This window comes from Dermatophilaceae bacterium Soc4.6, assembly GCA_039889245.1.
In the GTDB taxonomy this organism is placed as follows: domain Bacteria; phylum Actinomycetota; class Actinomycetes; order Actinomycetales; family Dermatophilaceae; genus Lapillicoccus.
Genome location: JAZGVH010000002.1, coordinates 739,399 through 854,741, shown reverse-complemented (window position 1 = coordinate 854,741; position 115,343 = coordinate 739,399). Strand labels below are relative to the sequence as shown.

At 71.4% G+C, this 115,343-nt stretch carries 93 protein-coding genes and 2 tRNA genes (2 of these 95 only partly in view); 71 read left to right on the top strand and 24 right to left on the bottom strand.

The annotated features are described in order from the left end of the window. The 6 genes from glgX (V3N99_04015) to V3N99_03990 all read left to right on the top strand — a co-directional run. Positions 1 to 212 carry the final stretch of a glycogen debranching protein GlgX gene (glgX, locus tag V3N99_04015; protein MEO3935907.1) on the top strand. Its footprint begins 2,005 nt before the window's first position, so the window shows 212 of its 2,217 coding nt (coding positions 2,006-2,217); its start codon lies beyond the left edge, outside the window; its stop codon occupies positions 210 to 212. Continuing rightward, complete coding sequence (gene treY / locus V3N99_04010) at positions 209 to 2,686, top strand: malto-oligosyltrehalose synthase (GenBank protein ID MEO3935906.1); 2,478 nt, start codon at positions 209 to 211, stop codon at positions 2,684 to 2,686. Before glgX (V3N99_04015) ends, treY begins: the two co-directional genes overlap by 4 nt. 16 nt (positions 2,687 to 2,702) lie before the next feature. Continuing rightward, positions 2,703 to 4,487, top strand: a complete 1,785-nt coding sequence (gene treZ, locus V3N99_04005; GenBank protein ID MEO3935905.1) for a malto-oligosyltrehalose trehalohydrolase — start codon at positions 2,703 to 2,705, stop codon at positions 4,485 to 4,487. Positions 4,488 to 4,507: 20 nt separating this feature from the next. Further along, on the top strand, positions 4,508 to 5,713 hold the full coding sequence (locus tag V3N99_04000; GenBank protein ID MEO3935904.1) for a cysteine desulfurase-like protein: 1,206 nt from the start codon (positions 4,508 to 4,510) through the stop codon (positions 5,711 to 5,713). Positions 5,714 to 5,852: 139 nt separating this feature from the next. Further along, entirely contained in the window at positions 5,853 to 6,197 is a 345-nt protein-coding gene (locus tag V3N99_03995; GenBank protein ID MEO3935903.1) for a metalloregulator ArsR/SmtB family transcription factor, read from the top strand. Further along, positions 6,194 to 7,915, top strand: coding sequence for a SulP family inorganic anion transporter (locus tag V3N99_03990; protein MEO3935902.1), 1,722 nt, complete (start codon positions 6,194 to 6,196; stop codon positions 7,913 to 7,915). Before V3N99_03995 ends, V3N99_03990 begins: the two co-directional genes overlap by 4 nt. A gap of 6 nt (positions 7,916 to 7,921) precedes the next feature. Here V3N99_03990 and V3N99_03985 read toward each other — a convergent pair whose 3' ends face one another. Beyond that, a complete protein-coding gene (locus tag V3N99_03985; GenBank protein MEO3935901.1) occupies positions 7,922 to 8,788 on the bottom strand; it encodes an NAD(P)-dependent oxidoreductase in 867 nt (288 codons plus the stop codon). Positions 8,789 to 8,899: 111 nt separating this feature from the next. On the opposite strand from V3N99_03985, the gene V3N99_03980 reads away from it, so the two are divergent. The 5 genes from V3N99_03980 to V3N99_03960 all read left to right on the top strand — a co-directional run bounded on the left by V3N99_03980 (position 8,900) and on the right by V3N99_03960 (position 12,589). Continuing rightward, on the top strand, positions 8,900 to 9,217 hold the full coding sequence (locus tag V3N99_03980) for a thiamine-binding protein (protein ID MEO3935900.1): 318 nt from the start codon (positions 8,900 to 8,902) through the stop codon (positions 9,215 to 9,217). Further along, entirely contained in the window at positions 9,210 to 9,617 is a 408-nt protein-coding gene (locus tag V3N99_03975; GenBank protein ID MEO3935899.1) for a GNAT family N-acetyltransferase, read from the top strand. The genes V3N99_03980 and V3N99_03975 overlap by 8 nt, the downstream gene beginning before the upstream one ends. Before the next feature lie 198 nt (positions 9,618 to 9,815). Continuing rightward, positions 9,816 to 10,589 carry a hypothetical protein gene (locus tag V3N99_03970; protein ID MEO3935898.1) on the top strand — a complete coding sequence of 258 codons (774 nt, stop codon included), beginning with the start codon at positions 9,816 to 9,818 and terminating at the stop codon, positions 10,587 to 10,589. Beyond that, entirely contained in the window at positions 10,586 to 11,611 is a 1,026-nt protein-coding gene (locus V3N99_03965; GenBank protein MEO3935897.1) for a hypothetical protein, read from the top strand. The genes V3N99_03970 and V3N99_03965 overlap by 4 nt, the downstream gene beginning before the upstream one ends. A gap of 18 nt (positions 11,612 to 11,629) precedes the next feature. Continuing rightward, positions 11,630 to 12,589 carry a tetratricopeptide repeat protein gene (locus V3N99_03960; GenBank protein MEO3935896.1) on the top strand — a complete coding sequence of 320 codons (960 nt, stop codon included), beginning with the start codon at positions 11,630 to 11,632 and terminating at the stop codon, positions 12,587 to 12,589. 4 nt (positions 12,590 to 12,593) lie between these two features. Here V3N99_03960 and V3N99_03955 read toward each other — a convergent pair whose 3' ends face one another. The 5 genes from V3N99_03955 to V3N99_03935 all read right to left on the bottom strand — a co-directional run bounded on the left by V3N99_03955 (position 12,594) and on the right by V3N99_03935 (position 20,890). Next, positions 12,594 to 12,758 (bottom strand): hypothetical protein, encoded by a 165-nt coding sequence (locus V3N99_03955; GenBank protein MEO3935895.1) that lies wholly within the window; start codon positions 12,756 to 12,758, stop codon positions 12,594 to 12,596. 154 nt (positions 12,759 to 12,912) lie between these two features. Next, positions 12,913 to 13,410 (bottom strand): hypothetical protein, encoded by a 498-nt coding sequence (locus V3N99_03950; protein MEO3935894.1) that lies wholly within the window; start codon positions 13,408 to 13,410, stop codon positions 12,913 to 12,915. Beyond that, positions 13,407 to 15,047 carry a phosphoglucomutase (alpha-D-glucose-1,6-bisphosphate-dependent) gene (gene pgm / locus V3N99_03945; protein ID MEO3935893.1) on the bottom strand — a complete coding sequence of 547 codons (1,641 nt, stop codon included), beginning with the start codon at positions 15,045 to 15,047 and terminating at the stop codon, positions 13,407 to 13,409. The genes V3N99_03950 and pgm overlap by 4 nt, the downstream gene beginning before the upstream one ends. Continuing rightward, positions 15,044 to 18,808, bottom strand: coding sequence for a 1,4-alpha-glucan branching protein GlgB (gene glgB / locus V3N99_03940; protein MEO3935892.1), 3,765 nt, complete (start codon positions 18,806 to 18,808; stop codon positions 15,044 to 15,046). The genes pgm and glgB overlap by 4 nt, the downstream gene beginning before the upstream one ends. Positions 18,809 to 18,814: 6 nt before the next feature. Then, complete coding sequence (locus V3N99_03935; protein MEO3935891.1) at positions 18,815 to 20,890, bottom strand: maltotransferase domain-containing protein; 2,076 nt, start codon at positions 20,888 to 20,890, stop codon at positions 18,815 to 18,817. A gap of 293 nt (positions 20,891 to 21,183) precedes the next feature. On the opposite strand from V3N99_03935, the gene V3N99_03930 reads away from it, so the two are divergent. Beyond that, positions 21,184 to 23,601: a glycogen/starch/alpha-glucan phosphorylase gene (locus tag V3N99_03930; protein MEO3935890.1), complete on the top strand. Its 2,418-nt coding sequence runs from the start codon at positions 21,184 to 21,186 to the stop codon at positions 23,599 to 23,601. A 151-nt stretch (positions 23,602 to 23,752) separates the two neighbouring features. On the opposite strand, the gene glgX (V3N99_03925) is transcribed toward V3N99_03930, so the two are convergent. Further along, a complete protein-coding gene (gene glgX / locus V3N99_03925; GenBank protein ID MEO3935889.1) occupies positions 23,753 to 25,900 on the bottom strand; it encodes a glycogen debranching protein GlgX in 2,148 nt (715 codons plus the stop codon). Positions 25,901 to 25,934: 34 nt separating this feature from the next. Between glgX (V3N99_03925) and V3N99_03920 the strand changes: the two genes are divergently transcribed. Together V3N99_03920 and V3N99_03915 are read left to right on the top strand one after the other, a co-directional pair. Continuing rightward, the gene (locus V3N99_03920) at positions 25,935 to 26,495 is read left to right on the top strand and encodes a hypothetical protein (protein MEO3935888.1); all 561 of its coding nucleotides are present in this window, start codon (positions 25,935 to 25,937) and stop codon (positions 26,493 to 26,495) included. A 1-nt stretch (position 26,496) separates the two neighbouring features. Next, on the top strand, positions 26,497 to 27,288 hold the full coding sequence (locus V3N99_03915) for an enoyl-CoA hydratase-related protein (protein ID MEO3935887.1): 792 nt from the start codon (positions 26,497 to 26,499) through the stop codon (positions 27,286 to 27,288). 18 nt (positions 27,289 to 27,306) lie between these two features. Here the strand turns inward: V3N99_03915 and V3N99_03910 are convergent, their stop codons facing one another. Next, positions 27,307 to 28,455, bottom strand: coding sequence for a HAMP domain-containing sensor histidine kinase (locus tag V3N99_03910; GenBank protein MEO3935886.1), 1,149 nt, complete (start codon positions 28,453 to 28,455; stop codon positions 27,307 to 27,309). 13 nt (positions 28,456 to 28,468) lie between these two features. Next, positions 28,469 to 29,131, bottom strand: a complete 663-nt coding sequence (locus V3N99_03905; protein ID MEO3935885.1) for a response regulator transcription factor — start codon at positions 29,129 to 29,131, stop codon at positions 28,469 to 28,471. A gap of 244 nt (positions 29,132 to 29,375) precedes the next feature. Here V3N99_03905 and V3N99_03900 point away from each other — a divergent pair, with 244 nt between their 5' ends. The 6 genes from V3N99_03900 (at position 29,376) to V3N99_03875 (ending at position 43,142) form a co-directional block, all read left to right on the top strand. Next, entirely contained in the window at positions 29,376 to 34,733 is a 5,358-nt protein-coding gene (locus V3N99_03900) for an SdrD B-like domain-containing protein (protein MEO3935884.1), read from the top strand. Between the two features lie 76 nt (positions 34,734 to 34,809). After that, positions 34,810 to 36,177 (top strand): multicopper oxidase domain-containing protein, encoded by a 1,368-nt coding sequence (locus V3N99_03895; protein ID MEO3935883.1) that lies wholly within the window; start codon positions 34,810 to 34,812, stop codon positions 36,175 to 36,177. Positions 36,178 to 36,179: 2 nt separating this feature from the next. Further along, positions 36,180 to 37,538: a multicopper oxidase domain-containing protein gene (locus V3N99_03890; protein ID MEO3935882.1), complete on the top strand. Its 1,359-nt coding sequence runs from the start codon at positions 36,180 to 36,182 to the stop codon at positions 37,536 to 37,538. Between the two features lie 7 nt (positions 37,539 to 37,545). Further along, entirely contained in the window at positions 37,546 to 40,638 is a 3,093-nt protein-coding gene (locus V3N99_03885) for a multicopper oxidase domain-containing protein (protein ID MEO3935881.1), read from the top strand. Between the two features lie 118 nt (positions 40,639 to 40,756). Then, positions 40,757 to 41,224: a hypothetical protein gene (locus tag V3N99_03880; protein MEO3935880.1), complete on the top strand. Its 468-nt coding sequence runs from the start codon at positions 40,757 to 40,759 to the stop codon at positions 41,222 to 41,224. Between the two features lie 7 nt (positions 41,225 to 41,231). After that, positions 41,232 to 43,142 carry a copper resistance protein CopC gene (locus V3N99_03875; protein MEO3935879.1) on the top strand — a complete coding sequence of 637 codons (1,911 nt, stop codon included), beginning with the start codon at positions 41,232 to 41,234 and terminating at the stop codon, positions 43,140 to 43,142. Between the two features lie 130 nt (positions 43,143 to 43,272). Here V3N99_03875 and V3N99_03870 read toward each other — a convergent pair whose 3' ends face one another. Then, on the bottom strand, positions 43,273 to 44,268 hold the full coding sequence (locus tag V3N99_03870) for a sugar-binding domain-containing protein (protein MEO3935878.1): 996 nt from the start codon (positions 44,266 to 44,268) through the stop codon (positions 43,273 to 43,275). A gap of 204 nt (positions 44,269 to 44,472) precedes the next feature. Between V3N99_03870 and V3N99_03865 the strand changes: the two genes are divergently transcribed. The 9 genes from V3N99_03865 (at position 44,473) to V3N99_03825 (ending at position 56,887) form a co-directional block, all read left to right on the top strand. Further along, positions 44,473 to 45,828 (top strand): sugar ABC transporter substrate-binding protein, encoded by a 1,356-nt coding sequence (locus tag V3N99_03865; protein ID MEO3935877.1) that lies wholly within the window; start codon positions 44,473 to 44,475, stop codon positions 45,826 to 45,828. Between the two features lie 15 nt (positions 45,829 to 45,843). Next, positions 45,844 to 46,803 (top strand): sugar ABC transporter permease, encoded by a 960-nt coding sequence (locus V3N99_03860; GenBank protein MEO3935876.1) that lies wholly within the window; start codon positions 45,844 to 45,846, stop codon positions 46,801 to 46,803. Then, positions 46,800 to 47,684, top strand: a complete 885-nt coding sequence (locus V3N99_03855) for a carbohydrate ABC transporter permease (GenBank protein MEO3935875.1) — start codon at positions 46,800 to 46,802, stop codon at positions 47,682 to 47,684. The genes V3N99_03860 and V3N99_03855 overlap by 4 nt, the downstream gene beginning before the upstream one ends. Before the next feature lie 32 nt (positions 47,685 to 47,716). After that, positions 47,717 to 49,195 (top strand): mannitol dehydrogenase family protein, encoded by a 1,479-nt coding sequence (locus tag V3N99_03850; protein MEO3935874.1) that lies wholly within the window; start codon positions 47,717 to 47,719, stop codon positions 49,193 to 49,195. Then, the gene (gene xylB / locus V3N99_03845; GenBank protein ID MEO3935873.1) at positions 49,192 to 50,637 is read left to right on the top strand and encodes a xylulokinase; all 1,446 of its coding nucleotides are present in this window, start codon (positions 49,192 to 49,194) and stop codon (positions 50,635 to 50,637) included. The genes V3N99_03850 and xylB overlap by 4 nt, the downstream gene beginning before the upstream one ends. A 257-nt stretch (positions 50,638 to 50,894) precedes the next feature. Beyond that, positions 50,895 to 51,680, top strand: coding sequence for an electron transfer flavoprotein subunit beta/FixA family protein (locus tag V3N99_03840; protein ID MEO3935872.1), 786 nt, complete (start codon positions 50,895 to 50,897; stop codon positions 51,678 to 51,680). 34 nt (positions 51,681 to 51,714) lie between these two features. Further along, positions 51,715 to 52,671, top strand: coding sequence for an electron transfer flavoprotein subunit alpha/FixB family protein (locus V3N99_03835; GenBank protein ID MEO3935871.1), 957 nt, complete (start codon positions 51,715 to 51,717; stop codon positions 52,669 to 52,671). 169 nt (positions 52,672 to 52,840) lie between these two features. Continuing rightward, positions 52,841 to 56,251 (top strand): S53 family peptidase, encoded by a 3,411-nt coding sequence (locus tag V3N99_03830; GenBank protein MEO3935870.1) that lies wholly within the window; start codon positions 52,841 to 52,843, stop codon positions 56,249 to 56,251. 129 nt (positions 56,252 to 56,380) lie between these two features. Then, a complete protein-coding gene (locus tag V3N99_03825) occupies positions 56,381 to 56,887 on the top strand; it encodes a GNAT family protein (GenBank protein ID MEO3935869.1) in 507 nt (168 codons plus the stop codon). 9 nt (positions 56,888 to 56,896) lie between these two features. On the opposite strand, the gene V3N99_03820 is transcribed toward V3N99_03825, so the two are convergent. After that, the gene (locus V3N99_03820; protein MEO3935868.1) at positions 56,897 to 57,064 is read right to left on the bottom strand and encodes a hypothetical protein; all 168 of its coding nucleotides are present in this window, start codon (positions 57,062 to 57,064) and stop codon (positions 56,897 to 56,899) included. Positions 57,065 to 57,362: 298 nt separating this feature from the next. Here V3N99_03820 and V3N99_03815 point away from each other — a divergent pair, with 298 nt between their 5' ends. The 6 genes from V3N99_03815 to V3N99_03790 all read left to right on the top strand — a co-directional run bounded on the left by V3N99_03815 (position 57,363) and on the right by V3N99_03790 (position 62,049). Beyond that, a complete protein-coding gene (locus V3N99_03815) occupies positions 57,363 to 58,547 on the top strand; it encodes a cysteine desulfurase family protein (GenBank protein ID MEO3935867.1) in 1,185 nt (394 codons plus the stop codon). Next, a complete protein-coding gene (mnmA, locus tag V3N99_03810) occupies positions 58,547 to 59,626 on the top strand; it encodes a tRNA 2-thiouridine(34) synthase MnmA (GenBank protein ID MEO3935866.1) in 1,080 nt (359 codons plus the stop codon). Before V3N99_03815 ends, mnmA begins: the two co-directional genes overlap by 1 nt. Before the next feature lie 35 nt (positions 59,627 to 59,661). Then, positions 59,662 to 60,165, top strand: a complete 504-nt coding sequence (locus tag V3N99_03805; GenBank protein MEO3935865.1) for a PPOX class F420-dependent oxidoreductase — start codon at positions 59,662 to 59,664, stop codon at positions 60,163 to 60,165. Between the two features lie 142 nt (positions 60,166 to 60,307). Next, positions 60,308 to 60,676 carry an MmcQ/YjbR family DNA-binding protein gene (locus tag V3N99_03800; protein MEO3935864.1) on the top strand — a complete coding sequence of 123 codons (369 nt, stop codon included), beginning with the start codon at positions 60,308 to 60,310 and terminating at the stop codon, positions 60,674 to 60,676. 66 nt (positions 60,677 to 60,742) lie between these two features. Continuing rightward, a complete protein-coding gene (locus V3N99_03795; GenBank protein ID MEO3935863.1) occupies positions 60,743 to 60,949 on the top strand; it encodes a DUF2945 domain-containing protein in 207 nt (68 codons plus the stop codon). Positions 60,950 to 60,993: 44 nt separating this feature from the next. Continuing rightward, positions 60,994 to 62,049 (top strand): methionine synthase, encoded by a 1,056-nt coding sequence (locus tag V3N99_03790; GenBank protein ID MEO3935862.1) that lies wholly within the window; start codon positions 60,994 to 60,996, stop codon positions 62,047 to 62,049. A 46-nt stretch (positions 62,050 to 62,095) separates the two neighbouring features. Here the strand turns inward: V3N99_03790 and V3N99_03785 are convergent, their stop codons facing one another. Further along, complete coding sequence (locus tag V3N99_03785; GenBank protein MEO3935861.1) at positions 62,096 to 63,349, bottom strand: Ig-like domain-containing protein; 1,254 nt, start codon at positions 63,347 to 63,349, stop codon at positions 62,096 to 62,098. Positions 63,350 to 63,535: 186 nt separating this feature from the next. Here V3N99_03785 and ligA point away from each other — a divergent pair, with 186 nt between their 5' ends. The 7 genes from ligA (at position 63,536) to gatB (ending at position 72,778) form a co-directional block, all read left to right on the top strand. Continuing rightward, positions 63,536 to 65,674, top strand: a complete 2,139-nt coding sequence (ligA, locus tag V3N99_03780; protein ID MEO3935860.1) for an NAD-dependent DNA ligase LigA — start codon at positions 63,536 to 63,538, stop codon at positions 65,672 to 65,674. Between the two features lie 166 nt (positions 65,675 to 65,840). After that, the gene (locus V3N99_03775) at positions 65,841 to 66,293 is read left to right on the top strand and encodes a SigE family RNA polymerase sigma factor (GenBank protein MEO3935859.1); all 453 of its coding nucleotides are present in this window, start codon (positions 65,841 to 65,843) and stop codon (positions 66,291 to 66,293) included. A gap of 51 nt (positions 66,294 to 66,344) precedes the next feature. Then, positions 66,345 to 67,928 carry an IS1182 family transposase gene (locus V3N99_03770; GenBank protein ID MEO3935858.1) on the top strand — a complete coding sequence of 528 codons (1,584 nt, stop codon included), beginning with the start codon at positions 66,345 to 66,347 and terminating at the stop codon, positions 67,926 to 67,928. Positions 67,929 to 68,194: 266 nt separating this feature from the next. Continuing rightward, positions 68,195 to 69,295 carry a DUF4232 domain-containing protein gene (locus tag V3N99_03765; GenBank protein MEO3935857.1) on the top strand — a complete coding sequence of 367 codons (1,101 nt, stop codon included), beginning with the start codon at positions 68,195 to 68,197 and terminating at the stop codon, positions 69,293 to 69,295. A gap of 61 nt (positions 69,296 to 69,356) precedes the next feature. Further along, complete coding sequence (gatC, locus tag V3N99_03760; protein ID MEO3935856.1) at positions 69,357 to 69,650, top strand: Asp-tRNA(Asn)/Glu-tRNA(Gln) amidotransferase subunit GatC; 294 nt, start codon at positions 69,357 to 69,359, stop codon at positions 69,648 to 69,650. Positions 69,651 to 69,704: 54 nt separating this feature from the next. Continuing rightward, positions 69,705 to 71,225 carry an Asp-tRNA(Asn)/Glu-tRNA(Gln) amidotransferase subunit GatA gene (gene gatA, locus V3N99_03755; GenBank protein ID MEO3935855.1) on the top strand — a complete coding sequence of 507 codons (1,521 nt, stop codon included), beginning with the start codon at positions 69,705 to 69,707 and terminating at the stop codon, positions 71,223 to 71,225. Further along, positions 71,222 to 72,778, top strand: coding sequence for an Asp-tRNA(Asn)/Glu-tRNA(Gln) amidotransferase subunit GatB (gene gatB, locus V3N99_03750; GenBank protein ID MEO3935854.1), 1,557 nt, complete (start codon positions 71,222 to 71,224; stop codon positions 72,776 to 72,778). Before gatA ends, gatB begins: the two co-directional genes overlap by 4 nt. A gap of 3 nt (positions 72,779 to 72,781) precedes the next feature. Here the strand turns inward: gatB and V3N99_03745 are convergent, their stop codons facing one another. Beyond that, the gene (locus V3N99_03745; GenBank protein MEO3935853.1) at positions 72,782 to 73,330 is read right to left on the bottom strand and encodes a DUF937 domain-containing protein; all 549 of its coding nucleotides are present in this window, start codon (positions 73,328 to 73,330) and stop codon (positions 72,782 to 72,784) included. 94 nt (positions 73,331 to 73,424) lie between these two features. Here V3N99_03745 and V3N99_03740 point away from each other — a divergent pair, with 94 nt between their 5' ends. After that, positions 73,425 to 74,360 carry a 2-hydroxyacid dehydrogenase gene (locus V3N99_03740; protein ID MEO3935852.1) on the top strand — a complete coding sequence of 312 codons (936 nt, stop codon included), beginning with the start codon at positions 73,425 to 73,427 and terminating at the stop codon, positions 74,358 to 74,360. A 38-nt stretch (positions 74,361 to 74,398) separates the two neighbouring features. On the opposite strand, the gene V3N99_03735 is transcribed toward V3N99_03740, so the two are convergent. Further along, positions 74,399 to 74,944, bottom strand: coding sequence for an NADPH-dependent FMN reductase (locus V3N99_03735; GenBank protein MEO3935851.1), 546 nt, complete (start codon positions 74,942 to 74,944; stop codon positions 74,399 to 74,401). Between the two features lie 101 nt (positions 74,945 to 75,045). On the opposite strand from V3N99_03735, the gene V3N99_03730 reads away from it, so the two are divergent. After that, positions 75,046 to 75,720 (top strand): TetR family transcriptional regulator, encoded by a 675-nt coding sequence (locus V3N99_03730; GenBank protein ID MEO3935850.1) that lies wholly within the window; start codon positions 75,046 to 75,048, stop codon positions 75,718 to 75,720. Here the strand turns inward: V3N99_03730 and V3N99_03725 are convergent. Beyond that, positions 75,690 to 76,673 (bottom strand): hypothetical protein, encoded by a 984-nt coding sequence (locus V3N99_03725; protein MEO3935849.1) that lies wholly within the window; start codon positions 76,671 to 76,673, stop codon positions 75,690 to 75,692. The two genes, V3N99_03730 and V3N99_03725, sit on opposite strands and share 31 nt — an antisense overlap. Before the next feature lie 155 nt (positions 76,674 to 76,828). Here V3N99_03725 and V3N99_03720 point away from each other — a divergent pair, with 155 nt between their 5' ends. From V3N99_03720 to ilvD, 3 genes are all read left to right on the top strand, one after another. Beyond that, entirely contained in the window at positions 76,829 to 77,350 is a 522-nt protein-coding gene (locus V3N99_03720; protein ID MEO3935848.1) for a histidine phosphatase family protein, read from the top strand. A gap of 110 nt (positions 77,351 to 77,460) precedes the next feature. After that, complete coding sequence (locus V3N99_03715) at positions 77,461 to 77,841, top strand: VOC family protein (protein MEO3935847.1); 381 nt, start codon at positions 77,461 to 77,463, stop codon at positions 77,839 to 77,841. A 57-nt stretch (positions 77,842 to 77,898) separates the two neighbouring features. Continuing rightward, positions 77,899 to 79,605: a dihydroxy-acid dehydratase gene (gene ilvD, locus V3N99_03710; GenBank protein ID MEO3935846.1), complete on the top strand. Its 1,707-nt coding sequence runs from the start codon at positions 77,899 to 77,901 to the stop codon at positions 79,603 to 79,605. Positions 79,606 to 79,638: 33 nt separating this feature from the next. Here ilvD and V3N99_03705 read toward each other — a convergent pair whose 3' ends face one another. Together V3N99_03705 and V3N99_03700 are read right to left on the bottom strand one after the other, a co-directional pair. Beyond that, on the bottom strand, positions 79,639 to 80,739 hold the full coding sequence (locus tag V3N99_03705; GenBank protein MEO3935845.1) for a DNA polymerase IV: 1,101 nt from the start codon (positions 80,737 to 80,739) through the stop codon (positions 79,639 to 79,641). A gap of 53 nt (positions 80,740 to 80,792) precedes the next feature. After that, entirely contained in the window at positions 80,793 to 81,704 is a 912-nt protein-coding gene (locus V3N99_03700) for a GNAT family N-acetyltransferase (protein ID MEO3935844.1), read from the bottom strand. Positions 81,705 to 82,032: 328 nt separating this feature from the next. Here V3N99_03700 and V3N99_03695 point away from each other — a divergent pair, with 328 nt between their 5' ends. The 6 genes from V3N99_03695 (at position 82,033) to V3N99_03670 (ending at position 88,825) form a co-directional block, all read left to right on the top strand. Beyond that, positions 82,033 to 83,835 (top strand): acetolactate synthase large subunit, encoded by a 1,803-nt coding sequence (locus tag V3N99_03695; GenBank protein MEO3935843.1) that lies wholly within the window; start codon positions 82,033 to 82,035, stop codon positions 83,833 to 83,835. A 9-nt stretch (positions 83,836 to 83,844) separates the two neighbouring features. After that, complete coding sequence (gene ilvN / locus V3N99_03690; protein ID MEO3935842.1) at positions 83,845 to 84,357, top strand: acetolactate synthase small subunit; 513 nt, start codon at positions 83,845 to 83,847, stop codon at positions 84,355 to 84,357. Positions 84,358 to 84,434: 77 nt separating this feature from the next. Further along, positions 84,435 to 85,463, top strand: coding sequence for a ketol-acid reductoisomerase (gene ilvC / locus V3N99_03685; protein MEO3935841.1), 1,029 nt, complete (start codon positions 84,435 to 84,437; stop codon positions 85,461 to 85,463). A 147-nt stretch (positions 85,464 to 85,610) separates the two neighbouring features. Next, positions 85,611 to 86,714, top strand: a complete 1,104-nt coding sequence (locus tag V3N99_03680) for a 3-isopropylmalate dehydrogenase (GenBank protein MEO3935840.1) — start codon at positions 85,611 to 85,613, stop codon at positions 86,712 to 86,714. 141 nt (positions 86,715 to 86,855) lie between these two features. Next, a complete protein-coding gene (locus tag V3N99_03675; GenBank protein ID MEO3935839.1) occupies positions 86,856 to 87,977 on the top strand; it encodes a branched-chain amino acid aminotransferase in 1,122 nt (373 codons plus the stop codon). Beyond that, complete coding sequence (locus V3N99_03670; protein ID MEO3935838.1) at positions 87,974 to 88,825, top strand: HAD hydrolase family protein; 852 nt, start codon at positions 87,974 to 87,976, stop codon at positions 88,823 to 88,825. The genes V3N99_03675 and V3N99_03670 overlap by 4 nt, the downstream gene beginning before the upstream one ends. A 20-nt stretch (positions 88,826 to 88,845) precedes the next feature. Here the strand turns inward: V3N99_03670 and V3N99_03665 are convergent, their stop codons facing one another. Then, the gene (locus tag V3N99_03665) at positions 88,846 to 90,513 is read right to left on the bottom strand and encodes an APC family permease (protein MEO3935837.1); all 1,668 of its coding nucleotides are present in this window, start codon (positions 90,511 to 90,513) and stop codon (positions 88,846 to 88,848) included. A 235-nt stretch (positions 90,514 to 90,748) separates the two neighbouring features. Here V3N99_03665 and V3N99_03660 point away from each other — a divergent pair, with 235 nt between their 5' ends. The 8 genes from V3N99_03660 (at position 90,749) to V3N99_03625 (ending at position 99,895) form a co-directional block, all read left to right on the top strand. After that, the gene (locus V3N99_03660) at positions 90,749 to 92,287 is read left to right on the top strand and encodes an amino acid permease (protein ID MEO3935836.1); all 1,539 of its coding nucleotides are present in this window, start codon (positions 90,749 to 90,751) and stop codon (positions 92,285 to 92,287) included. After that, positions 92,284 to 93,045 carry an FCD domain-containing protein gene (locus tag V3N99_03655; GenBank protein ID MEO3935835.1) on the top strand — a complete coding sequence of 254 codons (762 nt, stop codon included), beginning with the start codon at positions 92,284 to 92,286 and terminating at the stop codon, positions 93,043 to 93,045. Before V3N99_03660 ends, V3N99_03655 begins: the two co-directional genes overlap by 4 nt. A 35-nt stretch (positions 93,046 to 93,080) precedes the next feature. Continuing rightward, complete coding sequence (locus tag V3N99_03650; protein MEO3935834.1) at positions 93,081 to 94,445, top strand: glutamine synthetase family protein; 1,365 nt, start codon at positions 93,081 to 93,083, stop codon at positions 94,443 to 94,445. Then, entirely contained in the window at positions 94,442 to 95,866 is a 1,425-nt protein-coding gene (locus tag V3N99_03645; GenBank protein ID MEO3935833.1) for an aldehyde dehydrogenase family protein, read from the top strand. Before V3N99_03650 ends, V3N99_03645 begins: the two co-directional genes overlap by 4 nt. 39 nt (positions 95,867 to 95,905) lie before the next feature. After that, a complete protein-coding gene (locus tag V3N99_03640; protein MEO3935832.1) occupies positions 95,906 to 96,673 on the top strand; it encodes a 3-oxoacyl-ACP reductase in 768 nt (255 codons plus the stop codon). Next, complete coding sequence (locus tag V3N99_03635; protein MEO3935831.1) at positions 96,670 to 97,398, top strand: gamma-glutamyl-gamma-aminobutyrate hydrolase family protein; 729 nt, start codon at positions 96,670 to 96,672, stop codon at positions 97,396 to 97,398. Before V3N99_03640 ends, V3N99_03635 begins: the two co-directional genes overlap by 4 nt. Before the next feature lie 326 nt (positions 97,399 to 97,724). Then, positions 97,725 to 99,335, top strand: a complete 1,611-nt coding sequence (gene cimA / locus V3N99_03630; protein MEO3935830.1) for a citramalate synthase — start codon at positions 97,725 to 97,727, stop codon at positions 99,333 to 99,335. Positions 99,336 to 99,403: 68 nt separating this feature from the next. Then, a complete protein-coding gene (locus V3N99_03625) occupies positions 99,404 to 99,895 on the top strand; it encodes a DUF1707 domain-containing protein (GenBank protein MEO3935829.1) in 492 nt (163 codons plus the stop codon). 40 nt (positions 99,896 to 99,935) lie between these two features. Here V3N99_03625 and V3N99_03620 read toward each other — a convergent pair whose 3' ends face one another. Next, positions 99,936 to 100,817, bottom strand: a complete 882-nt coding sequence (locus V3N99_03620) for a 3-methyladenine DNA glycosylase (GenBank protein ID MEO3935828.1) — start codon at positions 100,815 to 100,817, stop codon at positions 99,936 to 99,938. 135 nt (positions 100,818 to 100,952) lie between these two features. Between V3N99_03620 and V3N99_03615 the strand changes: the two genes are divergently transcribed. After that, on the top strand, positions 100,953 to 101,735 hold the full coding sequence (locus V3N99_03615) for a fumarylacetoacetate hydrolase family protein (protein MEO3935827.1): 783 nt from the start codon (positions 100,953 to 100,955) through the stop codon (positions 101,733 to 101,735). Between the two features lie 44 nt (positions 101,736 to 101,779). Then, complete coding sequence (locus tag V3N99_03610; GenBank protein MEO3935826.1) at positions 101,780 to 103,141, top strand: C1 family peptidase; 1,362 nt, start codon at positions 101,780 to 101,782, stop codon at positions 103,139 to 103,141. Positions 103,142 to 103,171: 30 nt separating this feature from the next. Here V3N99_03610 and V3N99_03605 read toward each other — a convergent pair whose 3' ends face one another. Together V3N99_03605 and V3N99_03600 are read right to left on the bottom strand one after the other, a co-directional pair. Then, positions 103,172 to 103,360 carry a hypothetical protein gene (locus tag V3N99_03605; GenBank protein MEO3935825.1) on the bottom strand — a complete coding sequence of 63 codons (189 nt, stop codon included), beginning with the start codon at positions 103,358 to 103,360 and terminating at the stop codon, positions 103,172 to 103,174. Beyond that, positions 103,327 to 103,491, bottom strand: coding sequence for a hypothetical protein (locus tag V3N99_03600; protein MEO3935824.1), 165 nt, complete (start codon positions 103,489 to 103,491; stop codon positions 103,327 to 103,329). Before V3N99_03600 ends, V3N99_03605 begins: the two co-directional genes overlap by 34 nt. On the opposite strand from V3N99_03600, the gene gltX reads away from it, so the two are divergent. The 3 genes from gltX to V3N99_03585 all read left to right on the top strand — a co-directional run bounded on the left by gltX (position 103,490) and on the right by V3N99_03585 (position 105,379). Then, positions 103,490 to 105,034 (top strand): glutamate--tRNA ligase, encoded by a 1,545-nt coding sequence (gltX, locus tag V3N99_03595; GenBank protein MEO3935823.1) that lies wholly within the window; start codon positions 103,490 to 103,492, stop codon positions 105,032 to 105,034. The genes V3N99_03600 and gltX overlap by 2 nt on opposite strands. Before the next feature lie 90 nt (positions 105,035 to 105,124). After that, a tRNA-Gln gene (locus tag V3N99_03590) sits at positions 105,125 to 105,196 on the top strand. A gap of 107 nt (positions 105,197 to 105,303) precedes the next feature. Continuing rightward, positions 105,304 to 105,379 (top strand) — tRNA-Glu (locus V3N99_03585). A gap of 299 nt (positions 105,380 to 105,678) precedes the next feature. Here V3N99_03585 and V3N99_03580 read toward each other — a convergent pair. After that, on the bottom strand, positions 105,679 to 107,127 hold the full coding sequence (locus tag V3N99_03580; GenBank protein MEO3935822.1) for an APC family permease: 1,449 nt from the start codon (positions 107,125 to 107,127) through the stop codon (positions 105,679 to 105,681). Between the two features lie 39 nt (positions 107,128 to 107,166). Continuing rightward, entirely contained in the window at positions 107,167 to 108,264 is a 1,098-nt protein-coding gene (locus V3N99_03575) for an alcohol dehydrogenase catalytic domain-containing protein (GenBank protein ID MEO3935821.1), read from the bottom strand. Between the two features lie 479 nt (positions 108,265 to 108,743). On the opposite strand from V3N99_03575, the gene V3N99_03570 reads away from it, so the two are divergent. The 5 genes from V3N99_03570 (at position 108,744) to V3N99_03550 (ending at position 115,318) form a co-directional block, all read left to right on the top strand. Then, complete coding sequence (locus V3N99_03570) at positions 108,744 to 111,881, top strand: EAL domain-containing protein (protein MEO3935820.1); 3,138 nt, start codon at positions 108,744 to 108,746, stop codon at positions 111,879 to 111,881. A gap of 81 nt (positions 111,882 to 111,962) precedes the next feature. After that, a complete protein-coding gene (locus V3N99_03565) occupies positions 111,963 to 113,213 on the top strand; it encodes a pyridoxal phosphate-dependent aminotransferase family protein (GenBank protein ID MEO3935819.1) in 1,251 nt (416 codons plus the stop codon). Continuing rightward, positions 113,206 to 114,498: an MFS transporter gene (locus V3N99_03560; protein ID MEO3935818.1), complete on the top strand. Its 1,293-nt coding sequence runs from the start codon at positions 113,206 to 113,208 to the stop codon at positions 114,496 to 114,498. The genes V3N99_03565 and V3N99_03560 overlap by 8 nt, the downstream gene beginning before the upstream one ends. Continuing rightward, a complete protein-coding gene (locus V3N99_03555; protein MEO3935817.1) occupies positions 114,495 to 114,905 on the top strand; it encodes a nuclear transport factor 2 family protein in 411 nt (136 codons plus the stop codon). Before V3N99_03560 ends, V3N99_03555 begins: the two co-directional genes overlap by 4 nt. Continuing rightward, positions 114,902 to 115,318, top strand: coding sequence for a hypothetical protein (locus V3N99_03550; protein MEO3935816.1), 417 nt, complete (start codon positions 114,902 to 114,904; stop codon positions 115,316 to 115,318). Before V3N99_03555 ends, V3N99_03550 begins: the two co-directional genes overlap by 4 nt. On the opposite strand, the gene V3N99_03545 is transcribed toward V3N99_03550, so the two are convergent. Further along, positions 115,273 to 115,343, bottom strand: the 3' portion of a protein-coding gene (locus tag V3N99_03545; protein ID MEO3935815.1) for a metallophosphoesterase. 715 nt of this gene lie beyond the right edge of the window; only the last 71 of its 786 coding nucleotides appear in the window; its start codon lies beyond the right edge, outside the window; it ends in the stop codon at positions 115,273 to 115,275. The two genes, V3N99_03550 and V3N99_03545, sit on opposite strands and share 46 nt — an antisense overlap.

Sequence of the window (115,343 nt, the reverse complement as noted above, 5' to 3'; positions counted from 1 at the left end):
CCGAGTGGTTCCTCGAGATCGACACGGCCGGCTCCGACGAGGCCACGACCCAGGGTGACGGCACCGCGGGTGTCGCCGCGGCACCCGTCGCCAACGCGCCCGCCAACGCCGCCGCGGCGGTCGTCGCTGCGACCGAGCTCGACGCCGGAAGCCAGTTCGACGTGCAGGCCCGCAGCATCATGGTCCTGCGCTGCCCGCGGGTCGTCGCGTGACCGCTGGGGCACCCGTCACGCCGGTGACGCCCGTCTCGACCTACCGCTTCCAGGTCCGCCCGGAGTTCGGCTTCGCCGACGTCGCGGCGCAGGCCGGGCACCTGGCGGCCCTGGGGGTCACGCACGCCTACCTGTCGCCCGTGCTGACCCCCGTCACCGGGTCGCAGCACGGCTACGACGTGCTCGACCACGCCTTCCTCAACCCCGAGGCCGGTGGTCGGGAGGCGTTCGACGCGATGGTCGTCGCGCTGCACGCGGCCGGGGTCCGGCTGGTCGTCGACGTGGTCCCCAACCACATGGCGGTGCCGACGCCGGAGTGGCGCAACGCGCCGCTGTGGGACGTGCTGCGCGATGGTGAGCAGGCCGCTTACGCGCACTGGTTCGACGTCGACTGGGTGGCGCAGGGCGGGCGGCTGATGGTGCTCGTGCTCGGCGACACCCTCGAGCAGGTGCTCACCGCCGGCGACCTCGAGCTCGTCCCCGACGGTGGCCCGACCGGCGACCAGACGGTGGTGCGCTACTACGAGCACGAGCTGCCCGTGCGGGAGGGGACCGCCGACCTGCCGCTGGCCGAGCTGGTCGAGGCGCAGCACTGGCGCCTCGCGCACTGGCGGGAGGGCGGCTCCGACCTCAACTACCGGCGCTTCTTCGACGTGACCACCCTCATCGGGGTGCGGGTCGAGGTGCCAGACGTCTTCGAGGCCACCCATGCCCTGCTCGGCGAGCTGGTCTCCAGCGGCGCCGTCGACGGCCTGCGCATCGACCACCCCGACGGGCTCGCCGACCCGCGGGGCTACCTGCGCGACCTCGAGCGGCTCGTCGACGGCCGGTGGGTCGTCGTCGAGAAGATCCTCGAGGGGGCGGAGCAGCTGCCCGCAGACTGGCCCTGCGCCGGCACCACCGGCTACGACCTGCTCTGGCGGCTCGGTGCGCTCTTCGTCGACCCCGCAGGGGAGGAGCCGCTGACCGACCTCCTGGCCCTGGTGAGCGGCAGCCGGGTGACCCTGCCCGAGACCGTCCACCGGGCCAAGCAGGAGATCGTGCAGGGAGCCCTCGTCGCCGAGGTGCGCCGTCTCGTGCGGGGCCTGCACGCCGTGCTGCCCGACGTCGATGCCGCCGGGCTGCAGCGGGTCGTCGAGGCGCTGCTGGTCGAGATGGACCGCTACCGCGCCTACGTGGTCCCGGGCGAGCCCGCCGACACCGAGGCCGTCGAGGTGGTGACGGCCTGCTCCGACCGGGCCCGCGAGACGCTGGTGGCCGCTGACCACGAGGCGCTGGCCCGGGTCACCGCCGTGGTGCTGGGCGACGCGCCCGAGGGCACGGACCCGGCCGCCCTCGCCGACGTCGTCGTGCGCTTCCAGCAGACCTGCGGTCCGGTGATGGCCAAGGGCATCGAGGACACCGCGTTCTACCGGTGGCACCGCCTCATCGGCCTCAACGAGGTGGGCGGCGACCCCGACCACTTCGCGGTCACGCCGGATGAGCTCTTCGCCTTCGTCGACGTCGCCGCGCGGTCCTGGCCCGCGACGATGACGACCCTGTCGACCCACGACACGAAGCGGTCGGAGGACGTGCGCGCCCGGCTGAGCGCCCTGTCCGAGCGCCCGATGGAGTGGCAGACCTGGCTGCGTGAGGCGCAGGAGCTGGCCCGACCCTGGCGGGACGACCTGCTCGACGGGGCCACCGAGTACCTCCTGTGGCAGACCCTCGTGGGGGCCTGGCCGCTGAGCGAGGACCGACTCCAGGCTTACGCGCAGAAGGCGATCCGCGAGGCAAAGGCCCACACGACCTGGACGGAGGTCGACGGGCCCTATGAGGCGGCCGTGGCCGCGTTCGTCACGGGTGTCGTGGCCGACCCCGCACTGCGGGCCCACGTCGAGTCGTGGCTGACCGCGACCGCAGACCTGGTGCGGGCCACCACGCTGGGCCAGAAGCTGCTCCAGCTGGTGCTGCCCGGGGTCCCCGACGTCTACCAGGGCACCGAGCTCGTCGACCTGTCGCTCGTCGACCCCGACAACCGCCGCGAGGTCGACTTCGCCGACCGCGCCGCCCGTCTGGGTCGGCTCGACGCGGGCGGCGCACCGGCCGACCTCTCGGACGAGAAGCTGCTCGTCACCTCGCGGGCCCTGCGGCTGCGGCGCGACCACCCCGAGTGGTTCGTCGGCGCCGGCGCAGGCTGGTCGCCGGTCGCCACCGGGTCGTCGCACCTGGTCGCGGTCGGCCGCGGCGACGAGGGGCGGACCCGCGTGGTCGCCGTCGCCACGCGCCTGGCCGGGTCGCTGCCCGAGGGCCCCGCGTGGCAAGGTGTCAGTGTCGGGCTGCCCACCGGGGTGTGGCGCGACCTCCTGTCGGGCACGCAGGTCGAGTCGTCCGGTGAGGTCCCAGCCGTCGACGTCGTCGGCGCCCTGCCCGTCGCCCTGCTCATCCGTCTCGACTCCGGGTCCACCCCGGGCGAGCCCCCCCTCCGGGGGTAGAAAGGCTTCGACTCCTGTGACTGGCAACGAGATCCGCGTCTGGGCCCCCAACGCGAAACGGGTCCACATCGACGTCTCGCCCGTGGGTGGCGTGGTCACCACCATGCCCATGCAGCACGCACCCGGTGGCTGGTGGGTGTGGCGTCGGGCCGAGCACGGTGACTACCCGGTCGACTACGCGTTCCGGGTCGACGGCGGCCCGCCGCTGCCCGACCCGCGCAGCGCCTGGCAGCCCTACGGCGTGCACGGGTCGAGCCGCACCTTCGACGTCGCCCACCGCGTGTGGTCCGACGTGCGCTGGCGCGGGCCGCGCCGCGGGCGCGGAGCCCTCGGCGGGGTGGTCTACGAGCTGCACATCGGCACCTTCACCCCGGAGGGCACCTTCGACGCCGCGACCCGCAGGCTCGACCACCTCGTCGGCCTCGGGGTCGACGTCGTCGAGGTCATGCCCGTCGCCGCCTTCCCCGGGCGGTGGGGCTGGGGCTACGACGGAGTCGGCCTGTATGCCGTGCACGACGCCTACGGTGGCCCCGCCGCCTTCCAGCGCTTCGTCGACGCCTGCCACACCCGTGGTCTCGGGGTGTGCCTCGACGTGGTCTACAACCACCTCGGCCCCAGCGGCAACTACCTGGGCCAGTTCGGGCCCTACTTCACCGAGCAGCACACGACTCCCTGGGGCCCGGCCGTCAACCTCGACGACACCGGCTCCGACGTGGTGCGCCGCTTCATCGTCGACAACGCCCTGCGCTGGCTGCGCGACTTCCACGTCGACGCGCTGCGTCTCGACGCCGTGCACGAGCTGCGTGACGACTCCGCGCGCCACGTGCTGGCCCAGCTCGCCGACGAGGTCGACGCGCTCTCGCGCCAGCTGGGGCGACCCCTGACGCTCGTGGCCGAGAGCGACCTCAACGACCCGGTCATGGTGACCCCCACCGACCAGGGGGGCTACGGCATGAGCGCCCAGTGGGCCGACGACGTGCACCACGCGCTCCACGCGGCGCTGACGGGTGAGTCGCAGAGCTACTACGCCGACTTCGCCGAGCAGGGCGTGGTCGCCAAGACGCTGAGCGAGGTCTTCCTCCACGACGGCCGCTTCTCCACCTTCCGCGGCAAGGAGTGGGGGGCGCCCGTCGATCCCGAGGTGCACCCGGGGCGGCGCTTCGTCGGCTACCTGCAGACCCACGACCAGGTGGGCAACCGGGCGACCGGGGACCGCATCTCGGCGTCGATCACGCCGGGGCAGCAGGCGATCGGTGCCGCCCTCTACGCGCTGTCGGCCTTCACCCCGATGGTCTTCATGGGCGAGGAGTGGGCGGCCTCGACCCCCTGGCAGTTCTTCACCGACTTCGAGGAGCCCGAGCTCGCCGACGCCGTGCGCGAGGGTCGGCGCAGGGAGTTCTCCGGGCACGGGTGGGACGGCGTCGACGTGCCCGACCCGCAGGACGGTGCGACGCGCGACCGCAGCGTGCTGCTCTGGGACGAGGTGATCGAGGCCGACCACGCGCGGATGCTGCGGTGGTACACCGATCTGTTCACCCTGCGCCGCGAGGACCCCGAGCTCGTCGACGACCGGCTCGACCACGTCACCGCCGACTCGGACCCCGGTGGCGAGTGGATCCGGGTGGCGCGCTCGCGGCTGCGGGTCGTCGCCAACGTGAGCGGCGCCCCCGGCACGGTGCCGCTGCACCCCGACGATGCGGGGGCGCAGCTCGTGCTCACGTGGGACCGCACGACCACCCGCCTCGTCGAGGGGGGAGTGGCCCTGGGGCCCCACGGGGTCGCGGTGCTGCGGGTGCCCTGACCACCGCCTACGGTGGGGGCGTGAGCGCGCCCTTCGACGTCGAGGCCTTCCGATCCCAGTTCCCCTCCCTGCGAGCAGGGGCAGCGCACTTCGACGGGCCGGGCGGCTCGCAGACACCCACCCCGGTGGCCGAGGCCATCGCGCGCACGCTGACCTCGCCCATGGCCAACCGGGGACGCACCACCGCGGCCGAGCGCAATGCCGACGACACGGTGCTCGCCTTCCGCGACACCATGGGGCACTTCCTCGGCGCCGACCCGGGTGGGGTCGTCTTCGGCCGCAGCATGACCCAGCTGACGATGGACCTCGCCCGCACCCTCAGCGCCGACTGGGCACCGGGCGACGAGGTCGTCGTCAGCCGACTCGACCACGACGCCAACATCAGGCCCTGGGTGCTCGCCGCGCAGCGGGTGGGCGCGGTGGTCCGCTGGGTGGACTTCGACCCCTGGACCGGTGAGCTCGACCCGGCCGACCTCGCGCCCCTGCTCGGGGCTCGCACGCGGCTCGTCGCCGTGACGGCGGCCTCGAACCTCATCGGGACGATGCCCGACATCCCGGCCATCGCCGACCGGGTCCACGACGTCGACGCCCTGCTCTTCGTCGACGCGGTCCACTACGCCGCCCACCACCGGGTCGACCTCGGCGAGCTGCGCGCCGATGTCGTGGCGTGCTCCCCCTACAAGTTCCTCGGGCCGCACTGCGGCGTGCTCGCCGCCGACCCGGGCCTGCTCGAGACCCTGCACCCCGACAAGCTGCTGCCCTCGAGCGGGGCCGTGCCCGAGCGGTTCGAGCTCGGCACCCTGCCCTACGAGCTGATGGCCGGGACGACCGCGGCGGTCGAGGTCCTCGCCTGCGCGGTGCCGGGCGAGGGGAGCCTGTCGACGCGGCTCACCATGTCGATGGCTGCGATCGACGCGCACGAGCACGCCCTGCGGGTCGACCTCGAGGAGCGTCTGGTCGCCCTACCCGGGGTCACCTGCCGCTCACGAGCCCGTCGCCGCACGCCCACCCTGCTGCTCGAGGTCGCCGGGCACGAGCCGGCCGCCCTGCACGCCGCGCTCGGTGAGCGGGGGGTCAACGCCCCCGGGGGGTCGTTCTACGCCCTCGAGGCCTCGCGCCACCTCGGTCTGGGGTCGACCGGGGGTCTGCGGCTGGGGCTGGCCTCCTACACCAACGCCGCCGACTGCGACCGGCTGGTCGAGGGCCTCACCGAGATCCTGCGCTAGGCGCGAGCTCCGGCACGGGGGGATGCCCGATGTGGGTGCGCGTATGCTGGCGGTGGAGTTGCAGACTTCTTCACATGCATACATGTGCATATCGCGCACGACAATGACGCCGAACGGCGTCGCCGAATGACAGGTGCCCGTGTCGATCCCTCTCTACCAGGCCAAGGCCGAGCTCTTCCGCACGCTCGGTCACCCCGTGCGCATCCGCATCCTCGAGCTGCTCAGCGAGCGCGAGCAGCCAGTACGCGACCTGCTCACCCAGATCGGGGTGGCTCCGAGCAACCTCTCGCAGCAGCTCGCCGTCCTGCGGCGTGCCTCGCTCGTGGTCTCCCGGCGCGAGGAGGGTGAGGTCCTCTACGCGCTGTCGGTGCCCGAGGTCCGTGACCTGCTGCTGGCCGCGCGCGTGGTGATGTCCCGCATGGCCAGCCTCTCGTCCGAGCTGGAGTCGCAGCTGAGCGACGCGACCCTGCGGTCGAGCTGGTGAGCACCCCCGTCGTCCGTCGTGCCGGCTGGTCCGATGCGCTCGGGCGCCTCACCGCGCTGCTGCCGCGGCGCGCTGACTGGTCGGCGATGCGCACGCACCCCCGCCGCGACCTGCTGGCCGGTGTCATGGTCGGGCTGGTCGCCCTGCCCCTGGCCCTGGGCTTCGGGGCGAGCTCGGGGATGGGCGCGGGCGCGGGTCTGGTCACGGCGATCGTCGCCGGGGTCGTCGCCGCGGTCTTCGGCGGCAGCCACGTGCAGGTCAGCGGGCCCACCGGTGCGATGACCGTGGTGCTCGTGCCGATCGTCGCGACCTACGGGCCGCAGGCCGTGCTCACCGTCGGGCTGATGGCCGGGGTGGTGCTCGTGGGGCTGGCCCTCGTCCGGGCCGGTCGCTTCATCCGCTACGTGCCGGTGCCGGTCGTCGAGGGCTTCACCATCGGCATCGCCGTCATCATCGGGCTGCAGCAGCTGCCCGCGGTGCTGGGGGTGCACGTGCACGCCGAGAAGGTGACCGCCCTGGCCGGCGCCGCGCTCGTCGTGGGCCTGGGGTCCCCGCACTGGCCCGCCCTGGCCCTGGCGGCCGGCACCGTGGCGCTCGTCCTGGGTGGTGCCCGCCTGCGCCGCGGGGTGCCGTTCTCCCTCATCGCCATCGTGATCGCCACCGGGCTCGACGCGGGCCTCCACCTGGGGGCCGAGTCGATCGGCAGCATCCCCTCGACGATCCCGGCGCCGCGACTGCCGTCCTTCGACCACCTGGGCCAGCTGCTCGTGCCCGCCGTCGCGGTCGCCGCCCTCGCCGCCCTCGAGAGCCTGCTGTCGGCGTCCGTGGCCGACGGGATGACCGTGGGGCAGCGACACGACTCCGACCGCGAGCTCTTCGGCCAGGGGCTGGCCAACCTCACCGCGCCGGTCTTCGGCGGGATCCCCGCGACCGCCGCGATCGCCCGCACCGCGGTCAACGTGCGCACGGGGGCCACGTCGCGGGCGGCTGCCCTCATCCATGCCGGAGTGCTCCTGGTGATCGTGCTGGTCGCCTCCCGGTGGGTCTCGATGATCCCGCTCGCGGCGCTGGCCGGGGTGCTCGTGGCGACAGCCGTGCAGATGGTGCGTGTCTCGAGTGTCCGGGTCCTGCTGCGCTCCACCCGCGGTGACGCCGTGGTGCTGGTCGTCACGGCGGTCGCCACGGTGGCGCTCGACCTGGTCACCGCCGTCGTCGTCGGGCTCGTCGTCGCCGGTGGCTTCGCGCTGCACCAGGCGGCCGAGGCGGCGAGCCTGCTGGAGAGCCCCCTCGACCCCCTGGGTCACGAGGACGAGGAGCGGTCGCTGCTCGACGAGCACATCGTGGCCTACCGCCTCGAGGGTCCGCTGTTCTTCGCCGCCGCGCACGACTTCCTGCTCGAGCTGTCCGACCTCGGCGGCGTACGGGTCGTGGTGCTGCGGATGACCCACCTCAGTGCCATCGACGCCACGGGCGCCGCCGTCCTCGCCGACACGGTCCGTCGTCTCGAGAGCCGGGGGGTCACGGTGATGCTCTCGGGCGTCAGACCCTCGCACGAGCAGGTGCTCACCCAGCTGGGGGTCTACGCCGTGCTGGCGCACGAGCGCCACCTCTTCGCCACGACCCCCGAGGCGATCGCGCACGCCCGGGTGCACGCCGCCAGGGTCAAGCACACGCCAGGCGACGTCCTCGCGCTCGAGACCGGTGCCGGTCGCGTCTGACCCGGGTCAGCTGGGGCGCGGCGTGAAGGCCGTCAGCACGGCCGCCATGTCGTCGGCCCCGTGCCCGGCCAGGGAGGCCGCGGAGAAGACCGCCTGCAGGGCCTCGAGCAGGGTGGTGTCGACCCCTGATCCCGTGGCCGCGTCGGTGATCACCCCGAGGTCCTTGCGCACCCCGTCGAGGGCGAACGAGGGGGTCCAGTCGGCGCCCATCATCGCCTTCCCCTTGACGTGGGCGTACGGCGTGTCGACGGCGCCACCCCTGATGGCCTCGAGGAAGAGGGCCGGGTCGACGCCGAGTCCCTGCGCCAGTGCGACCGACTGGGGGACGGCGGCCGTGACCGAGGCGATCCACGCGTTGCAGACGAGCTTGAGCGCGGTGGCCTCACCGAGGTCCGACCCGGCCGAGACGGTCCGGGCGCTGATGGCCTCGAGCGCGGGCCGGGCGCGCTCGATCACCGACGGGTCACCGGCGGTGAGGAGCACGAGCTGACCGTTCTCGGCCGGCGCCTTCGTGCCCAGCATCATCGCCTCGACGAAGGACAGGGGCACCTCGGCGGCCCGGGCGGCCGCACGACGGGTCCCCTCGACGCCGATCGTGCTCGCCTGGACCACGACGAGGTCGGCTCCCGGCCCCGAACGGGCGATCTCGTCGAGTGCGTCGACCACCGAGTCGGCGTCGAAGAGCGTGAGGATGACCACCTCCGCGTCCGCGACGGCCTCGGCCACCGACTCGGCGACCACGGCGCCGTCGTCGGCCAGCGACTGCGCCCTCGCGGGTGTGCGGTTCCAGGCGGTCACGGTGTGGCCCTCGCGCAGGAGGCTGTGGACCACCCCCTTGCCCATGATCCCGGTGCCCAGGACGGTGACCCTCATCGACGAACCTCTTCTCGGCGGGGGCCGTGGACCGGCCCGTTCCCTCGCGACAGCACCCTGGCGGCGGTGGCTATTCCGGTGTCGGGGTCGATGGCGGCATACGGTGTGGGCATGCTCTTCGCCTTCTCCGTCGCCCCTGCTGCCGCCGCCGACGAGACCGGCTCGGTCCACGACGCGGTCGCCGCCGCCGTCGAGGTGGTGCGAGCCAGTGGGCTACCGCACCGCACCGACTCGATGTTCACCACGATCGAGGGCGAGTGGGACGAGTGCATGGCCGTCATCAAGGGTGCGGTCGACGCGGTGGCCGCCGTCAGCCCCCGGGTCTCGCTGGTGCTCAAGGCCGACCTGCGGCCGGGGTTCGTCGGCGAGATCGACGGCAAGGTCGAGCGACTGGAGCGGGCGATCGAGGCCCGCGCGTCCCGTGACTGAGAGCGCCCGGCGCGCCGACCACGGCTTCACGCTGCGGGTGGAGCACCACGACGACGACTGCCGGGTGCTCGTCGCCCTCGACGTCGACGGGTCGGTCGTGGGGCTGGCCAGCGGGGGAGTGAGCCGTGACCACGACGCCTCCACCGCGTGGGAGCTCTACTCGATCAACGTCGCCCAGTCCGCGCAGGGCAGCGGCCTGGCCGACGAGCTCCTCGTCGACGTGCTCGGCCGTCGACCCGCGAGCGTCTGGGTCCTGGCGGCCAACGGACGTGCGCAGTCGTTCTACCGGCGCCACGGCTTCACCCCCGACGGCGCCGTGCGCGCCCACGAGGGCATCGGCGCGCAGGAGCAGCGGATGCGGCGACCCGAGCCCACCCCTCACACCCAGTTGTTGCGGTGAGGGCTGGCTGCGTGTCCTGATTTGTCCGATTGTTTGCGGCGGTCACCGCAACAAGTGGGAGTGGGTTCGGGGGAGATCGGCGACCGGTGGCGATTCGGGGTTGCCGACCCGCCTGTGTCATGGTGGTTTCTCGACTGCCCGACCGGGCCGCGTCCTCACCGCGGGAGCCCGTCGCCCCGCACCGGAGGACCCCTACTCGTGATCATCGCCCGCCGCGTCGCCGTGACCCTCCTCGCCCTGGTCGGTCTCGTCGTCGCCGCGCTCGGTCTGTGGCTCGCTGTCGTGCTGGGACCCAGTGGCACCGCACGCTTCACCGCCCGGGCGACCGGGCCCGTCGTCATCGGCGCCGACGTGCTCGGCGAGCTGGACGTGCCCGTCACCGTGACGGCATACCAGGGTGCCGGGGGGGCCGGCGAGGCTGGCAACGGCATCTTCCTCGCGGAGGCCCGCTCCAGCGAGGTCGCCTCCGTGGTGGCGGGCGCCCGGGTGCTGGAGGCGACCAAGGCTCGCTTCCCCGCACGCGTGCTCGACCTCGCCCCCACGGGCTCGGGAGACCTCGCCGACCCCAGCGGCCTCGATGTGTGGCGCGCCACGGGACGGGGCGCCCTCGAGGTCACCGACGCGGGGTCCGACGCCGTCCTCGTCGTGCCCACGGGCCCCACGGGCACCGACCCCGTGACGGTCGTGATGACCCGCAAGCACTCCACCTGGTTCCTCGAAGCCGTCGTCGCCGTGGTCATCGGCGCCATCGTCGCGGGGGCGTCCGGCTGGTGGCTCGTGCGGCAGCTCGGCCACCTCGTGCCCTACGGCCGCCCGGGCGCGCGACGCCGTGCGGCGAGCCGGTCGGTGACCGACGAACCGGGCACGTCGCAGGCCGTGCGCACGGCGGGCACCTCCGCCGCCGGTGAGCCTGACGGCGCGTCCGCCGATCCCGCAGCAGCGACCGCCTCGACCCCGGAGGCCCGGCCATGACCGCACCCGTCGTCCGCCCGCGCAGCGCACACCTGCGGCGCGTCACCGGCGGTGCGGTGCTCGCCGCCACGACCGCCCTGGTGCTGGGCGCGTGCGGTGCGGTGGTGGGCGTCGGCGCCGCTCCCACCGCGACCGTCGGTGCCGCGGTCGAGGCCGACCGGGCCCAGGTCGTCGCCACGCGGGTGGTCGACCAGGCCCGCCGCGCGGTCGCCGCACCGGGACCCGAGGGCGACGCCCTGCGCAAGGCGGTGTTCGTCGGGGATGCCCTGGCGGCGGCGCGCGCCGACGCCAGGCTGGCCAAGGTCACCTCGGGGACCACCCTGGCGCAGCAGGCCCTCGTCGACTCACCCCCCGTCGTCCTGGCGGTGGCCCGCGACCTCGGCTACCCGCGCACCATGGTGGTGCAGAGCAGCCTCAAGGCCTCCGGTCTGCCCGTCCTGATGCTGCTCACCACTCCCGACGTGCGCACCCCCTACCGCATCTCGGCGAGCGTCTCGATGCTGCCGGGGGCGCAGGTGCCGGGCTTCGACCCGGTCGCCACCGGTTCGCCCGCCCTGACGGACGCCGACACGTCGGCGACCGGGCGTTACACCACGCTCGTCGAGGGGTATGCCGCGTCCCTGGCCTACCCCAGCAGCCCCCGGGCCGTCGCCCCCGGCATCACCGCGGGAGACGCCTTCGGCACGGCGGTGCGCGCCAACGCCTCGAAGCAGGCTGCTGCCCTCGCCTCCTTCGGCTCCTTCCGCCAGCAGCACGAGGCGCGGGCCATCAGCGGCGGGCTGCGCACGGCCGGCGGGCAGTCGGCCCTGGTCTTCGCGGTGATCGAGCGCAGCGACACGGTGCTGGTCAAGAGCGGCTCGCTCACGCTGACGAAGGCCTTCACGACCCTCAGTGGGCTGAGGTCGGTGACGTCGGAGGCCGACCTGTCGACCTACGAGGTCGTCGCGCTCGTCGTGCCCACCTCCGGGGCGGCCACGGTCGTCGGCGGCGAGGAGCACCTGTATGCCGCCCAGGGCGCCTGACCAAGAGAGAATGTCCGCATGACCCAGCAGCCCTTCTCCTCCTCCGCCCTGCGCGGCGCCATCGACCTCTCGTCACTGAAGCGACCCGCTCCCCCTGCGGGTGGTGCCCCGGCGCCTGCCGGTGCGGGCGGTGCGGCCCCGGCCGGCGGCGGTCTCGTGGTGCAGGGCACCGACGCGGGCTTCCAGGAGATCGCCACCTCGAGCGTGCGGGTGCCGAGTGTCGTGCTGCTGTGGTCGGCCCGGCTGCCGGAGTCGGAGCAGTTCGTCGCGACGCTCGCCGGGGTCGTCAGCACCTACGCGGGTCGGCTGCAGCTGGTCTCGGTCGACGTCGACACCAACCCCGGTCTGCAGCGGGCCTTCCAGGTGCAGTCGGTGCCCGCGGCCTTCGGCCTCGTGCAGGGTCAGCCCGTGCCGCTCTTCGCCGGGCTGCTGTCACCGCAGGAGATCGCCCCGTGGCTCGACGAGCTGCTCAAGCTGGCGCTCCAGCAGGGGGTCACCGGCCGGATCGAGGTCTCGGCCCCGGACGAGGGCTCCGTCGCGGACGACCCCGAGCCGGAGCCCGAGCTGCCCGCCCACGTGCAGGCGGCCTATGACGCCATCGACGCCGGAGACCTCGCCGCCGCCGTCGCGGCCTACGAGGGTGCGCTCGCGTCCGACCCGGCCGACGCCGAGGCCAAGCTCGGCCTGGCCCAGGTGCAGCTGATGCAACGCACCGAGGGGGCCGACCTGGTGGCGGCCCGGGCAGCAGCGGCGGCTGCGCCCACCGACGTGGACGCCCAGGTGCTCGTGGCTGACCTCGACGTGCTCGGTGGCCACGTGGAGGACGCCTTCTCGCGTCTCGTCGACCTCGTGCGGGTCACGGGTGGTGACGACCGCAACCGGGCCCGGCTGCACCTCGTCGAGCTCTTCGAGATCGTCGGGCCGGGCGACGAGCGGGTCGAGCGGGCCCGCAAGGCCCTGATGACCGCCCTGTTCTGACGCGTCAGCCCCGGCGGGCCCGGCGCGTCGGACGCAGCAGGGGGTTGCGCCCGCCGACGCGCAGCCGGGCGAGGGTCGCGAGGTTGGGCTGGGGCGACCCCGAGGCGTCGGTCATCGTCGGCACGTCGTGGCTCGAGGCGCTGCAGGTGGTGTCAGGGACGGCGGTCATGGGGCGACTCCCTACTGGGTCCTGTGCCTCCACCCGATCGGGTCGGTCGGCACAGGGACGAGGCTGCGGGAGGTTTTCTCCGGCAACCTCTCCAAGCCCTCGTTGACCGCGGGTATTCCCGGACCGGACGATCCCGGACGGACCCATCCGAGGGCTACGAGCGCACCAGCGCCTCGTCGAGGCGGTCGACCAGCGTCGCGGCGACCTGGTCGGGGGGTATCGGGCGGGGGTCGAGGTGAAGACCCCGGCGGTCGGCGTCCGCCTCAGCCGTGGGGTCGGCCACGTCACGCAGCACGACCAGGTGCACGGGGGAGGGGTCGACGAAGTCGAGCAGGTCGTCGAGCAGGTCGCCGGCGACCCGTTCGCTGAGCACCGCGTCGAATCCGCCGCGCTGGTAGGTCTCGGCGACGGCGATGCCGGCGAGCCAGCGGAGGAAGAGCTGCTCGACCCCGTCGGGGGGCGGGGGCCCCGAGGCCATCGGATCGTCGGTCATCACCACCGACCCGGTCACCACCAGCTGCTGCAGCGCCTCGAGGTCGACGTGCACCGCGCGGTCGAAGCGCAGCGCCAGGGCGCGGGCCACCTCGTGCGGGTCGACGCCGGACGCCCCGGTCACGAGCACGAGGCGCCCGAGCGGTCGGTCGCCGGTCACGAGCGGAGGGCGGCGGCCACGACGTCCTTCGCCTCGGCCTGCACCTGGGCGAGGTGCTCGGCCCCGCGGAACGACTCCGCGTAGATCTTGTAGACGTCTTCGGTGCCGGACGGGCGAGCAGCGAACCACGCGCTCTCGGTGGTGACCTTGAGGCCGCCGATCCGGGCGCCGTTGCCCGGGGCCGACGTCAACCTCGCGGTGATCGGCTCGCCGGCGAGGGTCTGCGCGGTGACCGCCTCCGGGGTCAGGGCACCGAGGGCCGCCTTCTCCTCGCGGCTGGCCGCGGCGTCGATCCGGGCGTAGGCAGGGTCACCGTGGGCGCGGGTGAGGTCGGCGTAGTGCTCGCTGGGGGTCCGGCCCGTGGTCGCCAGGATCTCGGAGGCGAGCAGCGCGAGGATGATGCCGTCCTTGTCGGTCGTCCACACCGACCCGTCGAAGCGCAGGAACGAGGCCCCTGCCGACTCCTCACCACCGAAGCCGACCGACCCGTCGAGCAGACCGGGCACGAACCACTTGAAGCCCACGGGCACCTCGAGCAGCTCCCGGCTCAGGTCGGTGGCGACGCGGTCGATCATCGACGACGAGACGAGCGTCTTGCCGATGGCGGTGCCGGCGGGCCAGCCCGGTCGGGCCCCGCCGTAGAGGTAGCCGATGGCCACCGCGAGGAAGTGGTTGGGGTTCATCAGACCCGCGTCGGGAGTGACGATGCCGTGACGGTCGGAGTCGGCGTCGTTGCCCGTCGACAGGTCGTAGTCGTGACGACGCTCGATGAGGGAGGCCATGGCATACGGGGAGGAGCAGTCCATGCGGATCTTGCCGTCCCAGTCGAGGGTCATGAAGGCCCACTGCGGGTCGACGCGGGGGTTGACGACCGTCAGGTCGATGCCGTGGCGCTCGGCGATCTCGCCCCAGTAGCCCACGGACGCGCCCCCGAGCGGGTCGGCCCCGATGCGCACGCCGGACTCCCTGATGCGGGCCAGGTCGACGACGTTGGGCAGGTCGTCGACGTAGTGTCCCAGGAAGTCGTATCGGCCGACCTCTCCGAGGGCGCGGTCGAGCGCCACCCGCTTCACGGCGGCAAGGCCTCCGACGATGATCTCGTTGGCCCGGGCGGCGATCCACGACGTGGCGTCGCTGTCGGCAGGCCCGCCGTGGGTGGGGTTGTACTTGAAGCCGCCGTCCGCCGGTGGGTTGTGGGAGGGCGTCACGACGATGCCGTCCGCGAGCCCAGGGCCCTGCTTGCCCTTGTTGAGGCGCAGGATCGCGTGGGAGACGGCCGGCGTCGGCGTGAAGCCGTCCCGGTCGTCGACCAGCACCGTGACGCCGTTGGCGACGAGCACCTCGAGGGCGCTCTTCCAGGCCGGCGCCGACAGGCCGTGGGTGTCGCGCCCGATGAGCAGCGGGCCGTCGACCCCGGCGCTGGAGCGGTACTCGCAGATGGCCTGGGTGGTGGCCAGGATGTGGTCCTCGTTGAAGGCGGTGCGCAGGCTCGACCCACGATGGCCCGACGTGCCGAAGACGACCTGCTCGTCGGGGTTCGTCGCGTCCGGGTGTCGGTCGTAGTAGGCGCCGACCAGGGCGTCGATGTCGACGAGGTCGACGGCCTGGGCGAGCTGACCGGCGCGGGGGTCGTTCATCGGGTCTCCCCCTCGATCATCGCGTGGGCCGCAGCGGTCTCGACCGGCGCGGGCTCGTCCTCCACCGGGATCAGCCACACCGCCGACAGCGACGGCACGATCACGTCGACGGAGTAGGGCTGCCCGTCCCACGACTCGTCGAGGGCCTCGTGGACCACCCCCGTCGAGCTCGGGGCCTCGGGCCGGTATCCGGCGGTGTCGAGCACGACCGTCCACCGGCCGCCGCGGGGCAGGCCGATCCGGTAGGCCTCGTGGGTGCTGCCGCTGAAGTTGACGACCGCGGCGAGCACCGGCGCGTCGGTGGCGCGGTCACCCGAGCCGAACCGCAGGTAGGAGAACGTGTTGTGGCTCGAGTCGTCGGCGTTGAGCCAGGTGAACCCGGCCGGGTCGGTGTCGAGCTCCCACAGCTCGCGCCGGCGCCGGTAGAGCGCGTTGAGGTCCTTGACCAGCGCGTGCACGCGGTAGTGGGCCGGCTGGTCGAGCAGCCACCAGTCGAGGCTGCGGGCGTCGGCCCACTCCGACTCCTGGGCGAACTCCGACCCCATGAAGACCAGCTGCTTGCCCGGGTGCGCCCACATGTGCGCGAGGAAGGCCCGTAGGGTCGCGAGCTGCTCGTCTCGGGTGCCCTTGGCCTTGCGCAGGAGCGAGCCCTTGCCGTGGACGACCTCGTCGTGGCTGATGGGCAGCACGAAGTTCTCGGTGAAGGCGTACATCAGCGCGAAGGTCATCGAGTTGTGGTGGTACTGGCGGTAGATGGGGTCCTGCCCGAGGTACTTCAGGCTGTCGTTCATCCAGCCCATGTTCCACTTGAAGCCGAAGCCCAGACCGCCTGTCGCGGTCTCGCGCGTCACGCCGTCCCACGACGTCGACTCCTCGGCGATGGTCACGATGCCGGGCACGCGACGGTAGGCCGTCGCATTCGTCTCCTGGAGCAGCTGCACCGCCTCGAGGTTCTCGCGGCCGCCGTAGGCGTTGGGGATCCAGGCCCCCGGCTGCCGCGCGTAGTCGAGGTAGAGCATCGAGGCGACACCGTCGACCCGCAGCCCGTCGATGTGGAACTCCTCGAACCAGTAGAGGGCGTTGGCGACCAGGAAGTTGCGCACCTCGGGCCGACCGAGGTCGAAGATGTTGGAGCCCCACTCCGGGTGCCACCCCTTGCGCGGGTCGGGGTGCTCGTAGAGCGGCTGGCCGTCGTAGCGGGCCAGGGCCCACGCGTCGGTCGCGAAGTGCCCGGGCACCCAGTCGAGGATCACGCCCACCCCGCGCTGGTGCAGCGCGTCGACCAGGAAGCGGAAGTCGTCGGGGCTGCCGAAGCGGGAGGTCGGGGCGTAGTAGCCCGTGACGTGGTACCCCCACGACGGCACGTAGGGGTGCTCCATCACGGGGAGCAGCTCGACGTGGGTGAAGCCCAGGTCGGCGACGTAGTTGACCAGGTGCTCGGCCAGCTCGCGGTAGCTCAGACCCTGCCGCCACGACCCGAGGTGCACCTCGTAGACGCTCATCGGGCCGGTGTGCGGGTTCTCGCGGGCGCGGCGCTCCATCCACGTCTCGTCCTGCCACGTGTAGTGGCTCTCGGTGACGATCGCCGCCGTCTTGGGCGCGACCTCGGTGCGCCGGGCCATCGGGTCGGTGTGGTTGCGGGTGATGCCGTCGGCGCCACGGATGGCGTAGAGGTAGTTCATCCCCTCGGTGGCACCGGGCACGAACAGCTCCCAGATGCCGCTCTCGCCGAGGCGGCGCATGGGGTGCGAGATCCCGCTCCAGCCGTTGAAGTCGCCGATCACGTGCAGCGCGGTGGCGCGAGGTGCCCACACCGCGAAGGACACACCGGTGACGTCACCGAGCGGACCGCCGTAGGTGCGCACGTGCGACCCCAGCACCGTCCAGAGCTGCTCGTGGCGGCCCTCGTTGACGAGGTGGCGGTCGACCTCACCCAGGGTGGGTGCGAAGCGGTAGGGGTCGTCCTGCTCGTGCTCGAGGCCGTCGTCGTAGGTCACGAGCAGGCGGTAGTCGGCGGTCGCGGTGACGGCGGGCGCCGTCCCCGACCAGACCCCGCCCTTGACGTGCGGCAGGTCGAGGACCGTGCCGTCGGCCAGCCGGGCGCGGACCGAGCGGGCCAGCGGGCGGTAGGTCGTCACCGTCAGTCCCCCCGGGCCGAGGTGGTGGCCGAGCAGGTCGTGGGGCTGCGAGTGGCGGGCCTCGAGGAACGCGTCGACGGCGCTCTCGTCGGCAACCTGGGCGAATGTGGGGACCGTGGTCATCCGGGGTCCTTCGGCGAGAGGGGTGGAGGAGGGGGGTGGTGTGAGGGCGGCGGCGACGATGCGGGCGACCGCGGCGGTCGGGATGGCGAGCCAGGTGGGACGGTTGCGGGCCTCGTAGACGACCTCGTAGAGCGCCTTGTCGAGCTCGAGCCCGGTGAGCAGGTCGTGGCTCGCCTCATCGGTGCGGGGGTCGGTGCCCGTCACCGCGGCGTATCCGTCGAGGAAGGCCTCGCGGGCCTGCTCGACCCAGGGCCGCGCGTCGCTGCCGGGCTGCTCGAGCTCGACCGAGCCACCCGCGTAGTCGAAGGAGCGCAGCATCCCGGCGACGTCACGCCACGCGAGGTCGGGGAGCACGCGCTCCGACAGGGGCCGCAGCGGCTCGCCCTCGAAGTCGACGGCGACCCATCCGCGATCGGCCACGTGCAGCACCTGGCCGAGGTGGTAGTCGCCGTGGACCCGTTGCAGCGCAGGCCAGCTCGCGTCGGCGAGCCGACCCATGACGGCCGGGACGCCGTCGGTGAGCCCCTCGACGTCGGCGAGAGCCGGCACCTCGGCGAGGGCCGCGGCATACCGCTGCGCCACGGAGCTCAGCAGCGGCTCGCGGCTGGCCTCGGTGACCGGTGTCGTGCCCATGGCGCTCGCGAGCGAGACGTGGATGCGGGCGGTCGCCTCGCCGAGCTCTCGGGCCTGCGTCGCGAACGAGGTGCCGGCCCGTGCGGCCCGCAGGGCCACCCGCCAGGCGTCCTCGACCCCCTCGAAGAAGCGCTGGGCGAAGGCGAGGTGGCCGGTGACGGCGTGGGCCCGGTCATGGGGTGCGGCCCCGGCGACGGCCGGGTCGGTCCACGTGCCGGTGACGAAGCCGACCGTCTGCGGCACCTGGCTGGAGCCGGCCTCGGTGAGCGCGGACTGCACGACCACGTCGGGGTTGTCGCCCGCCTGCAGGGTGCGGAAGAGCTTGATGATGATGGGCTCGGCGGGAGCGCCCGTCGAGTCGGTGACGTCGCAGATGATCGAGGTGTTGGACTGCTCGCCGCGCAGGACGGCCGAGCTCACCAGCGTGACCTGCGGGCCGGCGACGTGCACCCCCTCGACCGTGTCGTCGACCTCGTCGCTGAGGTCCTGGTGCTGGGCCTCGACCCGGCCCTCGACGAGAGCCAGCAGGGCCGCCACGAAGACGGGGTCGTGCGGCGCGTCGTAGAAGAACCGGCGGCCCAGCACGCCGTGCTGGGACTCCCCGATGAGGGCCGCCTCAGCACCCGCCAGGGGGGCGCTGCGGTAGGTGACCGGCACCTGGTACACCACGGGGGTGGGGCCGGCGTCGTCGACGACGACCTGCACCTCGATGCCGACCTCGCCGGCGGGGTCGTCGAGCCGGTAGCCCCCCAGGTCGCGCAGGCGAGGCACCCTGCCCTTGGCGGCGCACCAGCGCTGGGCGGGGAGCCAGGCCTCGAGCAGCTCGAGCTTGCCGGGGGTCAGGGTCGTGTCGTGGATGGTCGCCATGGGGGGTCAGTACCCCGTGACGGCGATGATGTGCACGGGATGGGTCTCCGGCCCGAGCCGCACGAAGTTGTCGGCGCCCCAGTCCCAGGTCTCGTCGGAGACGAGGTCGTGCGCGGCGAAGCGGCGGTCCCAGTCGAGACCCAGCGCCGGTAGGTCGAGGTGCACGGTCGTCTCGCGGGTGGCGTGCGGGTCGAGGTTGACGACCACGAGCACGGTGTCGTGCGTGCCGTCGTCGAGCGGCCGGGTCTTGGAGAAGACCATGACGTTCTCGTCGTCGGCGGTGTGCAGGCTGAGGTTGCGCAGCCAGTGCAGGGCCGGGTGCTCGCGCCGGATCCGGTTGAGCAGCGTGAGGAAGCCGGCGAGGGACTGGCCCTCCTTGGCTCCTCCTGGCGCGTAGTCGGCCCAGCGGCGGTCCTTGTACTCGTACTTCTCGTTGTCGACCTGCTCCTCGACGCCCCGGCGCGCGACGCTCTCCATCAGCTCGTAGCCGGCGTAGATGCCGTAGGTGGGGGAGAGGGTCGCGGCCAGTGCCGCCCGCAGATGCCAGGCCGCCGGCCCGCCGTACTGCAGGTAGGGGGTGAGGATGTCGTGCGTCGTCGGCCAGAACGAGGGACGCAGGAAGTGGGCCGTGTCGACCGCGAGCTCGCGAGCGTACTTCTCGAGCTCCCAGCGCAGGTTGCGCCAGGTGAAGTAGGTGTAGGACTGCTGGAAGCCGGCCTTGGCGAGCGTGTGCATCATCGCCGGGTTGGTGAAGGCCTCCGAGAGCCAGATGACCTCGGGGTGGTCCGTGGCCACGTCGGCGATCAGCCACTGCCAGAACTGCACCGGCTTGGTGTGCGGGTTGTCCACCCGGAAGAGCGTCACCCCGTGGTCGATCCAGACCTGCACGACCCGGCGCACCTCGGCGTAGGCCTCGGCGGGCGCGTTGTCGAAGTTGAGCGGGAAGATGTCCTGGTACTTCTTCGGGGGGTTCTCCGCATACGCGATGGTGCCGTCGGCGCGGGTGGTGAACAGCTCGGGCAGCTGCGTCACCCACGGGTGGTCGGGGCTGCACTGCAGCGCCAGGTCGAGGGCGACCTCGAGGCCGTTGCGGCGCGCGGCGCGCACGAAGATGTCGAAGTCGTCGAACGTGCCGAGGTCGGGGTGGATCGCGTCGTGCCCACCGTCGGGTGACCCGATGGCGTAGGGGCTGCCGGGGTCACCGTCCTGTGCGGTGAGGGAGTTGTTGCGTCCCTTGCGGGCCGTCGTCCCGATCGGGTGGACCGGCGTCAGGTAGACGACGTCGAAGCCCATGTCGGCGATGCCGCGCAGCCGCTCGGCCGCGGTGCGCAGGGTGCCGGAGTGCCAGCGGCCGGTCTCCTCGTCGTGCCAGGCGCCCTCGGACCGGGGGAAGATCTCGTACCACGCGCCGTAGAGGGCGAGCTGTCGCTCGACCAGCAACGGGTAGGCCGGGCTGGGGCTGACGAGCTCACGGAAGGGCTGGGCGTCGAAGAACGCCAGCACCGCGGGCGACGTGGCGGCGTGCAGCCGCTCGAGGCCCGGACGCGAGTCGTCCTGCAGGGCGGTCACCGCCTCGTGCACCACGAGCGCGTCGGTGTCGGTCGGCACGGCGGCGAGGGCGCGCTCGAGCACGCGCACCCCCTCCTGGAGCATCAGCTCGGTGTCGATGCCGGCCTCGACCTTGATGGTCGCGTCGTGCACCCACGTGGCGACCGGGTCGGACCAGCCGTCGACCCGGTAGGTCCAGGCGCCGGGGCGGTCGGCGCGCACGGTGGCGCTCCACCACTTCAGGCCGGGGTCGTCGACAGCCATCGCGAAGTGGTGGTCGACCCCGTCGGGGTCGGTGAGCACCGCCGTCGCGTTGACGGCGTCGTGCCCTTCGCGGAAGACCTGGGCGGCGACCACGAAGTCCTCGCCCTCCACCGCCTTGGCGGGTCGGGCCCCCCCGTCGACGAGGGGACGCACGTCCTGGACGGGGATCCGGCCGAGGGGCAACACCCCGGCCGGAAGCGCACGGGCGAGGAGCGAGGAAGGGGTCGCGCGGGTCGTGGGGACGGATGCGGCAGCTGTGGGCGCAGTCACAGGGGCGACGCTACCCCGTCGCCGACCGGTCAGGACGTCCTGACGTGCACCCGATGCCCCTACCGTCCAGATTGCGGCGCAGGTCCCGGCTCTGCGTCGGCGTCACGCTACATTCTCTGGTGGACTCGACCGGCGCAGCGTGGCGTCGCCGTCGTCGCCGGACACGGCGTTCTCGACGTCCCGCCCGAGGAGCTAGGAGATTTCTTGTGACTGACACGCCCGTGGTGTCCCCGCCGTCGCCCGTCGACCGGCCCCGACCCGACGACCTCGACCTCGTCACCCCCCGTCACAGCGTGGAGGGCTTCGTCGGAGAGTTCCTGCGCGAGCTCAACTACGGCCAGGGTGTCAGCCTCAACCGCAGCTCGGTCAACGACCAGTACCTCGCGCTGGCCCGCACCGTGCGCCACCACCTGCAGTCGCGGTGGATGACGACGCTGGCCAAGCAGTGGGACCGCCAGGCCAAGACCATCTGCTACCTCTCGGCCGAGTACCTGCTGGGCCGGCAGCTCGACAACGCCATCCTCGCCTCCGACATGGACGCCATCGTCGAGGAGGGGCTCGGCCAGCTGGGAATCTCGTTGTCGCAGCTACGCGCCCAGGAGATCGAGCCGGGGCTCGGCAACGGCGGCCTCGGTCGTCTCGCCGCCTGCTTCGTCGACTCGCTCGCCACGATGTCGGTGCCGTGCATCGGCTACGGCATCCGCTACGAGTACGGCATCTTCAGGCAGTCCTTCGAGGACGGCTGGCAGCGCGAGGACAGCGACCCCTGGCTCGCGCTCGGCAACCCGTGGGAGTTCCCCCACCCGGAGCACGCGGTGCGGGTCTGCTTCGGCGGGACGACGGAGCGCTATGACGACGAGGACGGCACCACCCGCACGCGGTGGCTGCCCGACTGGGACGTGCAGGGCGTCCCCTACAACTACATGGTCCCGGGCTACCGCAACGGCCGGGTCAACACCCTGCGCCTGTGGAGCGCCAAGGCGACCCGCGGCTTCAACCTCGACGTCTTCAACGCCGGCGACTACGTCGAGGCCGTGCGCGGTCAGACGTTCGCCGAGAAGATCTCGATGGTGCTCTACCCCGAGGACTCGACCCCCCAGGGCAAGGAGCTGCGGCTGCAGCAGCAGTACTTCTTCGTCGCCTGCTCGGTCCACAACTTCATCAACCAGGTGCTCCCGCCCGACTTCGACCTGCGCCTGCTGCCCGAGCGCGCGATCTTCCAGCTCAACGACACGCACCCAGTCATCGCCGTGCCCGAGCTGATGCGGATCCTGGTGGACGACAAGGGCTTCGAGTGGGAACAGGCCTGGCAGATCACCCAGCAGTGCTTCGCCTACACCTGCCACACCCTGCTGCCCGAGGCGCTCGAGGAGTGGAGCCTCGACCTCATGGGTCGACTGCTGCCACGCCACCTCGAGATCATCCGGCGGATCAACGACGACTTCCTGGAGCAGGTCGCCGAGCAGTTCCCCGGCGACGCCCTGCGCCAGAGCCGCATGTCGATCATCAGCGAGCGCACGGTGCGGATGGCCTACCTGGCCACCGTCGCCGGGGCCAAGGTCAACGGCGTCGCCGAGCTGCACTCGCAGCTGCTGCGCGACAAGGTGCTCCCGGACTTCTCCGAGGTCTTCCCCGACAAGTTCACCAACGTCACCAACGGGGTGACCCCCCGGCGGTTCGTCAGGCTGGCCAACCGCAACCTGTCGACCCTCATCACCGACGCCATCGGCCCGGGCTGGATCACCGACCTCGACAAGCTCTCGGCCCTCGAGCCCTTCGCCGAGGACGCGGCCTTCCGTGAGCGCTTCCGCCACGTCAAGACCCGCAACAAGGAGACGCTGGCCAAGACCCTCAAGGTCCGCGACGGCATCGTCATGCCGACCGACGTCATGCTCGACGTGATGATCAAGCGGCTGCACGAGTACAAGCGCCAGACGCTCAAGGTGCTGCACATCGTCACGCTCTACGAGCAGATCATCAGCGGCAAGGTCGCCGCTGCCGACGTCACACCCCGCGCCTTCCTCTTCGGCGCCAAGGCCGCTCCCGGATACCAGATGGCCAAGCAGATCATCGGCCTGATCAACGCGGTGGGCCGCACGGTCAACGAGGACCCGAGGGTGGAGGGCCGCCTCACCGTGGTCTTCCCGCCGAACTACAACGTCACCCTGGCCGAGCGGTTGATCCCGGCCGCCGACCTGTCCGAGCAGATCTCGCTGGCCGGCAAGGAGGCGTCGGGCACGGGCAACATGAAGCTGGCCCTCAACGGTGCCCTGACGATCGGCACCGACGACGGCGCCAACATCGAGATCCGCCGTCTGGTGGGTGACGACAACTTCTTCCTCTTCGGGATGCTCGAGCCCGAGGTCGCCGAGCTCGAGTCAGCGGGCTACCACCCGCACGACGTCTACGAGGCCGACCCGCAGCTCAAGGCGGCCATCGACCTCATTGCCGCGGGCACGTTCTCCCGCGGGGACAAGGCGGTCTTCGAGCCGGTCGTCTCCAACCTGCTGCACCACGACCGCTTCCTCGCCCTCGCCGACTACGCCGCCTACATCGAGGCGCAGGACCGGGTCGACGCCGCCTACGCCGACCCCGACGGGTGGTCGCGCTCGGCGATCCTCAACGTCGCCCGCAGCGGCTTCTTCTCCTCCGACCGGGCGATGCGCGACTACATCGACCGCATCTGGAACACCCAGCCGGTCATCGACTGACCGGCGTCGCGCCGGCCCCGAAGAACCTCAGCTCGACCAACCTGACCAACGTCCTGGTGCGTCGTCGCCACCACCACGGTGACCGTCGACATGCTCGATCACCAGTGCGCGCCGCAACCGGGCCGCGCCACGTGCGGGCACCGCACTCGGCTCAGGTCGGGTCGGTCGCGGAGTAGACCCGCATCGACGCGGCCCGCATCAGCGTCGGCCCGGTCACGTCGACCGGTGCCGGCTCCTGCGGCCGCTCCCAGACCGAGTCCCACAGCAGCGTGTAGGCGGTGAGGCCCGGTGGGCGCGGCAGCGTCACCTCGGTATCCGAGGCTCCGCCGTGGAGCACGACCAGCAGGGCCGGCTCGCCCAGCCACGCCCCGTCCAGATACATCGACAGGGTGCGGGTGGCGGGGTCGCCCCAGGCGCCGTCGTCCATGGGGCGGCCGTCGGCGGCATACCAGGCGAGGTCCTCCGACCCGTCGTCGGCCACCGGCCGCCCCGAGAAGAAGGTGCGCTGGCGCAGCACCCGGTGCTCGCGACGCAGGCGCGTGAGGAAGCGGGTGGTCTCGAGCAGGTCGACCTGCCAGGGCTCGAGGTCCCAGTCGAACCACGAGATGTCGTTGTCCTGGCAGTAGGCGTTGTTGTTGCCGTGCTGGCTGCGTCCGATCTCGTCGCCGGCGTTGATCATCGGCACCCCGGTCGAGACCAGCAGCGTGCCGAGCAGGTTGCGCTGCGAGCGGCGGCGGGCCGCGAGCACCCCCTCGTCGGTGGTGGGGCCCTCGACGCCGTGGTTCCACGAGAGGTTGTGCCCGGAGCCGTCGCGGTTGCCCTCGCCGTTGGGGCCGTTGTGCTTGACGTCGTAGGCGGTCAGGTCGGCACCGGTGAAGCCGTCGTGGGCCGTGACGAAGTTGATCGAGGCGATGGGCCCGCGGTCACGGCGACCGAAGAGGTCCTGTGAGCCGGCGAGCCGGGTTGCGAGGTCCTGCACCCCGTGCCCCGAGCCGGGGTCGGCGCCGAGGTCGGCCAGCCAGAAGGAGCGCACGCCGTCGCGGTAGCGGTCGTTCCACTCGCTGAAGGGAGGGGGGAACTGGCCGGTGCGCCACCCGTGCATGCCGACGTCCCACGGCTCCGCGATGTTCTTGACGCGCGAGAGCACCGGGTCGGTGCGCAGCGCGACGAGGAAGGGGTGGTTGAGGTCGAAGTCGTCGTTCTGCCCGCGGGCGAGGGCGACGGCGAGGTCGAAGCGGAAGCCGTCGACGTGGCACTCCTGCACCCAGTAGCGCAGCGAGTCGAGCACCATCCGCGCGACCACGGGGTGGCGCACGTCGAGCGTGTTGCCGCAGCCGGTCACGTCGATGTCCTGTCCGCGGCCGTCGAGGCGGTAGTACGACCGCGAGTCGAGACCGCGCCAGCTGAGGGTCGCCCCGTCCGATCCCTGCTCGCAGGTGTGGTTGTAGACCACGTCGAGGATCACCTCGATGCCCGCGGCGTGCAGCAGCTTGACCATGCCCTTGAACTCGGCGAGGACCGCCAGCGGGTCGTTCGTGGCGGCATACCCGGCGTGCGGGGCGAAGAACCCCAGGGTGTTGTAGCCCCAGTGGTTGCTCAGGCCCCGCAGGCCGAGCGCCGGCTCGCTCGTGAAGGCGTGCACCGGCAGCAGCTCGACGGCCGTGACCCCCAGCCCGCGCAGGTGGGCGATCGTGGCCTCGTGGGCCAGCCCGGCATACGTGCCCCGCAGCTCGTCGGGCACGCCGGGCAGCCCGCGGGTGAGGTTGCGGACGTGGGTCTCGTAGACGACAGAGTCGGTCAGCGGGTGCTGCAGCGGACGGTCGTCGCCCCAGTCGAAGTGGTCGTCGACGACGACACCCCGAGGCACGTAGGCCGCGGAGTCGCGGTCGTCGCGCAGCCGAGGGTCGCCGACGAGGGTGGCCCCGACCCGGTGGCCGAAGACCTCCGGTCCCCACGTGACCGACCCCTCGACCGCCTTGGCGTAGGGGTCGAGCAGCAGCTTGGCCGGGTTGTGCCGCATGCCCCGCTCAGGGTCCCACGGGCCGTCTACCCGCACCCCGTAGCGCTGGCCGGCGCCGACGTCAGGCAGGTGCCCGAACCAGTGTCCGTGCGCCCGTTCGGCCAGCGCGACCCGCCGCTCGCTGGAGCCGTCGGTGTCACCCGGCTCGAAGAGACAGACCTCGACGGCCTCGGCGCGGTCGGCGTAGACGCAGAAGTCCGCTCCGTCCCCGGGCCGCAAGGTCATCCCGGCGGGTGGCGGCAGGTCGCGCAGCGGTCGGGGCGGCGTCGGGGGTCGCATGGCTCCGCAGCCTACGGCCCGTTAGGTTAGGACCATGAGCGATCCCACCAGCCTGCCGAACTTCCCGCCGCCGGCGGACGAGCACCCGCTGCGGGGACGCGTCCTCGACGCCCTCACGGATCTGGGCCTGCAGCCCAACATCGACGCCGACGGCGACCTCTCCTTCGTCATCGGCGAGCCGGCGCAGCAGCTGTTCGTGCGCTGCCAGGACGGCGACTTCCCGATCATGCGGGTCTTCGGCCAGTGGATGATCGGCGAGCAGGTGCCCGACGACCACGAGCTGCGCCTGCAGCGGTGCAACGACTTCGGCCTGCAGCTCAACCTCGTCAAGGTCGGTCTGGTCACGACCGACAGCGGCGAGAACCTCGTCGTGTCGGGTGACCACGTGGTGCCGGTCGGCACCGACGTCTCCCCGCTCTTCCAGATCACCGTCAACATCATCATGGAGGTCGTGCAGATGTGGCACACCTCCTTCCTCCCGCCGGAGGAGCAGCAGCGGCTCGCGGAGGCGGCGGCCGCGGCGCAGCCGCAGTCGACCCCTGCCCCACCCGACAACGGGTACCAGCCTCGCCACCGCCCGTCGGACGAGGTCTGAGATGGCTACCAGCGCTGCCGAGTTCGTGCGCCTGGAGGTCGACGGCGGCATCGGCACGATCCGGCTCGACCGGCCGAAGATGAATGCCCTGTCGGTGCAGGTGCAGGAGGAGATCCGCGCTGCGGCGGCCGAGGCCGCCGAGCGCCCCGACGTCGCCGCCGTTGTCGTCTACGGAGGCGAGCGGGTCTTCGCTGCCGGCGCCGACATCAAGGAGATGCAGCCCATGTCCTACACCGACATGGTCGACCGCTCCGCCGCGCTGCAGTCGTCACTCACCGCGGTCGCCCGCATCCCCAAGCCCACGGTGGCGGCGATCACCGGATACGCCCTCGGCGGAGGCTGCGAGCTCGCGCTCGCCTGCGACTTCCGCGTGGTCGGGGAGGGCGCGCGGCTCGGCCAGCCCGAGGTCCTGCTCGGCATCATCCCGGGCGCCGGTGGCACGCAGCGTCTCTCGCGCCTCGTCGGTCTGGCGAAGGCCAAGGACATCATCTTCTCCGGGCGCTTCGTCGACACCGACGAGGCGCTCGCGATCGGGCTGGTCGACAGGGTCGTGCCCGCTGACCAGGTCTACAGCGCGTCGGTCGAGTGGATGAAGACCTTCGTCGGCGGCCCGGCCTATGCGCTGCGGGCGGCGAAGGAGGCCATCGACCGTGGTGTCGAGGTCGATCTCGAGACCGGTCTCGAGATCGAGCGGATGCTCTTCGCGGGTCTCTTCGCCACCCACGACCGCACGGCCGGGATGACCTCCTTCGTCGAGCAGGGCCCGGGCAAGGCGGTCTTCACCGGCCACTGAGGTGCGGGTCGGTCCCCTTCAGCCCGTTGCCTGGCGGGCGGGGGGGAGCGTGCGCAGGGCCGAGTCCAGCATCGCGGTCTGGATCGGTCGAGCGTCTGTCGTCGCCAGCGGGACGCTGATCGCCACGAAGGCTCCCCCTTCGCGGGCCTGATCCACCATGAGCCGTCCTCCGCGCGCGACCGCCACGCTGCGGACGATCCCGAGACCGAGGCCGGTCTGGGTGCGGGCGTCGCCCTCGAGGGGAGGACTGAAGCCCTCGGAGGTGCCTTCCGCGTTGAGCCAGATGCGACGCGAGGCGCTGATGCCCGGCCCGGAGTCCGCGACGCCCAGGACCAGGGTGCCGCGGGCCTGCGACGCGTGGACGCGGATGGTGTCGCCGGTCGCGGTGTAGCGGATGGCGTTCTCGACGAGGGTGTCGAGCACGACTCGCATCCGCTCCGGGCTCCCGACCAGCTCTCCGGCTCCGTCGGCGTCGACCACCCACTGCCGTTGCATCATCCCTGCCCAGCGCCGGACGGTCTCGGCGACGACACCGGGCATGTCGATCGTCTCGGTGCCGGGCTGGTGCTGCAGCCGGATCACGCGCAGCAGCCGCTCCGTGGTGCGGGTGACCCGTTCGAGCTCCTCACGGACGATGTCGAGGTCATCGGCCCTGCGGGCATCGGGCTCGCTGAGGCGCAACAGCTCGAGATAGCCGGACGCGATGGTCAGGGGTGATCTCATCTCGTGCGAGGTCAGACGGGTGAGCAGGACCTGGTCGGCGGCTTGCTGCTTCTGGCGGTGGGCGACCGACGTGACGACCCGCAGGGCGTCCTGTCGACGGCGCACGTTGAGCACGAGCAGGGCCATGATCAGCGACATCAGGGGCACCTCGGTGATCTCCTGCCACAGAAGTACCCCCTCGGCGACCCGGACCGCGAGGATGCCGCCGGTCACCGCGGTGAAGATCGCCAGGGCCAGCCACGCCTGGGTCATCGACCACACCCGGGCTCCGAAGGCCAGCGCGAATCCCGCCCAGGCCACGTGGTAGGGGATCGTCTCGTCACCCGGCAGCTCCCACATCAGGACGGCGCAGCAGATGGCGAGCAGGCCCCAGGCGAGGTAGGTGCGCCGTGAGAGCGACAGCGTGACGGTGGCCCGAGTGGCCGCTACGGAGAGGCTGGTCATGTCGGCAGCCGGGCTACACGCCGACGAAGCAGTAGCCGACCCCGCGGACCGTCTCCATCGGGAGACCCCCCACCTTGAGGCGCAGGCGCCTGATGCTGACGTCGACGAGGTTCGAGCCGGGGTCGAAGTCGAGACCCCACACCGAGTGCAGCAGCTCCTCGCGCGTGCAGACGTCGCCGCGCCGGCGCATGAGGTGGGCCAGCAGGGCTGCCTCGCGCTCGGCGAGGGATCGGGTGCCGTCCGGCCCGACGACGACCCGCCGCGAGAGGTCGAGGCGCAGACCTCCCCCCTCGAGGTAGCGACTCCCGTCCGTCGTCCCCACCTCGAGGTGGCGTCGCACCCTCGCCGTGAGCTCCACGAGGTTGAACGGCTTGGCCACCACGTCGATGGCTCCCCGGTCGAGCGCCTGAACCCGCAGGGCCACGTCGGTCACGCCGGAGACGACGATGACCGACAGGTCGGGGTGGTCGCGACGCAGCCGACCGAGCAGGGTCAGGCCGTTCTCCGTGCCGAGCACGAGGTCCAGCAGCACGAGGTCGATCGTCTCCGTGCGCAGCCTCATCTCGGCCTGGGCCGAGTCGGCGGCGAGCACCACTCGGTAGCCGTGCTGCTCAAGAGCCCTCGAGAGCAGTGCACGCATTCGTTCTTCGTCGTCGATCACCAGAATCGAGCTCACCCGAGCAACCCCATCGTCTCTCTCTTCAGCACCCAGCGCGAGTATGACGTGCTCGGGATCGGCGAGGGAAGCCTTTTACGAAATGTCGTTTTCAGGCGCTTCGCATACCGAAAGATGACCTTCGCATGACGGCACCATGACCGTGACGTGAGAGATGCCTGTGGACACGGCCGTTGACGACGTCGGCGGGTGCAGTCTTCGGCTGCAGACATCCGTCTGGAAGATCGTGGAATTGGGGTCCGTCATGGCTCGTGTCGTCCGCTCTCGTCGGGTGGTCATCTCGTTGCTCACCGGTGCACTCGTGGTGCTGGGTGGAGGAGGGGTGACCCTCGCCAGCGCAGCGCCTGCGCTCCCTGCGGCTCCAGCGGTCGCTGCCGCGGCCCCGGGTCCCGCGAGCATCACCCTCGGGGTTCAGAGCCTCAGGGACCTGGCCGGTGTGCCGGCCGGCACACCGATCACCGACTACAAGTGGATGATCAACCGGGACGACACGGGCGACCCCGGCACGGCGACCAACAAGGGCACGACCAAGTGCCTACCGCAGGGCGCGCCGGGCGGCGCCAGCTCGGCTACGGCCGACCTCGCGGCGGACTGCCCGTGGCCGAGCATCCGCAAGGTGAACGGCTGGACCGAGGTCGTCGCCCAGGGCAACCAGGCCGACCTCAGTGGTGCCAAGAGCGTCGCCCTCGACGCCGGCAAGTACCTCATCTCGGTCACGGCCGACAACTACAAGATCGCGGGCGCCCACTTCACGGTCGACGGCACGGTTGCCGCGAGCCAGGCTGTCGTGGTCAAGATGCTGCCGACCCCGTTGCCGCTCGGCACCATCAAGATCCAGGTCTACAACGACTCAGCCCCGATCGACGGGACCTACGAGGCTGACGCCGAGGGCGGGCTGCAGAACTTCACCGCCACCCTCGCCGACGTCTTCGGCCTGGTCAGCACCGACTACTTCGGCAACCCGCTCTGCACGCCCTACCAGCACTACCCCGCCCCGGCTGGTCGCGTGCTCGGTGCCGTCAAGTACGGGCCCGACGGACGCCCTCTGATCGACACCCCCAACGTCACCGGCAAGTGCCTGAGCGACAAAAATGGTGTCGTCACCATTCCCAACCTGGGCGAGGACCGCTACGGCGCCACCATCGCCCCGCCCAAGGGCCAGACCACGCAGTGGTCGCAGACGACCACCCTCGAGGGGACGCACGACCACGACATCTGGGTCCAGGCCGGTGACAGCGGCCTCGACAACGAGGTGCTGAAGGCCGCCGAGCCGGTCCCCGCCACCAAGTTCGGCTTCGTCCACGTCGGCAGCACGCTGCCGGCCACCGGTGGGGCGACGGTCAGTGGCCACGTCAACGCCCAGCTCACCTACATCGCCGGCACCGGTGGCCAGGCCAACGCCGGCGAGATCGGCCTCGCCGGATCGAAGCTCGGGGCACCGATCGCGTCCCCCTGGATCGGGCTGTCCGACCTCAACCACGGAGACGCGCAGGTCTTCGTCGGTCGCGGCAACCCCGACAGCAGCTTCGCCATCCCGCACGTGCCCGACGGCAGCTACCAGCTGACCGCGTGGGACCAGGACCAGGACTACATCATCTACAGCTTCAACATCACCGTCGACGGAGGCAAGGCACTCGACGTCGGCCTCGTCCCCCTGGTGGGCTGGTTCACCCACATGCACGGCACCATCTTCGTCGACGACAACGGCAACGGGGTCCAGGACCCGGGCGAGGCCGGGGTGCCCAACTTCACCCTGACCGTGCGCGAGCGCGACAACTCGGTCATGGACCAGGCCCTCAACACCGTCACCACGGACGACCAGGGCAAGTACGAGATCAAGGAGGCCTACCCGCTCGGCAAGTTCCTCGTCCTCGAGGCCTTCAACACCCGCTACCAGACAACCGGGATCACCTACCGCGGTGAGAACGAGAAGACCTCCACCACGACGCTGGGCGGTCTCGTCGACTTCAACTTCCTGCCCATCATCGGCATCGGGGGTGAGGTCAACTGGGGCGTCACGCCCTACGCCAAGGGTACGAACGGTGGCATCGCCGGCACCGTGAGCTACGACACGACCCGTAACGAGCTCGACCCGAAGGACGCCGTCAGCGAGAGCTACCAGCCGGGCATCCCGGGGCTCATGGTGGACCTCTTCGCCCCGGTGGCCTGTGGCACCCACACCGGAGTCGCGTGCTCCGACAAGGGCTACGAGATCGACTCGTCGACCGGGGCCCTGGCCAAGGGCGACATGATCGACCAGTACCCGACCGAGGGCTGGCAGGCTCCCAAGGGCTGCACCGCCACCCAGTGGAACGGCAAGCCGCTCACCGACCAGCTCGCCCTCCCGCAGCAGGGCAACCCCGACATCACCTGTGTCGAGGCGCCCATGGCTGGCGTGGCCATGGGCCCAAGTGACGCGACCCCTGGACAGGCGTCGACCTCGGTCAACGGCAACTACGGCTTCTCGGGTCTCGCGGCCGGCGACTACATCGTCAGCGTCGAGATCCCCGACAACAAGTTCGGGCCCCACACTCCCCAGTACAAGGTCACCTCCGAGGAGGACGTCAACGTCTTCAGCGGAGACAGCTACGTGCCGGTCGAGGACTACCCGGTGCCACCCGCCGAGGCCGGTGGTGTCCCCGGGGGCCCCGGAAGCCAACCACTCCCGCCGCAGCCGCCCTCGCAGGGCGCGGGCATCATCTCGGACTGCGTCGGCGCCACCCACCGGGTCAAGGTCACGAACCAGGACTTCCTCGACAATGGCGGCAGCCCCTTCGAGGGCCAGCTCCGACCGTCCTGCCAGGACAAGCTGGTCACCGTCCGTGACGGCCAGGCGACCGCGCCGAACTTCAACCTCTTTACCGACGTGCCGATGCCGACCCACTTCTGGGGCCTGACCCTCAACGACCTCGGGCTCACCCTCGACAAGACGAGCGTCAACTACGGCGAGGCGCAGGGCATGCCCTACGTGCCGGTCGGCCTCTACGACGCGTTCGGCAACCTCACCGACACCACGCACACCGACTACAACGGGGTCTACGAGGCGCTCGAGCCGTCGACCGGCAGCTACAACTGCCCGCTGCCGGCAGGCCCGTGCCCCGGCATGTATCGGTTCGTCGGCAACGACCCCGGCGGCGCCGGGGCCCCCAACCCGGACTACAACCCGCGCTTCCGCACCATCGCCGCCAACTTCCAGGCCTGGCCCGGTCTCTACACCGTGACCGACGAGGCACCGACCCAGGTGGCCTCGACCATCCTCACCCCCGACACGACCCCGGTGGGCAGCACGGTCTGCGACCTTCCCGACACCACCCCCCAGGTCTTCGCCGTCGACAAGCCGGTCGTCAACAGCCACACGGCGACCACGACCACCGCCAAGACGGTCACGATCCGGGGCCAGCACTTCGGCAGCACCCCGGGCACCCTGACGGTCAACACGGCGCAGATCTTCAGCACCGACTGGAGCGACACGTCCATCTCGTTCCTCGCCCCGGCGACGACGGGCGCCCTGCCGATCACGATCACGACGACGGCCGGCGTCTCGGCCTACAACGCGCTCACGCTCCAGGTTGTGTCCGGTACAGGAAAGAACAGCGCCAACAACCCGGCGGTCTACGAGGTCGGGCCCGGCCGGACCTACCTCACTATCCAGGCCGGGGTCAACGCGGCTCAGGATGGTCTGCGGACGGGCAAGCCCTACTCCCTCGTCGTCGTCTACCCCGGCACGTCCACGTCACTGGCCCCGCGAGGTGAGTATCTCGAGAACGTCATCGTCGACGGTCGCATCCACGTCCAGGGCGTCGGCCCCGGTGGCTTCCTGGGCTCGCAGTACGTGCCGGGCACGATCATCGACGGGTCGACCTTCAACCCCGATGGCGATACGGGCACCAACTGGCTCAACCTGCTCGCGAGCCTGCCCTACAAGGGCGACCCGGCCGTGCCGGACGCGGCGGTGGTGACCTTCCTCAGCCCGACGAACGACATCGGCCCTTCCAGCTCGTGGCGCGCCAGCTTCGACGGGTTCCAGGTGACCGGCGGCATCCAGAGCAACATCGTCGCCTCGCTCAACACCCTGACCGGTGCCAACACCACGCCGTACGGCGCGGTGGGAGCGCTCATCACCCAGGGTGGTGGCATCTACGTGCACGCCAACGTCGACGGGCTGTCGCTCACCGACAACGTCATCGTCGGCAACGGCGGCTCCTACGCCGGTGGGATCCGGGTGGGTACGCCCTACGTCGGCAACAACCACAACTACGGCATCGTCATCGCCCACAACCAGGTGCGTGACAACGGTGGCACCAACCTCGCCGGCGGCATCGGCCTCTTCACCGGGTCCAACGGCTACCTGGTCGACGCCAACGCGGTCTGCGGCAACCACTCCTCGGAGTACGGCGGCGGCATCTCCGCCTTCGGCTACATGGGCCAGACGACCTCGAGCACAGGGGGGTCCGCGACCATCGGTGGAGGCAACTCCTTCACGAGGTCGAGCGGCGGGCAGATCAGCCACAACCGGGTCTGGTTCAACCAGTCCTACGACGAGGGTGGTGGCGTCATGATCGCCGGCGAGCTGCCCCCGACGCCCACCGATCTCTCGCCCGGGACGGGCCCGGTCTCGATCGACGCCAACGTCATCCAGGCCAACCTGGCCAACGATGACGGGGGCGGCATCCGGCTCCTCCAGGCCTCCGGCAGCAACGTCGGCCCACGAGGTCTGGGGCGGATCTCGATCACCAACGACACGATCGTCAACAACATCTCGGCCCACGAGGGCGGTGGCATCGCCATCGACGACGCCCTGTTCGTCGACGTCACCGACACCACCGTGGCCAAGAACATCACGACCGCCACGGCGACGACCAGCGACGGCACGCCAGCCGCCGCGGGCCTCACGACCGCCGCGGTCAGCGGCCCGCTCCAGGCCTGGGTCAACTCGGTCTTCACCGGAGTCAAGAAGGTCGGTGCCACGAGCTACCGGACCAACGACTACCTCGTCTCCACCCGGCTCTCGGCCGACGGCAGCCCGCAGTCGAGCTGGCTCGGGTTCTGCCGACCCATCCTGCTCAACGACGTCTTCGTCGACAACCGGGCCGGCAGCTACTACGGCGGGGTCGTCACGGGCATCGGCGCCGGCGACAAGATCAACTGGGACGTGCAGGTCGTCGACCAGGCGGCCGGTGCCACCGCTCCCATGACGCTGGCGCCGGTGGGCACCGTGTTCGACGACCCCGGCCACACCCAGTACCTCTCGGGGTCGTCGTACAAGCAGGTGGCCGCGAACCCGTTCGTCTCGCCGTACGACGTCACGGTCAGCGTCCTCGCTCTGCGGGCCAACCCGCAGTTCCGTCAGGCGGCCATCGTCACGGCCTACCTGCAGTACGACCAGCTCGGCGACTACCACCTCATGTCGACCGACACCCAGGCCAAGGGCTACGGAGTGGGCTCGACGTTCGTCCAGTGGGGTGGTCAGACGGCCAACTCGACCCAGGGCGTCCGGACCACGACCTACACCGTCTCGGCACCGGGGCTCGACATCGACGGCGACATCCGGCCCGGGGCATCCACCCGGTACGACGCCGGGTCGGACCAGGTGGTCCCGTGACCACCCCCGCCCTCACCCCACCCACCACCCACCTCGAGCCCGGTCAGCCGGCCGGCACTGGAGAGAAGGCACGATCATGAAGCTGCCCAACAACGCCCGACTGACCAGGCGAGGGTTCCTGGCGGGTGCCGGGTCGGTGGGGGCCATCGCCCTGGGGTCACGGCTCGCGAACCCTGCACTGGCCACCACCCCCGCTCTCGCACCGGCGGCGATGGCCACCGTCACCGGGGCCGGCACCGCCGCCGACCCCAAGCACGTCCACCTGGTCGGCACCGACGGGTGGAGCCGGATGCCCGACGCCAGCAACCCCGTCTACGACGCGACCGGTGGAGGTGCGCCGGCCGACGCGCCCTTCTTCCCGGACGCCCTGGCTCCCGATGGGCTCAACACCTACGTGTTCGGGTTCCGCGACGCAACCGGCCTCGACGCCGTGGGGGTGGCGGGGCTGCGCGGTCACGCCCAGATCAGCGCCCCGATGATGTGGTTCGACGAGGAGGACAACATCATCGTCACCCTCAGCAACCTCGGCCTCGTGCTGCGCCCCGACCTCTACGACGGGCACACCCTGCACTGGCACGGCTTCGTGAACGCCATCCCGCTGTTCGACGGGGTACCCGAGCTGTCGCTGTCGGTGCCGATCGGGCGCGACTTCGAGTACTTCTACCGCGTCCACGACGCAGGGACGTACATGTACCACTGCCACTTCGAGGACGTGGAGCACGTGCAGATGGGCATGACGGGGATGGTGTTCGTGCGGCCGAAGCAGAACAAGGGCCTCTCGACCGGCGCCGACGGCAACGTCATCCCCGCCGGGAAGTACGCCTACAACGACGGCGACGGATCGACCCGCTACGACCGCGAGTACGCCTTCATGATGTCCGAGATCTGGTCGGCCGCCCACTGGCGCGACGCCCACATCCAGGTGAGCGACTGGACCGACTTCGAGCCGTCGTTCTCCTGCCTCAACGGGCGCTCCTACCCCGACACGGTCGCGCCGAACGGCAACCCCCTGTCGACCGACGCGGGAGGACTGCAGTTCCAGCCGATCACGTCGCTGATCCAGGCCCGGCCCGGCGAGCGCGTGCTCCTGCGGCTGTCGAGCCTCAGCTACAACGACCACTCGATGACGTGCGACGACATCGACCTGACCGTGATCGCGAAGGACGCGAGCCTGCTCAAGGGCCGCGACGGGGTCACGAACTACCAGACGACCAACACGGTCACGGTCGGCGCGGGCGAGAGCCGCGACGTGATCTTCACGGCCCCCGACAAGGAGGGCACGTACCTGCTCTACGACCGCGACTACAGCTTCCTGTCCAACGGTGGGGGGACGGGCTACGGCGGCATGCTCACGCACATCGTCGTCTCCTCCGCCGTCCTGCCCCAGGTCGGCCCCAACGACCTGCCCCAAGCCAACTACCCCAACGACGTGACGGCGGTGTGACGATGACCAAGCTGCTCAGCACCCTGCGCCCGTCTTTCGGACGGACCCGACCGGTCACGGCCCGACTCGGTCTCGCGGCCGTGGTCCTCGCCATGGTGGGCGCGGCCGCGGCGGTGACCCCTGGCGCGGCGCAAGCGGCCACCTCCGAGGGTCTGCTCTGTGACCAGAACACCCACAACAGCTTCGTCCTCACTGCCGACGACGGCTACATCTCGACGCCGGACGGCAACTCCATCTACACGTGGAGCTACGCCGACGAGACGCAGCGCGCCTTCCAGTTCCCCGGCCCGGTCCTCTGCGTCACCACCGGCGCCACGGTCTCGGTCACCCTGCACAACCACCTACCCGAGGCGACGTCGATCGTCTTCCCCGGCCAGAAGGACGTCAAGGCCGACAACCAGCCGGTCGAGCCCCAGCTCACCACCAGTGGGGCGATGACCTCCATGGTGCAGTCCGCCGAGGCCGGCAACGGCACCACCGTGGGGGCGGTGACGTACACCTTCACGGCCGGCTCGCCCGGTACGTACCTCTACCAGAGCGGCACGGACGCCGACAAGCAGCAGCAGATGGGCCTCTACGGTGCCCTCGTCGTGCGGCCCCCCTCCGGGGCCGGACACGTCAACGCCCGTTCGGACTCCGCCTACAGCCCGGATCACGAGTACGTCTTCCTGCTCTCGGAGGTCGACCCCGACGTGCACCTGGCCGTGGAGCGTCACCAGGCCGTCGACTGGGCCAGCTACCGGGCCCGCTACTACATGATCAACGGGCGCAGCATGCCCGACACCCTGGCGCCCAACAACGCCACGTGGCTGCCCAACCAGCCGTACGGCGCGATGGTCCACATCAAGCCGTACAGCGCGGTCAACCTCCTGCCCGCCAACATCAGGTACCTCAACGCCGGACGGGTCAACTACCCGTTCCACCCCCACGGCAGCGACGAGCGCGTCATCGACGCCGATGGTCAGGCCCTCCAGGGACCCACAGGGCAGGACCTGTCGTACAACAAGTACGACATCAACATCGCGCCGGGGCAGACCCTCGACGTGCTCTTCGACTGGCGTGACGCGGAGCACTGGCAGGGAGGCGACTCGTCGGCCCCGGGGTACAACCCGATCCCGACCGAGATCCCCCGCATCACCGACCAGATCCTGGTGGGGACCGACACGTGGTTCAGCGAGAGCCCCTACCTCGGCACCAAGGGCGACCTGCCGACCAACATCACGGACAACAACCAGTGCGGCGAGTACTACCACATCGCGCACAGCCACGCCCTGCAGCAAGCCACCAACTACGGCGCAACCTTCGGAGGGATGATGACGCTCTACCGCATCGACCCGCCCAACGGCTGCCCGGGGATCTGAGGCCATCATGTCGATGCCAGACCGGACCGTCGTCCCCACCCCGTTGCTGCGCCGAATCGCCGCAGCCGGAGGCGCGACGATCCTCGCGACGACGTTCCTCCAGGCGGGTGCCGCGAGCGCCATCGCCCCTGCTCGGAGCACCGTCACCGCGGCTGCGGCGGTGAGCAGCTTCGCTGCCGCGACCCCCAGCACCGCGGTCGGCAAGCTCGCCCCGTCGGGCTGCGCCGTGACCGACACCGTGGTCACCTGCGACCTCTGGGCCTCCGCGGGGACCCAGCAGGTGGCGGGCGCCGACGTACCGATCTGGGGCTTCGGCCCCGACGCGACCACCCCGTCGACCCCCGGACCGAACCTCGTGGTGCGTCAGGGGGACACGGTCAGCATCACCGTCCACAACACCATCGACGGCCAGACCGTCGGCCTGGCCATCCCCGGGATCGCGGCCGGAGACTTCAGCAGCGCACTGCACCAGGACGGAGCCGCGTCCGGGGGCATGGTGACCTACACGTTCACCGCGTCCCGGGCCGGCACCTACCTCTACGAGGCCGGGCACGACCCCAACGGTGCCCGCCAGGCCGCGATGGGTCTCGTCGGGGCGCTGGTCGTCCTCGCGGCAGACCACGACACGACGACCCAGTTCACGGACGAGTCCGTCGTGGTCCTGAGCGAGATCGACCCCGCCCTCGCCGCCCACCCGACGACCTACGACCTGCGCAGCTACCACCCGCGTTACCGGCTCCTCAACGGCAAGTCGTTCCCCTCGACCGACTCCATCGCCACCAACCCGGGCAACACCGTGCTCCTGCGGTACGTCAACGCCGGCCAGAAGCAGCACCCCATGACCGTCCTCGGCGCCACACAGAAGACCGTCTCCAGGGACAGCCACCCGCTCGGGTTCGCCGAGGGGTCGGTCACCGCCGTCCTCGAGCCGGGCATGACGAGCGACGCGCTCGTGGACGTGCCGTCCAACGGCACCTCGAAGTTCGTCCTCTACGAGAGCGGCGCCCACCTCGACGCCGAGCAGCTCGCCGGGGTGGACTCCACCGAGACCGCCTTCGGCGGGATAATGACCTACCTCGACACCCTCGCCGCTCCGGCCTCGACCGACTCCGCCGGCCCGAAGACCTCGGCGGTCAGCTTCTCGGCCAACCCGGCCGACGGTCAGAGCGACATCTCCGTCACCGCGACGATCAGCGACGCCACCACGGGCACGGCCACGGTCGCGGGCGCCGAGTACGTCATCGACGACGCGACGGGCACCGGCCCCGGCAGCGGGATCGTGATGACCGTTCCCCCAGGTGCAGGGGTCACCGCCACGGCCACGGGGACCATCACCCCCGCCCAGATGGCCAGCCTGAGCGGCAAGCACACGGTGTACGTGCGCGGTCAGGACGTCAACGGCAACTGGGGCGCCTTCGTCGCCGCCACGCTCAACGTCCAGGGGTACGGCGCGCTGACGCGGGCGGCCTTCCTGACGCCCGCCCTGACCAACGCCACCGGCACCGTCACCCTCCACGCGACCGGTGACGACACCGCAGCCGGCGGCACGGTGACGAGCGCGGAGTACTACTTCGGCAACACGGCGCCCGACCTCACGACCTCGCCGCCCCCGACGCCCGCCGGCACGCTCGGGCTCAACCGCACCCCCTTCGCGGTCGTCGCAGAGACGGCCACGGTCGACAACGCCGTCGTCGCGGCCCTGGGCGACGGCAAGCACTCGGCCTGGATCCGCAGCAAGGACAGCCGTGACCTGTGGGGTCCACTGATCGAGGTCCCCTTCACGGTCGACCTGACGGCCCCGAGCACCCTGGTCGCCAGCCTGGAGCCCAGCCCGACCAACGGCCTGGTCTCGGCCCCCGGCCACCCGGGCTACGTCGTGGTCTCGGCCACGATCGACGACGGATCCGGCGGCAGCACCATCGCCGACGCCGAGGCCTTCGTCAACCCGACCGACATCAACGCAGTCACGAACGGCTCCGGGCTCCAGCTCATCCCCGACGACCCGTCGATCAGCGCGACCGCCACGTCGGCCGGCTTCTACGGCCTCATCCCGCTCTCGGCGATCCGCAACTACACGGACGGGCAGTTCCACCTCTACGTCCACGGCCAGGACGCCGCGGGCAACTGGGGTGAGTTCCTGACCTCGTCGTTCCAGGTCGACCGGACGGCTCCCGTGCTGGCCAACGCCACGCAGGGGCTCGTGGCCCCGGCCACGACCGCCGGGGCGGCGGTGATCACGGCCACCGTGCCGTTCGTCGACCCCAACAACCCGGTCTCGAGCACCTGGCAGGGCGGCGCCGAGTTCTGGTTCGGCACCACCGACCCGGGCGTCGGCAAGGCCACCCGGGTCACGGCCACCCTCAACGCCGGGATTCTGACCCTGGGCAACCTGCCCGTGACGGGCACCACGCCCGGGTCGCAGCGGCTCAACGTGAGGGCGGTCGACCTGGCCGGCAACTGGAGCAACACTGCCAGCACCACGCTCACGGTCAACCCGGTCAGCCTCGTCACCGAGTCCTTCACCGGCCCGCTCAACGGGTCGTGGACCACGACGGGCGCCGGGGTGAGCGTCCAGGGCGGGAGCCTCCAGGTCTCCTCAGCCAGCGCCAGTGCCTACCTCAAGGCACCCGCATCGGCGCAGCGGCCGGTGGGCGCGACCCTCCCGACCGCCACCGTCACGGTGGACGTCGACGGCACGGGGGTCACCCGGGCCGGCTGGACCACCGTCGCCGCGGCAACGGGCAGCAGCGGGCAGGTCTTCGGCCTCCAGCTGCAGAAGACGGCCACCGGTCAGGTCCAGCTCCGCACGGTCCTCACACGGGTCGGGCTCACGCCGGCCAACGGGAAGGTCGTCGTGCTCCCGACGGGCAAGGCCACCGTCAGCCTCGGCTGGAGGGCGGGACCCAAGAAGGGCACCAGCGTCACCCCCCAGGGTCAGCTCACGCTGTCTCTCGACCGCGGCGCCTCCGTCGCCTCGACGTCGACCGGCAACACCACCGGTCTCGGCGTCTCGGGCATCTCCCTCGGGGTCGTCGGGACCCCGGCCGCACCCGGGCTGCGACAGACGCTGCGGTTGGACAACCTCGCCGTGACCCCCTGACGGGTCACCGCGAGACGCAGGAACCGATGGGGCGGGGCGTCCCATCGTGAACACCAGGGACGATCCGGCGGCGACTCCCCGTCGCCGCCGGGTCACCCACCAGGAAGGGGCACGCACCATGAGGAATCGCATCACCAGGCTGGGCGCCGACAGGTCGCGACGGACGCAGGCCGTGGCCCTGCTGCTCGTCGCCGCCGTGCTGGCGCTCGCGGTCCACACGTTCGCGTCGCACCGCGCGGTCGCGGAGTCGGCCATGCCGACGAACGCCTCGATGGAGGAGGCGCTCGGGGTGCGGTTCTCCCGCGTCGCCATCGTCGCGGACGGGGGGCTGGTCCAGGTCAGCTACGTCATCCTCGACTCCGACAAGGCGACCCGCTTCCAGGACGACCAGAAGAACCTCCCGGTGCTCAAGAACGAGGAGACCGGGGCCGCCACCAAGCGGGTCGCCCTGATGAAGCAGGGTCACAGCCTGCCGGTCGGCCAGACCTACTACTTCGTCTACAACAACGGCGGGACCGTGCGGCCGAACGACCACGCCTCACTCACGGCCCACGGGATGTCGCTGCCCGGCATCCTGGTCGAGTGAGCCGGCCGTGAACGGGCCCCGGAAGGGTCTGGCCCGGGCCGGGCGGCGGCTCCTGACCGGGGTGGCGGTGGCCGTGGCCATCGGCGTTGCCGTCGTCGCGGGGGCACCGCTGGCGCAGGCCCACGCCTACCTCGACGGCAGCAACCCCTCGGACGGGGCCGTCCTCACCACTGCCCCGGCCGAGCTCTCGCTGGTCTTCAGTGAAGAGGTCGTGCCCTCGGCCACGTCCATCACCCTCATCGAGAGCTCCGGTCGGGTGCGCCTGGGCCCGGTCCGGCTGGTCACCCCGGCCGATCCCTCCGCGCCGTCGAGGATCGTCGTCCCCCTTCCGCCACTGGCCAACGGCGCCTACCAGGTGTCGTGGTCGACCGTCTCCTTCGACGACCTGCACGCCACCGACGGCACCTTCGGCTTCGGAGTCGGCACTAGCGTCACGCCCGTCGGCTGGACCGAGACCTCACCCGGTCTCGTCGAGGCGGTGCTCCGGGCCGTCGTCTTCGCGGGCCTCGCGCTCGGTGCCGCAGCGCCGGTGGCGTCGGTGCTGCTCACCCGTCGGAGCAGGGTCGGCCCGGAAGCAGGCCGGCTCGTGCGTCGGGTGACAGCGCGGGTTGCCGTCGGCGCCGCCGTCGCCGGTGTCGCGCTGCTCGGCTGGGAGCTGATCGCCTCGCCCTCGCTGGCCGGGTCCGTGCTGCACAGCAGGTATGCGCTGTGGTGGTCGGCTCGTGAGCTCGGTCTGCTGGCCGTCGTCGCGAGCGCAGCCACACGGCCCGGTCTCGACCAGTGGCTGGCCGGTCGCCGCCGGACCGTCCTGGCGGTCGTGGGCGCGGGCGGCGCCGCATGGAGCAACGCCCTGCTCGGGCACTCGGGCAGCGGGGCGACGGGCTCGCCCCTCCGCGCGGTCCTGTCCAGCGTCCACGTGCTGTCGACGGGGACCTGGATGGGCACGCTCGCCCTGCTCTCCCTCGTCATCGTCGTGGTCCGCCCCGGGCGTGACGACGCGCGACGGGTGCTCGTCGCCTTCGGCCCCGTCGCGGGCGCGGCCGTCGGGCTGATGGTCGTCACCGGCCTCGCCCTCGCCAGCGGGGTGGTGGGCTCGGTGGATGCGCTGCTCCTGACCGACTACGGCCGCCTGCTCGTGCTCAAGGTGCTCGTCGTGGCCGCGCTGCTGGTCGCCGGACTGCTCAACCACCTGAGGCTGCGGCGAGCGGGCGGCCTGCCCGGCCGTCTGCTCGGGGCCGAGGTGGCCGGGGGAGTCGTGGTGCTGCTGCTGACCGGTCTCGTGACCAGCGGCCAACCCGCTCTGGAGAAGCAGCTCACCCTCGACCCCCGCGGCCCCGCCAGCACGCTGGTCACCCAGAAGGTGGGCGAGCTGCAGGAGGAGCTGACGATCCGGCCGAACCTTCCGGGAGAGAACGTCGTCCAGCTGCGGGTGGCCGACAGCCGCCGACCGTCGCCTGGCCCGGTGGCCGGGGTGGCCTTCACCGTCGTCGACTCCACCGGGGTCGTCGTGACCGTCACCGGCAGCCGAGGCGAGTCCGGTCGGTGGTCAGCGCCCCTGAACCTGCGCGACTGGGGACCGGTCACCATCCGTGCCGTCGTGCGACGACAGGGCGCCAGCGCCGTCTCCGGCGACCTGGACTGGGTCGTCGGGGCCCCGGCCGCGACGCCTGGGCCGTTGGTCTCCCGTGCCTCCGTGCAGACACCCCTCCTGGTGACGGCCTGGCTGCTCGGAGGGGTGGTGGTGCTCCTCGTGCTCCGGTACCTGCGTGAGGTCGACATCCGTCGGCGTCGCCGCCTGGTGGCCGGTAGGCGACCACGACCGCCGCGCCCCGGGCCGACCCGGCTGCCGCAGGACGTCCCGGAGGTTCGGGGTACCCGCGAGGCGAGCGAGGTCGTTGGCGCCAGCCGTGACGGCTGACGTCGGCGGCGCACCGTCCGCAGCACCCGGACGGTCCACGAGCCGAGGGACGCGCGCCCCCGCGCCCCTCGAAGGGCCGCGTCGACCGGGACCTGCCCCGTCCCGGTCGACGCGGCACCCCTCATCGTGCTCAGGAGGGCAGGTGCGCCCGTTCGCGGGGTCGCGCGGTCGGCCCGGCGAGGAGCTGTGCGGCCATGGCGGTGTGGGTGACGAGGCTGGTGACGAGCCCGCTCCGAGCCGCGGCCAGCACCGCCGGTGCCTTGGCGACGCCATACGGGATCGCGAGCACGTCTGCAACACAGGCGAGCTCAGTCGCGTCCATGCAGATGAGGCGCGCCGTCAGGTCGTGCCCGACCACGTGGCCGTCGGCATCGAGGAAGACGCCTGAGAGGTCGGCCACCGTGCCGGCGGACGCCAGCGACTCCCGGTCGCCAGCATCGACGGCGTCGTAGATGGTGCTCTGGCCGGGCGCCCAGCCGCCGAGACCGATGACGGCCTTGGTGACCGACGCGAAGCGAGCCATGGCCCGGCGGATGTCCGGCTGCTGGCGCAACGTGGCAGCGGTCGCGGCGTCGGGCAGGAGGAAGGGCGCGTAGAAGAACGAGGCCTCGGCCCCGGTGCGGGACGCCATCTCACGCACGATCTCGATCGACGTGGCGGCGAGGTCCTCGCGAGGGAGTGAGCCGGTGAGCTGCACGACGGGGGCCGGAGCGATCGAGCGGATGCTCGTGACGGTGCTCGCGACGGCCCGGGCCCAGGCCAGACCGATCACGTCGTCACGGGTCACCGTCTCCGCGAGCAGGTCGGCCGCGGCCTGAGCCAGCACCTCGCGCAGGGCGGACGGGTCGTCCTCGGCCGTCTCGACGACGATCGCGGTGCTCAGCCCGAGGTGCTCGCGCAGCTGGCTCGAGAGGTCGGTGTCGATGCTGCCCGGGTGCCCGATCTCGATCCGCACGAGGCCGCTCGACAGCGCACCCTCCAGCAGGCGAGCGACCTTGAAGCGGCTGATCCCCAGCTCGTGGGCGATCTCGACCTTCGACCGCCCGTCGACGTAGTAGCGCCGTGCGGCCGTGGCCGTCATCACGAGCAGGGCGGGCCCGCCTGCGAAGGTCGACGTGGGCTCCACCGGCTGCCTCTTCTCCTTGAGTCGTCGTGCCTGTCGGGGTGAGCTCCGGGTCACGGGTTGGCCGCAACTGTGCCCGAGCCTCCTCTGGTCCTTGACACCGGCCTACCATCAGCGTTTTACTCCACCTTGAGCATATGAGCAAGGGGATGCTCATATGAGCAAAGTTGTTCGGACTGATCCGCAGACACTCAACGAGGAGATTTCATGTCGCGTGCGACGATCGCCGCCCCGGTCGTGCTGGGGGCCTTCGCCCTCTCCGTGGGGCTCAGCGCCTGTGCGGGAGCCGGAGGAGGGGGAGGAGCCGCCGCGAGCGGCGGCTCCGCCAGCTCCATCAACGTCCTCATGGTCAACAACCCGCAGATGGTCGACCTTCAGAAGCTGGCTCCGGAGTTCACCAAGGAGTCCGGGATCACGGTCAACTTCACCGTCCTGCCCGAGAACGACCTGCGTGACAAGACGAGCCAGGAGTTCTCGTCCCAGGCCGGCCAGTACGACGTGGCCACGCTGTCCAACTTCGAGATCCCGATCTACGCCAAGAACAAGTGGGTCGCCGACCTCACGTCCTACAGCCAGGCCGACACCGCCTTCGACCAGAGCGACATCCTGGCGCCCATGACCAAGGCCCTCACGGCCGACGGCAAGCTCTACGGCGAGCCGTTCTACGGTGAGTCCTCGTTCCTGATGTACCGCAAGGACGTGCTAGCGGCCAAGGGCGTGACGATGCCCGCGAAGCCGACCTGGCAGCAGGTCGCCGATATCGCCGCCAAGATCGACACGCCCACGGGGATGCGCGGCATCTGCCTGCGCGGCCAACCCGGGTGGGGTCAGGTCTTCGCGCCCTTGACGACCGTGGTCAACACCTTCGGCGGCACCTGGTTCGAGAAGGACTGGACCCCCAAGGTCAACGCCCCCGAGTTCAAGGAGGCCACCAACTTCTACGTCAACCTCGTCAGGCAGCACGGTGAGGCCGGCGCCTCGCAGGCCGGCTTCACCGAGTGCCTCAACAACATGACGCAGGGCAACACGGCCATGTGGTACGACGCCACGTCGGCCGCCGGCTCGCTCGAGGCCGCTGACTCCCCGGTCAAGGGCAAGATCGGCTATGCGCCGGCCCCGGTCGTCAAGACCGACTCCGCCGGCTGGCTCTACACCTGGGCCTGGGCGGCCGAGGAGAAGAGTGCGAAGAAGGACGCGGCCTGGAAGTTCATCTCGTGGGCCTCGAGCAAGAAGTACGAGGAGCTCGTGGGTGCGAAGCTCGGTTGGTCCAAGGTCCCGGCCGGCAAGCGGGCCTCGACCTACGCCAACGCCGAGTACGTCAAGAGCGCCGGGGCCTTCGCGACGGAGACCAAGAACGCGATCGAGACAGCCAACCCCGACAACCCGGGTGTTCAGCCCCGCCCGGCGCCCGGCATCCAGTTCGTCGACATCCCCGAGTTCCCCGACCTGGGCACCAAGGTGAGCCAGTACGTCAGCGCGGCCATCGCCGGGCAGGACACCGTGGCCTCGGCTCTCGACAAGGGTCAGGCCCTGGCCGAGACCGTGGCCAAGAGCTACAAGTGATGGTGAGCTGAAACCATGTCACTCACCACCTCGGCCCGCGGCACCCGCGAGGGTGCCGCGGGCCCGGGTGCGGGCACGAAGCCCAGCAAGGCCCTGCTCCGCTCAGGAGACTGGGCTCGCCGCGCACCGCTGCTCCCCGCACTCGTCCTCGTCGTCATCGTCACCCAGCTCCCGTTCGTCGTCACGATCGTCACGTCGTTCATCAGCTGGAACGCCTACTACCCGGACCGCCGTCACTTTGCGGGTCTCGAGAACTTCCAGCGGGCGGTCTCCGACCCGGACGCGCGACAGGCCATCCTCGTGACCGTGTTCCTCACGCTGTCCGTGGTGGTGGTCTCGCTCCTGCTCGGTCTCGCGATCGCCCTGCTCCTCGACCGCAAGTTCTGGGGACGAGGGGCGGTGCGCACCATGATGATCACGCCGTTCCTCATCGTGCCCGTCGCCGCGGCCCTGCTGTGGAAGCACGCGCTCTACAACCCGTCCTACGGCCTCTTCAACGGTCTGCTGAAGCTCTTCCTCGGGGAGAACGCACCCCAGATCGACTGGATCGGGCGCTTTCCCTTCCTCGCGGTGATGTTCGCGATCGTCTGGCAGTGGACGCCCTTCATGATGCTCATCCTGCTGGCGGGCCTGCAGAGCCGGCCTCTCGACGTCGTCGAGGCGGCCCGCATCGACGGGGCCAACGCCTGGCAGATCTTCACGAAGATGACGCTGCCCCACCTACGCCCCTACATCGAGCTCTCCGGGCTGCTCGGCACGATCTACGTGGTGCAGAACTTCGACCACGTCTTCACGATCACCTCCGGCGGGCTCGGTACCGCCAACCTGCCGTACTACATCTACCAGACCTTCTACACCGCCCAGAACTACGGCCTCGCATCGGCTGCCGGCGTCATCGTCGTCGTCCTCACGATCGCGGTGGCCACCGTAGCGCTGCGGACCGTCTTCAGCCTGTTCAAGGAGGAGAGCCGATGACCAGCGACACCGCGACCGCTCGCGTGAAGGGCTCGGCCCCCGGCACCCCCCAGGCATACCACCACCGTCGGCCATCGGTGGGGGAGCGGCTGCTCGGTCTGTCGGCGTGGGTGATCGGCCTGATCTTCGTCTTCCCGGTGCTGTGGATGGTCCTGACGTCGTTCCACAAGGAGGCCGACGCCGCGACCAACCCGCCCTCGTTCTTCGCGGCACTCAGCCTCGACGGCTACCGGGCGTTCTGGGCTGCGAGTCCGCTGCCGCCGCTGATCAACTCGGCGACGGCGAGCATCCTCTCGACGATCTTCGTCATCCTGCTCGCCTTCCCCGCGGCATATGCCCTGTCGATCAAGCCGGTGAAGAAGTGGACCGACGTCCTCTTCTTCCTGCTGTCGACCAAGTTCCTCCCGATCGTCGCGGGCCTCCTGCCGATCTACCTCTTTGCCAAGCAGGTCGGGCTCCTCGACAGCATCTGGCTGCTCATCCTGTTCTACACGGTGATGAACCTCCCGATCGCCATCTGGATGCTGAGGTCCTTCCTCGCCGAGGTCCCGATCGAGATGCTCGAGGCGGCGCAGATCGACGGCGCAGGGCTGATCATGACCCTGCGCAAGATCGTCGCCCCGGTCGTCACCCCGGGCATCGCCGCTGCCGCGCTGATCTGCTTCATCTTCAGCTGGAACGAGCTGCTGTTCGCCCGGGTGCTGACCGCCACGGTGGCCACGACGTCGCCGGTCTTCCTGACCGGCTTCGTCACCAGCCAGGGGCTGTTCCTGGCCAAGGTCTGTGCCGCCTCGCTCGTCGTGTCACTGCCCGTCCTCATCGCCGGCTTCGCCGCCCAGGACAAGCTCGTGCAGGGGCTGTCCATGGGCGCCGTCCGCTAGAACCCCCTCTCCCGCAAGGAGACTCACCCGCCATGACCCAGCTCACCCCTTCCCTCCTCGGCGCCCTCCCGCACGGGGTGCCCGGGCCCGCCTACGACCGTGACGCCGTCACGCCGGGCATCGTCCACTTCGGAGTCGGTGGCTTCCACCGGGCCCACGAGGCGATGTACGTCGATGCCCTGATGAACCGGGGCCAGGCCCTCGACTGGGGCATCGTCGGGGTGGGCACGATGCCCCAGGACGCCCGGATGCGTGACGCCCTCGTCCCGCAGGGGGGCCTCTACACCCTGGTGGTCAAGCATCCCGACGGGCGCCGGGAGCCCCGGGTCATCGGGTCGATCCTCGGCTTCCACCTGGCGTCCGACGACCCGGCGACGGTGCTCGACCTCATGACGGCGGCGTCGACCCGGATCGTCTCGCTCACCATCACCGAGGGCGGGTACCTCTTCCACCCCTCGACGGGGGAGTTCGACGCCGGCGCCCCGAGCATCCAGGCCGACCTGCTCCCAGGGGCGGTCCCGACGACGCCGTTCGGCTTCATCACCGAGGCCCTGCGTCGTCGTCGCGACAGCGGCACCGTGCCGTTCACGGTGATGTCCTGCGACAACATCCCCGGCAACGGTGACGTCGCCAAGCGGATGGTCACCGCCTTCGCCCGGCTCAAGGACCCCGACCTGGCCGACTGGATGACGGCCGAGGTCTCGTTCCCCAACTCGATGGTCGACCGGATCACCCCGGTGACCGCACCGGCCGACATCGCGCAGCTCTCCGCCGACGTCGGGATCGAGGACGCCTGGCCCGTGGTGTGCGAACCCTTTACCCAGTGGTGTCTCGAGGACGACTTCCCGGCTGGCCGCCCGCCCTTCGAGGACGTGGGCGTGCAGGTGGTCGCCGACGTCGAGCCCTACGAGCTGATGAAGCTGCGACTGCTCAACGCGAGCCATCAGGCCCTGACCTACCTCGGCTACCTCAGCGGCTATCGCTTCGCGCACGAGGTCTGCCAGGACCCGCTGTTCACGCAGTTCCTGCTCGGCTACATGGACGACGAGGCCACCCCGACGCTCCACCCGGTGCCGGGGGTGGATCTCACGGCCTACAAGCACCAGCTCATCGCGCGGTTCGCCAACCCCGAGGTGCGCGACACGCTCTCGAGGCTGTGCGCCGAGAGCTCCGACCGCATACCCAAGTGGCTGGTGCCCGTGATCCGGCACAATCTCGAGACGGGTGGGGCGCTCGAGCGGTCGGCCCTGGTCATCGCGTCCTGGGCCCGCTACGCCGAGGGCGTCGACGAGCAGGGCGAGCCCATCGACGTCGTCGACCAGCTCAAGGAGCGGGTGATGGCCGCCGCGGCGCGCCAGAAGGACGACCCGCTGGCCTTCGTCGAGGACGAGCAGCTCTTCGGCGACCTCGCCCGCCACGAGCGGTTCACGACGGCGTATGCCGCCGCGCTGTCCTCGCTGCACGAGATCGGCGCGCGGGCCACGCTCACCCGCCTGCGCGACGGCGAGTGACCACGCAGACCGACCGGGGGCGCACACTCGTCGCCGGGGTCGACTCCTCCACCCAGTCCACGAAGGTCGTCGTCTGCGATGCCGAGACGGGCGAGGTGGTCAGGCAGGGCCGAGCGGCTCACCCCGACTCGACCGAGATCGACCCGCAGCTCTGGTGGTCGGCCTTCGAGCAGGCGACCTCCGGTGGCCTGCTCGACGGGGTCGAGGCGATCTCGGTCGCCGGGCAGCAGCACGGCATGGTGACCCTCGACGAGCGCCGTCGTGTCGTGCGACCGGCGTTGCTGTGGAACGACACCCGCTCGGCCGACGCCGCGCGCGACCTGGTCTCGGAGCTCGGTGGTCCGCAGGCCTGGGCCGATGCGACGGGCACGGTGCCGACCGCGAGCATCACGGTCACGAAGCTGCGCTGGCTCGCGCGACACGAGCCGGAGCACGCGGCCCGGGTGCGCGAGGTGCTCCTTCCGCACGACTGGCTGACGGCGAAGATCGTCGGCGGCGGAGACCTCGCCGGGGTGCGCCTGGTGACCGACCGCGGTGACGCCTCGGGCACCGGCTACTGGTCGTCGGGTGAGGAGCGCTACCGCACCGACCTGCTCGAGCTGGGCTTCGGGCGCGGACTCGGTCTGCCCGAGGTGGTGGGACCCGCCCAGGCGGCCGGGCGCAGCGGAACGGGACTGCTCGTGGGTCCCGGGACCGGCGACAACATGGGGGCGGGGCTCGGCCTCGGACTCCGGCCGGGCGACATCGTCGTCTCGCTCGGCACGAGCGGCACGGTCTTCGGGGTCAGTGACCGGCCGACCGCCGACCCGACCGGCCTCGTGGCCGGTTTCGCGGACGCGACCGGTCGGTACCTGCCGCTCGTCTGCACGCTCAACGCGGCGCGGGTCCTCACCTCGGCGGCCGCGGTGCTCGGCACCGACCTCGCCGGGCTGGAGCGGCTCGCCCTCGCCGCCGAGCCCGGGGCGGGCGGCCTGACCCTCCTGCCGTACCTCGACGGCGAACGCACTCCCGACCTCCCCGGCGTGACCGGGACCCTGGGCGGGCTGACCCGCGGCAACTCCACCCCGGAGAACCTGGCTCGCGCGGCGGTCGAGGGCATGCTCTGCGGGTTGGCCGACGGGCTCGACGCGCTGCGGGCCAACGGGGTGCCGGTGGTCCGGGTCCTGCTCATCGGGGGGGCCGCCCGCTCCGCCGCTGTGCAGGCGGTGGCGGCGGGCCTCTTCGGTGCGCCGGTGGAGGTCCCGTCCGCGGGGGAGTACGTAGCCCTGGGTGCCGCCCGACAGGCCGCCTGGGTCCTGCGGGTCTCGGCGGGGGGGACGAGCGGGTCGGACGAGCCGCCGACCTGGCCGCTGTCGTCGCAGACCCTGCCCGCCGGCGGCGACTGGGCCGCGTCGGTGCGCTCCGCCTACGGGACGCTGCGCACCCAGATGCACGGCGTCTGACGATGCGCCCTAGAGTGCCGACCATCACGGAGGCCGAGTGCCGAGAGGTCATTACCGGCAAGTAACCCGGAGGTGTCGCCAGCGTCACGCGGTGGCCGCCCAGCCGTGACGGCTCCTGGCTGAGAGTATGGGTCCAGCACCACCGAGACCGGTCTGCGTGGCTCCGGTCCGCACGGTCCGCATGACCCGCACGACCTACAGCACGAGGTGCGCCGACCCGGGCGCCCTCGACCGCAACGGAAGAGGACGTTCCACCCATGAACATCGTCGTCTGCGTCAAGTACGTGCCGGACGCCCAGGCAGACCGCACCTTCAGCGACTCCGACAAGACGACCGACCGCAGCAACGTGGCCGGTCTGCTCTCCGAGCTCGACGAGTACGCCGTCGAGGAGGCGCTCAAGATCAAGGAGGCTCACGACGGTGAGGTGACGGTCCTCACGATCGGGCCGGCCGAGGCCGCCGACGCCACGAAGAAGGCGCTGCAGATGGGCGCCGACAAGGCGGTCCACGTCAAGGACGACGCGATCCACGGCTCCGACGCCGGAGCCACGTCGCTGCTGCTGGCGCGGGCCATCGCGAAGCTCGACCCGCAGCCCGATCTCGTCCTCACTGGCATGGCGTCCACCGACGGCACGATGGGCGTGGTCCCGACGATGCTGGCCGAGCGCCTCGGACTGCCTGCGGTGACCTACGCATCCGAGCTGACCGTCACCGAGGGCGCCGTGTCGGTGCGCCGCGACGGCGACCTGGCGTCGCAGACGATCGAGGCGTCCCTGCCCGCGCTGGTCTCGGTGACCGACCAGATCAACGAGCCGCGCTACCCCTCCTTCAAGGGGATCATGGCGGCCAAGAAGAAGCCGGTCGACACGTGGTCGCTCAGCGACATCGGCGTCGACGCCGGCGAGGTGGGTCTGGGCAGCTCGTGGACGACGGTCGAGTCCTTCGCGGCTCGGCCCCCCCGCCAGCAGGGCACCATCGTCGCCGACGAGGGTGACGGTGGGCAGAAGCTCGCGGCCTTCCTCGCCGAGCACAAGTTCGTCTGACCAGACTTCACGATTCTTTCCTAGGAGACATCCCATGGCCGTAGTCCTCGTCCTGGTCGACCACCTCGACGGCAAGGTCCGCAAGACGACCGCCGAGCTGTTGACCATCGCCCGCCGCATCGGTGAGCCCTCGTCCGTCTTCCTTGGCGCCAACGTCCAGGCTGCCGCCGACATCCTCGGCAAGTACGGCTCGCAGAAGATCTACCACTGCGACTCGGCCGAGCTGACCGACTACCTCGTCGTGCCGCAGGCCGAGCTGCTGGCCCAGCTGGTCGCGGAGACGTCGGCCGTGGCGGTGCTCATCCCCTCGACTCCGGAGGGCAAGGAGGTGGCGGCGCGACTCGCGGTCAAGACGGGCTACGGCCTGGTGACGGACGCCGTCGACGTGCAGTCGGTGGACGGCAGGATCGTCACGACCCAGTCGGTCTTCGCCGGGTCCTACACCGTGAAGTCCACGCCCAGCAAGGGAAACGCCGTGATCACGGTCAAGCCCAACTCGGCGCCGCCCCAGCAGCAGCCGGCCCAGCCGGAGCTGACCCCGGTCGACTTCACCGCCTCCGACCTCGCGCGCACCGCCCGCATCACGGCGAGCAGCCCCAAGGAGAAGTCGGGTCGCCCTGAGCTCACCGAGGCGGCCATCGTCGTCTCCGGCGGGCGCGGCACCGGTGGCGACTTCACCAAGGTGGAGGACTTCGCCGACAGCCTCCGAGCGGCGGTGGGTGCGAGCCGGGCCGCCGTCGACGCCGGGTGGTACCCCCACACCTCGCAGGTCGGCCAGACCGGCAAGCAGGTCTCCCCGCAGCTGTATGTCGCCTGCGGCATCTCGGGTGCGATCCAGCACCGCGCCGGGATGCAGACCAGCAAGACCATCATCGCCGTCAACAAGGACCAGGAGGCACCGATCTTCGAGCTCGTCGACTTCGGTGTCGTCGGCGACCTCTTCGCCGTGCTGCCGCAGGCGACCGATGCCGTGAAGTCCTCCAAGGGCTGACGACCGGCCGGACCACACGTGTGCAGGAGGGGCCCCGATCGCCACTGCGGTCCGGGCCTTGCGCTGGAGAGCAAAGGTGCGGGAGGCTCGGCGCCGAGCCGCCGCGCCGAGCCGCCGCGCCGAGGCGATCGGTTCGCCGTCTGTCTGACCAGCCTGTCGGGGGAATGTCATGCCTGCACGTCGTCGTCGTCTTGTCGCCATTCTGAGAGCGGCCGGGGCGGCCGCCCTCGTGCCGGCACTGGCCCTCACGCCCACCGCCTCGGCGGCGTCCCGGGCCGCCGAGGCTTCCGCCGCGACACTGGCCACCACCGCCGCCCCCACCGCCGCCCCGACCACCGCAGGTGAAGCCGCGAAGGTGTCGACGCGCGGCCAGGTGCGGCTGCTGCCCACGGGGGACCGGGTGGTCGTCGGGACAGCGGCCGGCACGCCGTCGTACGCGCTGCTGCGCGCCTCCCACAGCTCGGGTCCGGTCAGCCAGCTCGATGGCGGTGGCGCCCACTACGTCGTGCCGGCCACGGTCTCCGCGCTCGTCGGGGGCCTCCTCGACCCCGCGCTCTTCGACGTGGCACGCCCTGCGTCCACCTCCGGCGACCTGCGCCTGCGCATCCGCCACTCCGGCGCGACTCCTCACCTGCCTGGTGTGACGGTCGTCGGCGACGCGGCCGGTGTCGCGACGGCGGCCGTCACGGCCACGACGGCGTCAGCACTCGGTGCCGCGCTCGTGCGTGAGGCCACGGCCGTCGTGAAGGGCGCCTCCACCGGCGTCTTCGCCGGTGTGACCAGGATCGAGGCGATCTCGACGAGCTCGACGGCCTCGGGACCGGTCACGCCCAGCTTCGTGATGCACACGCTGGTCATCAAGGGCATCGACGACCAGGGGGCACCGGCGCGGTCCGCCGGCGGGCTGCTGTTGAACGTCGTCGACGGGCGCCGCTACGTCGGCTTCGTCACCCTCCGCGGGGGTGAGGCCCGGCTGAGCGTGCCGAACGGCGTCTACTCCGGCGCCCTCTCCTTCGCCCGGCGGCAGGACGACGGCACGTGGACCTCACAGCTGGTCCCGCTTCCCGAGACCACGGTTGCCACCGACCAGCAGGTGCTCACGGTCGACGCCCGCACCGCCACGCTGGCCCCACGCGTGACCACCCCCCGATCGGTGTCCTCCGGCGAGGTCGACCTCATGTTCTCCCGCGGCGACGCCGGCGGATACGCCGGCGTCGGTATCGGCGTCTCCGGGGCCCTCGACGGTGGCCTGCGGGTCGCCCCCGTCCCGGCACCCACCCGCGGCACCCAGTCGATCACGACCTCGTTCCACCTCGACGGGCCCAGCGCCGACGCCTACGCCTACGACCTGTCCTTCTCCGCGACGGTCGTCGACCGGGCGTTCACGCACCCGACCCTGCCGACCGGCCGTCTCACCACGGTGACCGAGCGCCACGACACCGACACCGACGGGGCGGCCACCGCATTCGGCCGGGCCGCCGTGACCGGCAACTCGTCCTTCGTCTTCACCACCCTGAGGCCCTTGGCGGTCCCGCTCACGACCACCTCCTACGTCTACGGGGCCGACGCCGTGGGATGGAGCGAGACAGAGTTCGGCAACACACGGGCCGACGACTGGGACATCCTCGTCGGGTTCGAGCGCTATCTGCCCGGCACGACTCGGACGGTGACCTGGCGCCATGCACCGCTGGCACCCGCCGTGCCCGATCAGGCGTCGAACCACAGCTGCCTCGCCTGCCGCTCCAGCGACGGACTGACGCTGATCCTCGACCCGCTCTCCGACGGGACCCGCACGCACTCGAGCGAGCTCTTCGGCTCGAGCGACGGCACCCCGGTCACGCACCTGTCCCTGACCCGCGGCGCCACCACCGTGGTCGACCAGGACGACTCCCTGGGGGTCGTCGCCCTGCCGGTGCCCGCAGCGAGGGCCACGTACACGGCGGTCCTCGACGTGGACCACTACGCCGCGATCCCCCTGCTGTCCACCCGCAGCCACACCGAGCTCGGCTTCTCCTCCGCAGCGGGCTCCGGTGCGGCTGCGCCGGCCGGCTGGCACTGCCTCGGCACGCAGTGCCGGGTGCTGCCGGTCCTGCAGGGCAGGGCCCTGCTGCCCACCGACGGCCGCGGTGGGATCCCCGCCGGGCGTCGCACCCTCACGGTCGAGCTGGGCCGGGTGCCCGGGGCAGAGCCCGCGGGCGTCACCTCGGGCACGATCACGGTGCGGCCGGTCGGCTACTTCCCCCAGGACTATCCCCTCGTCTCGGCCGGTGGGGGTCGCTACAGCGCCCAGGTCTCCCTGCCCTCCTTCCTCGTCGGGTCCACCGTCGACGTGTCGATCGCGGCCGTCGACGCCGGCGGCAGCACCTTCAAGCAGACGGTGCAGCGAGCCTTCGTGATCACCGCGGCCCCGGCTCCTGCCAACGCCCCGTCCGCCCCGTCCGCCCCGTCCGCCCCGTCCGCGTCGGCCGGATGGAGCGCGACCCCGCGCACAGCCTGCGCTGCGGCCCGGCCCGGCTCGGTCCGCTGCCTCGCGCAGTGGCTGCCCGGCTCGGGAGCCGTCGCGCCGGCCGGGGCCCGCTCGCAGGCGGCAGGTCCCACCGAGGGCTACGGCCCGGCCGACATCCAGGCGGCCTACGGGCTCGACGCCACGGCGGGAGCGGGTCAGACCGTCGCCATCGTCGGTGCCTACGACAACCCGAACCTCGAGGCCGATCTCGCCGTGGCCCGTCGCACGTGGGGTCTGCCCGCCTGCACCAGGGCCTCCGGCTGCTTCCGCAAGGTCGACCAGCGCGGTGGGCAGGCCTTACCCGCGCCCGATGCCGGGTGGGGGCTCGAGACGGCGCTCGACACGCAGGCCGTCAGCGCCGCGTGCCCGAGGTGCCGCATCCTGCTCGTCGAGGCCGACACCTCGTCGCTGAAGGACATCGGGGCCGCGGTCAACCGGGCCGTCGCGCTCGGGGCCACGATCGTCAACAACTCCTACGGCGCCGACGAGTTCGCGGGGATGCAGCGCTTCGCCCGCGACTACTACACCCACCCCGGTGTGGCCCAGGTGGTGTCCTCGGGTGACTACGGCTTCACGACGGCGTCCTTCCCGGCGGTGCTGCCGTCGTCGGTGGCCGTCGGTGGCACGCGCCTGACCCGGCCCTCGGGTGGGGCGACCGCCTGGCAGGAGAAGGTCTGGGGAGGGGCCGGCAGCGGATGCTCGGCCTACGTCGCCAAGCCCGCGTGGCAGAAGGACTCCCACTGCTCGATGCGCACCGTCGCCGACGTCTCCGCCGTGGCCGACCCCCGCACCGGGCTGGCCGTCTACGACACCTTCGGTCTCGGCCCGTCCAACGGCTGGATCGTCGTCGGCGGGACGAGCCTGTCGGCCCCTCTCGTGGCGGGCATGATCGGGCTCGCCGGCAACGGGCCGTCGATGGCCACGGCCGCCCGCACGTATGCGCCGGGCGCCGCCCTGCACGACGTCGTGGGCGGGTTCAACGGGTTCTGTGGTGGTGACTACCTCTGCCACGGGGTCGCGGGATACGACGCGCCCAGCGGCAACGGGTCACCGGTCGGCGTGGGGGCTCTCTGACCCGCTCGACACGGGTGTGACGGCCCCGCTCGGCGCGTTGCTTGCCGGTGCGGGGTCAGACGTGCTGGGCTGCACCCTGTGTTCGATCCTTTTCTGCTCACCGACCAGCCCGTCCTGGAGGGTGACCTGGTGCGTCTCGAACCCATGGGGGTCCAGCACCTCGACGGGCTGTGGCCGATGTTCCTCGACGAGGACGTGCGGGTGGGCAGCGGCACGATGCACCAGTTCGCCCGTGAGCAGCTGCGGGCCGGGCTGGCCAAGGCGGCCACCCGCGAGGACCGCGCCGACTGGGCCGTCGTGCGCGTCGTCGACGCCGCCGTCATCGGCGAGGTCGTCCTGATGGACCTCGACGAGGAGGTCGAGGCCATGACCTTCCGCATCGCCCTCAGTGGGCCGACCGTGTTCGGCCGGGGCTACGGCACGCAGGCCACGCAGCTGGTCCGAGACTTCGCGCTCGGCGCGCTGGGGCTGCACCGACTGGCCCTCGAGGTCAATGCCGACAACCTCGCCGCCCTCACGGTCTACCGACGGTGCGGCTTCCGCCTCGAGGGAGTGCGCCGAGACGCCGGTCGACGCGACGGGCGGTGGTTCGACGTCCACGAGATGGCGTTGCTGGCCGGTGACGACCGGCCCTGATCGGCGTGGTTACCAGGGCATCTGGGTCTGGACCATGGTGCTGGAGGGACGGTACATCGACACGTCGCGGCAGCCGGTGGTGCCGTGGGTCGGGCGGATGTTCGTCTGCTTCTGGCGGGCACGGGCGGCGAGCAGGAGGGTCCGAGTGGGGGTCGGTGCAATCCGGGTGCTGCGCATGGGGTCGTCACCTTTCGAAGCGAGCCGACCGCAAGGCGATCTGCTCGTGTGGGGGAGTGGGGGAGGCAGGAGGGGCGTCGCCGGCCAGTGGCCGTCGTGGTCAGTGCAGGCGCCGCACCTCTCCCATGAATCTTTGCTGAGAAGACCCTGAGGCGCCATCGGTATCTTTTGTCCAAGTTCCCGATGATCGGCTAGGTGTGCATCGGCCGTTCGGAGGACACGGAGGTCGAACCGCACGAATGACCACCCCCGTCGTGCTGCGACGCAGGCCCGCGCCGACGAAACCTAGACTGGTCCCGTGCCCCACTACCTCGACCACGCCGCGACCACGCCCATGCGTCCGTCGTCGGTCGCGGCGATGAGCGAGGTCCTGGCCCGCACGGGCAACGCGTCGTCGCTGCACACGTCGGGTCGAGCCGCCAGGCGTGTCGTGGAGGAGTCGCGCGAGCAGGTGGCGGCGGCGCTGGGCGCTCGTCCTTCCGAGGTGGTCTTCACCTCCGGCGGCACCGAGGCCGACAACCTCGCCCTGTGGGGCACCCTCACCGCGCGACGCGACGCCGACGCTCGGCGCTCGCGCGTCGTGGCGAGTGCGGTCGAGCACCACGCGGTCCTCGACACCGTCGACTTCCTCGTCGAGCACGAGGGCGCGCAGGTCACCTGGGTCGCCCCGGATGCCGACGGGGTGGTGACCCCCGAAGCCGTCCGGCGTGCGGTCGAGAGCGACCCGTCGTCGGTGGCCCTCGTGACCGTGATGTGGGCCAACAACGAGGTCGGCACCGTGCAGGACGTCGAGGCCATCGGCCAGGTCGCGCACGAGCACGGCATCCCCCTGCACAGCGACGCCGTGCAGGCCGTCGGCCACCTGCCGGTCGACGTCGCGGCCTCGGGTGTCGACCTCGTCGCGGTGAGCGCGCACAAGCTGGGTGGCCCCGTGGGCGTGGGCGCCCTCGTCTGCAAGCGCGACGCGGCGCTCGTGCCCCTCAGCCACGGTGGGGGCCAGGAGCGCGGCGTGCGCAGCGGCACCCTCGACGTCGCCGCCATCCGTTCCTTCGCTGTGGCGATCGGCGAGACCGTCGCCGATCGAGAGGTGGAGGCCAAGCGGCTGACCGCCTTGCGCGACCGGCTGCTCGAGAGTGCCATGGCCCTCGGCGGAGGGATCCGCCCGGGTGGGTACTGGGCCCCGGGCGACCACACGCGTCGGCTGCCCGGCAACGCTCACCTGCTGGTGCCCGGGTGCGAGGGGGACTCGCTGCTCTACCTGCTCGACGCCGCCGGCGTCGAGTGCTCCACCGGCTCAGCGTGCCAGGCCGGCGTTCCCCAGCCGAGCCACGTGCTGCTCGCGATGGGTCTGTCGGAGGACGAGGCGCGAGGGGCGCTGCGGGTGACGCTCGGTCACACCACCGTCGAGGCCGATGTCGACGCCTTCCTGGCTGCCCTGCCCGGCGCCGTCGAGCGGGCCCGTCGGGCTGCGGGCGCACGCTGATGCGGGTCGTCGCCGCGATGAGCGGTGGGGTCGACTCGGCCGTGGCCGCAGCGCGGATGCTCGAGGCGGGCCACGAGGTCGTGGGCGTGCACCTCGCCCTCAGCCAGAACGCCGCGAGACTGCGCGAGGGTGCGCGCGGGTGCTGCACCATCGAGGACGCCGGAGACGCCCGCCGGGTCGCCGACGTGCTCGGCATCCCCTTCTACGTGTGGGACATGAGTGACCGGTTCCGCCGCGACGTCATCGACGACTTCACGCAGGAGTACGCAGCGGGTCGCACCCCCAACCCCTGCCTGCGGTGCAACGAGAAGATCAAGTTCGCCGCGCTCCTCGACAAGGCCGTGGCCCTCGGTTTCGACGCGGTGGCCACCGGTCACTACGCCCAGGTGGTCGAGCGCCCGCACGGCGCCCGTGAGCTGCACCGGGCCATCGACCCGGGCAAGGACCAGTCCTACGTGCTGGGGGTCCTCGACGCCGACCAGCTCGCCCGCGCCTTCTTCCCGCTCGGCGACACCCTCAAGATCCAGGTGCGCGAGGAGGCCGCCGGCCGCGGGTTCGCGGTCTCCCGCAAGCCCGACAGCCACGACATCTGCTTCATCCCCGACGGCGACACCCGGGGCTGGCTGACGCGCCGGCTGGGTGAGCAGCCGGGCGATCTCGTCGACAGCGACGGCCAGGTCGTCGGGCAGCACTCCGGCGCCTACGGCTTCACCGTCGGGCAGCGTCGTGGTCTCGGGCTGGAGCGCAGCAGCCTCGACGGCGACCCGCGGTTCGTCGTGCGCGTCGAGGCCCCCACCAACACCGTGGTCATCGGCACCGCCGACCTGCTGGGCGTCGACGTCGTCGAGGGTGGACACGCCCGGTGGTGCGGCCCGGCGCCCGACGGGGTGGTCGAGGTCGGTGCCCAGCTGCGGGCCCACGGCGAGGAGGTGCCGGCGACCGCCTGGGCCCGAGGCGACAGCGTCCACGTGCGCCTGACCCAGCAGGTGCGGGGTGTCGCGCCGGGCCAGTCGGTGGTCCTCTACGACGGCACGCGCGTGCTCGGCTCGGCGACGATCACCTCGACCGGCCGCGCCTGACCGCGCCTGCGGCGCGCCTCGCATACCGTGCTGGTATGCCGCAGACCGCCAGCACCACCGACGTCGACCTCGAGGCGCTGCTCGCCTTCGTGCGGCCTCGTCACCGTGTGATCCTCACGACCTTCCGCCGGGACGGCTCGCCCCAGAGCTCACCGGTGTCGGCCGGGGTCGACCAGCAGGGCCGTATCGTCGTCTCGAGCTATCCCGAGCGGGCGAAGGTGCGCAACGCCAGGCGTGATGCGCGGGCCAGCGTGCTCGTGCTGTCCGACGACTTCGACGGAGCGTGGGTGCAGCTCGACGGTGCGGTCGAGGTGATCGACCTGCCTGACGCGCTGGAGCCCCTGGTCGACTACTTCAGGGCCATCTCGGGCGAGCACCCCGACTGGGACGACTACCGGCAGGCGATGCTCCGACAGGGCAAGTGCCTCATCCGCGTCACACCGCAGCGGTGGGGTCCGGTGGCCACCGGGGGTTTCCCGCCGAGTCGTGGCGGCAGCACCGGGGGCAGCGGGGACCCCGAGGGCCACCGGCCCGACTGACGGGATCAGCCCGTCCGTGTGCTTCTGAGGGTGGGGGAGCGGGAGTAGGGTGCCTCATCGGGTCTTGGGGTCTTGGGGTCTCGGGGTCTCGGGGCGAGTCGGCGCGGACAGGTGGGTAGAGGACGTGGACGATCGGTCCGACATGCGCGAGCCCGAGCTGGTGAGGTCGATGCGCAAGCTGTGCCTGGCCTTCCCCCGCACCGTCGAGCGCACCAGCCACGGGGTCCCCTCGTGGTTCGTGGGTGAGAAGCGGATGTTCGCCGCCTTGGCCCACCACCACCACGACGACCGCATCGCCTGCTGGGTGGCCGCCCAGGACGGTGTGCAGCGTCACCTGCTCGAGGACGACCCGCACCTGTTCTTCCGACCTCCCTACGTCGGTGCCAGGGGGTGGATCGGCATGTGGCTCGACCGCGACCCCGAGTGGGACCGCGTCGAGCAGCTCGTCGACGAGGCGTGGCGCGCCGTGGCCGGACCTCGCCTGGTCAGGGCCTACGACGGCCAGCGCTGACCCGGGCTGTCCCGGTGCGGCGGCGTGGGATTTTGGGGCGTCGCCGCAGCGGGTACACCCCCGTCCATGACCGCGATCCGCAAGGGCACGTCGGTGTCCTGGAACACACCTCAGGGCACCACCCACGGCAAGACGGTGGAGAGGCGTACGAGCGACTTCACCTTCGACGGCCAGCACTTCCGGCCGACCGACGACGACCCCTACTGGATCGTCGAGTCGAGCACGAGTGGGTCGCGCGCAGCCCACAAGCAGTCGAGCCTGACGCGGGCCTGACTGCTGGTCTGACTACGGGCCGACCCTCCGGGTAGGGTCGCGGGGTGACGACGGCGAGTGGTATCGGATCCTGGCCCGGCACCGACATCCGTGAGGTCCTGCGGCTGGTCAGGGACAGCCTCGGATCACTCGGCTCGGCCAGCGAGACCGCCGGAGCGCTCGCCGTCGACGACGGGCCTGCCCCCGACGTGCACGGGCTGCCCTACCTGCCGGAGCTGCCGCAGCGCGGGCCCGGGGCCGACCTCGTGGGCCGGGGGGCCGGCCTGCTCGTCGACCTGCCGGTCGACCTGCAGCCCTCAGGGTGGCGCCTGGTGGACCACCCGGGCCGCGACGCGGGCCGCACGACCTCGCTGATGTCGCAAGACCTCGACGAGCTCGCCGAGGCCTACGACGGGTGGACGGGACGGCTGAAGCTGCAGATGGCGGGGCCGTGGAGCCTCGCGGCCAGCATCTGGCTGCCGCGCGGTGAGCGGGTGCTGGTCGACGAGGGCGCGATGCGCTATCTGGTCGAGTCGCTCACTGAGGGGGTGCGGGCCCACCTGGCCACCGTCCAGCGGCTGGTGCCCGGGGCGCAGCTCGTGCTGCAGCTCGACGAGCCGTCGCTGCCCGCCGTGCTCGAGGGGCTGCTCCCGACCGCCTCGGGCTACGGCCGGGTGCGGGTCATCGACCCGACCGATGCCCTCACAGCGCTGCGGGAGGTGCTCGGGGCGGCAGGGGGGCGGGACTGCCTCGTGCACTGCTGCGCACCCGGCGCACCCCTGTCGCTCCTGCGCGAGACCGGCGCCGGTCTCGCCGTCGACACCGCCCAGCTCGGCCCCCGGGGGTGGGAGGGGGTCGCCGTCGCCGTCGACGAGGGCCTGCCGCTGTATGCGGGGTGCGTCGCGACCGACCCCGCCACCTCGGCACGCACCGCGCCGCGTGAGGTGGCCGACACGTTGGTGGCGCAGTGGGACCGCCTCGACCTGCCGCTCGCCTCACTGGGCTGGGTTGTGGTCACCCCGTCGTGCGGGTTGGGCACCCTGACCCCCGAGGCGGCTCGCCGGACTCACCGTCTGACCGTCGAGACGGCCACCGAGCTCACCGAGCGGGCCGTCGACTGACCTGCCCAGCCCACTGAGCGCACCCAGCCCACGCGAGGCGGCCGGGTCAGAGGGCGGAGCCCTTCTCGTACTGCGCGTAGGACACGTTCCAGTCGGTCCAGCCGTTGCCCGGCTCGAGGGTGCGCGTGGTGCCGCTGACGACGACCGGGTCACCGACCTTGACCTGGCCGAAGAGCCAGCCGGCGTTGTCCGTGCTCATGCCGACGCAGCCGTGGCTGACGTTGGCCGTGCCCTGGCTGCCAACCGACCAGGGTGCGGCGTGGAGGAACTCGCCCGAGTTGGTCTCGCGCATCGCGTACCTCACCTCGGGGATGTCGTAGTAGTTCGGGTCGCCCGGCTCGATACCGACGGTGTTGGCGTCCATGTGCAGCGAGGAGAACTTCTCCATGATGACCTTGGTGCCGCTGCGTGAGAGGAAGCCCGCCTTGCCGCCAGTGACCGGGATGGTGCGGGCGACCTTGCCGTCGATCGCGACGCTCATCTGGTCACTGGCGAGGTCGGCCTTCATGACGACGGACCGACCGACGGTGAATCCGCCCGAGACCGACTTCTGGCCGTAGGTGCCGTTGCCGGCGGGCACGCTGTTGATGTCGACGTCGACCGTGACCTCCGTGCCCGGCTTCCAGTAGGCGGGCGGGCGGTAGTGGACCTCGTTGTTGGACAGCCAGCTCCAGGTGCCGGGCTGGCTCGGCGAGGACGTGACCTTGAGGTGGCGCTCGATCGAGGCGCGGTCGGTGACCGGCACGTCGAAGCGCACGATGACGGGCATCGCGATGCCCACCGTGCCGCCGCCGACGATGGTGGGGAAGATCTGCTCCTTGAGCGACAGGTTCTTCGTGGTGAAGGAGGACTGCGTCGTGGTGGTGACGCCGTCGACGTTCTTGCCGGTCATCGCCAGCGCGTAGGTGGAGCCGGGCTCGAGCAGGCTGGCGGCGGTCCACGACGCACCGGCCGGGTCGAGGGTGCCCTGCACCGGCACCGTCGCCCCGGTCCTGGTGTCCTGGTAGGTCATCTTCACGTCGGCCACCGTGCCCTGCGAGGCGGCGACCTTCACGACGGTGTCGACCGCGACACCGGTGTCCCCCGAGCCGACGCTGGGCGTCAGCACGACCGCCGGGCTCAGCGCTTTCGTCGCGGTGGTGCTCGGGGACGCGCTGCTGGTGGGCGTGCCGCCGGCGGTCCCGGTGGGTGCGCCGGCCGCGGTGGACGACGACACGGTCGAGCAGGCGGCCAGTGAGGCGACCACGCCCAGCGACATGCCGGTGACGGCGATCCGACGACGGAGACCGGTGGGTGGCATGTGGGGCGACTCCCGAGGCGACCTGGTGTGGGGTGTGGGCGAGTGGGCACCCATGCCAACAGTGTGTGCCCGCCCGGCACGATTCCCAAATCTGACAGGACGCGGCGTGTCCGTTTTGGGTAGAACTCTTAGCAGAGTTCTTCCGGGCCCGCGACGAGTGTCGGTGGGCTCGGGCAGGATGTCGTCGTGGCCCCGAGCAACCTCACGAACCCGACGAACGAGCAGACCGCGCAGGAGGACCAGCCGGCACGGGCGGCGCTCCGTGAGTGGACCGAGCTGGCCGAGCAGGCCCGAGCCCACCAGTTCGCCTACCACGTGCAGGACCGCCCGACCATCAGCGACGGGGACTACGACGCCCTGATGCGTCGCCTCGGTGAGCTCGAGACCGAGCATCCCACCCTGCGCACCCCTGACAGTCCGACGCAGTCGGTCGGCGGGGCCGCCTTCTCCACGGACTTCCAGGCGGCTGACCACCTCGAGCGGATGCTGAGCCTCGACAACTGCTTCAGCGGCGACGAGCTGCGCGAGTGGGTGGCCCGCGTGGTGCGCGACGCGCACACCGAGCCGCACTACCTGTGCGAGCTCAAGATCGACGGGCTGGCGGTCAACCTGCTCTATGAGGACGGTCGGCTCACCCGGGCGCTCACCCGCGGTGACGGGCGCACCGGTGAGGACGTCACGCTCAACGTGCGCACCATCGAGGGCATCCCGCACCGGCTCGCGGGCACCGGCCACCCGAGCCGGGTCGAGATCCGCGGCGAGGTCTACTTCCCGACCGAGGCCTTCGGTGACCTCAATGCCGCTCTCGTCGACGCGGGCAAGGCGCCCTACGCCAACCCCCGCAACACCGCCGCCGGCTCACTGCGTCAGAAGGACCCGCGGGTGACGGCGCAGCGTCGCCTGCGCATGCTCGTGCACGGCATCGGGCTGCGCGAGGGGCTGGAGCTCACCCGGCAGAGCGAGGCCTACGACCTCTTCCGCGAGTGGGGGCTGCCGATCTCGACCCACTACCGCGTGGTCGACACGGTCGAGCAGGTGCTGGAGTTCATCGAGCAGGTGGGGGTGCACCGGCACGACGTCGAGCACGAGCTCGACGGGGTGGTGGTCAAGGTCGACGAGGTCGCGCTGCAGCGTCGCCTCGGCTCCACCTCGCGAGCGCCGCGCTGGGCGATCGCCTACAAGTACGCACCGGAGGAGGTCAACACCCGGCTGCTCGACATCCCGGTGGGGGTGGGTCGCACCGGCCGGGTGACGCCGTTCGGGGTCATGGAGCCCGTGCTGGTGGCCGGCTCGACGGTGGAGCGGGCGACGCTGCACAACGCCGACGAGGTGCACCGCAAGGGCGTGCTCATCGGCGACATGGTCGTGCTGCGGAAGGCGGGCGACGTCATCCCCGAGATCCTCGGGCCGGTCGTCGACCTGCGCGACGGCACCGAGCGCGCGTTCGTCATGCCGACCCACTGCCCGTCGTGCGGCACCCTGCTCGCCCACGAGAAGGAGGGCGACAAGGACATCCGCTGCCCCAACGCCCGCACCTGCCCGTCACAGCTGCGCGAGCGGCTCGCCGGCCTCGCCGGCCGTGGCGCCTTCGACATCGAGGTGTTCGGCTGGGAGGGGGCAGTCGCGCTGCTCGAGGCCGGCGTCGTGACCGACGAGGGTGATCTCTTCGGCCTCACCCAGGACGACCTGCGTCGCGTGCCCCTCTACACGCGGGCGGCGAAGAAGACCGACCCACCCGATGCGGTGGTCGACGGGCGGGTGCTGTCGGCCAACGGCCAGCGCTTCGTCGCCAACCTCGAGCAGGCGCGCACGCAGCCGCTGTGGCGGGTGCTCGTCGCCCTGTCGGTCCGGCACGTCGGCCCGAGCGCGGCCCGCGCGCTGGCGCAGGAGTTCGGCACCATGGACGCCCTGCGCGAGGCGATCGCCGCGCGGCCAGAGACCCTCGCGGGCGTCGACGGCGTGGGGTCGGTCATCGCCGAGGCGCTGGTGGCGTGGTTCGCGGAGCCGTGGCACGCGGCCATCGTCGACCGATGGCAGCGTGACGGCGTGGTCATGGCCGACCAGCGCGACGCCTCCGTGCCCCGCACGCTCGAGGGTCTGACCGTCGTCGTCACCGGGTCGCTGCCCGGCTTCTCGCGCGACGAGGCCAAGGAGGCGATCCTCGTGCGCGGAGGCAAGGCGTCGGGGTCGGTGTCGAAGAAGACCGACTACGTCGTCGTGGGCGAGAACGCCGGCACGAAGGCCGACAAGGCGGTGGAGCTCGGGCTGACCGTGCTCGACGAGGCCGGCTTCCGCCGGCTGCTCGAGACGGGGTCGCCCGACTGACCTCGCCGCCGGGTGCGGCGAGGTGGAGGCCGGAGGCAACCTCCGGTCAGGCTGCTGCGTTCTAGCGGGTGTGAGGGTGATGAGAGCGGGTGCGGTGACGGGGGAGCCGGAGGTCCGCGCATCCACCGGAGAGCTGGGCGACGTCGTCCCGGCTGCCTCGAGGGCCATGCGTGACGACGGCTTCGCGGAGTTCATGGCCCGGAGCCAGGCCGAGCTCCTGCGCACGGCGTGGCTCCTGGTGGGTGACGCGCACCGGGCCGAAGAGCTGACCCAGCAGGCGCTCGTCCGCACCTATGCCGCGTGGCCCCGCGCCCAGCGCGACCCGGTCGCCTGCACCCGCCGGGTGCTGGTCAACCTGCGCACCGACACCTGGCGACGACGCCGACGTGAGGTCCTGATGTCTCCCGAGCGTCTGCCTGAGCGAGGGCGCGCGGTTCACGACGGTGTGGAACATCGCGACCAGCTCTCCCGCGCACTGAGCCTCCTGACGGCCCGCCAGCGCAAGGTAGTGGTGCTGCGTTACGTGCTCGACCTGTCCGAGACCCAGGTCGCAGCCGACCTCGGGATCTCGGTCGGGACAGTGAAGTCCACGGCCTCGCGTGCTCTAGGACGCTGCTGAATAAGGCGTGTCGTCCTGGTCGCGCTGGTCGGGGGTTGGGATCATGTGTGGATGCAGGGTCGTCCGCTGGATGCGCGTGAGCTGTTGGATGCTGAGTCGGTCGCGGGGCATCTGATCGACAAGGGCAGTGTGTTCGGGTTGTTGGCGCAGCAGCGGCGGGTGTTGTTCCCGGAGGTGATGTTCGCTGATCTGTTCCCGACCCGGTTGGGTCGCCCGTCGGTGCCGGCGGATGTCGCGGCGTCGGTGATGGTGTTGCAGTCGTTGCATGGGCTCTCGGACCGGGAGGCGATGGCGGCGTTGCGTACGGATCTGCGGTGGAAGGTCGCGTGTGGCCTGCCGGTCGGGCATGGCGGGTTCGACCCGTCGACGTTGACGTACTGGCGGAAGCGGTTGGCGGGGAGCGCGGCGCCGCATCGGATCTTCGACGCGGTCAAGGTGGTGGTCGCCGAGACGGGGGTGTTGACGGGGAAGAACCGGCGGGCCCTGGACTCGACCGCGTTGGATGATGCGGTCGCGACGCAGGACACCGTGACGCAGCTGGTCGCGGTGATCCGTAAGGTCGTCCGGCAGGTCCCCGGCGCGGGCGAGGTCGTCGCGACGGTGTGCTGCGCGCATGACTACGACGACCCGGGTAAGCCCCAGATCGCCTGGGACGACCGCGAGGCGCGGGCGGTGCTGGTCGACGCGTTGGTGCGTGACGCCCTCGCGCTGCTGGAGGTCGTGTCCGGGTGGGACCTCGACGAGGTCGGCGCGGAGGCGGTCGCGTTGCTGGCGTTGATCGCGGGGCAGGACGTCGAACCTGCGCCCGGGTCGGACGGGACCGACGGCCGGTGGCGGATCGCGCGGAAGGTCGCCCCCGATCGGGTCATCAGCATCGTCGACCCCGAGGCCCGGCACATCCACAAGACGGTGCACCGGCGTCAGGACGGCTTCAAGGCGCACATCGCGGTCGAGCCCGAGACCGGGATCACGACCGCGTGCGAGCTGACCAAGGGCGCGGGCCCGCTCGCGCCGGACGGGGCGACCGGGATGCGGCTGATGGACGCGGACGACACCCTGCCCGCGGCGGCCGATCTCCCCGACGGGCAGGTCGTCGACGTCCTGGGGGACAGCGCCTACGCCACCGGTGACGCGCTGGAGAAGATCACCGCGGCGCGGCGGCGTCCGCTGGTCAAACCCGGCCCCCTCAAGCCCGCCGTCGAAGGCGGGTTCACCCAGGACGACTTCACCGTCGACGAGCAGGCCGGCACCGCGACCTGCCCCAACGGCCTGACCCGCCCCATCAGCAAGAGCCGGACCGTCACCTTCGGAATCGGGTGCGTCGGCTGTCCGCTGCGGGCCCGGTGCACCACCGCGAAGCGGGGCCGGATCCTGCAGCTGCACCGGCATCACACGCTGCTGCGCGAGCATCGTCAGCGCGCGAAGGACCCGGCCTGGCAAGCGGACTACCGCCAGCACCGACCGATGGTGGAACGCTCGATCTCGTGGCTCGTGGCCGGGAGGAACCGCCGGGTCCGCTACCGCGGCGTGCGGAAGAACAACGCCTGGCTCCATACCCGCAGCGCCGCCCTGAACCTACGCCGGCTGCTCAACCTCGGCCTGACCCGCACCGACGGAGCCTGGGTCCTGGCCTGAGCCCACGAACGAGGCAGAACCCCCCGTCCACCACCCCTGCAGGCCCCACACAGGCCCCGCACTCCCTCACACCAACCGGAACATCATTCTGGTCTCGCGAGGAACAAGCCCTCCGGGGTGCCCTGAGCGCCCCAGTCGGCACCCTGCCGTCCCCTGAATGACGACCGCGACCCACGAACGAGCCTTGTTCAGCAGGGTCCTAGCGCGGCTGCGCACCGAGCTGCCCGACGCGCCCCGGCCCGGCCGAACAGATCCAGGAGGCGACGATGACCAGTGACCAGGACCTCATCCGCGAGCTGCGGGCACGGGCGGCGACGGCGGTCCCCGCGATGTCGCTCGACGAGGCCACCGTCCGCGCCGCCGGACGCCGTCGGATCTCGGTGCGGCGCTGGGTCGCGAGCGGCAGCACGGCCGCAGCGGTCCTGGTGCTCGCCGTGGTGGTGACGACGACCGGCTCGTTCCACCCGCAGCAGGGCCGCGGCGTGGCGGGGACCACCAGCCCCGTGTCGTGCGTGACCCCGCCCACTGTCGAGTACACGGTTCGCGGAGCAGCCCCGCGGTCGCTGCCCTTCGCGGCCACCGTGACCGTCTTGGCTCCGGTGGGTGATCCCGTCACAATCGTGTTCCGGGGCGACTGCGCCGCCGGAGGGCGCCTTGCGGTCAACGCCGCCGGGCGAGGCGTCTTCTACTCCGACCTCCTGAGCAGGCGGGTCACCGCCAGCTGGAACCCGAACGAGCCGGGGGCTCGCACCCTCCTCGCCGTCTCCTGGTCGTGCTTGGGGGCGACACCCTGCCCGAGCGCCAGCCTCGGCCGCCTCCAGGTGATCGCGGCCGATGCGCCCACCACCGCAACCCCACCGGCGGGTGGGGGCTCGGGCGGGCCACTGCCCCCCCGCTGCTCGACAGCGGACCTCTCGCTCGGCCACGGCGAGGACGTGACCGCCCAGACCGGCGAGAACCCCCTGATGTATGCGCTCACCAACATCGGCCCGACGTCCTGCCTGCTGCTCGGCTACCCATCGCTCGGCCTCTACGACGGCTCCGGACACCGTTTGGCCCTCCGGTACAACACGAGCACGGGCGCCCAGTACGTCAGCAGCGACCCCCCGGCGGCGGTGATCCTCGAGCCGGGTGGGATCGGCTACTTCCTCCTCGCCAAGTACCGCTGCGACACCGGCCACCTCAGCGACACGACGACCATCCGTGTCGGCCTGCCAGATCAGCGTCAGCCGCTGACCGATCGCGCGGTAGGGGCTGAAGGGGGGGCTACCCTCTCGTACTGCCAGGGCGGCGCCGACGACCCCGGACAGGTCGTCGAGATCTCACCCTTCGTCGCCACGCAGCGGGCAGCCTTCCCTCGCCCGTAGCCCCAGCCTCGCGCAGGGCGGGCGCGGAGGGGGTGGTCCCCGACCTCCTAGACTGCCCCTCATGGCACTCACCCGTGACGACGTGGCCCACCTGGCGTCCCTGGCCCGCATCGACCTGAGCGACGCCGAGCAGGACAAGATGCTCGGCGAGCTCGGCGTCATCCTCGACTCCGTGGCCCTGGTGCAGCAGGCGCCCACGCAGGGGGTCGAGCCGATGTCGCACCCGCTGCCGCTGACCAACGTGACGCGCCCCGACGTGCGCCGCCCCAGCCTCACGTCGGCGCAGGCCCTCTCCGGTGCCCCCGCCCAGGAGCAGCAGCGCTTCTCGGTGCCGCGCATCCTCGACGAGGACTGACCTCCTCAGCTTCCTCCCGCTGTTCACGACGAAGGCCAAGACGAAGGCTCCTTGATGACGACCGATCTCACCCGCCGCAGCGCCGCCGAGATGGCGAGCCTCCTGTCCACCAAGGAGGTCAGCTCGGTCGAGCTGACCCAGGCCCACCTCGACCGCACCGATGCCGTCGACGGCCTCGTGCACTCCTACCTGCACGTCGACCACGAGGGTGCGCTGGCCCAGGCCCGCGCCGTCGACGAGCGGCGCGCGGCCGGTGACGACCTCCACGTGCTCGCCGGCGTGCCGATCGCGGTCAAGGACATCCTCACGACGATCGGCCTGCCCACCACCGCCGGCAGCCGCATCCTTGAGGGCTGGATCCCGCCCTACGACGCCACCGTGGTGACCAGGCTGCGCGAGGCGGGCATGCCGATCCTCGGCAAGACCAACCTCGACGAGTTCGCGATGGGCTCCTCGACCGAGCACTCGGCCTACGGCCCGAGCCGCAACCCCTGGGACCTCGAGCGCATCCCCGGCGGCTCGGGCGGTGGCAGCTCGAGCGTCGTCGCCTCCTTCCAGGCCCCGCTGGCCATCGGCACCGACACCGGCGGCTCCATCCGCCAGCCGGCCGCCCTCACCGGCACGGTCGGCACCAAGCCGACCTACGGCGGCGTCTCGCGCTACGGCCTCGTGGCCCTGGCCTCCAGCCTCGACCAGGCCGGGCCCTGCGCGCGCTCGGTGCTCGACACCGCCCTGCTGCACGCGGTGATAGCCGGTCACGACCCGCTCGACTCGACCTCGATCGACGCGCCCGTGCCCGCCGTCGTCGAGGCGGCGCGCCGGGCCGACGTCTCCGGCATGATCGTCGGCGTCATCAAGCAGCTGACCGGCGAGGGCTACCAGGCGGGGGTGCAGACCCGGTTCGACGAGGCCGTCGCCCTGCTCGTCGACCGCGGCGCGACGGTCGTCGAGGTCGACTGCCCGAGCTTCGACTACGCGCTGGCCACCTACTACCTCATCCTGCCCAGCGAGGCCTCGAGCAACCTCGCCAAGTTCGACGCCATGCGCTACGGCCTGCGCGTGCCGCCCGCGGGGGTCGACGCCCCCAGCGCCGAGCAGGTCATGGCCGCGAGCCGCGACGCCGGCTTCGGCGACGAGGTCAAGCGCCGCATCATCCTCGGCACCTACGCCCTCTCGTCGGGCTACTACGCCGCCTACTACGGACAGGCTCAGAAGGTGCGCCGCCTCATCGCCGACGACTTCGCACGCGCCTTCGCCACCGCCGACGTGCTGCTCTCGCCGACCGCCCCGACCACGGCGTTCAAGCTCGGGGAGAAGCTCGACGACCCGATGGCGATGTACCGCGGTGACGTCGCGACGATCCCGGCCAACCTCGCTGGGGTGCCGGGCATGTCGCTGCCCAGCGGCCTGGCCGACGAGGACGGTCTGCCCACGGGCATCCAGATCCTCGCCCCGGCCACCCAGGACGACCGCCTGTATGCCGTGGGAGCCGCCCTCGAGGCCGCCCTCGTCGCGCAGTGGGGGGCACCCCTGCTCACCCGGGCCCCCGAGCTGACCGAAGGAGAGCTGCGATGACCACCCACGCGACGCGTGAGCCCGAGACCCTCATGGGCTACGACGAGGTGCTGGCCGTCTTCGACCCCGTGATGGGCCTCGAGGTGCACGTCGAGCTCGGCACCGCGACCAAGATGTTCTGCGGGTGCTCGACCACCTTCGGTGGTCAGCCCAACACCCAGACGTGTCCCGTCTGCCTCGGCCTGCCCGGCGCGCTGCCGGTGGTCAACGAGATCGGCGTCGAGTCGGCCATTCGCATCGGGCTCGCGCTCAACTGCGAGATCGCCACCTGGTGCCGCTTCGCCCGCAAGAACTACTTCTACCCCGACATGCCGAAGAACTTCCAGACGTCGCAGTACGACGAGCCGATCGCCTTCGAGGGCTACCTCGACGTCGACCTCGACGACGGCACGACCTTCCGGGTGCTGATCGAGCGCGCCCACATGGAGGAGGACACCGGCAAGTCGCTGCACGTCGGTGGTGCGACCGGGCGCATCCAGGGCGCCGACCACTCCCTCGTCGACTACAACCGCGCGGGCATCCCCCTCATCGAGATCGTCACGAAGCCCATCACCGGGGCGGGGCAGCGGGCGCCCGAGGTGGCCCGCGCCTACGTCACGGCGCTGCGTGACCTGCTCAAGGCGCTCGACGTCTCCGACGTCAAGATGGAGCAGGGCTCGATGCGCGCCGACGTCAACGTCTCCCTGCGCCCGCTCGCCGCGGAGGGTCAGGACCAGGACGAGGTGCGGCTCGGCACGCGCACCGAGACCAAGAACGTCAACTCGTTCCGCTCGGTCGAGCGGGCGGTGCGCCACGAGATGATGCGCCACGGCGCCATCCTCAGCGGCGGTGGCTCCATCCTGCAGGAGACCCGCCACTGGCACGAGGACACCGGCCTGACGACCAGCGGCCGCGAGAAGTCCGACGCCGAGGACTACCGCTACTTCCCCGAGCCCGACCTCGTCCCCGTGGCACCGTCGCGCGAGCTGGTCGAGGCCCTGCGGGCGACCCTGCCCGAGCCGCCGTCGGATCGCCGCAAGCGACTGCAGGGGGACTGGGGCTACTCCGACCTCGAGATGCGCGACGTGCAGAACGCCGGCGTGGTCGAGCTCATCGAGGCGACCATCGCGGCCGGGGGGTCGCCAGCGGGCGCGCGCAAGTGGTGGATGGCCGAGCCGTCGCGGCGCGCCAACGCGCAGGCGCAGGACGTGGTGTCGTATGCCGCGGAGGTCGGTCTGACCCCGGCCCGCGTCGCCGAGCTCGAGGCGCTCGTCACGGGTGGGCGGCTCAACGACCAGCTGGCCCGCCAGGTCATGGACGGCGTCCTCGACGGCGAGGGCTCGCCCACCACGGTGGCCGACGCGCGCGGTCTCGCGCTCGTGCAGGACGACGGCGCGCTCGAGGCGGCCGTCGACGTGGTCATCGCGGCCAACGCGGCCGTCGCCGACAAGGTGCGTGAAGGGAAGGTGGCGGCCGCCGGCGCCCTCATCGGCCAGGTCATGAAGCAGATGAAGGGTCAGGCCGACGCCGCGAAGGCCCGCGAGATGATAATGTCGAAGCTCGGGCAGGGCTGAGCCTCAGGCGCGCCGGCCACCGCCCAGCAGGCCGCCGAGGATGTCACCGAGGACGCCACCCGGCGCTCCGGACGACCCGCTCCCCGAGGTGCTGCTCCCAGCGGTTGCCCCGCCGAGGATGTTTCCCAGGATGCCGCCGAGCCCACCGCCGACCCCGAGCCGCTTGGCCAGGTAGGCCATGACGTAGGGCGCGAGCAGCGGTAGCAGCTGCTGCACGACGGCGGGTCCCTCGTGCCCGTCGGCCCCGCTCACCGCGCTCAGCCGGCTGACGACCTGGTCGGTCTGGCCCCCGAAGATGTTGCCCACGATCTTGCTCCCGTCACCCACGTCGACGGCGTCGAGGTCGGAGCCGAGCAGGCTGCCATCGTGCTGCGCGAGGGCCCCGGTGAGCGACGCCTCGCCGGCCGGGTCCTGCGCGTTGGCGTGGAGCCCCCCGAGCAGGGCCGGGAGCGCGTTGCGCGTCGCCGCTTCGGCCTGGGTGCGGTCCACGCCGAGTCGCGCCGCGATCTGGTCGAGGGGCAGCTGGGCCATGAGGTCGTCGATCTGTGACACGTCGTGACTCCTTCGTCGGGCCGACCCGTAGCGTCGGCTCGGGGAGCGTAGCGCCCCTCACCTCCAGCAGGGATAGGTTCATCGGGTGAGCCTGATGACCTTGCCCGACCAGGAGTGGATCGATGCGATCGGCCCCCTCGGTGACGTGGGCGGGGTGGACCAGCTCGAGGTCGTGCCCTGGGACCTGCACGGGCCGCACCCTCGTGCCGACGAGATCGAGGTCGTCGTCCCTCCCTACCTCGACCAGCAGCTGCAGCTGTCACTCCTGAGCGACCTCCCGTCCCTGCGGCTCGTGCAGGTGCTCACGGCGGGCTACGACCACGTCGTCCCGCACCTGCCGCAGGGCGTGCGGCTGGCCAACGCCGTCGGGGTGCACGACGCCTCGACGGCCGAGCTCACCCTGGCCCTCACGCTCGCCGCGCTTCGCGGCCTACCGCAGTTCGTGCAGGCCCAGGGGCGTGGCGAGTGGCTCGCGACCCAGCGGTGGCCCGCGCTCGCCGACAAGCGGGTGCTGGTCGTCGGCTACGGCAACGTCGGGCGCGCCATCGTGCGGCGCCTGCTCCCGTTCGAGGTCGAGGTGACCGCGGTCGCGAGTCGGGCCCGCGCCGGCGACGAGCTGGTCACCGCCGTGCACGGTCTCGACGAGCTGCCCGACCTGCTGCCCCACCACGAGGTCGTGGTCGTGATCGTGCCGCTCACGGCGTCGACCGCGGGGCTGGTCGACGCAGCCTTCCTCGGGGCCATGCCCGACGGGTCGCTCCTGGTCAACATGTCCCGCGGCAAGGTCGCCGACACCGACGCCATCGTGGCCGCGGCGGCCACCGGGCGCCTGCGCTTCGCCCTCGACGTGACGGATCCCGAGCCCCTGCCGGCCGACCACCCGCTGTGGTCGGCCCCCGGCGTGCTCGTCTCACCGCACGTGGGCGGCGCGAGCACCGCGTTCCTGCCGCGCGCCCGGGCGCTGGTCAGGGAGCAGCTGCGCCGGTATGCCGCGGGCCAGCCCGTGCAGCACGTCGTCGCCGGGCCGTGACGTGGACCCGGACACGCCCTGAGACCGAGGTGGCTCGGTCAGGCGGCCACAGCGGGCGCGGCGAAGTCGGCCAGTGTCTGGACCGCTGCCCGGAACCTCTGCTGGACCGCGGGGTCGGTGAGCACGTCGACCTCGATGCCGGGCTGCGACAGGGTCACGTCCTCGACGACGACGGCACCGGCGATCCGCGCGGAGCGGGCCGTGTCGTCGTGCGACCACTTGCCGCCGTAGGGCGTGGGCGTGGTGCCCACGACACCCAGGGGCTTGCCGACGATCGCTCCGGCGCCGTACGGCCGCGACAGCCAGTCGATGGCGTTGTTGAGCACGGCCGGCATGGTGCCGTTGTACTCCGGGGTGACCACGAGGATCTTGTCGGCAGCGGCGACGCGCTCGCGCAGGGCGACGGCCGGGGCGGGGGCCGATCCGCTGTCGAGGTCCTCGTTGTAGAAGGGGACGTCGGCCAGGCCCTCGACGAGGTCGAGGACGACGCCCTCGGGGGCGTGGTCGCGCAGGCTCTCGGCGACGAGGCGGTTGACGGAGTCGGCGCGGAGGCTGCCGACGAGGACGGCGATGGTCTGGCTCATGGTGAGGCTCCTGGTGAAGGGGGAAGGGAGGTCGTGGGTTCAAACGGACTGCGGTCCGTTTACATTCCCCACGGTGGGGGCCCGCCTAGACTCGTCCCACCATGCCGACTCCAGTGCGACTGCTCCCGATGGCCGGCTCGGCCGTGCCCGTCGGCGGCGCGGGCGAGCCCGTGCGGGCGGATGCGGCCCGCAACCGCGAGGCCCTGCTCGAGGCGGCGCAGGCCCTCGTGGCCTGTCACGGGGTGGGACACGTGACCATGGACGCGGTCGCGCAGGCCGCGGGCGTCGGCAAGGGCACCGTCTTTCGCCGGTTCCACTCCCGCGAGGGCCTGATGGGGGCGCTGCTCGACTCAGCCGAGGCGGCCTGGCAGGCCAGCGTCATCAGCGGGCCACCGCCGCTCGGGCCGGGCGCGGCAGCCTACGACCGGCTCGTCGCCTTCGCCCGGTCTCGCCTGGAGTCGACGCTGGCCCAGGCCGAGCTCATCGAGGCCGCCGGCGCCAGCAGCGACCGGGGTCTGCCTGCCCGCTCCTTCACGATGATGCACGTGCGGATGCTGCTCACGGCGCTCGAGGTGGACGGCGACCTGCCCCTGCTCGCCATCGCCCTCCTCGCTCCGCTCGAGCTGCCCGTCCTGCGCCAGCAGGTGCAGGTCGAGCACTTTCCGGTCGACCGTGTCCTCGACGGCTGGGTCGACCTGTTGGACCGGGTGGTCCGGCGCCCCGCCCGAGGCGGGGCGCCGGCCGGTCAGGCGAGCTCGAGGCGGGTGGCCGAGTAGGTCGCCGTCGCGGGTGAAGGCGTGCCGAACCGGGCGTTGACCGCATACAGCGCGCCGCCGCCCAGGGTGGCCGTCGAGGGGACGTCGAGGCCGTCCGAGGCGAGGCGGGCCTCGACCCGGCCGGTCCACCCGCTGGCGGTGCGGGCGAGCGCGACCTGGGTGACGGAGGAGGTGCCATCGCCGCGCACGACCCACAAGGTCGTGCCGCGCCGCTCGAGGCCGTCACCCGACACCACGGCCGGGGTCCCGGTGATTGGGATCTGCGTCGTGCGGCCGGTGCTCGGGTTGACGCTCCACAGGCCGCCCACCGAGCTGTTGTTGAGGACCAGCCCGTTGCCCGGGAGGGTGCGGATCCCGTTGGCGTTGATCGCGCTCCCGTTGACCGTGGGCCACTGGCCGCTCAGGGGCAGGAACTGCGCAGCGGCGCCGGTCGGTCGCCCGCCGGCCGTGAGGGCGATCTTCGTCAGGCGGTCCACGGAGGAGTCGGTGACCCAGACCGTGTCCCCGTCGACGACGAGGTCGTTGAGGAACAGCCCCCCGGGCACGACGGTGTCCTGGATCACGCGACCCGACGCGGAGCCGACCGCCCAGACGTGGGCCTCTGCGCCGAGGCTGCCGACGGCCCAGACGATGCCGGTGCGCGCGTCGAAGAAGAGGCCGCGCAGCGAGCGGCCGGCCGCGCCGGGCAGCAGCACCCGGGTGGTGCCGCGCAGCAGGTCACCCGTGACGATGCGTCCGTCGTTCAGGGAGCCGACGAAGAAGACGGCGCCGGGGCCGGAGGTGATGCCCTCGGGCTGGATGCCGTCGGGGAGGGCGACCTCGGTGCGGGCGGTCGTGCGGGCCTGGGCGGGAGCAGCGGCCCCGAGGGTCAGGCCGGCCGCCGCGAGGGCCACGGCCGAGGTCAGGGCGGTGCGGCGGGAGAAGAGGGGATGGGTCGTCGTTGAATCGTCCATCACTCATTCTCGGGTCAGGGGTCGGGCGGTCGCCACCCCGGTGGCTCCTCGCGCCACGTGCAGGCGATCTCGCCCGGGAGAACCTCACCCTCGTGCAGGTGGGCGGGTAGCCCGAGGGGGTGACGGGGGCTGCGGCTCGTCGTACGCTCGGGCGTATGTCGTCGTCGCTGGAGCGCACCCTCGTGCTGGTCCGTCACGCCAAGGCCGAGCAGGTGCCCGGCAAGCCCGACCACGACCGCACGCTGACGGGGCGCGGGCGGCGCGACGCCGAGGCGGTGGGCCGGTGGCTGCACGAGCAGGGGATCGTCCCCGAGCTGGTGATCTGCTCGACCTCGCAGCGGACCCGCGAGACGTGGGCCGGCATCGCCCACGGGGGGTGCCACACGGAGTACGTCGAGTACCGCCGGGCGGTCTACCAGGGGGGGACGCAGGCGCTCCTGCAGACCATCCGCGAGGACGCGGGCGAGGTGGCCACCCTGCTCGTCATCGGGCACGCGCCGACCGTGCCCGAGCTCGCCAGCGGGCTCAGCGACGGTGAGGGGTCGGTGGAGGCGCACCGGGCGCTCGCCGACGGATACCCGACCTGCGGCGTCAGCGTGCTGCGCGTCGACGTCGGGTGGGCCGATCTCGGGGTCGGCGACGCCACCCTCGAGCGGTTCCACGTCGGCCGCGCCTGAGTGCCCGCCGTGTGCAGGCGCAGACCCACGAGGGTCGCGGATACGGGACCCCTGCCTGCTGAGGCGGAAACGGCTTGACGAGTGCCGGTCACCGCGTCGAGGGTGGCGCCGTGCCGACGACGATCAACCACATCACCGTCGACAGCCACGACCCCTCCGCGCAGGCGCGGCGGTGGTGCGAGGTCTTCGGTGTCGCCATGGATCCCGAGGACTTCCCCGGCGACCCCGCGGCGGTCGTCCACCAGCCTGCCGGTCCGTCGGTCTTCTTCGAGCAGGTGCCCGAGGGCAGGTCGGTCACGAACCGCGTCCACCTCGACCTCACCCCGGAGACGACGCGTGACGAGGAGGTCGTGCGCCTCCATGGGCTCGGAGCCAGCCAGGTGGCCGACCACCGCCGACCCGACGGCACGGGCTGGGTGACGATGACCGACCCCGAGGGCAACGAGTTCTGCGTCGAGCGCAGTGCGGCGGAGCGCGCCGCGAGCGCCTGAGCACCGGCCCGGCGATACCGCTGCTGCGCCCTGCACATCCGGTTCTATGCTCGGTCCATGACGACTCCGACGACGACGCCCGACATCAAGCCCCGCTCCCGCGACGTCACCGACGGGCTCGAGAAGACCGCCGCACGAGGCATGCTCCGCGCGGTCGGCATGGGCGACGACGACTGGGTCAAGCCGCAGATCGGGGTCGCCAGCTCCTGGAACGAGATCACCCCCTGCAACCTCTCCCTCGACCGGCTGGCCAAGGCGGTCAAGGACGGTGTGCACGCCGGCGGGGGCTACCCGCTGGAGTTCGGCACCATCTCGGTCTCCGACGGCATCTCGATGGGTCACGAGGGCATGCACTTCTCGCTGGTCTCGCGCGAGGTCATCGCCGACTCGGTCGAGACGGTCATGAGCGCCGAGCGGCTCGACGGGTCGGTGCTGCTCGCCGGCTGCGACAAGTCGCTGCCCGGCATGCTGATGGCCGCCGCCCGCCTCGACCTCGCCTCCGTCTTCCTGTATGCCGGTACGATCCTGCCCGGCATCGCCAAGCTCTCGGACGGCACCGAGAAGGAGGTGACGATCATCGACGCCTTCGAGGCGGTCGGGGCCTGCGCCGCCGGCAAGATGTCGCTCGCCGACGTCGACGCCATCGAGCGGGCGATCTGCCCCGGCGAGGGCGCCTGCGGTGGGTTCTACACGGCCAACACGATGGCGGCCATCGCCGAGGCGATGGGCATGTCGCTGCCCGGCTCCGCCGCGCCACCCGCGACCGACCGTCGGCGTGACGCCTTCGCCCGCAAGTCGGGGGAGGCCGTCGTCGAGCTGCTGCGCCGCGGGATCACGGCCCGTCAGATCATGACCAAGGAGGCCTTCGAGAACGCCATCGCCGTGACCATGGCGTTCGGTGGGTCGACCAACGCGGTGCTCCACCTGCTGGCCATCGCCAACGAGGCCGAGGTGGACCTGACCATCGAGGACTTCAAGCGCGTCGGCGCCAAGGTGCCGCACCTGGCCGACGTCAAGCCCTTCGGGCGCTACGTCATGAAGGACATCGACCGTATCGGCGGCATCCCCGTCGTCATGAAGGCGCTGCTCGACGCCGGCATCCTGCACGGTGACTGCCTCACGGTCACCGGCAAGACGGTCGCCGAGAACCTCGCGAGCGTGCCGACCCCCGACCCCGACGGTCTCGTGATCCGGGCCATGGACAACCCGATCCACGCCACCGGCGGCATCACGATCCTCTCCGGGACGCTCGCCCCCGAGGGTGCCGTCGTGAAGTCGGCCGGCTTCGACTCCGACGTCTTCACCGGCACCGCCCGGGTCTTCGACGGCGAGCGCGCGGCGATGGACTACGTCGAGGCCGGCAAGCTGGTGGCGGGAGACGTCGTCGTCATCCGCTACGAGGGCCCCAAGGGGGGCCCGGGGATGCGCGAGATGCTCGCCGTCACCGGGGCGATCAAGGGCGCCGGCCTGGGCAAGGACGTGCTGCTGATGACCGACGGTCGCTTCTCGGGTGGCACCACCGGGCTCTGCGTCGGGCACGTCGCCCCCGAGGCCGTCGACGGTGGCCCGATCGCCTTCGTGCGCGACGGTGACACGATCACCCTCGACGTCGCCCACGGCACCCTCGACGTCGAGGTCACCGCCGAGGAGCTCAAAGCGCGCGCCGTGGGCTTCACCCCGCCGCCGCCGAAGTATCCCCGTGGCGTGCTCGCGAAGTACGTCAAGCTCGTCGGCAGCGCCAGCAAGGGCGCCGTGCTGGCCTAGCACTGGCCCCTGCACCATGAGGGCCCGACGGCGTCACAGCGGTGAGGCTGCCGGGCCTCCTCGTCCCGTCGTGCGGGGCGGGTCGTAGCCGCCCTCCGGGGGCACCATCTCGGCTCGCACCCCGAGCAGGCGGATGGGGCGTTCACCGTCGCCGAGGGCGGCGAGCAGCTCGAGCGCCGCCGCGGCGAGGTGCACCGCCTCGTAGGTCGGCTCCGGGAGCTTGCGCATCCTGGTCACGGTGTGGAACGGGGCGAAGCGCACCTTGAGGGCGACCCGTTGGCAGGGGCGGCCCTCAGCCCGCAGGTCCTGCTCGACCTGATCGGCGAGCACGCGGATGGCCCGCGTCACCTCCAGCTCGGTGGTGAGGTCGCTCTGGTAGGTCGTCTCGCGGCCGTGGGCCCGGGCGACCCACGGGGTGTCGTCGACGGTCGCGCTGGACAGGCCCCGCCCGAGGCTGCGGTAGTGCGGCCCCATGCGAGCACCGAACTCCGTTGCCAGTACTGCCTCCTCGGCTGCCGCCAGCTCGAGCACCGTCCGTATGCCGTGTCGCTCCAGACGGGCGGAGATCCTCGGCCCGATTCCCCAGACTGCCGTCGTGGGCCGATGACCCATCACCTCCACCCAGTTGTCACGGGTGAGCACGTAGGTGCCGCGGGGCTTCCCGAAGTCGGTGGCGATCTTCGCCCGCACCTTCGTGTCCCCGATGCCGACGGAGCAGTGCAGCTCAGTCGCCTCGAGCACCGCGCGCTGGATCGACTCGGCGTAGGCGAGGGGGTCGCCCGCCACCGCGTCGTCGATCCCGACGAAGGCCTCGTCCCACCCGAGCACCTCCACCACCGCGTCGGGCTGGGCCCGCAGGGTCTCCATGACCCGGGCCGACACCTCCTCGTAGACCGGTCGGTCGACCGGCAGGAAGACGGCGTCAGGGATCTTGCGCCGGGCCACCCGCAGCGGCATACCGGAGCGCACGCCGAGCTCTCGGGCCTCGTAGGACGCAGTCGAGACGACCGCGCGCTCCGAGGGGTCGCCCCGCCCACCCACGACCACGGGCCGGCCGGCCAGCTCGGGATGCCGCAGCACCTCGACCGCCGCCAGGAACTGGTCGAGGTCGACGTGGAGCACCCAGGCCGTCATGCCCCCATCCTCTCCTCCACGCACGCTCCGGCGGCCGACGCCGCGGCGCCGGGTCAGAGGTCGATGGCTCGGTGCACCCAGGTCGACTGCACGCTCATGCCCAGCCTCTCGTAGAGGCCCAGGGCCCCGGTGCGGGAGTCGGTCGACAGCTCGGAGCGCACGCCCCCGGCAGCGCGCCCGAGAGCGAACGCGTCGGCCAACAGGGCCCGGGCGAGCCCCAGCCCCCGAGCCTGACGTCGCACGGCGAGCTGGTCGACATACGTCGTGCCGTTGCTCGGCACCCGCAGGCAGGCTCCGAGCACAGCGTCCGAGCCGTCCACCGCCAGGCGCAGGTGCCCCGGCGCGAACCCGGGCCGCCGCACGCTCGTCGCGGCCCAGTCGTCGAAGGCGATGGGCTGCCGCTCGGGCCACTCGGCGAAGGCATCCTCGATGACCTGGAAGGCGCGCCGCTGGTCGTGCTCGTCGTCGAGGGAGAGGTCCCGCAGGGTGCAACCCGCCGGCAGGGGGTGCTCGGCGAGCACGGCCGGCTCCGGCAGCTCGAGCACCCAGCTGGTCCACCGCACCTCGTAGCCGAGGGAGGTCAGCAGCAGGTCGGCGCTCGACCCCTGCAGCACGCCCTGCCCGACGACGACGCCACCGTCGCGCCGGGCCGCGTCACGGGACCAGGCGGCGAGCCAGGTGCCGAGCCCGTGCCCGCGGTGCCGGGGGAGGACGTGCCCCTCGGCCCGGCGGGCGCCGTAGATCTCGACGTAGGCCACGACCTCACCGTCGTGCTCGAGCCCGACGGCGCAGGTGGCGAGGTCGAAGCCGGGTCGCTGCCAGTCACCGACCACGTCCGCCTCCTCGACGAGGACCTCACCGACGTCGTGCTCCTCGCAGGCGGCGACGACGGCGGCCACCCGGCCGGCGTCGGAGAGCTGGAGACGGCGCGCGATGTAGCCTGCGGGAGGGACTGACGCATCCATGCCGTCAGACCCTACGCCGTCCGCCCTGTGACACAGGAGTATCGGATGGTGAGACGCCTGAGGGGCCGGATTGACACCACCGTGCCTCCGGGAGCACGGTTGGGACGTGGCACGACTTCTCGTAGTTCTCCAGCGCGTCTGACGACGGTCCACCGACCCGAGCCCGACGCGCCTCCCTTCCGTCCTCCTTCGGACCGAAGGGCTTTTTTGTGGGCGCGACCACCCGATCCGCCGTCAGAGCCAGCACCGCCGTCAGAGACGACCGCACGACACGAAGGTGACAACCGTGAGCGACAGCGCCACACCGGTGAGGCCATCCCCGGCCGACATCGCCCCGCAGAGCCGGACCCGCCCGGCCTCGCCCAGCCCCACCCCTGCTCCGGAGCAGGTCACCGGGGCCCAGTCGCTGGTCCGGTCGCTCGAGGCGCTCGGCGTCGACACGGTCTTCGGCATCCCCGGCGGCGCGATCCTGCCCGCCTACGACCCGCTCATGGACAGCAAGACGGTGCGCCACATCCTGGTCCGTCACGAGCAGGGCGCGGGCCACGCGGCTGAGGGGTATGCCGCCGCGACGGGTCGCGTCGGGGTCTGCATGGCGACCTCGGGCCCGGGTGCCACCAACCTCGTGACCCCCCTGGCCGACGCCTACATGGACTCTGTGCCGATCGTCGCGATCACCGGCCAGGTGTCGTCGAAGTCGATCGGCACGGACGCCTTCCAGGAGGCCGACATCCGCGGCATCACGATGCCGATCACCAAGCACAACTACCTCATCACCAACCCCGACGACATCCCCCGGGCGCTGGCCGAGGCCTTCCACGTGGCCCGCAGCGGCCGTCCGGGGCCGGTGCTCGTCGACATCAGCAAGGACGCCCTGCAGGGGGCGACGACCTTCTCGTGGCCGCCGACCACCGACCTGCCCGGCTACCGACCGGTGACCCGCCCGCACAGCAAGCAGATCCGCGAGGCCACGCGGCTGATCACCGCCGCCCGCCGCCCGGTGATCTACGCCGGCGGTGGCATCGTGCGCGCCGAGGCCAGTGCCCTGCTGCGCGAGCTGGTCGACCTGACCCAGATCCCGGTCGTCACCACCCTCATGGCCCGTGGCGTCGTGCCCGACACGCACCCGCTCAACCTCGGCATGCCCGGCATGCACGGCACGGTGGCCGCGGTGACGGCGCTGCAGAAGTCGGACCTGCTCATCACCATCGGTGCCCGCTTCGACGACCGGGTGACGGGCCAGCTGTCGACCTTCGCCCCCGAGGCCAGGATCATCCACGCCGACATCGACCCGGCCGAGATCTCGAAGAACCGCACCGCCGACGTGCCGATCGTCGGTGACGCCAAGGAGGTCATCGCCGACCTGATCGAGTCGGTGCGCACCGAGCAGCAGGACGAGTCGACCCCGGCGGCCGACTACGCCGCGTGGCGGGCGACGGTCAAGGAGTGGCAGGAGACCTACCCCCTCGGCTACACCAAGGACGAGGGCCTGTCGCCGCAGCTCGTCATCCAGCGCATCGGTGAGATCTCCGGACCCGAGGCGATCTACGCCTCGGGGGTCGGGCAGCACCAGATGTGGGCGGCCCAGTTCGTGAAGTACGAGCGCCCCAACGCGTGGCTCAACTCCGGCGGCGCCGGCACGATGGGGTATGCCGTGCCCGCCGCCATGGGGGCCAAGGTCGCCCAGCCCGACCGCGTCGTCTGGGCCATCGACGGCGACGGCTGTTTCCAGATGACCAACCAGGAGCTCGCGACCTGCGTCATCAACGAGATCCCGATCAAGGTCGCGATCATCAACAACAGCAGCCTCGGCATGGTGCGGCAGTGGCAGACCCTCTTCTACAACCAGCGCTACAGCAACACCGACCTGCACACGAGCGCCGACCAGGTGCGCATCCCCGACTTCGTCAAGCTCGCCGACGCCTACGGCTGCCTCGGCATCCGGGTCGAGCGCGAGGAGGACGTCGACGCCGCCATCCGCCTGGCGCTCGAGACCAACGACCGTCCGGTCGTGATCGACTTCGTGGTGCACCGCGACGCCATGGTCTGGCCGATGGTGCCGTCCGGCGTGAGCAACGACAAGATCCTGAATGCCCGCGGAGCGGCCCCCGTGTGGGACCGAGAGGACTGAGAGGCCCTGATGAGCAAGCACACCCTGTCGGTCCTGGTCGAGAACAAGCCCGGCGTCCTGGCCCGCATCGCCGGCCTGTTCTCGCGCCGCGGCTTCAACATCGACTCCCTCGCCGTCGGTCCCACCGAGCACTCCGACGTCTCGAGGATGACGGTGGTCGTCGACGTCGACGAGCTGCCGCTCGAGCAGGTCACCAAGCAGCTCAACAAGCTGGTCGAGGTGCTCAAGGTCGTCGAGCTCGACCCGGTGCAGTCGGTGCAGAGCCAGGTGGTCCTGGTCAAGGTCAGGGCCGACGTCACCACCCGCAGCCACATCCTCGAGACGGCCGAGCTCTTCCGGGCTCGCGTCGTCGACGTCGCCCACGACTCCCTGACCATCGAGTGCACCGGCAAGGCCGACAAGGTCCAGGCGCTGCTGGCGCTGCTCGAGCCGTTCGGGGTGCGCGAGCTGGTCCAGTCGGGCGTCGTCGGTGTCGGCCGCGGCCCCCGCTCCATCACCGACCGGTCGCTGCGCACCGCGTAGTCGCCCCACAGCGCACCAACCCGCAGACCCCCGTACGACAAACCCCGTACAGCAGACAACATAAGGAGACTGGCCTCATGGCCGAGATGTTCTACGACGACGACGCAGACCTCAGCATCATCCAGGGCAAGAAGGTCGCCGTCATCGGCTACGGCAGCCAGGGCCACGCCCACGCGCTCAACCTGCGCGACTCCGGGGTCGACGTGCGCGTCGGGCTCGCCGAGGGCAGCCAGAGCCGGGCCAAGGCGCAGGCCGAGGGGCTCACGGTGCTGAGTGTCGCCGAGGCGACCGCCGAGGCCGACCTGATCGTCATCCTCACGCCCGACCAGGTGCAGCGCACCGTCTACTCCGAGCACATCAAGCCGAACCTCAAGGAGGGTGCGGCCCTGCTCTTCGGGCACGGCTTCAACATCCGCTTCGGCTACATCACGCCCGAGGCCGGCTCCGACGTGCTCATGGTGGCCCCCAAGGGCCCGGGGCACCTCGTGCGCCGTGAGTACGCCGACGGCCGTGGGGTGCCCGTGCTCCTCGCCGTCGAGCAGGACCCGTCCGGCACCGCCTGGGACCTCGCCAAGTCCTACGCCCGGGCCATCGGCGGCCTGCGGGCCGGCGGGATCGGGACGACGTTCACCGAGGAGACCGAGACCGACCTCTTCGGCGAGCAGGCTGTCCTGTGCGGTGGCGCGTCGCAGCTGGTGCAGTACGGCTTCGAGGTGCTCACCGAGGCCGGCTACCAGCCCGAGGTCGCCTACTTCGAGTGCCTGCACGAGCTCAAGCTCATCGTCGACCTCATGGTCGAGGGCGGCATCGCCAAGCAGCGCTGGTCGATCTCCGACACGGCCGAGTTCGGCGACTACGTCTCCGGGCCGCGGGTCATCGACGCGCACGTCAAGGAGAACATGAAGGCGGTGCTCGCCGACATCAAGGACGGCACCTTCGCCAAGCACTTCATCGACGACCAGGACGCCGGCGCACCGGAGTTCACCGCCCTGCGCAAGAAGGGCGCCGAGCACCCGATCGAGGCCACCGGCAAGAAGCTGCGCGGCCTCATGAGCTGGATCAAGGACTCCGACAGCGACTACGTCGAGGGTTCGGCCGCCCGCTGAGCCGAGCACCAGCACGTCGTACGACGAGCCGGCCGGTCACCCCCTCGCGGGTGACCGGCCGGTCTGCCGCCCCCCACTGGCCGTCCGGGCGTTCGTCATCCGAGACGTCTGTCCCATCCCTCAAGACGACCACCTAGGGTGGAGGCCATGACCGCCTCGTCCCAGACCGCCGCCTCCACCGACCCGGCCGACCCGGCCGACCCGGCCGACCACCTGTCGCTGGCGGTGATCGGGGGGGACGGCATCGGCCCCGAGGTCGTGGCCGAGGGTCTGAAGGTCCTCGACGCCGTGACCGGCGCCGCCCTGACCGTGGCCACCACCGACTACGACCTGGGCGCGCGCCGCTGGCACGCCACGGGCGAGACCCTGCCCGACTCCGTGCTGGCCGAGCTGCGGCAGCAGGACGCGATCCTCCTGGGTGCCATCGGTGACCCGAGCGTGCCCAGCGGCGTGCTCGAGCGGGGGGTGCTCCTGCCGATCCGCTTCGCGCTCGAGCACTACGTCAACCTGCGTCCGTCACGGCTCTACCCCGGGGTCGAGAGCCCGCTGGCCGTGGAGCGCGTCGCCCCGCAGGGCATCGACTTCGTCGTCGTCCGCGAGGGCACCGAGGGACCGTACGTCGGTAACGGTGGCTCGGTGCGCACCGGCACCCCGAACGAGATCGCCACCGAGGTGAGCATCAACACCCGCTTCGGCGTCGAGCGGGTCGTGCGCGACGCCTTCGCGCGCGCCGCGGCCCGGCCCCGTCAGCACCTCACCCTGGTGCACAAGCACAACGTGCTGGTCAACGCCGGCCACCTCTGGCGCCGCACCGTGGACGAGGTGGGCGCCGAGTTCCCCGAGGTGGAGACGGCCTACCTGCACGTCGACGCCGCGACGATCTTCCTCGCGACCGACCCCGGTCGCTTCGACGTCATCGTCACCGACAACCTCTTCGGCGACATCATCACCGACATCGCCGCCGCCATCGTCGGCGGGATCGGGCTGGCCGCCAGCGGCAACATCAACCCCGACCACACCGCGCCGAGCATGTTCGAGCCGGTGCACGGGTCGGCGCCCGACATCGCGGGGCAGCACAAGGCCGACCCCACGGCGACGATCCTGTCCGTGGCCATGCTCCTGCGCCACCTCGGCCGCACCCACGACGCCGCCCGCGTCGAGGCCGCGGTCGAGTCCGACCTCGCCGAGCGGGGCACGACCCCACGCTCCACGCAGGCCGTCGGCGACGCCATCGCGTCGCGGCTGGCCTGAGCCCAGCCCGCTCCCCGCTCCCCGCGCTCCGCCGGTCCCTTCGCGACGCAGTACGCTCGCCTGACCGGCAGCCGCACCACCCGTCCGGCCGCCGGGTCCGACCCGACCCCGCTCGGACGACACGTTTCGGAAGGTCCTTCGATGACGAGCACTCTGCATCCCACGGCGTCCCTCACCTTCGAGGTGACCCCCAACCCCCGTCCGCTCCCCGACGCGCAGCGCGACGCCGTCCTGGCTGACCCGGGCTTCGGCAGGACGTTCACCGACCACATGGTCACCGCCGTCTGGCGCCAGGGCCAGGGCTGGCAGGAGCCGGCCGTCACGGCATACGGGCCGCTGCAGCTCGACCCCGCCTGCGCGGTCCTGCACTACGCGCAGGAGATCTTCGAGGGCCTCAAGGCCTACCGTCACGCCGACGGGTCGGTCTGGACCTTCCGACCCGAGGCCAACGCCGCGCGCTTCCAGCGCAGCGCTCGCCGGCTCACCCTGCCCGAGCTGCCGACGCCCGACTTCATCGAGTCGCTGCGTGCCCTCGTCAGCGCCGACCAGGCGTGGGTCCCCGAGCCGGGCGAGACGGGCGAGAAGTCGCTCTACCTGCGGCCCTTCATGTTCGCCTCCGAGAGCTTCCTGGGGGTGCGTCCGTCGCTCGAGGTCACCTACTGCGTCATCGCATCGCCGGCGGGCGCCTACTTCGCGGGCGGCGTCAAGCCGGTGTCGCTGTGGATCTCGACCGACTACGCGCGAGCGGGCGCCGGTGGCACGGGCGCCGCCAAGTGCGGTGGCAACTACGCCTCCAGCCTCGCCGGGCAGCTCGAGGGGGCCGAGCACGGCTGCGACCAGGCTGTCTTCCTCGACTCCGAGACCCAGACCTACATCGACGAGCTCGGGGGGATGAACCTCTTCCTCGTCTTCAAGGACGGGCGCATCGTCACCCCTGCCCTCACCGGCTCCATCCTCGAGGGCGTCACCCGGAGCTCGATCCTGCAGCTGGCCGCCGACCTCGGGCTGCGGCCCGAGGAGCGACGCATCCCCATCCAGGAGTGGAAGGACGCTGCCGCCTCGGGCGAGCTGGCCGAGGTCTTCGCCTGCGGCACGGCCGCCGTCGTCACCCCCGTGGGCGAGCTGAAGTGGGAGGGCGGCAGCGTCGACCACCGCGGCCCCGGGCACGTCGACGAGACCGCCCTGCGGATCCGCAGCAGCCTGCTCGACATCCAGTACGGCCGCACGGACGACACCCGCGGCTGGCTCACGCGACTCGTGTGAGCGTGGTCGACCGGATCGGCCCCGACGTCGTGCGCGACCGCGTACGACGTCTGGGGCGCGTGCGGGTCGTCGCCTCCGACCTCGACGGCACGCTGCTACGCACCGACGGGTCGGTGTCCGAGCGCACCCGCGCGGCGTGGACGGCGGCCGAGCAGGCAGGACTGTCAACGGTGCTCGTCACCGCACGACCTCCCCGCTGGCTCGACGAGCTCTCGTCGATGGTGGGGGCGCACGGCATCGCACTCTGCGCCAACGGCGCCTTCGTCTACGACGTGCCGAGTCGCACCGTCGTCGCGCAGCACGGCTTCGGGGTCGCGGAGGTCGCGGCCCTCGTGACCGAGCTGCGCCGTGAGCTGCCGGGCACGGTCTTCGGGGCCGAGCGGCGCACGGGTCTGTGCCTCGACGAGGGCTATACCTCCGACTACCCGGTGCCGCCCGGCGCCCTGCGCGGGCCGGTCGAGGAGCTCACGGGCGATCCGGTCGGCAAGCTGCTGGCCCGGCACCCGGACCTCGACGACGAGGCCTTCCGCACCCGGGTGGCCCAGGTCGTCGGTGAGCGCGGGGTCGTCGCCTACTCCGGCGCCGGTGGACTGGCCGAGATCACGGCACCGGGGGTGACCAAAGCCGCAGCGCTCGCGACCTGGTGCGGGGAGCTCGGCGTACCGGCCTCGGCGGTCTGGGCCTTCGGCGACATGCCCAACGACCTGCCGATGCTGGCCTGGGCCGGCACCGGCGTGGCCGTCGGCAACGGCCACGACGACGTCGTCGCCGCCGCCGACCTGGTGACGGCCGGCAACGACGACGACGGTGTGGCGAGGGTGGTCGAGCACCTCCTCGCCAACAGCTGAGGCCGCGGGGGTCGAGGGGCTCAGGACCCCGAGAGCTCCTGCTCCTCCACGCTGGCCTCGTGGACGGTGTCGGCGATGTACGCCGAGGCCGCCTCCGGTGACAGGCGCAGGGTGTAGGCGAGGACGTAGATGGCCGCCGACAGCACCGCGACGATCGGGATGGCGGTCCCGAAGCCGAGCACGGCCAGTCCGCCGTCGTAGTCGCCGAGGTAGGAGATGACGGTCAGCCCCACCAGCCAGGGCAGGACCCACAGACCGGCGCGCAGGTCGAGGGACTGCCCGCGCAGCACCCCGGTCACCGCGAAGAGGCCCAGGAGGACGAAGCCGATGAGCACGGCCACCATCAGCTTCCACACCGTCGTCCAGCCGGACCAGTAGACGATGAGGTTGGAGCCCCAGAAGGCGAGGAACGGGATGACGTGGCCGCCGGGGAGTCGGAACGGTCGCTCGGTGTCGGGGATCTGCCGGCGCAGGGCCACGAGCACGAGGGGGCCAGAGGCGAAGGAGAGCACGGTCGCCGAGGTGATGAAGCCGACCAGCTGCTGCCAGCTCGGGAAGGGTAGGAAGGCGATCAGCCCGATGACGAAGGCGAGCAGCAGGCCGATCAGCGGGGCCCCGCGACGGGTCGTCCGGGCCAGGGCCTGCGGGGCGTTGCCGTTGCGGGCCATGGCGAAGGAGATGCGTGAGGTGACTGTGGTGTAGATCAGGCCGGTGTCGCCGGGGGAGACGATCGCGTCGATGTAGAGCAGCACCGCCAGCCAGCCGAGCCCGAGGGCCGTGGCCACCGCGGCGAGCGGCCCGAAGTCGTCGGTGAACGACAGCTTGGCCCAGCCGTCGGACGAGGTGAGCACCGCCGGGTCGAGCGACCCGATGAAGGCCACCTGCAGGAGGATGTAGATCACGGCGGTCAGGAGCACGGAGCCGATGACGGCCAGCGGCACGTTGCGACGGGGGTTGTCGGTCTCACCCGCGAGCTCGATGCCCTGACGGAACCCGAGGTAGGAGAAGACGATGCCGCTGGTCGCGATCGCCGTGAAGACGCCGTGCCAGCCCTCGGGGGTGAACCCGTGGGAGCTGAAGTTCTCGCCGTGGAACGACGTGACGAAGAAGGCCACGATGACGAGCAGGATGATGAAGAGCTTCCACGAGACGAGCGCGTTGTTGATCCGGGCGAACCACTTCACCCCGTAGTAGTTGATGATCACGAAGACGGCCATGAGGACGACCGCCGCGGCGTAGCCCAGGGCGGTGAGGGTGTAGACCGTCTCGCCCCCGACCGTGTTCTTCGTGGTGAAGTCGGCGTACTGCGTGCCGTACTGCAGGGCCGCCTCGACCTCGATCGGCGCGGTGGTGCCCACGGCGACGTAGGTGATCCAGCCGGACGTGAAGCTGGCGAGGTTGCCGAAGGCCATGTGGGGGAAGCGGACGACTCCTCCGGAGAGGGGGAACATCGTGCCGAGCTCGGCGTAGCACAGGGCGATGAAGAGGATGAGCAGGCCGCCGAGGGCCCACGAGATGGTGGCCGCAGGCCCGGCCTGACGCGAGGCGTTGAGGGCCCCGAAGAGCCATCCGGACCCGATGATGGAGCCGACGCTGGCGAAGAGCAGCCCGACGGCGCCGATGTGGCGCTTAAGGGGTGGGCTGTCGGGTGGGTCGGCTCGGCGGGACGATGTGCTGGCGGTGGTCATGAAGGTCACCTCTCAGGGGGGTCGGGCCGGTGGTTGGGTCGCGCAACCCTCTACCTCTACACCGCGTGACCCGTTCACCACCAGTCTCCGCACCGCAGAAACAAGTGACATTGGGGTCACGCCCAAAGGTCTGCATCCAGACCATTGACGTGGGGACCTCGGTGGTGTTCGCTGTGACCCACGCCATCCGGGGACGGCGGACCGACCCGATCCCAGACGACTCGAGGTTCCCATCGTGAGCGCGACCCCCAGCACCGCACCCTCCGACTCCTCCCGGCCCGAGCACGACGACGAGGCCACCCTCGCCGCCCTCGGCTACAAGCAAGAGCTCCACCGCGGGATGAGCGGCTTCTCCAACTTCGCCGTCTCCTTCTCCATCATCTCCGTCCTCTCCGGCTGCATCACGACCTTCTACCTCGGGATGGACGCCGGCGGGCCGATGGCCATCACGCTCGGCTGGCCACTCGTCGGCGTCTTCGTGCTCTGCGTCGCTCTGGCGATGGCGGAGATCTGCTCGTCCTACCCCACAGCGGGCGGGCTCTACTTCTGGGCCGGCCGGCTCGCCGTGCGCGGCAAGCGCCACTGGGCGTGGTACGTCGGGTGGTTCAACTTCCTCGGTGAGGTCGCCGTCACGGCGGCGATCGACTACGGCGCGGCCATCACGTGGATGGCCCTGCTCAACCTCGTCTTCGGCCTCGAGGTCTCGCTGACGAGCACCTTCGTCGCCTTCGTGATCATCATCGGCCTGCACGGTCTGCTCAACACCTTCGGCGTCAACCTCGTGCGCCTGCTGTCCAACATCAGCGCCTGGTGGCACCTGGGTGGGGTCGCGGTGATCGTGGTGGTCCTGGCCGTGGTGCCCGACAAGCACCAGTCGATCAGCTGGACCTTCACCTCGACCGCCAACGAGACGGGCTTCACCAACCCGGTCTACGTCTTCCTCATCGGGCTCCTGCTCGCGCAGTACACCTTCACCGGCTACGACGCGTCGGCCCACATCGCCGAGGAGACCAAGGGGGCCGCCGTCGAGGCACCCAAGGGCATCGTGCGCTCCGTGTGGGTCTCGATCATCGCCGGCTGGGTGCTGCTCATCGCCGTCACGGCGGCCATTCAGGACTACGCCGCCGAGCGCGGCTCGGCGACCGGCCTCCCCCCGGCGCAGATCTTCATCGACGCCGCTGGCAGCTCCCTGGGCAAGATCCTGCTGCTCATCTGCGCCGTCGCCCAGTTCTTCTGCGGTATGGCGTCGGTGACCGCGAACTCCCGCATGTCGTATGCGTTCTCGCGCGACGGCGCCCTCCCGGGGTCGCGTCTGTGGGCCCAGGTCAACCCCCGCTCGGGCACCCCCACCAACTCGATCTGGCTGTGCGTTGGCTGCTCGATCGTGCTCACGCTGCCCGCGCTCAAGACGACGGTCGCCTTCTTCGCGGTCACGTCCATCGCCGTCATCGGGCTCTACATCGCGTATGCCGCGCCGATCCTCCTGCGCCGGCTCAACCCCGAGTTCCGCGACGGACCGTGGACCCTCGGCCGCTGGAGCACGGTCATCGGGTGGGTCGCCATCGTCTGGGTCGTCTTCATCGTCATCCTCTTCATGCTGCCGGCCTACGCCCCGGGCACGTTCGGTGACGACACCTTCAACTACGCCCCGATCGCCGTCCTCGTCGTCCTCCTCTTCGCTGCAGTGATGTGGGTGCTCGTCGGGCGTCACCACTTCATGCGCGAGGTCCCCGCGGGCCACGACACCATGCCGGCGGAGAAGCTGCTGGGATGACGCACCTGCAGGCGGTCGACGGGTCGGGAGGCCCGGCCGGGCACTGGCTCTCCGACGCCGTCCTGCGGCCGGTCACGACCAACACCTTCGAGTCCACGGTCGAGCAGCTGGCGACCGCGGTGCGGCTGGGCGTCTTCGCCCGCGGGGAACAGCTGCCCCCGGAGCGCGAGCTGGCCGAGCGGCTCGGGGTCAGCCGGGTCACCCTGCGCGAGGCCATCGCGGCGCTGCGGCAGTCGGGCCTGGTGACGACGAGACGAGGTCGGGGAGGTGGCAGCGTGGTGGTCTACGAGGGGCCGCACATCGCCTCCCACCGGCCGGCCGGTGGCATCGTCGGGCGGCGTGGAGCGGCGCTCGCCGACGCCCTGGAGTTCCGTCGCGTCGTCGAGCCCGGTGCCGCCGCCCTCGCCGCCCGTCAGCCGCTGTCGGCCGACCAGCGGGGCTGGCTCTGCGAGGCGCTGCAGGAGACGGCCCGCTCCAGCGAGCCCACCGCCCACCGGCTGGCCGACTCCCGCCTGCACCTGGCCGTCGCCACCCTCTCGGGCTCACCGATGCTCATCGAGGCCGTCACCCGGGCCCAGGCCGCGCTGCACGAGCTCCTGACGGCGATCCCTGTGCTGCCCCGCAACATCGCCCACTCCGACGCCCAGCACCAGCAGGTCGTCGACGCCGTCCTCGCCGCCGATGCCGAGGCCGCCAGGACGGCGATGGAGGAGCACTGCGACGCAACGTCCGCCCTGCTGCGCGGGCTGCTCGGATGACCCCCCTTCCCCCACCCCACCCCCAGGAGCCCTCCATGCCGCACCAACTGCTGACGCTGGGTCAGCTACGCACCGACATCGAGTCCGGCGCGGTCGACACGGTCGTCGTCGCCTTCACCGACGTGCAGGGCCGTCTGCAGGGCAAGCGCATCCACGGGGCGTTCTTCCTCGACAGCGTCCTGCCGCACGGCACCGAGGGATGCAACTACCTGCTCGCGGTCGACGTGGACATGAACACCGTCGACGGCTACGCGATCTCGTCCTGGGAGAAGGGTTACGGCGACATGATGTTCGACCTCGACCTCACGACCCTGCGCCGCACCCCCGGGCAGCCCTACTCCGCCACCGTGCAGTGCGACCTGTCGTGGCTCGACGGGAGCGGGCCGGTGCGGCCGTCGCCGCGCTCGGTGCTCAAGGCGCAGGTGGACGCAGCGGCGGCGCTCGGGACCGTCGCCCACGCCGGCACCGAGCTCGAGTTCATCCTCTTCGAGGACACCTACGAGCAGGCCTGGGACCGGAGGTACCACGGGCTCACCGGTGCCAACCGCTACAACGTCGACTACTCGATCCTCGGTGGCACGAAGGTCGAGCCCCTGCTCCGCGAGATCCGCAACGAGATGTACGCCGCCGGTGTCACGGTCGAGAGCGCCAAGGGGGAGTGCAACCTCGGCCAGCACGAGATCGCCTTCAAGTACGACGAGGTCGTGCGCACCTGCGACAACCACGTGATCTACAAGACGGCCGCGAAGGAGCTCGCCGCCAGGCACGGCCAGTCACTGACCTTCATGGCGAAGTACGACCAGCGCGAGGGCAACTCCTGCCACATCCACCTGTCGCTGCGGGGCGTCGACGGCTCGATGGTCTTCGCCGACGAGCAGCGTGAGGGCGGGCGCAGTGCCATGTTCGAGCACTTCATCGCTGGAGTCCAGGCCACCATGCAGGACTTCACCCTCCTCTACGCTCCCAACGTGAACTCCTACAAGCGCTTCCAGGCCGGGTCGTTCGCCCCGACTGCCGTGGCCTGGGGCAGCGACAACCGCACCTGCGCCCTGCGCGTGGTGGGTCACGGGGCGGGGCTTCGGGTGGAGAACCGGTTGCCCGGGGGCGACGTCAACCCCTATCTCGCGGTCGCCGGCATGCTCGCCGGCGGGTTGCACGGCATCCGGGAGCAGCTGCCACTCGAGCCGGAGATGGTCGGCAACGCCTACGTCAGCGACAAGCCGCACGTGCCGGGCAGCCTGGCTGCCGCCCGCGACCGGTTCGCCGGGTCGGCCCTGGCCCGTGAGGTCTTCGGCGACGACGTCGTCGACCACTACGTCAACGCCGCCGACGTCGAGCTGGCCGCCTTCTCGGCCACCGTCACCGACTGGGAGCGGGTCAGGGGGTTCGAGCGCCTGTGAGCACCACCACCACCACCGGCGGGAGCACCGGCCCGAACGCCGCAGGCGGCACGTCGTACGACGTCGTCAACCCCGCGACCGAGAGCCTCGTCACCTCGGTGCACCTGGCCGGTCTCGAGGAGACCGACGCGGTGATCGCGCGCGCCGACGCGGCCGGGCCGGCCTGGCGGGCCGTCGCCCCCGCAGACCGCGGGCGGCTGCTGCGGCGCTTCGCCGACCTCGTCGACTCCCACCTCGAGGAGCTGGCGCAGCTCGAGGTGACCAACGCCGGGCACACCATCGGCAACGCCCGCTGGGAGGCGGGCAACGTGCGCGACGTCCTGACCTACTTCTCGGCCGCCCCGGAGCGCAACTTCGGCCGCCAGATCCCCGTGGCCGGGGGGATCGACCTCACCTTCCACGAGCCGCTCGGCACGGTCGGGATCATCGTGCCGTGGAACTTCCCCATGCCGGTCGCGGGCTGGGGCTTCGCGCCGGCCCTCGCCGCCGGCAACACCGTGGTGCTGAAGCCCGCCGAGCTCACCCCCCTCACCGCGATGCGTCTGGGAGAGCTGGCCCTCGAGGCGGGCGTCCCCGAGGGTGTCTTCACCGTGCTGCCGGGCGCGGGGCCGGTCGTGGGTCACCGGCTGGTCACGCACCCGGCGGTCCGCAAGGTCTGCTTCACGGGCAGCACCGTGGTCGGCCAGGGGATCATGCGGGGGGCCGCCGAGCAGGTCAAGAAGGTCACGCTCGAGCTCGGGGGCAAGAGCGCGAACATCGTCTTCGCCGACGCCGACCTCGAGAAGGCCGCGGCCACGGCGCCCTACGGCGTCTTCGACAACGCCGGGCAGGACTGCTGCGCCCGCAGCCGGATCCTGGTGCAGGCCAGCGTCTACGACCGGTTCCTCGAGCTGCTGGAGCCGGCCGTCAAGGGGGTCGTCGTCGCCGACCCGGGGGCCGAGAGCACCGAGATGGGCCCCCTGATCAGTGCCGGGCAGCGCGAGCGGGTGCGGTCCTTCGTCGAGGACGCGCACGAGCCGGTCGACATCGCCTTCCGGGGCGAAGCGCCTGCAGGAGAGGGCTTCTGGTATCCCGCGACCGTCGTGCTGCCCCGCTCCACGAGCGACCGGGTGTGGCGCGAGGAAGTCTTCGGACCCGTCGTCGCGGTCCTGCCCTTCGACGACGAGGCCGACGCCGTCGCGAAGGCGAACGACACGGCATACGGGCTGGCGGGGTCGATCTGGACCCGCGACATCGGTCGCGCCCTGCGGGTGGCCCGTGGCGTCGAGGCCGGCAACCTGTCGGTCAACTCGCACAGTGCCGTGCGCTACTCCACGCCCTTCGGGGGGATGAAGGCCTCGGGTATCGGGCGCGAGCTCGGGCCCGACGCGCTCGAGGCCTTCTCCGAGGTGAAGAACGTCTTCATCGCCACCGATTCCTGAGACACCATCCGCACCACACGAGCAGGGAGAACGAACGACATGGCAGGACGCCTCGAGGGCCGCGTGGCCGTCGTCACCGGAGGATGCAGCGGCATCGGTCTGGCGACGGTCCGACGCTTCGCGCAGGAGGGGGCCCACGTCGTCGTGGGCGACCTCGACGAGCAGACCGGGCCGCAGGTCGCGCAGGAGGTGTCGGGCACCTACGTGCGCTGCGACGTCACCTCGCCGGACGACGTGGAGGCGCTCTTCGCGACGGCCAGGCAGACGTGGGGCAGCGTCGACATCGCCTTCAACAACGCGGGCATCTCACCGCCGGAGGACGACTCGATCCTCACGACCGACCTCGAGGCCTGGCGCAGGGTGCAGGAGGTCAACCTCACCAGCGTCTACCTGTGCTGCAAGGCGGCCCTGCCCTACATGCTCGAGCAGGGGAAGGGGTCGATCATCAACACGGCGTCCTTCGTGGCGGTGATGGGAGCCGCGACCTCGCAGATCTCCTACACCGCGAGCAAGGGTGGGGTGCTGTCGATGTCGCGCGAGCTCGGGGTGCAGTTCGCCCGGCAGGGGGTGCGCGTCAACGCGCTGTGCCCTGGGCCGGTCGACACGCCCCTGCTGCGCGAGCTCTTCGCGTCCGACCCCGAGCGGGCGGCGCGACGGCTCGTGCACATCCCGATGGGCCGCTTCGCCGACCCCGACGAGATCGCGGGGGCGGTGCTCTTCCTGGCCAGTGACGACTCGAGCTTCGTCACCGCCTCGCAGTTCCTGGTCGACGGAGGGATCGCGGGCGCCTACGTCACGCCGCTGTGACGACGCGACCGGTCATCGGGGTCACGACCTACGTCGAGCCGGCGTCGTGGGGAGTCTGGTCGCAGGTGCCCGCGGCCCTGCTGCCGTATGTCTACGTGCGCCAGCTCGAGGCCGCGGGAGCCGTCGTGGTGCTCGTGCCACCGCGCGAGGACGCGGACGACGCGCTCGCCCACGAGGTGCTCGGGCGCCTCGATGGGCTGGTGATCGCCGGGGGCCCCGACGTCGACCCCGCGAGGTACGGCGCGACCCCCCACCCCGCGGTGCAGGCTCCGCGCCCCGACCGCGACGAGCTCGAGCTGCGGCTGGCCCGGGCGAGCGCGACCCGCGACCTGCCGGTGCTGGGGATCTGCCGGGGCATGCAGGTGATGGCCGTTGCCGCCGGGGGCGAGCTCGAGCAGCACCTGCCTGACCGGGCCGGGGTGGTCGAGCACGCCGGCGCACCCGGGGCCTACGCCTCCCACGCGGTGACGACGGTTGACGGCACCCGGCTCGCGCAGGCCGTCGGTGGGGGTCTCGACGTGCCGTCGTACCACCACCAGGGGGTGCTGAGCCACCCCGGCTACCAGCCGGCCGCCTGGGCCCCCGACGGCACCCTCGAGGCCTTCGAGGATCCGCAGCAGCAGTTCCGGGTGGCGGTGCAATGGCACCCCGAGGTCGGCGACGACCCTCGCATCTTCCGGGCCCTCGTCGCAGCGGCAGGCGAGGTGGCATCGCGACGACCCTGACCCGTCGCTGCGTCCGCGTCGCGGAGGGCTAGAGCCAGCGGCGGCGCGGACGCGCACAGCACGAGATGACGGAGTGACCACATGATGAGACAGTCGTCCCATCTGGTGGCACAGCCGTGGCACAGTGACCGGGTGATGACCGAAGCCGCCAGGGTGACCCCCTCGCTCATTATCGGCTAGCGCGACGAGACCCTCCTCGTCGCGCAGACCTCCCTGACCCGGGAGGTCTTTTTGTTGCCCGGCCATCACCCCCGGACGGGCGGCAGCGACAGGGAGGGCCTCGTCGGCCCGGGCGCCCCGCGCCTTCTCGCGACGAAAGAGCACCCATGTCCGTCACGTCGGCCACCCCGCCCGCCCTCGCCGGCCTGCACGTCTACGACACGACCCTGCGCGACGGTGCGCAGCAGGAGGGTCTCAACCTCTCGGTCGCCGACAAGCTGACGATCGCCCGGCACCTCGACGAGCTGGGCGTGGGCTTCATCGAGGGGGGTTGGCCGGGAGCCAACCCCAAGGACACCGAGTTCTTCGCGCGCGCCGCCGCCGAGCTCGACCTGCGCACGGCGACGCTGACCGCGTTCGGCGCCACCCGGCGAGCCGGCTCCCGGGCCTCCGACGACCCCCAGGTGCGGGCCCTGCTCGACTCGCAGGCCTCGGTCGTGACCCTCGTCGCCAAGACCCACCTGCGACACGTGCACGAGGCCCTGCGCACCACCGCGGAGGAGAACCTCGCGATGATCCGCGACACGGTCTCCTTCCTGCGGGGTGAGGGCCGCCGGGTCTTCCTCGACGCCGAGCACTTCTTCGACGGCTACCGGGCCGACCGCGCCTACGCGCTCGAGACGCTGCGGGTGGCCGCCGAGGCCGGAGCCGAGGTGGTCGCCCTCTGCGACACCAACGGTGGCATGCTCCCAGCCCAGATCGAGGACGTCGTCGCCGACGTCCTCGCCGCCACCTCGGCGCGCGTCGGTATCCACTGCCACAACGACACCGGGTGCGCCGTGGCCAACTCGATGGCTGCGGTCGCGGCCGGTGCCACGCACGTGCAGGGCACCGTCAACGGCTATGGCGAGCGCACCGGCAACGCCGACCTGCTCACCGTCGTGAGCAACCTGCAGCTCAAGCTCGGTCACGACCTGCTGCCCCCCGAGCGCCTGCGCGACGCGACCCGTCTGGCGCACGCCATCAGCGAGGTGACCACGGTCCCGCCCTACAGCCGGCAGCCGTATGTGGGGGCGAGCGCCTTCGCGCACAAGGCCGGTCTGCACGCGAGTGCCCTCAAGGTCGACCCGGACCTCTACCAGCACACCGACCCGGCCGCAGTCGGCAACACCATGCGGATGCTGATCTCCGACATGGCCGGTCGGGCCAGCATCGAGATGAAGGCACGAGAGTCGGGCATCGACCTGTCGGACCGGCCGCAGGTCGTCGTCGACCTGCTCGCGCACGTCAAGGACCTCGAGCTCCGGGGCTACACCTTCGACGCCGCCGACGCGTCGTTCGAGCTGCTGCTGCGCCGCACGGTGCACCCCGGTTCGCTCGACTACTTCGCCGTCGAGTCGTGGCGGGTCATCACCGACGCCCGCGGCGGCGACGAGGCGCTGTCGGAGGCGACGGTCAAGGTGGTCGCCGGCGGCCTCCGCTCGGTCGCGACGGGAGAGGGCAACGGGCCGGTGAACGCCCTCGACCACGCGCTGCGCCAGGCGCTCGCCGCGGTCTACCCCGAGCTCGAGCGGCTCGAGCTCATCGACTTCCGCGTGCGCATCCTCGACGCGTCGCACGGCACCGACGCGATCACGCGCGTGCTCATCGAGACCGCCGACGGCGAGACGTCGTGGCAGACGCTCGGTGTCGCCGCCAACATCGTGGAGGCGTCGTGGCAGGCGCTCGCCGACGGCATCACCTACGGCCTTCACCGCCACGGGGTGCCGCTGCGCTGACGGGTGTCGGCGCACGATCGTGACGGGTGTCATCGGCGCCGGCCCGGTGGGCCGGTCAGGATGGGCGCATGAGCCAGGCCGACGAGCACCAGCCCACCACGAGCCGCACCCCGTATGCCGCGCTGCGCGTCGGTGACGCCGAGCGCCAGGCGGCGATCGCGGGCCTCGGCGAGCAGTGGCGGGCCGGGCGGCTCGACCCCGCGGAGCACGAGCGCCGCACGACGGCAGCCTTCTCCGCGACCACCCGCGGTGATCTCGACGTGCTCTTCGCCGACCTGCCGGGCGAGCCGGGGGTGGCGGCCGGCGGGCCGACCCCCGCGAGCCATCCGGTGGTCGCACCTGCCGCCCCCGTGGCGACGACGGCGCAGGAGGGGACCTCCTGGGTGGCCCGCAACCGCGGCGCGATGTCGACGCTCGTGCCGCTGGTCGCGACCCTGTTGTTCTTCCTGACGAAGAGCTGGTACTTCTTCCTGCTCGTCCCCATCGCCTACACCCTGCTCGGGACCCACCACGGTGGGCACGAGCGAGACCGACACCGCGGTCGTCGGCGGAGCCGCTGACCACCGCCGCCGGCGGGCGCCCGGGTTCCGTCGTCGGCGGTCACCCGACGGCGAGCAGGGTGTCGCACACGACGAGCAGACGCCGACGCAGCGCATTGGACCGCTCTGCGAAGGCCCGCTGGGCGGCGACGTAGGCCGCCCTGCCCTCTCGCGTCTCGATGCGCACGGGCGCGTAGCCCAGCTCGCTGAGGTCGTAGGGCGCCGCCCGCATGTCGAGCTCGCGGATCTCTCGGGCCAGGTCGAAGCAGTCCATGACCAGGTCGGAGGGCACGGCCGGGGTCAGCTTGTAGGCCCACTTGTAGACGTCCATCCCGGCATGGAGGCAGCCCGGCTGCTCCATGGCGGCCTGGGTCTCGCGGGTCGGGCGCAGCGTGTTGAGCGGGACCGCCTCGGGGGTGAAGAAGCGGTAGGCGTCGATGTGCGAGCAGGTCACCGGGTGGCTCTCGACCACGGCGTCGGTGCCCTCGGCGCCGAGGCGCAGTGGCCAGTCGGCGTGTCGCTGCTCGTCGGGCCGCAGCCGGTAGGCCATCGCCCACTCGTGCAGACCGAAGCAGCCGAGGTGGGCCGGACGCCCGAGCGTGCGGCCGAGCAGCTCGCGCACGAAGCCCACGCTGGCGCCCCGGACGGCGAGGAACGCGTCCGTGTCGAGGGTGACGGTGTCACCGTCGACGCGCATGAACCGCCAGGTCGCGCGCTCGTCGGCGCAGGCCCCGGCGAGGGCGACGCCGACACCCGGGTGCCACCGCCGCAGGTGCGACGGCTTGTGGTTGTAGTAGGTGAAGAGGAAGTCCTCCACCGGGTGCGCGCGGCCGTCGCTGCGCCGCGTGCGGTGGGCGCAGGTGGCGTCGTCGACGCGGGCCGCGTGGGCGGCTTCATCCGGGCGCCACTGCTCCTGCGGCCGCACCTCGACGCCCTCGACCACCCTGCTCACCCACCCGATCGTACGGACCCCGGGCGCGACTCGACGCAGCGTCGACGCAGTTGACGCCAGGAGCTGCATGCCTCGACTGCCTCGACGCTGCGTCAATTGAGGTCGGGGCCGCTCTAGGGTGGGGGCATGCGCATCGCGAGGTACACCACCGGTGACGACCCGTCGTACGGCGTCGTCGAGGGCGAGCCGGGCAGCGAGGTCGTGCACCCGCTGCAGGGGGACCCGCTCTACGTCGGCATCGTGCCCGCCCCCGGCGGCTCGAGCGTGCCGCTCGAGGAGGTGCGGCTGCTCGCGCCGGTCATCCCGCGCAGCAAGGTCATCGGCATCGGCAAGAACTACGCCGACCACGCGGCCGAGATGGGCGGAGAGCTGCCCGACGAGCCGCTGATGTTCCTCGTGCCCAACACCGCCGTCATCGGGCCCGGTGACCCCGTCGTGATGCTGGCGGCCAGCGACACCATCCACTACGAGGGTGAGCTCGCGGTCGTCATCGGCAAGATCTGCAAGGACGTGCGGGTCGAGGACGCGGGCGCCTGCATCTGGGGCTACACGGTGGCCAACGACGTCACTGCCCGCGACCTGCAGACGAGCGACGGCCAGTGGTCACGGGCCAAGGGCTTCGACACCTCGAAGCCGCTCGGGCCGTGGATCGAGACCGAGCTCGACCCGAGCGACCTGCGGCTGACGACCCGGCTCGACGGCGAGGTCGTGCAGGACGGCACGACCGCCGACCTGGTCTTCGGGGTGGCCCAGCTCGTCTCGTATGCGTCGTCGGCCTTCACCCTGCTCCCGGGCGACGTGATCCTCACCGGCACACCGGCCGGGGTCGGCCCGGTCCTGTCCGGCCAGCGCGTCTCGGTGGAGATCGAGGGCATCGGCACGCTCGACAACCCCTTCCTGCGCCGCTGATCCCTCGCGCGCGCGCCGGGCCGCGGGGGGCTACCGTGGTTCGCATGAGCAACGGATCGCTGACCGCGCAGGACCTCGAGCAGCTGTCGAAGCAGCTGGCCGCCGACCCGCGGCACAAGCTGCTGCAGAACGCCCTCACCCGCAACCAGGTCGACGCCGTCGCGCTCGACCACGACGTGCTCGTCTCGGCGCAGCGCACGATGTCGCACCAGCTCGACGACTGGTCGGTCACCAACCAGAAGCAGAGCGGGCGATGCTGGCTCTTCGCCGGGCTGAACCTGCTGCGTGTCGGGGCGGCCGAGCGGCTGGGCGTCAAGGACTTCGAGTTCAGCCAGAACCACCTGCTTTTCTGGGACAAGCTCGAGAAGGCCAACTTCTGGCTCGAGGCGGTGATCGAGACCGCGTCGCGCGACGTCGGTGACCGCACGGTGACCCACCTGATGACCGACCCGACGGGTGATGGTGGGCAGTGGAACATGTTCGTCGCCCTCGTGCGCAAGTACGGCCTCGTGCCGAAGTCGTCGATGCCCGAGACGGTCGCCTCCTCCAGCACCCGCCAGATGAACCGCGACCTCACCAGCGTGCTGCGACAGGCGGCCCGCGACCTGCGGGCCCGTGCGGCCGCCGGCGACGACGTCGACCAGCTCCGCGAGGCGAAGTCGGCCGTGCTCTCGACCGTGCACCGGATGCTGTCCCTCCACCTCGGCACCCCACCCGAGACCGTCGACTGGCAGTGGCGTGACAAGGACAAGGCCTTCCACCGCGACGGCGTGCTCACCCCGCAGGAGTTCGCCGCGCGCTATGTCACCGTGCCGCTCGACGACTACGTCAGCCTCGTCGACGACCCGCGGGCGTCGAGCCCCCGCGGGCGTTCCTTCACCGTCGAGTTCCTGGGCAACGTGCTCGACGCACCGCCCGTGACCTACCTCAACGTCGAGATCGACCTGATCAAGCGGCTGGCTCGCGAGACCATCGTCGCCGGGGAGCCGGTGTGGTTCGGCTGCGACGTCGACCAGATGTACGAGAAGGAGACCGGGGTCTGGGACGCGGCGCTCTACGACTACGACGCGGTCTACGGCACGACGACCGACCTGCCCAAGGCCGACCGGCTGCTGCACGGGGCCACGATGATGACCCACGCGATGCTGCTGACGGGGGTGGACGTGGTGGGCGGCGAGGACGCCGAGGGCGGCGAGCCGGTGGCCCGACGCTGGCGGGTCGAGAACAGCTGGGGCGAGAAGGACGCCGACAAGGGCTTCTTCACGATGAACGACAGCTGGTTCGCCGAGCACGTCTTCGAGATCGCCGTCCGGCGCGACGCCCTCCCGGAGGAGCTGAGGGCCCACCTCGACGACGAGCCCCTGGTGCTACCGGCGTGGGACCCGATGGGCGCCCTCGCCCGCTGACGGGAGGTCGGCGGGCCGGGGGCTCTGCCTTCAGGCCCGCCGGGCGCTCGCCGGCACGAAGGACACGTCGGCGGCGGGGGAGCCGACGTGCCAGCGCACGGCTGCCCCGACCACCACGGCGGCGGCGACCACGGCGGTGACCTCGGCCGTGGCGGTTCGGCCGGTGGTGGTGCGGGGCGTGGTCGTCAGTCGCCGGACGAGCTCGCCGAGCACGGCCACCAGGCGACGATGACGGCGACGCTGACCCAGATCCAGCCCCGCTGGGTGACCAGCGGCCACGCCGCGTCGAGCACCATCGAGGCGGCGACCAGCCGGCCGGTGGCGCCGCGCCAGTAGGCTGGCTCCACCATGAGCGACGCACCGAGCAGCCCCACGAGCCCCGTCCCGCCGTCCGCCCCACGACTGCGGGTGGCCCCGTCGCCCACGGGCGACCCGCACGTCGGCACGGCCTACATGGCGATGTTCGACCTGGCCTTCGCGCGGCAGCAGGGCGGTACCTTCCTGCTGCGCATCGAGGACACCGACCGCGCTCGCTTCCAGGCCGACAGCGAGAGCCAGCTCTACGACACCCTGCGCTGGCTGGGCCTGACGTGGGACGAGGGCCCCGACATCGGTGGCCCCGTCGCGCCCTACCGGCAGAGCGAGCGGCTCGACCACTACCGGCCGTATGCCGACCGCCTCCTCGCCGAGGGCAAGGCCTACCTGTGCTGGTGCTCCGGCGAGCGGCTGACGACGATGCGCGAGATCCAGCAGAAGGCCAAGGAGCCGACCGGCTACGACCGGATGTGCCTGGGCAAGACGCGCGAGGAGCGGGCCCTGCTGCCCGGCTTCAGCGAGACGCCCGTGGTGCGGATGCAGGTGCCCGACGATGTCGAGCTCGTCTTCGACGACCTCATCATGGGGCCCACCAAGGCCCCGCACCCCGACGACCAGGTGCTGCTCAAGGCCGACGGCTTCCCGACCTACCACCTGGCCGTCGTCGTCGACGACCACGAGATGGGCATCACCCACGTGGTGCGCGGTCAGGAGTGGATCTCGTCGACCCCCAAGCACCTGCTGCTCTACCGCTGGTTCGGTCTCGAGCCGCCTCGCTTCGCGCACTTCCCGCTGCTGCGTGACGAGAAGAAGGCCAAGATCTCCAAGCGCAAGAGCCCGTGGGCGCGGCTCACGTGGTTCCGTGAGCAGGGTTATCTGCCCGAGGCGCTCGTCAACTTCCTTGCGCTGCAAGGATATCCGCCGATTCTCGAGGCCGACGGCACCGAGCGCGAGGTCTTCACCTTCGCGGAGTTCTCCCAGCGCTTCACGTGGAAGGACGTCAACCCGGCCGGGTCGGTCTTCAACCTCGACAAGCTGGGCTGGCTCAACGGCGTCTACGTGCGTGAGCTCGAGACCCGGGAGCTGGCCTCGCGGGTGCTGCCCTTCCTCCAGCGCGACGGCGTCCTCGGCGACTCGCCGTCCCTGGGCGAGCTGGGCCGGCTCGAGCAGGTCACCGCCCTCATCCAGACCCGCATGGTGCTGCTCACGGAGGCCACTCCGCTCGTACGCCCGTTCTTCGTCGCCGACGACGTGCTCGAGGTCGCCGCCGACGCCCGCGCCCAGCTGAACGACGACGCCCCGCGGGTGCTCGACGCCGCCATCGACGCCGTGGAGGCCCTGCCCGACGAGCACGGAGGTCCGCTCGGCTCTGACGCCAGCTTTGCCGCGGAGGCCATCGAGGCGGCGCTCCGAGCGGCCATCGTCGAGGGCCTGGGCGTCAAGCCCAAGTTCGCCTTCGGCCCGTTGCGCACGGCGGTCTCGGGGCAGCGGGTCTCGCCGCCGCTCTTCGAGTCGATGGAGATCCTCGGCAAGGCCTCGACCCTCACCCGTCTGCGGGCTCTGCGCGCCACGCTCTGACGACGGGTGGATTTGGGGTGCCGGTGGGCGGGCCGGTAGAGTTTGCCCTCGGTTCGCCTTCCTCTTCCACGGAGGCCGGTTGACACCCCATGGGGTATGGTGTAATTGGCAACACGGCTGATTCTGGTTCAGTTGTTCTAGGTTCGAGTCCTGGTACCCCAGCGTTCGTCGCCGCTCCACGCAGACGGCAACGATTCGGAGAATGTCCTGCCAGACGGTAAGATCTACTCCGTTGCCCGCGCCGGAGACGGTGCCGGGAGCACAGCTAGGGCCCCGTTGTGTAGCGGCCTAGCACGTCGCCCTCTCAAGGCGGTAGCGCGGGTTCGAATCCCGTCGGGGCTACCAGGCCGATTCCCTTGTCTCACAGGGGGATCGGCCTTTTGCTATCCCGTGGGATGCGGGGCGATGTCGGCTCGGCTACACATCGGGTGCACAACCGCGCGTGTGACGCTGCGGTGGGGCGCAGAGGGTGGGGGTGCAGGCCGGCGTGGCCCAGGGGCCTGGCGGCGTCGCTCAGGACGGTGCCGTGGAGTTCCTGCGCCCGCATCTCGCCGCCCCTGAGGGGGGAAACCGGCTCTGAGGGGTCGCGGCCGGCGGCGCGAGCGGCCAGGTCGTCGACGAGGAAGCGGGGGATGAGCGGGTGGTTAGCTCGCCTCGTCGCTGAGGACCGCCTGCAGCGACTGAGGGCGGAACCTGCTGGCGAGGCTGACGAGGACGAGGCCGACGACGGCCCAACCCACCGCGAAGTACCCGGGGAGGTTGTAGGGCGAGTCGGGGATGGGCCAGAAGTTGCGGTAGAAGACGTAGCCAAGGAGCACGACGGCGACCACCGGGAGCACGAGGTGCAGCAGCCAGCTGAACGCAGCAGGGACGTGGTTGCGGTAGAAGACGGGCAGCGCGATGTTGCCGAGGATGTAGATCATCAGGGCGCCGGCGGTCAGGGTGATGGCGAGGACCCCGAAGCCCACCAGGGTGCCCCAGACGGCGCCGGCGGTGAGCGAGATGACCAGGGCGAGGGCGGAGATGATCGCCGCCGCGACGTGCGGGGTCCGGTAGAGCGGGTGGACGGCACCGATCTGCGCGGGGAGCAGACCGTTCCGGCCCATGGACATCAGGACCCGGCTGCCCTGGTTGATCGTGGCGAGGGAGCATCCGAAGGAGGAGTTGGTGATGGCGAAGAAGACCACCAGGGTGCCGATGCCGAGCACGCGGTTGGCCATGGTGTCGAAGGGGGCGGCGTCGGAGAAGAAGTTCCCGAGGTTGGCCAGGCCGTAGCCGAAGACCGCCGCGACCGACATGAACAGGTAGAGGGTGCCGAGGATCAGCACCGAGAAGAGCACGGCGCGCGGCACGTTACGGGTCGGGTTGTCGGTCTCCTCCGCCATGGGAGCCGCCGACTCGAAGCCGACGAAGTTGAGGATCCCGAAGACGAGACCGAGGCCCAGGACGCCCTCCCAGCCCGAGGGTGAGCTGCTGAGGCTGAGGTCGCCCAGGTTGATCGGGCTGACCGGGTTGACGAGTAGCGAGACGCCCAGGACCACGAACACCGCGATCTCGAACGCGCCCGCGATCATCGTGATGCGGGCAGACCGCTGGACGCCGGTGAACGCGAGGTAGCCGACGAGCCCGAGGATGACGACCTGGAACACCCACCACGGGATGCCCAGGTGCAGGTAGGTGCTGACCAGGTCCGACGCGATGCCGGACCAGATGAGGGTGACCTCGGCCGGCAGTACCAGGGCGTAGAGGAAGTAGATCCACGCCGAGAAGGCGCCGACCTTCGGACCCAGGGCGGTCGACAGGTAGGTGTAGTAGCCGCCTGCGTGGGGCAGCTGCCGGGAGAACTGGATGATGGAGCTGGCGATGAGGAGCACGGCGAAGAGCGCGATGCTGTTGGAGATCCACAGGGCCGCCCCAGCGGCGGCGATCTGGGTGGGGAAGTCGTAGACGATCGCCGCAGCAGGCGCCATGTTGGTCATGTTCTGGAACACCACGCTGCGCAGGCCGAGGGCCCCCGTGCGCAGTTCCCGCCCGTCGGGCTGAGCGGCCACGGACCTGCCCGGCTGCACGGGGATCTCCTCGGATGGGGACACGTTGACTCCTGGTGTGGGGGTGGTTCAGGGGGGCGGTCGTCAGGGGACGAGCAGCGTGCGCAGGGCGTGCCCGGCTTCGAGGTCGTCGAGGGCGGCCACTGCGGCCTCGAGGGGCTGCCGCGACGACACGAGCTCCTCGAGCATGAGGTCACCGTCCATGTAGCGGTCCACGAGCGCCGGGATGTCGATTGCCGGTCGGACGCTGCCGTAGTTGGATCCGAGGATGCGCTGGTCGGCCTCGGCGAGCACGAGGGGCTCGAACGACGCTCGAGCCCCTGCGGGCGGGAGCCCGACGATGACCGCCGCCCCACCGAGACCGAGCATCCGGATGGCCTGCTCGGTCGTGGAGGTCTTGCCGATCGCGTCGAAGACGTAGTCGACGCCGTCGGGGAGCAGGTCGTGCAGCGCCTCCACGGCGTCGACGCCGGAGACGTCCACGGCGTCGGTGGCCCCCATGGTCAGGGCAAGAGTGGCCTTCTCGGGCCGTACGTCCATGGCCACGATGCGCTCGGCGCCCGCCAGCCTCGCGCCTTGGACGACAGAGAGACCCACACCGCCGCAGCCGATCACGACGACGCTGGCCCCGGCCTCCACCGCGGCGGTGTTCCTCACGGCACCCACCCCTGTGGCGACCGCGCACCCGATCAGGGCCATCAGGTCGAGCGGGGCGTCGTCGCGCACGCGCACCGCGCCGGACGCAGGCACGACCGCGTGCTCGGCGAAGGACGACACCCCCAGGTAGTGGTAGACCGTCTCGCCACCACGCGATAGCCGGGAGCCGCCGTACGGCAGCACGCCGCCCGGGGCGACGACCGTCGCCGCGACCAGGCACCGGGCCTCGCGGCCGGCCCGGCAGTTGCGGCACTCCCCGCACGGCGCCACCCACGACAGCACGACGTGGTCCCCCTCGGCGAGGCTGGTGACCTGCGGTCCGACCTCGACGACGACCCCCGAGCCCTCGTGCCCCATGACCAGCGGCACCGGGACCTGCCATTCCCCGCGGCGCACGTGCAGGTCGCTGTGGCAGACACCGGCAGCGGCGATCCTGACCTTCACCTCACCGGGCCCCGGCGGGGCCAGGTCGACGTCGGTGACCTCGACGGGCTGGTCGGTCGAGGTGAAGACGACGGCTCTCACAGACGGTCCCTCCGAGGGCGTGTGGGGTTGACGTGCTGGCGCGCCACACTAGGGCTCACGCCCCTCCGGTGGCAATGCCCCGGGAGAGGACCGACGGTCGGGCCTCCGCCACGACAGGGTCACCGGTGTTGTCCTCGGGTCGAGCCGCGCCCGCCCGATGGGTCCGGGAGGGGGCCCTGCCTGCCGTCCAGGACCGCGACGACCCTCCTCACGGAGCACCCACCCTGCACGGCACATCCTGTGTCTGAACTACTCATCCTGCGACCTACCTGGACGATGTCACACCCAGGCCGCTGACGACGCTGCGAGAGCGGTCTCGACCTGGCATCGGGCCAGGAGGAACCTGCCGTGAGGAGAACCGACATGGGTGCGCCCACGATCCGGCCTACCGCGCCGACGGCGCCCACGGCGCCATGACAGTCGAGGCGGGTCGGATCCTGTCGTCGGTCGTGCGCGCCTCCGGGCACCCGGATGCGGGGTTGCCGCGTCACAGGGGTCCCGGCCTGTGGGTTGGATACCTCGCCCTTGCGACGGCACTCACGTGCTGCTACTACCTGTTCCCCGCGTACCAGTCACCCGTATGGACGGCTCTGGGTCTGTCGTCCGTGGTGGCGACCGTCGTGGGGGTGCGCCGACACCGTCCGAGGCAGCCCCTTGCCTGGTACCTGCTCGCGGCCGCCGAGCTCGCCTTCATCACCGGTGACACGACCTACAACGTCCTGACCGACGTGCTCCACCAGGACAACCCCTTCCCCTCCGTGGCCGACCTCTTGTACCTCCTCACCTATCCGCTCTTCGCGGCCGGCATCTTCCTGATCATCCGGGCGCGGTCGTCGTCGCGCGACCTCCCCAGCCTGATCGACGCCGTGATCATCACGACCGGTCTGGGTCTGCTCTCGTGGGTCTACCTCATCGTGCCGAACTTCCAGGCCGACGGCCTCGACGGGCTGCAGCGCGCCACCTCGGTGGCCTACCCGGCCGGGGACGTGATGATCCTGGCCCTGCTGGCGCGTCTCGTCGCGGGTGGCGGGCTGCGCTTCACGGCCATGCGATGCCTGGTCACGGGAGCGGTAGGACTCATGGCGGCCGACTTCGCCTACGGTCTCGTCCAGCTGCGGGGATCGTGGCAGATCGGCGGCCCCGTCGACCTCGGCTGGGCCATCTTCTACATCGGCTGGGGCTTGGCCGCCCTGCACCCCTCGATGGGCCGACTGAGCGACGTCGCGCCACTGGGCAGCGTCGCCATCGGACGCGCGCGGCTGGCGCTCCTGGCCTCGGCCAGCCTCATCGCGCCCGGCGTCCTGCTCGCCGAGTCGCAGATGCACACGGACACCCCCGCGACGACGGTGGCGATCTTCTCGGCCGCCTTGTTCATCCTGGTCCTGGCCCGGATGTGGGGCATCCTCTCGGCTCACCAGCAGTCGGTCGGCCGAGAAAGAGCCCTTCGTGAGGCGAGTGAGTCTCTGGTGATCGCCCGGGGACTGCCGGACATCTACCGGGCCGCCCTCAGCAGCGTCATGTCCCTGGTGGGGTCCGAGCGGCTGCACAGCGCATCCGTCCACGTCGCCGACCCCGACGGCGTCCACTGCGTGGCCGACATCGGGGTGCGGCTCGACCCCGCCGACGTGGCCGCCCTGTGGGACGTCGCCCAGGCCGGCGGAAGCCTGAGCTCGTCCGGCACCATCAGCGTCAACCCGTTGCGTTACGACGGTGAGGACCTCGGCATGCTCGTCACGAAGGGCAGGAGCGTCCTCACGGTGGACCAGCACGACGCGCTCACCACCGTCGCATCGCAGGTGGCGCTCGCCGTCGTGAGCGCCACCCTCGTCGAGGAGCTCAGCCAGCGCAAGGTCCAGGAGCAGTTCCGCGGCATGATCCAGAACGCCTCGGACGTCATCGTGGTGGTGGACGAGTCCCTGCGGATCAGCTACGCAACCCCGTCTCTGGAGCGCGAGCTCGGGCACATCGTCCCTGATCTCGTGGGGACTCCTCTCTCTGCCTTGCTGCACCCCGACGAGTCCGCCACGGCGAACGCCCTGGTGGCCGGCATCGGGGGGCGCTCCTCCCAGGTGACCCTGAGGTCGGACTGGCGAGTCCGTCACGCCGACGACCGCTACCTGTTCTTCGAGGTCCTCACCAGCGCCCTGTCCGATGACTCCGGTGCCATCAGCTTCGTGTTGACGATGCGCAACGTCTCTGAGCGGCGGGCCCTGGAGCAACAGCTGATGCACCAGGCCTTCCATGACGCCCTGACGGGCCTGCCGAACCGCGCCCTCTTCCAGGACCGGGTCGAGCACGCGCTCACCCGGGCCGCCCGCACAGGCACGGCGATCGTCCTGGCGATGGTGGACCTGGACGACTTCAAGGTGGTCAACGACACGCGGGGCCACGCTGCGGGTGACGCGTTGCTGCTCGCCGTCGCCCAGCGCATGCAGAGGATGCTGCGCGCCAGCACCACGGTGGCACGCCTCGGTGGTGACGAGTTCGCCGTCCTCATCGAGGACGTCGAGGACAGCGCGCGGGGTCTGGACCTCAGCGAACGGGTCATGTCGCCCTTTCGCTCCCCCTACGCGGTCGACGACGAGGAGCTCCTGGTCTCGGCCAGCATCGGCGTCATGTTCAGCGGCGGCAGCGATCGCGACCTCGACTACGCCGAGCTCCTCCGGTGCGCTGACCTGGCGCTGTATGCCGCGAAGGAGGAAGGCAAGGGTCGCGTGGAGGTCTACCGCGACGAGCTGCACACCACCATGGTGAACCGGGTGAACCTCAGCGCCGAGCTCTCCCTCGCGATGGAGACCGGCCAGTTCGAGCTGCACTACCAGCCGATCGTGCTGATCGACACGGGAGAGATCCTGGGGTCCGAGGTCCTCGTCCGGTGGAGGCACCCCACCCGTGGCCAGGTCATGCCCGCGGAGTTCATCGCGTTGTCCGAGAGGACCGGCCAGATCATCGAGCTCGGGCGGTGGGTGCTCGATCGGGCCTGTAGGCAGTGGCGCGAGTGGGCAGACCTGGGGCACGTGAGCCATCGCCTGTCCGTGAATGTCTCGGCTCACCAGCTCAAGGATGCCGGTTTCGCCGACGAGGTCGGTGCGGTGCTGCGCCGTCACAGCATGCCACCCGCGGCGCTGGTCCTCGAGCTGACGGAGAGCGTCTTCGCTCTTGACACCTCCGTCATCCTGGACCAGCTGAGCCTGCTCGCCGCCTCAGGTGTGCACATCGCCGTCGACGACTTCGGGACGGGCTACTCCAGCCTGTCCTACCTGCAGCGCTTCAACGTCCACGAGCTGAAGGTCGACAAGTCCTTCGTCGACGGCTTGGGGACAGACAATCCCGACGACGGCGCCCTGACGGCCGCCATCCTGTCCATGGCGCAGTCGCTGCGGCTGGAGGTCGTGGCCGAAGGCATCGAGCGGGTGGCCCAGCGGGACGAGCTGTGGTCCATGGGGTGTGCGCTCGGGCAGGGTTACCTCTACTCCAGGCCGGTCCCCCCCGACGAGCTGCTCGCCATGCTGGCCTGCCCCCAGCCCCTCGGCCCGCCACTGGCCGTCACGGGCGGGCCCGGCGTCGCCCGACTGCAGCTACCGACGCCGATCGTCACTCTGCCCGGCGTCGCCTGAACCACCTCCGGGGTCGCCGTCGGCTCCGGACCACCGCACCATCACCCTGCGTCACCCTCCTCGTAGATCGGACCCCCCGCCATGTCGATCAGCAACCCGGCCTTCCGCCCCCTCCAGGACGCCAAGTGGTCCGACCTGCAGCGACTGAGGAGCTCGTCGCCCATGTTCGACGCGGTGATCGAGGAGGTCAAGGGCCGACGGATCCGGGTCGATGACCACTGGCTGGCCGACTTCGCGTCGTGCAACTACCTCGGCTTCGACCTCGAGCCCGAGATCATCGACTCCGTCGACGAGAGCATCCGGCAGTGGGGAACCCACCCCAGCTGGTCGCGGCTGCTCGGCAACCCGCGGCCGTACATCGACATCGAGGACCGCCTCACCGAGCTCCTCGGGGCCGAGGACACCCTCGCGCTGCCTACCATCACCCACATCCACATGTCAGTGATCCCCGCCATCGCAGGACGGGGACAGGTCTTCCTCGACGGACAGGCCCACCGGACGATCTACGACGGATGCATGGTCGCCAGGGGAAACGGCGCCACGGTCCGACGATTCCCGACCGGCGATGTCGCTGCTCTCGAGGCGTTGCTGCGGGCCGCGCCCACGGGGGGGACGAAGCTGATCTGCACGGACGGGGTCAACAGCATGACCGGTAACGCCCCCGACCTGGTTGGACTGGCTGCGGTTGCCCGCACCTACGGTGCGCTGCTCTACGTCGACGACGCGCACGGCTTCGGTGTCATCGGTGAGCGGACCGACACCGAGTCCAGCCCGTACGGCAGCAGGGGCAACTCGATCGTCAGGCACGCGGGCGAGACGTACGACGACATCGTGCTGGTCGGTGGGTTCTCCAAGGCGTACTCCTCGCTCATGGCGTTCATCGCCTTGCCGACCTGGCTCAAGGACCACCTCAAGGTCGCGGCAGCTCCCTACCTGTTCTCCGGTCCGTCGCCGGTCGCGTCGCTGGCCACGGTGCTGTCCGGTCTCGACGTCAACGCCTCCCGCGGGGACAGCATCAGGGCGTCGCTCCACCGCAAGACCGCCCGGGTCCTCACGACCGTCTCGGAGCTCGACCTGGCGACGCCCAACACCTCCGGTCTGCCGATCATCGAGCTGCCGCTGAAGAACTCCGACGACATCGACGCGGTGGGCCAGTTCCTCTTCGACGCGGGCATCTACGTCACCCTCGCGGCGTACCCGCTGGTGCCCCGCGCAGAGGTCGGCTTCCGGGTGCAGGTCACCGCGGCCAACGGCGACGACGAGATCGAGGAGCTGTGCGCCACGCTTCACGAGCTGTGCGATCGGTTCGAGCTCCAGCACCACGATGACTGAGGTCTCCGTCCGCGCCACCCCACTGCTGGCACCGCTGCGGCACCGGGACTTCCGGCTGCTGTGGGCCGGGGCCAGCGCGTCGCTCGCGGGTGACGGGGTCTACCTGATCGCGCTGGCCTGGCAGGCATACACCCTCTCTCCGCGACCAGCGGGCTTGGCGCTACTCGGGGTGTGCGCGACCGTGCCCCAGCTGTTGGCGCTCCTCGGGAGCGGAATCCTCAGCGACCGGGTCGACCGCCGGCGGATCCTGCTCGGCGCTGACCTCGTGCGGTTCGTCGTGGTGCTCGTGGTGGCGGTCGTCGTCCTGTCTGGCCAGGCCCGCATGTGGCACCTCGCCGTCCTCAGCGTCGTCTACGGGCTCGGAGCCGGAGTCGCTGCCCCTGCCTTCGACGCCATCATCCCGGACCTGGTGCCCGACGAGGACCTCCAGCAGGCCAACGCCCTCGACCAGTTCCTCCGACCGGCCATGCTCCGGTTGGGCGGTCCGGCGCTCGGGGGGGTGCTGATCGCCGTCCACGGCGCGGGTGTCGCCTTCCTCTTCGACGCCGTGACCTTCCTCGTCTCCGCCCTGTGCGTCGTGCGGATGACGGCCGGGGCGTCAGCCAGAGGCTCCTCTGGCTCCGGCCACGAGCCCTCCCTGTGGGCGGACGCCCTGGCCGGCGTGCGCTTCGTCCGCAGCCAACCGTGGCTGTGGGGAACCCTCGCCTCGGCCACGGCTGCCTACCTGTTGTTCATCGGTCCCACCGAGGTCCTGCTGCCCTACCTGGTGCGCGAGGAGCTGCACGGCAGCTCCCGCAAGCTCGGCGTCATCCTCGGCGCCGGCGGCGTGGGGGCGATCGCTGCGGCGTTGGTCGTCGGCCAGGTGGGCCTGCCGCGCCGACAGCTCACGTTCATGTACCTGTGCTGGACCTGCGCCACCTTGGCTGTGGCCGGGTACGGACTGGCCACGGACGGGTGGCAGCTCATGGTCGTCTCGCTGCTGATCAACGGGCTCGAGGCCGCCGGCACGGTGGCCTGGGCCACCACGAAGCAGCGCCTCGTTCCCGCGGAGATGCTCGGACGCGTCTCCAGCCTGGACTGGTTCGTCTCCATCGCCGGACTCCCGGTCTCCTATGCGCTGACGGCCCCCGTCGCGGCCGTGATCGGCGTCCGGGGGACGTTCGTGGCGGCCGGCCTGCTGGGGGCGGCAGTGACCCTGAGCGCCCTGTTCCTGCCGCGCATGAACGAGGCCGACGGGGCGCTGTCGCAGAGTCGGCACGCTTCGCTGGAGGGTCAGCCGACATGAGGGAGGCCGTGTTGCGGGACCTGCTGCGACAGCTGTCCACCGCCTTCGAGACCCGGGACCTACCAGCGCTGACCGACCTGTTCAGCGCCACCAACGCGGTCACGTACGCCGGTTCCGAGTCGGGCGAGAGGGCCACCGGTCCACGCGAGGTTCGGCGCCTTCTCTCCGACCTGCTCAGCCGCCCCATGGCCTACGCCTTCGAGTTCAGTGACCTGATCTTCGACGATCGTCGTGGGACGGTCTGGCTGCTCGCCGAGGGTGAAGGCACCCAGATCGGTGACGACGGGACCACCGAAACATTCCCGTACCGACTGACCGGGGTGCTCGCCTACGAGCAGGCGCGCTGGCGCTGGCTGATGCTCGTCGGCTCAGAGCCCACCGCGACCGGTGCAGACCTGGTGGGATGAGTCGTCGGGCGGCCCACGTGGAGGTCGTCGCGATCGAGCGGGCACGACCTCCCGGCAGCGGACACGGGAACGGTGGCCTGGCAGGGGTGCAGCGGCGGGCGCTCGAGCGCTGGGTGGCCGTCCAGTCTGCGCTGGTCGGCCACACCATCCAGCTCGCGGCCGACGGTGTCGGCGACGCGCGGGCCGGGTCGCTGACGCTCCTCGACCGGGGTGACGCCCTGCTCGGCAACCCCGTGCTCGACGTGCGGGCCTTCGTCGAGCGTCTCGAGGGCGCAGACCTGCAGGCCCTGCTCGACCCGGTCGCGGAGCTCGTCGCCGCGACGACCTACCAGCGCTTCCTCGCCGGTGCCCCGTGCGGTCCGGGGGCTCAGCGACCGGTCAGCGGCACGACGAGCAGCGGGCCACCGGCGTAGAGGCCGCCGTCGACCGCGAGAGCCA

Bases quoted from the DNA above. Each gene is read 5' to 3' on its own strand.
- V3N99_03910 (MEO3935886.1), bottom strand. From the start codon at position 28,455: ATGACCAGCCTCTCCGTAGCGGCCACTCGGGCCACCGTCACGCTGTCG.
- V3N99_03675 (MEO3935839.1), top strand. From the start codon at position 86,856: ATGACGAGCACTCTGCATCCCACGGCGTCCCTCACCTTCGAGGTGACC.
- V3N99_03955 (MEO3935895.1), bottom strand. From the start codon at position 12,758: ATGACCGCCGTCCCTGACACCACCTGCAGCGCCTCGAGCCACGACGTG.
- pgm (MEO3935893.1), bottom strand. From the start codon at position 15,047: ATGAACGACCCCCGCGCCGGTCAGCTCGCCCAGGCCGTCGACCTCGTC.
- V3N99_03600 (MEO3935824.1), bottom strand. From the start codon at position 103,491: ATGGTGGAGCCAGCCTACTGGCGCGGCGCCACCGGCCGGCTGGTCGCC.
- gatB (MEO3935854.1), top strand. From the start codon at position 71,222: ATGACCACCCACGCGACGCGTGAGCCCGAGACCCTCATGGGCTACGAC.
- ilvD (MEO3935846.1), top strand. From the start codon at position 77,899: ATGACGACTCCGACGACGACGCCCGACATCAAGCCCCGCTCCCGCGAC.
- glgB (MEO3935892.1), bottom strand. From the start codon at position 18,808: ATGGCGACCATCCACGACACGACCCTGACCCCCGGCAAGCTCGAGCTG.
- V3N99_03700 (MEO3935844.1), bottom strand. From the start codon at position 81,704: ATGGATGCGTCAGTCCCTCCCGCAGGCTACATCGCGCGCCGTCTCCAG.
- V3N99_03560 (MEO3935818.1), top strand. From the start codon at position 113,206: ATGACTGAGGTCTCCGTCCGCGCCACCCCACTGCTGGCACCGCTGCGG.
- V3N99_03820 (MEO3935868.1), bottom strand. From the start codon at position 57,064: ATGCGCAGCACCCGGATTGCACCGACCCCCACTCGGACCCTCCTGCTC.
- gltX (MEO3935823.1), top strand. From the start codon at position 103,490: ATGAGCGACGCACCGAGCAGCCCCACGAGCCCCGTCCCGCCGTCCGCC.
- V3N99_03920 (MEO3935888.1), top strand. From the start codon at position 25,935: ATGAGCGATCCCACCAGCCTGCCGAACTTCCCGCCGCCGGCGGACGAG.
- V3N99_03850 (MEO3935874.1), top strand. From the start codon at position 47,717: ATGACCCAGCTCACCCCTTCCCTCCTCGGCGCCCTCCCGCACGGGGTG.
- V3N99_03775 (MEO3935859.1), top strand. From the start codon at position 65,841: ATGCGTGACGACGGCTTCGCGGAGTTCATGGCCCGGAGCCAGGCCGAG.
- V3N99_03835 (MEO3935871.1), top strand. From the start codon at position 51,715: ATGGCCGTAGTCCTCGTCCTGGTCGACCACCTCGACGGCAAGGTCCGC.
- V3N99_03860 (MEO3935876.1), top strand. From the start codon at position 45,844: ATGTCACTCACCACCTCGGCCCGCGGCACCCGCGAGGGTGCCGCGGGC.
- V3N99_03735 (MEO3935851.1), bottom strand. From the start codon at position 74,944: ATGAGCCAGACCATCGCCGTCCTCGTCGGCAGCCTCCGCGCCGACTCC.
- V3N99_03895 (MEO3935883.1), top strand. From the start codon at position 34,810: ATGAAGCTGCCCAACAACGCCCGACTGACCAGGCGAGGGTTCCTGGCG.
- V3N99_03830 (MEO3935870.1), top strand. From the start codon at position 52,841: ATGCCTGCACGTCGTCGTCGTCTTGTCGCCATTCTGAGAGCGGCCGGG.
- V3N99_03625 (MEO3935829.1), top strand. From the start codon at position 99,404: ATGAGCCAGGCCGACGAGCACCAGCCCACCACGAGCCGCACCCCGTAT.
- V3N99_03880 (MEO3935880.1), top strand. From the start codon at position 40,757: ATGAGGAATCGCATCACCAGGCTGGGCGCCGACAGGTCGCGACGGACG.
- V3N99_03705 (MEO3935845.1), bottom strand. From the start codon at position 80,739: ATGACGGCCTGGGTGCTCCACGTCGACCTCGACCAGTTCCTGGCGGCG.
- V3N99_03890 (MEO3935882.1), top strand. From the start codon at position 36,180: ATGACCAAGCTGCTCAGCACCCTGCGCCCGTCTTTCGGACGGACCCGA.
- V3N99_03800 (MEO3935864.1), top strand. From the start codon at position 60,308: ATGCGCGAGCCCGAGCTGGTGAGGTCGATGCGCAAGCTGTGCCTGGCC.
- V3N99_03650 (MEO3935834.1), top strand. From the start codon at position 93,081: ATGCCGCACCAACTGCTGACGCTGGGTCAGCTACGCACCGACATCGAG.
- V3N99_03550 (MEO3935816.1), top strand. From the start codon at position 114,902: ATGAGTCGTCGGGCGGCCCACGTGGAGGTCGTCGCGATCGAGCGGGCA.
- V3N99_03805 (MEO3935865.1), top strand. From the start codon at position 59,662: ATGCCGCAGACCGCCAGCACCACCGACGTCGACCTCGAGGCGCTGCTC.
- V3N99_03765 (MEO3935857.1), top strand. From the start codon at position 68,195: ATGACCAGTGACCAGGACCTCATCCGCGAGCTGCGGGCACGGGCGGCG.
- V3N99_03980 (MEO3935900.1), top strand. From the start codon at position 8,900: ATGCTCTTCGCCTTCTCCGTCGCCCCTGCTGCCGCCGCCGACGAGACC.
- V3N99_03885 (MEO3935881.1), top strand. From the start codon at position 37,546: ATGTCGATGCCAGACCGGACCGTCGTCCCCACCCCGTTGCTGCGCCGA.
- V3N99_03565 (MEO3935819.1), top strand. From the start codon at position 111,963: ATGTCGATCAGCAACCCGGCCTTCCGCCCCCTCCAGGACGCCAAGTGG.
- glgX (MEO3935889.1), bottom strand. From the start codon at position 25,900: ATGCGACCCCCGACGCCGCCCCGACCGCTGCGCGACCTGCCGCCACCC.
- mnmA (MEO3935866.1), top strand. From the start codon at position 58,547: ATGCGGGTCGTCGCCGCGATGAGCGGTGGGGTCGACTCGGCCGTGGCC.
- V3N99_03985 (MEO3935901.1), bottom strand. From the start codon at position 8,788: ATGAGGGTCACCGTCCTGGGCACCGGGATCATGGGCAAGGGGGTGGTC.
- V3N99_03900 (MEO3935884.1), top strand. From the start codon at position 29,376: ATGGCTCGTGTCGTCCGCTCTCGTCGGGTGGTCATCTCGTTGCTCACC.
- V3N99_03740 (MEO3935852.1), top strand. From the start codon at position 73,425: ATGACCTTGCCCGACCAGGAGTGGATCGATGCGATCGGCCCCCTCGGT.
- V3N99_03915 (MEO3935887.1), top strand. From the start codon at position 26,497: ATGGCTACCAGCGCTGCCGAGTTCGTGCGCCTGGAGGTCGACGGCGGC.
- V3N99_03555 (MEO3935817.1), top strand. From the start codon at position 114,495: ATGAGGGAGGCCGTGTTGCGGGACCTGCTGCGACAGCTGTCCACCGCC.
- V3N99_03615 (MEO3935827.1), top strand. From the start codon at position 100,953: ATGCGCATCGCGAGGTACACCACCGGTGACGACCCGTCGTACGGCGTC.
- V3N99_03720 (MEO3935848.1), top strand. From the start codon at position 76,829: ATGTCGTCGTCGCTGGAGCGCACCCTCGTGCTGGTCCGTCACGCCAAG.
- V3N99_03840 (MEO3935872.1), top strand. From the start codon at position 50,895: ATGAACATCGTCGTCTGCGTCAAGTACGTGCCGGACGCCCAGGCAGAC.
- V3N99_03960 (MEO3935896.1), top strand. From the start codon at position 11,630: ATGACCCAGCAGCCCTTCTCCTCCTCCGCCCTGCGCGGCGCCATCGAC.
- V3N99_03680 (MEO3935840.1), top strand. From the start codon at position 85,611: ATGACCGCCTCGTCCCAGACCGCCGCCTCCACCGACCCGGCCGACCCG.
- V3N99_03865 (MEO3935877.1), top strand. From the start codon at position 44,473: ATGTCGCGTGCGACGATCGCCGCCCCGGTCGTGCTGGGGGCCTTCGCC.
- V3N99_03665 (MEO3935837.1), bottom strand. From the start codon at position 90,513: ATGACCACCGCCAGCACATCGTCCCGCCGAGCCGACCCACCCGACAGC.
- ilvN (MEO3935842.1), top strand. From the start codon at position 83,845: ATGAGCAAGCACACCCTGTCGGTCCTGGTCGAGAACAAGCCCGGCGTC.
- V3N99_03965 (MEO3935897.1), top strand. From the start codon at position 10,586: ATGACCGCACCCGTCGTCCGCCCGCGCAGCGCACACCTGCGGCGCGTC.
- ilvC (MEO3935841.1), top strand. From the start codon at position 84,435: ATGGCCGAGATGTTCTACGACGACGACGCAGACCTCAGCATCATCCAG.
- V3N99_03730 (MEO3935850.1), top strand. From the start codon at position 75,046: ATGCCGACTCCAGTGCGACTGCTCCCGATGGCCGGCTCGGCCGTGCCC.
- V3N99_03610 (MEO3935826.1), top strand. From the start codon at position 101,780: ATGAGCAACGGATCGCTGACCGCGCAGGACCTCGAGCAGCTGTCGAAG.
- V3N99_03855 (MEO3935875.1), top strand. From the start codon at position 46,800: ATGACCAGCGACACCGCGACCGCTCGCGTGAAGGGCTCGGCCCCCGGC.
- V3N99_03785 (MEO3935861.1), bottom strand. From the start codon at position 63,349: ATGCCACCCACCGGTCTCCGTCGTCGGATCGCCGTCACCGGCATGTCG.
- cimA (MEO3935830.1), top strand. From the start codon at position 97,725: ATGTCCGTCACGTCGGCCACCCCGCCCGCCCTCGCCGGCCTGCACGTC.
- V3N99_03655 (MEO3935835.1), top strand. From the start codon at position 92,284: ATGACGCACCTGCAGGCGGTCGACGGGTCGGGAGGCCCGGCCGGGCAC.
- V3N99_03795 (MEO3935863.1), top strand. From the start codon at position 60,743: ATGACCGCGATCCGCAAGGGCACGTCGGTGTCCTGGAACACACCTCAG.
- gatA (MEO3935855.1), top strand. From the start codon at position 69,705: ATGACGACCGATCTCACCCGCCGCAGCGCCGCCGAGATGGCGAGCCTC.
- V3N99_03725 (MEO3935849.1), bottom strand. From the start codon at position 76,673: ATGGACGATTCAACGACGACCCATCCCCTCTTCTCCCGCCGCACCGCC.
- V3N99_03770 (MEO3935858.1), top strand. From the start codon at position 66,345: ATGCAGGGTCGTCCGCTGGATGCGCGTGAGCTGTTGGATGCTGAGTCG.
- gatC (MEO3935856.1), top strand. From the start codon at position 69,357: ATGGCACTCACCCGTGACGACGTGGCCCACCTGGCGTCCCTGGCCCGC.
- V3N99_03640 (MEO3935832.1), top strand. From the start codon at position 95,906: ATGGCAGGACGCCTCGAGGGCCGCGTGGCCGTCGTCACCGGAGGATGC.